At 69.1% G+C, this 114,970-nt stretch carries 103 protein-coding genes, 1 tRNA gene, 1 other RNA gene and 4 pseudogenes (1 of these 109 cut by a window edge); 59 read left to right on the forward strand and 50 right to left on the reverse strand.

Going from position 1 to position 114,970, the window contains the following annotated elements; translation table 11 throughout:
• The first annotated feature begins 186 nt into the window (after nt 1–186).
• Complete coding sequence (locus tag K6T84_RS12160; RefSeq protein WP_224865341.1) at nt 187–708, forward strand: DUF3145 domain-containing protein; 522 nt, start codon at nt 187–189, stop codon at nt 706–708.
• A gap of 73 nt (nt 709–781) precedes the next feature.
• On the opposite strand, the gene K6T84_RS12165 is transcribed toward K6T84_RS12160, so the two are convergent.
• Complete coding sequence (locus tag K6T84_RS12165) at nt 782–1,681, reverse strand: diacylglycerol kinase (protein ID WP_225401811.1); 900 nt, start codon at nt 1,679–1,681, stop codon at nt 782–784.
• Entirely contained in the window at nt 1,678–3,258 is a 1,581-nt protein-coding gene (locus K6T84_RS12170) for an FAD-binding oxidoreductase (RefSeq protein ID WP_329786688.1), read from the reverse strand. Before K6T84_RS12170 ends, K6T84_RS12165 begins: the two co-directional genes overlap by 4 nt.
• 56 nt (nt 3,259–3,314) lie before the next feature.
• On the opposite strand from K6T84_RS12170, the gene K6T84_RS12175 reads away from it, so the two are divergent.
• From K6T84_RS12175 to K6T84_RS12190, 4 genes are all read left to right on the forward strand, one after another.
• Nucleotides 3,315–3,893 (forward strand): TetR/AcrR family transcriptional regulator, encoded by a 579-nt coding sequence (locus tag K6T84_RS12175; RefSeq protein ID WP_224865344.1) that lies wholly within the window; start codon nt 3,315–3,317, stop codon nt 3,891–3,893.
• Entirely contained in the window at nt 3,890–5,431 is a 1,542-nt protein-coding gene (locus tag K6T84_RS12180) for a glycerol-3-phosphate dehydrogenase/oxidase (RefSeq protein ID WP_224865345.1), read from the forward strand. Before K6T84_RS12175 ends, K6T84_RS12180 begins: the two co-directional genes overlap by 4 nt.
• Nucleotides 5,432–5,477: 46 nt before the next feature.
• Entirely contained in the window at nt 5,478–6,095 is a 618-nt protein-coding gene (locus K6T84_RS12185) for a TetR/AcrR family transcriptional regulator (protein ID WP_224865346.1), read from the forward strand.
• 76 nt (nt 6,096–6,171) lie between these two features.
• Complete coding sequence (locus K6T84_RS12190) at nt 6,172–7,833, forward strand: FAD-dependent monooxygenase (protein WP_225401813.1); 1,662 nt, start codon at nt 6,172–6,174, stop codon at nt 7,831–7,833.
• Here the strand turns inward: K6T84_RS12190 and K6T84_RS12195 are convergent.
• The 8 genes from K6T84_RS12195 to aceE form a co-directional block, all read right to left on the reverse strand.
• Entirely contained in the window at nt 7,769–8,062 is a 294-nt protein-coding gene (locus K6T84_RS12195; protein WP_255612444.1) for a methyltransferase family protein, read from the reverse strand. The two genes, K6T84_RS12190 and K6T84_RS12195, sit on opposite strands and share 65 nt — an antisense overlap.
• A gap of 212 nt (nt 8,063–8,274) precedes the next feature.
• Entirely contained in the window at nt 8,275–9,696 is a 1,422-nt protein-coding gene (locus K6T84_RS12200) for an acyl-CoA carboxylase subunit beta (protein WP_224865347.1), read from the reverse strand.
• A 16-nt stretch (nt 9,697–9,712) separates the two neighbouring features.
• Nucleotides 9,713–10,981 carry a 3-oxoacyl-ACP synthase KasB gene (gene kasB / locus K6T84_RS12205; RefSeq protein ID WP_224865348.1) on the reverse strand — a complete coding sequence of 423 codons (1,269 nt, stop codon included), beginning with the start codon at nt 10,979–10,981 and terminating at the stop codon, nt 9,713–9,715.
• A gap of 34 nt (nt 10,982–11,015) precedes the next feature.
• Entirely contained in the window at nt 11,016–12,266 is a 1,251-nt protein-coding gene (kasA, locus tag K6T84_RS12210; protein WP_224865349.1) for a 3-oxoacyl-ACP synthase KasA, read from the reverse strand.
• A complete protein-coding gene (acpM, locus tag K6T84_RS12215) occupies nt 12,267–12,566 on the reverse strand; it encodes a meromycolate extension acyl carrier protein AcpM (protein WP_224865350.1) in 300 nt (99 codons plus the stop codon).
• 78 nt (nt 12,567–12,644) lie between these two features.
• Nucleotides 12,645–13,565 carry an ACP S-malonyltransferase gene (locus K6T84_RS12220; protein ID WP_224865351.1) on the reverse strand — a complete coding sequence of 307 codons (921 nt, stop codon included), beginning with the start codon at nt 13,563–13,565 and terminating at the stop codon, nt 12,645–12,647.
• A 206-nt stretch (nt 13,566–13,771) separates the two neighbouring features.
• The gene (locus tag K6T84_RS12225; RefSeq protein ID WP_224865352.1) at nt 13,772–15,103 is read right to left on the reverse strand and encodes a PucR family transcriptional regulator; all 1,332 of its coding nucleotides are present in this window, start codon (nt 15,101–15,103) and stop codon (nt 13,772–13,774) included.
• A 55-nt stretch (nt 15,104–15,158) separates the two neighbouring features.
• Entirely contained in the window at nt 15,159–17,960 is a 2,802-nt protein-coding gene (gene aceE / locus K6T84_RS12230; RefSeq protein WP_225401814.1) for a pyruvate dehydrogenase (acetyl-transferring), homodimeric type, read from the reverse strand.
• A 155-nt stretch (nt 17,961–18,115) separates the two neighbouring features.
• Between aceE and K6T84_RS12235 the strand changes: the two genes are divergently transcribed.
• From K6T84_RS12235 to K6T84_RS12250, 4 genes are all read left to right on the forward strand, one after another.
• Nucleotides 18,116–18,691 (forward strand): Rv2240c family protein, encoded by a 576-nt coding sequence (locus tag K6T84_RS12235; protein WP_224865354.1) that lies wholly within the window; start codon nt 18,116–18,118, stop codon nt 18,689–18,691.
• An 80-nt stretch (nt 18,692–18,771) separates the two neighbouring features.
• Nucleotides 18,772–19,194: a DUF3052 domain-containing protein gene (locus tag K6T84_RS12240; protein ID WP_224865355.1), complete on the forward strand. Its 423-nt coding sequence runs from the start codon at nt 18,772–18,774 to the stop codon at nt 19,192–19,194.
• Complete coding sequence (locus K6T84_RS12245) at nt 19,194–19,655, forward strand: peroxiredoxin (protein ID WP_225401815.1); 462 nt, start codon at nt 19,194–19,196, stop codon at nt 19,653–19,655. Before K6T84_RS12240 ends, K6T84_RS12245 begins: the two co-directional genes overlap by 1 nt.
• Before the next feature lie 136 nt (nt 19,656–19,791).
• Nucleotides 19,792–19,866: transfer RNA gene (locus tag K6T84_RS12250), tRNA-Val, on the forward strand.
• 11 nt (nt 19,867–19,877) lie between these two features.
• Here K6T84_RS12250 and K6T84_RS12255 read toward each other — a convergent pair.
• Together K6T84_RS12255 and K6T84_RS12260 are read right to left on the reverse strand one after the other, a co-directional pair.
• Nucleotides 19,878–20,006, reverse strand: coding sequence for a hypothetical protein (locus K6T84_RS12255; protein WP_255612445.1), 129 nt, complete (start codon nt 20,004–20,006; stop codon nt 19,878–19,880).
• A gap of 2 nt (nt 20,007–20,008) precedes the next feature.
• Entirely contained in the window at nt 20,009–20,392 is a 384-nt protein-coding gene (locus tag K6T84_RS12260) for an ArsR/SmtB family transcription factor (RefSeq protein ID WP_224865357.1), read from the reverse strand.
• Nucleotides 20,393–20,488: 96 nt separating this feature from the next.
• On the opposite strand from K6T84_RS12260, the gene fadD8 reads away from it, so the two are divergent.
• The gene (gene fadD8 / locus K6T84_RS12265; protein WP_224865358.1) at nt 20,489–22,081 is read left to right on the forward strand and encodes a fatty-acid--CoA ligase FadD8; all 1,593 of its coding nucleotides are present in this window, start codon (nt 20,489–20,491) and stop codon (nt 22,079–22,081) included.
• Nucleotides 22,082–22,083: 2 nt separating this feature from the next.
• Here fadD8 and K6T84_RS12270 read toward each other — a convergent pair whose 3' ends face one another.
• The 4 genes from K6T84_RS12270 to K6T84_RS12285 are packed head-to-tail and all read right to left on the reverse strand — an operon-like array spanning nt 22,084 to nt 24,944.
• Nucleotides 22,084–22,944: an LLM class F420-dependent oxidoreductase gene (locus K6T84_RS12270; RefSeq protein ID WP_225399762.1), complete on the reverse strand. Its 861-nt coding sequence runs from the start codon at nt 22,942–22,944 to the stop codon at nt 22,084–22,086.
• A 38-nt stretch (nt 22,945–22,982) separates the two neighbouring features.
• A complete protein-coding gene (locus K6T84_RS12275; RefSeq protein ID WP_225399396.1) occupies nt 22,983–23,819 on the reverse strand; it encodes an SURF1 family cytochrome oxidase biogenesis protein in 837 nt (278 codons plus the stop codon).
• On the reverse strand, nt 23,819–24,298 hold the full coding sequence (locus K6T84_RS12280) for a low molecular weight protein-tyrosine-phosphatase (RefSeq protein ID WP_225399397.1): 480 nt from the start codon (nt 24,296–24,298) through the stop codon (nt 23,819–23,821). The genes K6T84_RS12275 and K6T84_RS12280 overlap by 1 nt, the downstream gene beginning before the upstream one ends.
• Nucleotides 24,291–24,944: an HAD-IA family hydrolase gene (locus K6T84_RS12285; RefSeq protein WP_225401816.1), complete on the reverse strand. Its 654-nt coding sequence runs from the start codon at nt 24,942–24,944 to the stop codon at nt 24,291–24,293. The genes K6T84_RS12280 and K6T84_RS12285 overlap by 8 nt, the downstream gene beginning before the upstream one ends.
• A gap of 60 nt (nt 24,945–25,004) precedes the next feature.
• Here K6T84_RS12285 and K6T84_RS12290 point away from each other — a divergent pair, with 60 nt between their 5' ends.
• Genes K6T84_RS12290 through K6T84_RS12300 form a run of 3 tightly spaced genes read left to right on the forward strand, consistent with a single transcriptional unit; the run spans nt 25,005 to nt 27,985 of the window.
• Nucleotides 25,005–26,138, forward strand: coding sequence for a Nif3-like dinuclear metal center hexameric protein (locus K6T84_RS12290; RefSeq protein WP_225401817.1), 1,134 nt, complete (start codon nt 25,005–25,007; stop codon nt 26,136–26,138).
• On the forward strand, nt 26,135–26,869 hold the full coding sequence (locus K6T84_RS12295; protein ID WP_225401818.1) for a zinc ribbon domain-containing protein: 735 nt from the start codon (nt 26,135–26,137) through the stop codon (nt 26,867–26,869). The genes K6T84_RS12290 and K6T84_RS12295 overlap by 4 nt, the downstream gene beginning before the upstream one ends.
• Before the next feature lie 24 nt (nt 26,870–26,893).
• Nucleotides 26,894–27,985 (forward strand): bifunctional RNase H/acid phosphatase, encoded by a 1,092-nt coding sequence (locus tag K6T84_RS12300; RefSeq protein ID WP_225401819.1) that lies wholly within the window; start codon nt 26,894–26,896, stop codon nt 27,983–27,985.
• Between the two features lie 7 nt (nt 27,986–27,992).
• On the opposite strand, the gene relB is transcribed toward K6T84_RS12300, so the two are convergent.
• The 3 genes from relB to cysK are packed head-to-tail and all read right to left on the reverse strand — an operon-like array spanning nt 27,993 to nt 30,134.
• Nucleotides 27,993–28,568, reverse strand: coding sequence for a type II toxin-antitoxin system RelB family anti-toxin (relB, locus tag K6T84_RS12305; RefSeq protein ID WP_224865365.1), 576 nt, complete (start codon nt 28,566–28,568; stop codon nt 27,993–27,995).
• Nucleotides 28,569–28,605: 37 nt separating this feature from the next.
• Complete coding sequence (gene epsC, locus K6T84_RS12310; RefSeq protein ID WP_224865366.1) at nt 28,606–29,190, reverse strand: serine O-acetyltransferase EpsC; 585 nt, start codon at nt 29,188–29,190, stop codon at nt 28,606–28,608.
• A gap of 8 nt (nt 29,191–29,198) precedes the next feature.
• On the reverse strand, nt 29,199–30,134 hold the full coding sequence (cysK, locus tag K6T84_RS12315; protein WP_225401820.1) for a cysteine synthase A: 936 nt from the start codon (nt 30,132–30,134) through the stop codon (nt 29,199–29,201).
• A 217-nt stretch (nt 30,135–30,351) separates the two neighbouring features.
• Here cysK and K6T84_RS12320 point away from each other — a divergent pair, with 217 nt between their 5' ends.
• Both K6T84_RS12320 and K6T84_RS12325 read left to right on the forward strand, forming a co-directional pair.
• Nucleotides 30,352–31,302, forward strand: a complete 951-nt coding sequence (locus K6T84_RS12320) for an NAD(P)/FAD-dependent oxidoreductase (RefSeq protein WP_225399401.1) — start codon at nt 30,352–30,354, stop codon at nt 31,300–31,302.
• The gene (locus K6T84_RS12325; protein WP_225401821.1) at nt 31,299–31,946 is read left to right on the forward strand and encodes a class I SAM-dependent methyltransferase; all 648 of its coding nucleotides are present in this window, start codon (nt 31,299–31,301) and stop codon (nt 31,944–31,946) included. The genes K6T84_RS12320 and K6T84_RS12325 overlap by 4 nt, the downstream gene beginning before the upstream one ends.
• Here K6T84_RS12325 and K6T84_RS12330 read toward each other — a convergent pair.
• Nucleotides 31,931–32,656 (reverse strand): 2OG-Fe(II) oxygenase, encoded by a 726-nt coding sequence (locus tag K6T84_RS12330; protein WP_224865370.1) that lies wholly within the window; start codon nt 32,654–32,656, stop codon nt 31,931–31,933. The two genes, K6T84_RS12325 and K6T84_RS12330, sit on opposite strands and share 16 nt — an antisense overlap.
• A gap of 58 nt (nt 32,657–32,714) precedes the next feature.
• Between K6T84_RS12330 and rnpB the strand changes: the two genes are divergently transcribed.
• An RNA gene (gene rnpB, locus K6T84_RS12335) (RNase P RNA component class A) lies at nt 32,715–33,102 on the forward strand.
• Nucleotides 33,103–33,156: 54 nt separating this feature from the next.
• On the opposite strand, the gene K6T84_RS12340 is transcribed toward rnpB, so the two are convergent.
• Nucleotides 33,157–34,575, reverse strand: a complete 1,419-nt coding sequence (locus K6T84_RS12340; protein WP_224865371.1) for a CYTH and CHAD domain-containing protein — start codon at nt 34,573–34,575, stop codon at nt 33,157–33,159.
• Nucleotides 34,576–34,647: 72 nt separating this feature from the next.
• Nucleotides 34,648–35,487 (reverse strand): 3-methyl-2-oxobutanoate hydroxymethyltransferase, encoded by an 840-nt coding sequence (gene panB, locus K6T84_RS12345; protein WP_224865372.1) that lies wholly within the window; start codon nt 35,485–35,487, stop codon nt 34,648–34,650.
• 200 nt (nt 35,488–35,687) lie between these two features.
• Between panB and K6T84_RS12350 the strand changes: the two genes are divergently transcribed.
• From K6T84_RS12350 to K6T84_RS12370, 5 genes are all read left to right on the forward strand, one after another.
• Nucleotides 35,688–37,229 (forward strand): alpha/beta hydrolase, encoded by a 1,542-nt coding sequence (locus K6T84_RS12350; RefSeq protein WP_225401822.1) that lies wholly within the window; start codon nt 35,688–35,690, stop codon nt 37,227–37,229.
• A gap of 20 nt (nt 37,230–37,249) precedes the next feature.
• Nucleotides 37,250–38,590, forward strand: a complete 1,341-nt coding sequence (glnA, locus tag K6T84_RS12355; RefSeq protein WP_224865374.1) for a type I glutamate--ammonia ligase — start codon at nt 37,250–37,252, stop codon at nt 38,588–38,590.
• 13 nt (nt 38,591–38,603) lie between these two features.
• Entirely contained in the window at nt 38,604–41,597 is a 2,994-nt protein-coding gene (locus K6T84_RS12360) for a bifunctional [glutamine synthetase] adenylyltransferase/[glutamine synthetase]-adenylyl-L-tyrosine phosphorylase (RefSeq protein WP_224865375.1), read from the forward strand.
• A 15-nt stretch (nt 41,598–41,612) separates the two neighbouring features.
• A complete protein-coding gene (locus tag K6T84_RS12365) occupies nt 41,613–42,314 on the forward strand; it encodes a PaaI family thioesterase (protein ID WP_225401823.1) in 702 nt (233 codons plus the stop codon).
• A 128-nt stretch (nt 42,315–42,442) separates the two neighbouring features.
• Nucleotides 42,443–43,012 carry a hypothetical protein gene (locus tag K6T84_RS12370; RefSeq protein WP_224865376.1) on the forward strand — a complete coding sequence of 190 codons (570 nt, stop codon included), beginning with the start codon at nt 42,443–42,445 and terminating at the stop codon, nt 43,010–43,012.
• Nucleotides 43,013–43,034: 22 nt separating this feature from the next.
• On the opposite strand, the gene K6T84_RS12375 is transcribed toward K6T84_RS12370, so the two are convergent.
• From K6T84_RS12375 to glnA (K6T84_RS12385), 3 genes are all read right to left on the reverse strand, one after another.
• Nucleotides 43,035–43,547: an MTB12 C-terminal domain-containing protein gene (locus K6T84_RS12375; protein ID WP_225401824.1), complete on the reverse strand. Its 513-nt coding sequence runs from the start codon at nt 43,545–43,547 to the stop codon at nt 43,035–43,037.
• Between the two features lie 74 nt (nt 43,548–43,621).
• Nucleotides 43,622–45,001, reverse strand: a complete 1,380-nt coding sequence (locus K6T84_RS12380; RefSeq protein ID WP_224865378.1) for an HNH endonuclease signature motif containing protein — start codon at nt 44,999–45,001, stop codon at nt 43,622–43,624.
• A gap of 118 nt (nt 45,002–45,119) precedes the next feature.
• Nucleotides 45,120–46,556 (reverse strand): type I glutamate--ammonia ligase, encoded by a 1,437-nt coding sequence (gene glnA, locus K6T84_RS12385; RefSeq protein WP_224865379.1) that lies wholly within the window; start codon nt 46,554–46,556, stop codon nt 45,120–45,122.
• 123 nt (nt 46,557–46,679) lie between these two features.
• Here glnA (K6T84_RS12385) and K6T84_RS12390 point away from each other — a divergent pair, with 123 nt between their 5' ends.
• Nucleotides 46,680–47,150 (forward strand): RDD family protein, encoded by a 471-nt coding sequence (locus tag K6T84_RS12390; RefSeq protein WP_224865380.1) that lies wholly within the window; start codon nt 46,680–46,682, stop codon nt 47,148–47,150.
• Between the two features lie 13 nt (nt 47,151–47,163).
• Here K6T84_RS12390 and K6T84_RS12395 read toward each other — a convergent pair whose 3' ends face one another.
• The 5 genes from K6T84_RS12395 to sucB are packed head-to-tail and all read right to left on the reverse strand — an operon-like array spanning nt 47,164 to nt 52,275.
• Nucleotides 47,164–47,916, reverse strand: coding sequence for a DUF4191 domain-containing protein (locus K6T84_RS12395; protein WP_224865381.1), 753 nt, complete (start codon nt 47,914–47,916; stop codon nt 47,164–47,166).
• A 31-nt stretch (nt 47,917–47,947) separates the two neighbouring features.
• Nucleotides 47,948–48,913, reverse strand: a complete 966-nt coding sequence (locus K6T84_RS12400; protein ID WP_225401825.1) for a lipoyl synthase — start codon at nt 48,911–48,913, stop codon at nt 47,948–47,950.
• Entirely contained in the window at nt 48,910–49,605 is a 696-nt protein-coding gene (gene lipB, locus K6T84_RS12405; protein WP_224865383.1) for a lipoyl(octanoyl) transferase LipB, read from the reverse strand. Before lipB ends, K6T84_RS12400 begins: the two co-directional genes overlap by 4 nt.
• A gap of 25 nt (nt 49,606–49,630) precedes the next feature.
• Complete coding sequence (locus tag K6T84_RS12410) at nt 49,631–50,533, reverse strand: TIGR01777 family oxidoreductase (protein ID WP_225399405.1); 903 nt, start codon at nt 50,531–50,533, stop codon at nt 49,631–49,633.
• 8 nt (nt 50,534–50,541) lie between these two features.
• Nucleotides 50,542–52,275, reverse strand: a complete 1,734-nt coding sequence (sucB, locus tag K6T84_RS12415; protein WP_225401826.1) for a 2-oxoglutarate dehydrogenase, E2 component, dihydrolipoamide succinyltransferase — start codon at nt 52,273–52,275, stop codon at nt 50,542–50,544.
• A gap of 287 nt (nt 52,276–52,562) precedes the next feature.
• Here sucB and K6T84_RS12420 point away from each other — a divergent pair, with 287 nt between their 5' ends.
• Nucleotides 52,563–53,474, forward strand: coding sequence for a hypothetical protein (locus K6T84_RS12420; RefSeq protein ID WP_225401827.1), 912 nt, complete (start codon nt 52,563–52,565; stop codon nt 53,472–53,474).
• Here K6T84_RS12420 and K6T84_RS12425 read toward each other — a convergent pair.
• The gene (locus K6T84_RS12425) at nt 53,471–54,997 is read right to left on the reverse strand and encodes a leucyl aminopeptidase (RefSeq protein WP_225399408.1); all 1,527 of its coding nucleotides are present in this window, start codon (nt 54,995–54,997) and stop codon (nt 53,471–53,473) included. The genes K6T84_RS12420 and K6T84_RS12425 overlap by 4 nt on opposite strands.
• Before the next feature lie 11 nt (nt 54,998–55,008).
• Nucleotides 55,009–56,097, reverse strand: coding sequence for an adenylate/guanylate cyclase domain-containing protein (locus K6T84_RS12430; protein WP_225399409.1), 1,089 nt, complete (start codon nt 56,095–56,097; stop codon nt 55,009–55,011).
• 32 nt (nt 56,098–56,129) lie between these two features.
• On the opposite strand from K6T84_RS12430, the gene gcvT reads away from it, so the two are divergent.
• Nucleotides 56,130–57,224 carry a glycine cleavage system aminomethyltransferase GcvT gene (gene gcvT, locus K6T84_RS12435; RefSeq protein ID WP_225399410.1) on the forward strand — a complete coding sequence of 365 codons (1,095 nt, stop codon included), beginning with the start codon at nt 56,130–56,132 and terminating at the stop codon, nt 57,222–57,224.
• Between the two features lie 23 nt (nt 57,225–57,247).
• A complete protein-coding gene (locus tag K6T84_RS12440; RefSeq protein ID WP_225399411.1) occupies nt 57,248–58,354 on the forward strand; it encodes a branched-chain amino acid aminotransferase in 1,107 nt (368 codons plus the stop codon).
• A gap of 358 nt (nt 58,355–58,712) precedes the next feature.
• On the opposite strand, the gene K6T84_RS12445 is transcribed toward K6T84_RS12440, so the two are convergent.
• The 4 genes from K6T84_RS12445 to K6T84_RS12460 all read right to left on the reverse strand — a co-directional run bounded on the left by K6T84_RS12445 (nt 58,713) and on the right by K6T84_RS12460 (nt 63,543).
• A complete protein-coding gene (locus K6T84_RS12445; RefSeq protein ID WP_329786685.1) occupies nt 58,713–60,980 on the reverse strand; it encodes a PE family protein in 2,268 nt (755 codons plus the stop codon).
• A 100-nt stretch (nt 60,981–61,080) separates the two neighbouring features.
• Nucleotides 61,081–61,809 carry an adenosylcobinamide-GDP ribazoletransferase gene (locus K6T84_RS12450; RefSeq protein ID WP_225399412.1) on the reverse strand — a complete coding sequence of 243 codons (729 nt, stop codon included), beginning with the start codon at nt 61,807–61,809 and terminating at the stop codon, nt 61,081–61,083.
• A complete protein-coding gene (cobT, locus tag K6T84_RS12455; RefSeq protein ID WP_225401995.1) occupies nt 61,806–62,858 on the reverse strand; it encodes a nicotinate-nucleotide--dimethylbenzimidazole phosphoribosyltransferase in 1,053 nt (350 codons plus the stop codon). The genes K6T84_RS12450 and cobT overlap by 4 nt, the downstream gene beginning before the upstream one ends.
• 7 nt (nt 62,859–62,865) lie before the next feature.
• Nucleotides 62,866–63,543 carry a DUF3043 domain-containing protein gene (locus K6T84_RS12460; RefSeq protein WP_408065976.1) on the reverse strand — a complete coding sequence of 226 codons (678 nt, stop codon included), beginning with the start codon at nt 63,541–63,543 and terminating at the stop codon, nt 62,866–62,868.
• Between the two features lie 109 nt (nt 63,544–63,652).
• On the opposite strand from K6T84_RS12460, the gene K6T84_RS12465 reads away from it, so the two are divergent.
• From K6T84_RS12465 to K6T84_RS12475, 3 genes are all read left to right on the forward strand, one after another.
• Nucleotides 63,653–64,729, forward strand: coding sequence for a glycerate kinase family protein (locus K6T84_RS12465; protein WP_408066102.1), 1,077 nt, complete (start codon nt 63,653–63,655; stop codon nt 64,727–64,729).
• Between the two features lie 122 nt (nt 64,730–64,851).
• Entirely contained in the window at nt 64,852–65,211 is a 360-nt protein-coding gene (locus tag K6T84_RS12470) for a HesB/IscA family protein (protein WP_225399414.1), read from the forward strand.
• 109 nt (nt 65,212–65,320) lie between these two features.
• Entirely contained in the window at nt 65,321–66,295 is a 975-nt protein-coding gene (locus K6T84_RS12475) for a carbohydrate kinase family protein (protein WP_225401829.1), read from the forward strand.
• A gap of 91 nt (nt 66,296–66,386) precedes the next feature.
• Here K6T84_RS12475 and asnB read toward each other — a convergent pair whose 3' ends face one another.
• Complete coding sequence (gene asnB, locus K6T84_RS12480; protein ID WP_225401830.1) at nt 66,387–68,336, reverse strand: asparagine synthase (glutamine-hydrolyzing); 1,950 nt, start codon at nt 68,334–68,336, stop codon at nt 66,387–66,389.
• A gap of 112 nt (nt 68,337–68,448) precedes the next feature.
• On the opposite strand from asnB, the gene ctaC reads away from it, so the two are divergent.
• The 4 genes from ctaC (at nt 68,449) to K6T84_RS12500 (ending at nt 71,627) form a co-directional block, all read left to right on the forward strand.
• Nucleotides 68,449–69,522 (forward strand): aa3-type cytochrome oxidase subunit II, encoded by a 1,074-nt coding sequence (gene ctaC / locus K6T84_RS12485; RefSeq protein ID WP_408065975.1) that lies wholly within the window; start codon nt 68,449–68,451, stop codon nt 69,520–69,522.
• Between the two features lie 12 nt (nt 69,523–69,534).
• Nucleotides 69,535–69,954, forward strand: a complete 420-nt coding sequence (gene ctaF, locus K6T84_RS12490; protein WP_225399418.1) for a cytochrome c oxidase subunit 4 — start codon at nt 69,535–69,537, stop codon at nt 69,952–69,954.
• A 141-nt stretch (nt 69,955–70,095) separates the two neighbouring features.
• Nucleotides 70,096–70,998, forward strand: coding sequence for an MmpS family transport accessory protein (locus tag K6T84_RS12495; protein ID WP_225401831.1), 903 nt, complete (start codon nt 70,096–70,098; stop codon nt 70,996–70,998).
• Nucleotides 70,995–71,627, forward strand: a complete 633-nt coding sequence (locus K6T84_RS12500; RefSeq protein WP_225399420.1) for a DUF2561 family protein — start codon at nt 70,995–70,997, stop codon at nt 71,625–71,627. The genes K6T84_RS12495 and K6T84_RS12500 overlap by 4 nt, the downstream gene beginning before the upstream one ends.
• Nucleotides 71,628–71,633: 6 nt before the next feature.
• Here K6T84_RS12500 and K6T84_RS12505 read toward each other — a convergent pair.
• From K6T84_RS12505 to ctaE, 5 genes and pseudogenes are all read right to left on the reverse strand, one after another.
• Nucleotides 71,634–72,247 (reverse strand): annotated as a pseudogene (locus K6T84_RS12505) (pyridoxine/pyridoxamine 5'-phosphate oxidase).
• A gap of 52 nt (nt 72,248–72,299) precedes the next feature.
• Nucleotides 72,300–73,925 (reverse strand): cytochrome bc1 complex cytochrome b subunit, encoded by a 1,626-nt coding sequence (gene qcrB / locus K6T84_RS12510; protein WP_224865398.1) that lies wholly within the window; start codon nt 73,923–73,925, stop codon nt 72,300–72,302.
• Complete coding sequence (gene qcrA / locus K6T84_RS12515; protein WP_224865399.1) at nt 73,922–75,088, reverse strand: cytochrome bc1 complex Rieske iron-sulfur subunit; 1,167 nt, start codon at nt 75,086–75,088, stop codon at nt 73,922–73,924. Before qcrA ends, qcrB begins: the two co-directional genes overlap by 4 nt.
• Nucleotides 75,085–75,960 carry a cytochrome bc1 complex diheme cytochrome c subunit gene (qcrC, locus tag K6T84_RS12520; protein ID WP_224865400.1) on the reverse strand — a complete coding sequence of 292 codons (876 nt, stop codon included), beginning with the start codon at nt 75,958–75,960 and terminating at the stop codon, nt 75,085–75,087. Before qcrC ends, qcrA begins: the two co-directional genes overlap by 4 nt.
• The gene (gene ctaE / locus K6T84_RS12525) at nt 75,957–76,568 is read right to left on the reverse strand and encodes an aa3-type cytochrome oxidase subunit III (RefSeq protein ID WP_224865401.1); all 612 of its coding nucleotides are present in this window, start codon (nt 76,566–76,568) and stop codon (nt 75,957–75,959) included. The genes qcrC and ctaE overlap by 4 nt, the downstream gene beginning before the upstream one ends.
• A 148-nt stretch (nt 76,569–76,716) precedes the next feature.
• On the opposite strand from ctaE, the gene trpD reads away from it, so the two are divergent.
• Nucleotides 76,717–77,799, forward strand: a complete 1,083-nt coding sequence (trpD, locus tag K6T84_RS12530) for an anthranilate phosphoribosyltransferase (RefSeq protein WP_225401834.1) — start codon at nt 76,717–76,719, stop codon at nt 77,797–77,799.
• On the opposite strand, the pseudogene K6T84_RS12535 reads toward trpD, so the two are convergent.
• Nucleotides 77,737–79,608: pseudogene (locus K6T84_RS12535) on the reverse strand (DEDD exonuclease domain-containing protein); the annotation flags it as partial. The gene trpD and the pseudogene K6T84_RS12535 overlap by 63 nt on opposite strands.
• 95 nt (nt 79,609–79,703) lie before the next feature.
• On the opposite strand from K6T84_RS12535, the gene K6T84_RS12540 reads away from it, so the two are divergent.
• The 4 genes from K6T84_RS12540 to K6T84_RS12555 all read left to right on the forward strand — a co-directional run bounded on the left by K6T84_RS12540 (nt 79,704) and on the right by K6T84_RS12555 (nt 83,268).
• Nucleotides 79,704–79,961, forward strand: a complete 258-nt coding sequence (locus K6T84_RS12540; protein WP_224865403.1) for a hypothetical protein — start codon at nt 79,704–79,706, stop codon at nt 79,959–79,961.
• Between the two features lie 174 nt (nt 79,962–80,135).
• Nucleotides 80,136–81,275 carry a peptidoglycan hydrolase RipC gene (gene ripC / locus K6T84_RS12545; protein ID WP_408066103.1) on the forward strand — a complete coding sequence of 380 codons (1,140 nt, stop codon included), beginning with the start codon at nt 80,136–80,138 and terminating at the stop codon, nt 81,273–81,275.
• Between the two features lie 64 nt (nt 81,276–81,339).
• Entirely contained in the window at nt 81,340–82,089 is a 750-nt protein-coding gene (locus K6T84_RS12550; RefSeq protein ID WP_225399765.1) for a hypothetical protein, read from the forward strand.
• 36 nt (nt 82,090–82,125) lie between these two features.
• Nucleotides 82,126–83,268, forward strand: coding sequence for a glycosyltransferase family 4 protein (locus K6T84_RS12555; protein ID WP_225401835.1), 1,143 nt, complete (start codon nt 82,126–82,128; stop codon nt 83,266–83,268).
• Nucleotides 83,269–83,352: 84 nt separating this feature from the next.
• On the opposite strand, the gene K6T84_RS12560 is transcribed toward K6T84_RS12555, so the two are convergent.
• On the reverse strand, nt 83,353–85,155 hold the full coding sequence (locus K6T84_RS12560; RefSeq protein ID WP_224865406.1) for an AMP-dependent synthetase/ligase: 1,803 nt from the start codon (nt 85,153–85,155) through the stop codon (nt 83,353–83,355).
• 144 nt (nt 85,156–85,299) lie between these two features.
• Between K6T84_RS12560 and K6T84_RS12565 the strand changes: the two genes are divergently transcribed.
• The 5 genes from K6T84_RS12565 (at nt 85,300) to K6T84_RS12585 (ending at nt 88,829) form a co-directional block, all read left to right on the forward strand.
• Nucleotides 85,300–85,695 carry a polyketide cyclase / dehydrase and lipid transport gene (locus K6T84_RS12565; protein WP_225399423.1) on the forward strand — a complete coding sequence of 132 codons (396 nt, stop codon included), beginning with the start codon at nt 85,300–85,302 and terminating at the stop codon, nt 85,693–85,695.
• A gap of 89 nt (nt 85,696–85,784) precedes the next feature.
• Nucleotides 85,785–86,222: an SRPBCC family protein gene (locus K6T84_RS12570; protein WP_224865408.1), complete on the forward strand. Its 438-nt coding sequence runs from the start codon at nt 85,785–85,787 to the stop codon at nt 86,220–86,222.
• On the forward strand, nt 86,219–87,595 hold the full coding sequence (locus K6T84_RS12575) for an ArsA family ATPase (protein WP_225401836.1): 1,377 nt from the start codon (nt 86,219–86,221) through the stop codon (nt 87,593–87,595). Before K6T84_RS12570 ends, K6T84_RS12575 begins: the two co-directional genes overlap by 4 nt.
• Nucleotides 87,592–87,987, forward strand: a complete 396-nt coding sequence (locus K6T84_RS12580; RefSeq protein ID WP_225401837.1) for a hypothetical protein — start codon at nt 87,592–87,594, stop codon at nt 87,985–87,987. The genes K6T84_RS12575 and K6T84_RS12580 overlap by 4 nt, the downstream gene beginning before the upstream one ends.
• 107 nt (nt 87,988–88,094) lie before the next feature.
• Nucleotides 88,095–88,829, forward strand: coding sequence for a lysophospholipid acyltransferase family protein (locus tag K6T84_RS12585; RefSeq protein WP_225399426.1), 735 nt, complete (start codon nt 88,095–88,097; stop codon nt 88,827–88,829).
• Here the strand turns inward: K6T84_RS12585 and K6T84_RS12590 are convergent.
• On the reverse strand, nt 88,790–90,112 hold the full coding sequence (locus K6T84_RS12590) for a glycosyltransferase 87 family protein (RefSeq protein WP_225401838.1): 1,323 nt from the start codon (nt 90,110–90,112) through the stop codon (nt 88,790–88,792). The genes K6T84_RS12585 and K6T84_RS12590 overlap by 40 nt on opposite strands.
• 102 nt (nt 90,113–90,214) lie before the next feature.
• Between K6T84_RS12590 and K6T84_RS12595 the strand changes: the two are divergent.
• The 3 genes and pseudogenes from K6T84_RS12595 to K6T84_RS12605 form a co-directional block, all read left to right on the forward strand.
• A pseudogene (locus tag K6T84_RS12595) lies at nt 90,215–91,069 on the forward strand (hypothetical protein); the annotation flags it as partial.
• Between the two features lie 191 nt (nt 91,070–91,260).
• Nucleotides 91,261–91,749: a polyadenylate-specific 3'-exoribonuclease AS gene (locus K6T84_RS12600; protein WP_225401839.1), complete on the forward strand. Its 489-nt coding sequence runs from the start codon at nt 91,261–91,263 to the stop codon at nt 91,747–91,749.
• A 34-nt stretch (nt 91,750–91,783) separates the two neighbouring features.
• Nucleotides 91,784–93,169, forward strand: a complete 1,386-nt coding sequence (locus K6T84_RS12605) for a class II 3-deoxy-7-phosphoheptulonate synthase (protein WP_225401840.1) — start codon at nt 91,784–91,786, stop codon at nt 93,167–93,169.
• 91 nt (nt 93,170–93,260) lie between these two features.
• Here K6T84_RS12605 and K6T84_RS12610 read toward each other — a convergent pair whose 3' ends face one another.
• Nucleotides 93,261–94,442: a protein kinase domain-containing protein gene (locus K6T84_RS12610; RefSeq protein WP_408066100.1), complete on the reverse strand. Its 1,182-nt coding sequence runs from the start codon at nt 94,440–94,442 to the stop codon at nt 93,261–93,263.
• Nucleotides 94,443–94,495: 53 nt separating this feature from the next.
• Here K6T84_RS12610 and K6T84_RS12615 point away from each other — a divergent pair, with 53 nt between their 5' ends.
• Nucleotides 94,496–94,900 (forward strand): Rv2175c family DNA-binding protein, encoded by a 405-nt coding sequence (locus K6T84_RS12615; protein ID WP_224865416.1) that lies wholly within the window; start codon nt 94,496–94,498, stop codon nt 94,898–94,900.
• A 7-nt stretch (nt 94,901–94,907) separates the two neighbouring features.
• Here K6T84_RS12615 and K6T84_RS12620 read toward each other — a convergent pair whose 3' ends face one another.
• Both K6T84_RS12620 and idsA2 read right to left on the reverse strand, forming a co-directional pair.
• A complete protein-coding gene (locus K6T84_RS12620) occupies nt 94,908–96,410 on the reverse strand; it encodes an alpha-(1->6)-mannopyranosyltransferase A (RefSeq protein WP_225401841.1) in 1,503 nt (500 codons plus the stop codon).
• Between the two features lie 17 nt (nt 96,411–96,427).
• On the reverse strand, nt 96,428–97,477 hold the full coding sequence (idsA2, locus tag K6T84_RS12625; RefSeq protein ID WP_225401996.1) for a bifunctional (2E,6E)-farnesyl/geranyl diphosphate synthase: 1,050 nt from the start codon (nt 97,475–97,477) through the stop codon (nt 96,428–96,430).
• A 187-nt stretch (nt 97,478–97,664) separates the two neighbouring features.
• On the opposite strand from idsA2, the gene K6T84_RS12630 reads away from it, so the two are divergent.
• The gene (locus K6T84_RS12630; protein ID WP_304621334.1) at nt 97,665–98,549 is read left to right on the forward strand and encodes a mycobacterial-type methylenetetrahydrofolate reductase; all 885 of its coding nucleotides are present in this window, start codon (nt 97,665–97,667) and stop codon (nt 98,547–98,549) included.
• Here K6T84_RS12630 and K6T84_RS12635 read toward each other — a convergent pair.
• Nucleotides 98,546–99,262, reverse strand: coding sequence for an LppM family (lipo)protein (locus K6T84_RS12635; protein ID WP_225401843.1), 717 nt, complete (start codon nt 99,260–99,262; stop codon nt 98,546–98,548). The two genes, K6T84_RS12630 and K6T84_RS12635, sit on opposite strands and share 4 nt — an antisense overlap.
• 18 nt (nt 99,263–99,280) lie before the next feature.
• A complete protein-coding gene (locus K6T84_RS12640) occupies nt 99,281–99,868 on the reverse strand; it encodes a GNAT family N-acetyltransferase (RefSeq protein ID WP_224865421.1) in 588 nt (195 codons plus the stop codon).
• A gap of 172 nt (nt 99,869–100,040) precedes the next feature.
• Between K6T84_RS12640 and K6T84_RS12645 the strand changes: the two genes are divergently transcribed.
• From K6T84_RS12645 to murC, 12 genes and pseudogenes are all read left to right on the forward strand, one after another.
• Nucleotides 100,041–100,436 carry an SCO2097 family morphological protein gene (locus K6T84_RS12645; protein WP_224865422.1) on the forward strand — a complete coding sequence of 132 codons (396 nt, stop codon included), beginning with the start codon at nt 100,041–100,043 and terminating at the stop codon, nt 100,434–100,436.
• Between the two features lie 444 nt (nt 100,437–100,880).
• Nucleotides 100,881–101,312, forward strand: coding sequence for a division/cell wall cluster transcriptional repressor MraZ (gene mraZ, locus K6T84_RS12650; RefSeq protein ID WP_224865423.1), 432 nt, complete (start codon nt 100,881–100,883; stop codon nt 101,310–101,312).
• On the forward strand, nt 101,287–102,507 hold the full coding sequence (gene rsmH, locus K6T84_RS12655; RefSeq protein WP_225401844.1) for a 16S rRNA (cytosine(1402)-N(4))-methyltransferase RsmH: 1,221 nt from the start codon (nt 101,287–101,289) through the stop codon (nt 102,505–102,507). The genes mraZ and rsmH overlap by 26 nt, the downstream gene beginning before the upstream one ends.
• On the forward strand, nt 102,504–103,568 hold the full coding sequence (ftsL, locus tag K6T84_RS12660) for a cell division protein FtsL (protein ID WP_408066101.1): 1,065 nt from the start codon (nt 102,504–102,506) through the stop codon (nt 103,566–103,568). Before rsmH ends, ftsL begins: the two co-directional genes overlap by 4 nt.
• Nucleotides 103,565–105,484 carry a peptidoglycan D,D-transpeptidase FtsI family protein gene (locus K6T84_RS12665; RefSeq protein WP_224865425.1) on the forward strand — a complete coding sequence of 640 codons (1,920 nt, stop codon included), beginning with the start codon at nt 103,565–103,567 and terminating at the stop codon, nt 105,482–105,484. The genes ftsL and K6T84_RS12665 overlap by 4 nt, the downstream gene beginning before the upstream one ends.
• A 148-nt stretch (nt 105,485–105,632) precedes the next feature.
• Nucleotides 105,633–107,162, forward strand: a complete 1,530-nt coding sequence (locus K6T84_RS12670; RefSeq protein WP_225401997.1) for a UDP-N-acetylmuramoyl-L-alanyl-D-glutamate--2,6-diaminopimelate ligase — start codon at nt 105,633–105,635, stop codon at nt 107,160–107,162.
• A complete protein-coding gene (locus tag K6T84_RS12675; protein WP_225401846.1) occupies nt 107,159–108,661 on the forward strand; it encodes a UDP-N-acetylmuramoyl-tripeptide--D-alanyl-D-alanine ligase in 1,503 nt (500 codons plus the stop codon). The genes K6T84_RS12670 and K6T84_RS12675 overlap by 4 nt, the downstream gene beginning before the upstream one ends.
• Nucleotides 108,658–109,737: a phospho-N-acetylmuramoyl-pentapeptide-transferase gene (gene mraY, locus K6T84_RS12680; protein ID WP_224865427.1), complete on the forward strand. Its 1,080-nt coding sequence runs from the start codon at nt 108,658–108,660 to the stop codon at nt 109,735–109,737. The genes K6T84_RS12675 and mraY overlap by 4 nt, the downstream gene beginning before the upstream one ends.
• A 1-nt stretch (nt 109,738) precedes the next feature.
• The gene (murD, locus tag K6T84_RS12685; RefSeq protein WP_225401847.1) at nt 109,739–111,193 is read left to right on the forward strand and encodes a UDP-N-acetylmuramoyl-L-alanine--D-glutamate ligase; all 1,455 of its coding nucleotides are present in this window, start codon (nt 109,739–109,741) and stop codon (nt 111,191–111,193) included.
• Nucleotides 111,190–112,710: pseudogene (gene ftsW / locus K6T84_RS12690) on the forward strand (putative lipid II flippase FtsW); the annotation flags it as partial. The gene murD and the pseudogene ftsW, both read left to right, overlap by 4 nt.
• Before the next feature lie 7 nt (nt 112,711–112,717).
• Nucleotides 112,718–113,860, forward strand: a complete 1,143-nt coding sequence (gene murG, locus K6T84_RS12695; RefSeq protein WP_225401848.1) for an undecaprenyldiphospho-muramoylpentapeptide beta-N-acetylglucosaminyltransferase — start codon at nt 112,718–112,720, stop codon at nt 113,858–113,860.
• Nucleotides 113,861–113,865: 5 nt separating this feature from the next.
• On the forward strand, nt 113,866–114,970 hold the 5' portion of the coding sequence (gene murC / locus K6T84_RS12700) for a UDP-N-acetylmuramate--L-alanine ligase (RefSeq protein ID WP_224865755.1). 371 nt of this gene lie beyond the right edge of the window; only the first 1,105 of its 1,476 coding nucleotides appear in the window; its start codon is at nt 113,866–113,868; its stop codon lies off the right edge, out of view.

A 114,970-nucleotide genomic window follows, 5' to 3' on the forward strand; every position in this document is an offset into this window, starting at 1 on the left:
TTTTTACGTGATGCACCGAGGGTGTTTCGCGGGCACTTCCCGTGATGCTCGTCGGGGACTAGCCAACAGGCGTCCCACAAGGCACAATAGACACATCGGTAACTAGCTAAACAGCAGTATCAGCGCTCTTGAGGTTCCACCAGGTCGTTGGGGAAGACGTCCCTCGTGGATCCGAAGGAGCAACTGATGCGTACGACGAATCAATTCGCCGACGTGACCAGCGGTGTGGTGTACATCCACGCATCGCCTGCTGCGGTGTGCCCACATGTCGAGTGGGCACTGACCTCGACCCTGGGGTCGCGTACGGCGCCGGCGAAGCTCAACTGGACGCCGCAACCGGCCATGCCGGGGCAGCTGCGCGCGATCGTTAACTGGGTCGGCCCGGTGGGTACCGGCGCGCAGTTGGCCAGTGCGCTGCGCTCGTGGTCGGTCCTGCGTTTCGAGGTCACCGAGGACCCCAGCTCCGGGGTGGACGGTCAGCGATTCAGCCACACGCCGCAACTGGGATTGTGGAGCGGGGCGATGAGCGCCAACGGCGACGTGATGGTGGGCGAGATGCGGCTTCGAACCATGCTGGCCGCCGGCGCCGACGCGCTGGCCGCGGAGCTGGAGACGGTGTTGGGCAGTGCCTGGGACGAGGCGCTGGAGCCCTACCGCGGCGGCGGCGACGGCGCGGAGGTGTCCTGGCTCAGCCGCGGTGTGGGCTGAGTTTCTCCCGCGAGCGTGCACAAACGTCCGGCAAACCCGCAGGTTGAGGTGGACCTTTCTGCACGGTCGCGGGCTATTGCGGCCGCAGTATCCGCAGCGCGCCCGGCACCGCTGACACCGTGACCGGCAGCGGGGCGACGTAGTCCCCATCGGCGTAGGCGTTGATTCCGGGGCATTCCACTCGAATCGTGTTGGCCCGCCGGGTGCTCACCTCGTCGAGATTCACATGCGTGCCCTTGAACACGGTGGGGAACAGCCGGATCAGCTTGGTGCGTGAACCCGAGTGCACCATCGTCACGTCGAGCAGGCCGTCGGCGTGATCGGCGCCTGGGCAGATCAGCATGCCGCCGCCGTAGCTGCGGGTGTTGCCGAACGCCGCCAGCGTCAGTTCGATGTCCAGCGGTGCGTCGTCGTCGAAGGTCAGCCGGAATGGCAGCAGGCGCAGCTTGGACATCTCGGCCACCATCGCCACGTTGTAACGCATCCGGCCGTGCGGCCAGCGCATCCGGTTGACCCGGTCGCTCACCAGTGAGTCGAAACCGGCCGCCATCACCGTGCCGAACCAACTCACCGCGCCGTCATCGCCGACGATCCGGCCCAGATCGACTGTCTCGCTCCAGCCCTCGGCAATGACATCGGCGGCCGCTTCGGGATCGCCGGTGGGCAAACCGTATTCGCGGGCGTGGTCGTTGCCGGTGCCGGCCGGGATGATGCCCAGCGGCACATCGCCCTGCGCCAGGGACTGCAGCGCCAGCGAGATGACACCGTCGCCGCCGGCCACCACCACGGCGTCGGTCCCGGCCGCCAGCGCCTCGTCCAGAAGCCGGCGTGCGTGCTGCGGGTCTGCGCCGACGATGTGGTGCACGTTCACGCCGCGCTGCTGGAAGCGCGTGATGGCCCGCTCGGCCGCGTGCCGGGCATTGCCGTGTCCGGCAGCCGGGTTGGTCAGCAAGGTGATGTGGCCGATCGTCATGGGATCAGTTTGCCGGGGTTGAGGATTCCCGCCGGGTCCAGCGTGGCCTTCACCGCGCGCAACACCTGCACACCCAGCTCGCCCACCTCGTCGCGCATCCAGGGCCGGTGGTCGGCGCCGACGGCGTGGTGGTGGGTGATGGTTCCGCCGGTGCGCATGATCGCTTCGCTGGCAGCGGTTTTCGCGGCCCGCCACTGCTCGATCGGATTACCGCGCTGCCCGGCCACGACGGTGAAATACAGCGACGCGCCGGTCGGATAGACGTGCGAGATGTGGCACATGACCAACGCCGGGGTGCCGGTGTCTGCCAGCGCAGCGGTCAGGGCTTCGGTGACGGCGGCCTTGAGCGCGGGAACATTCGACCAGTCGGTGGCGGTCTCCAACGTCTCGCAGAGCGCTCCGGCGGCCAGCAGCGAATCGCGCAGGTAGGGCGCGCCGAATCGGCCGTGCTCCCAGGCCCGGGCCGGCTCCTCGCCCAGGGAGGTGCCGCCGTTTGCGGCCAGCAGCGCACGGGTCTCGGCGTGCCGGGCATCGGTGTGCTCGGCGGTGCCCTCGAAGAGCGTGATCGCCAAGCAGCCGCCGGTGATCTGTTGCTCGCCGATCTGCTCGGTGCTGGCCAGGTTGACCCCCGTCTCGGCTTCGTCGGAGAGCCGCACGACGGTCGCTCCGGTGCCGGTCTGGGTGATCGCGCGCAGCGCCGCGGCGCCGGTGGTGAAGTCCGGGAACGACCACGCCTCATAGCGGGTGGTCGCCGGAACCGGATGCACCCGGACCCGCACCCGGGTGATGATCCCGAACAGTCCCTCCGAACCGAGCAGCAGCTGACGCAGGTCCGGACCGGCCGCCGAGCCGGGAGCGCGGCCCACGTCCAGCACGCCGGCCGGAGTGATCGCCCGCAGGCCCCGGACCATGTCGTCGAACCGGCCGTAACCCGCCGAGTCTTGACCGGACGACCGGGTGGCGGCGAACCCGCCGATGGTGGCGAACTGGAAGCTCTGGGGGAAATGGCCGAGGGAGAAGCCGCGCTCACCGAGCAGGCGTTCGGCCTCCGGGCCGGTGACCCCGGCGCCGAGTTCGGCTTCGCCGGAGACCTCGTCGAGGCTGTGCAGTTCATCGAACCGGCGCAGGTCGAGTGAGATCACGGCTTCGAAGTCGCCGCGGATCGGGTCGAGCCCGCCCACCACGCTGGTGCCCCCGCCGAACGGGACCACCGCGATTCCGTGCCGGCTGCAGTAGTCCAGGATCGCCGCGACCTCGTCGTCGGTGCCGGGCAGCAGCACCGCATCGGGCGCATCCTGGACGCCGGAACCATTGCGGCGCAACAGGTCCAGGGTCGACTTGCCTCCGGCCCGCAATAGCCGGCCGTGGTCGTCGGCCCGGCAGCACTGCTCGCCGACGATGCCCGCCAAAGCTTGTCGGTGCGGCTCGGCCAGCGACGAGGGCCGCAACCGGACCTGGCCTGGATCGGGTTCGGCGGCCGCGGTGCCGTCGACGCCGAGCGCGGCCTTGAGCAGACTGCGAATGCCGTCGGACAGCGGTTTGGCCGCCGCGGGGTCACCCCAGGCGTTCCACTTCATCGGGGGGGTCAGGTCATCCTGAGCGTCGGGCCGTGTCATGCGTTACAGTATTACATATGTTGTCAATCAGTAATGACGAGCAAGTCGACGTCGGGGAGCGGATCCTCGACGCCGCCGCGAGCTGTCTGCTCGCTTTGGGCGTCGAGCGGGTGACGCTGGCGGCTATCGCGCGCCGCGCCAGGGTCAGTCGTCCCACGGTGTACCGGCGATGGCCCGACAGTCAGTCGGTGATCGCCGCGCTGCTCACCGCCCGGATCACCGCCGCCTGGACGGAGCTGGCGCAACCGGGAACCGGGCGCGAGGCGCTGGTGAGGCGGATCGTGGCGGTGGCGGCGCGGCTGCGCCGTGACGAAGTGGTGATGCAGGTGCTGCATCACGCACCCGATTTGGCGATGGTCTACATCGCCGAGCGGATGGGCGCCAGCCAACGGCGGCTGATCGACCTGGTCTCCGCCGAGCTCGCCGCTGCCCAGGGCGGCGGCGGAGTGCGGCCGGGCGATCCGCGTCAACTCGCCGCGATGTGCCTGTTGACCACCCAGTCGGCGATCCAGTCGGCGCAGGTCGTCGCGCCGATCCTGGACGAGGACGCGCTCTCGGACGAACTGGCCTACGCACTGAACAGGTACCTGTCGTGATGCCCGACGGCACCGCTCTCAATGCCGCCCGCCGCACAGCCGATCTGACGGCTTTGGCGGAGCGCCCGGTTGTTGATGTCGTGGTGATCGGCGGGGGCATCACCGGCGCCGGCATCGCCCTGGACGCCGCCACCCGCGGCCTGCGTACCGTGCTGGTCGAGAAACACGACCTGGCATTCGGCACCAGCAGGTGGAGCTCCAAGCTTGTGCACGGCGGACTGCGGTACCTGGCCACCGGCAACGTGGGCATCGCGCGGCGCAGTGCCATCGAACGCGGGATCCTGATGACCCGCAACGCGCCTCACCTGGTACGGGCCATGCCTCAGCTGGTGCCGCTGCTCGGCTCCATGCCCCGGCGAGACCGGGCGCTGGTGCGCACCGGGTTCCTGGCCGGAGATGCGCTGCGCAGGTTGGCCGGCACGCCGGCCGCGGTGCTGCCGCGGTCGCGGCGGATCTCCTACGACGAGGCCATCGGGCTGGCGCCGACGGTGCGCCGGGACGGCCTCGACGGCGGGTTGCTGGCCTATGACGGCCAACTGATCGATGACGCCCGACTGGTCGCGGCGGTGGCCCGGACCGCCGCCCAGCACGGCGCGCGGATTCTCACCTATGTTGCGGCGTCACACGCCACCGGTGAATCGGTGCGGCTGACCGACCAGGTCTCCGGCCAGTCCTTCGACGTCGCCGCGCGTGCCGTGATCAACGCGGCCGGGGTGTGGGCCGCCGACCTCGACCCGGCGCTGCGGTTGCGGCCGAGCCGGGGCACCCACCTGGTGTTCGACGCAGCGGCGTTCGGCAACCCGACCGCCGCGCTGACGGTGCCGATACCTGGCGAGCTCAACCGGTTCGTGTTCGCCATGCCCGAACAGCTCGGCCGGGTCTACCTGGGGCTCACCGACGAAGAGGCGCCCGGCCCGATTCCCGATGTACCGCAGCCGACTTCGACGGAAATCGCGTTCCTGCTCGATACGGTCAACACCGCGTTGGAGACCGCGCTGAGCGTCGCCGATGTCCGCGGCTCCTACGCCGGCCTGCGCCCGTTGATCGACACCGGGGAGGGCCGCACCGCCGACGTCTCACGCAACCACGCCGTTGTCGAATCCGACTCCGGAGTGCTCAGCGTGATCGGGGGCAAGCTGACCGAATACCGGCACATGGCCGAAGACGTGTTGGATCGGGCTGTGCGCTTACGGGGCCTGAGCGCCGCGCCATGCCGGACCCGCGACCTGCCACTGGTCGGTGCGCCGGGCAACCCGGGAGTCTCCGAATCCCCGGCCCGCGCACTGCCCGAATCGCTGGTGGCGCGCTTCGGGGCGGAGGCGGCCAACGTGGTCGCGACGGCCACCTGCGCGCGGCCGGAAGAACCGGTGACCGAGGGCATCGACGTGATCCGCGCGGAGTTCGAATACGCCGTCAGCCACGAGGGTGCGCTGACCGTCGAGGACATCGTCGACCGCCGGACCCGCATCGGCCTGGTGCCCGCCGACCGGGAGCGGGGCATCGAGGCGGCGCGGGAGTTTGTCGCGACCACCCGGTGAGTCGAGCCCAGACGAAACTGATCCGTATCGTCTAAACTGGCGCGTTATGGGAGCCGAGTCGCCCGCATCGCGACCGAGCCGCAGTCGGGGCCGTCTCGACCGGTCTCGTGACCCCGCGATTCTCGACGCGGCGTTGCAGGGCGTGGCCGCGGTTGGGTACGACCGCTTGACCATGGACGACATCGTGGCTCGCGCCGGCGTCGGCAAGGCAGCGATATACCGGCGTTGGCCGTCCAAGGCCGTCGTGGTGGCCGATGCAATAGCGCACTGGCGGCGGCGACAGGGGCCGGTCGATCCGCCCGATACGGGGAGCCTTCGTGGCGACATCGAGGCTCTGGTCGACATGTCGCCGGAATTCGACGAATACGGCATGGGAACAATGCAAGTCATTGTGGGTGTGGCGACCGCTGCGATGCACGATCCGGTGCTCGCAGCTGCCCTGGACGATTTGGTACTGGACCCGCCGCGTCACGTGCTCCGGGTGTTGCTTGACCACGCGCTGGCGCGCGGCGAGATCCCAGCCGGGCGCGACATGAGTCTGATCCCCGACGTCGCGTTGAGTCTCAACGTGCTGCGCGTGATGACCGGTCGGCCAGTCGACCGGGTCTTTATCCGCCGGGTGCTGCAGGACGTCATCCTGCCGCTGGTCGGCTCCCCGGACTGATCGGTTGCGTGTCTCGCCAGAGCGTGCCAGTCTGGCCTAACGAAACTGATTAGTTCCGCCTGTGGTGGAGGTGGCGATGAACGACGTCCCGGTTCCGGTACTGATCGTCGGTGCCGGCGCGGCCGGCCTGACCGCCTCAGCGTTGTTGACCAAACATGGCGTGCGGTCGCTGGTGGTCGAGAGGCGCAGGGAGGTCTTCATCTACCCGAAAGCCCGCAATCTGAGCTTCCGGAGTCTGGAGATCCTGCGCGGGCTGGGACTCGCCGAACAGGTCCACGCGGTCGCCGATGGCATGTCAGGCATGCTCACCAAGACCTCGCTCAGCAGTGCGGAGACGAGGCAGGCCTTCGACGTCGACGCGATCTTCGCGCCGTTCGATGGCCTGAGCCCCGAGCCGTCCGCGCAGTACTGTCCGCAGAGCGCGCTGGAGCCGATGCTGCTGGAGTACAGCCGCGGACACCGCAACCGGATTCGCTATGGGACCGAGCTCAGTTCGTTCGAGCAGGATGAAACCGGCGTCACCGCAGTGATTCGTGACCGGGATTCGGGTGCTCGCGACACTGTGCGCGCTGAGTATCTGATTGCTGCCGACGGCGTGCACAGCCCAATCCGCGACACCCTTGGCGTGCCGACGTCGGGACACGGGGCGTTGCCGATCTACGTCGTCTTCATCTACTTCCGGGGGCCCTGGCGACAATTCGTCCCACAACTCGGTGACGGTGACGCCATCCACGTCGAAAACGACTGCGTGAAAGGTATTTTCCTGCCGGTGCGCGACGACTTCGGCATGCTGGCCACCACCTACCTGCCCGGGCAGGGCGAGTCCGCGGAGCAGTTCACCGCCGACCGCTGCCGCGAGATGCTCCGCGCGGCGATCGGTGAGCCCATCGACGTCGAGATTTTCGCGGCCACGCCGTGGCAGCCATACGAGCGTGTCGCGGACCGGCTCCGCTGCGGCAGGGTGTTTCTCGTCGGCGATTCGGCTCACGCCATGCCCCCGTTCAAGGCCGGCGGTGCCAACTGCGCCATCCAGAGTGCGCACAATCTGGCCTGGAAGTTGGCGGCGGTGCTGAACGGCATGGCCGCTCCCGAGCTACTGGACACCTACCAGGCCGAGCGGCACCCGATCGGGCGATTCAGCGCACGCCAGTCGCTCACGGGGCCGTCGGTGCACCTGCTATGGCGAGACGACACCGATCCGAGACTTCCCGCCGACGAGGAGGCGCCGATGTTCGATCTGCTCATTGGTCATCGATACCGTTCGGCCGCAGTGCTTTCCGGCGATCCGGTTCCGACGGATCCCGACGCCGTGTCGCTGGTGAAGGAATTGCGCGGCCAACCCGGCACCCGGGTCCCGCACGTGTGGCTGCAACACGGGGGGCAACGGGTTTCGACTCTTGACCTACTCGGGCCGGGTTTCACGGTGCTGACCGGTCGTGACGGTGGACTGTGGCGGGTCGCGGTGTCGCACGCATCGGAGGCGCTGGGAGTCCCACTGGATTCGCATCGGATCACCGACGAGCAGTGGGCGGGTGCCACCGGGCTGGCACCAGACGGCGCGTTGCTGATCCGCCCGGATGACTTCGTGGGCTGGCGCGCCGAGACATTGCCGGCCGACCCCGGCGTCGAGTTGCAGCGGGCGCTGACCGCGGTCCTCGGTGGTGGCCGCGCTCCTACAGGTAGCGGCGGACCCGGCTGCGGTACTCGGCGTATTCGCGGCCGTAGTGCTCCCGCATGAAGGTTTCCTCCCGCAGCACCTGGCGGTTGAACAGCCACACCGCGGCGAGCAGGTAGATCAGCGGGATCCAGCTCGGAAACACCAGAAACTGGCCGAGCAGCAGCAGTCCGAATCCGACATAGATGGGGTTGCGGCTGATCGAGAACACGCCCGAGGTCACGAGCTTGTCCGGGCGATCGGTGTCGATGCCGACGCGGAAGCTACTGCCGAAGGCGACCAGGGTCAGCACGACCAGCAGCAGGCCGGCGAAACTGCACGCGACCCCGGCCCACGAGATCGCGTCGGAGCGTCAGAACCGCCCCGAGCCGACCAGCGGCCAACCGCGTGCCTAACCTCTCAGGTCAGTACAGCTAGCCGGCACCCGCGGTCGTGAGCGTGCGCAGTCGTACGCCGTGACCGGCGTGTTGCCGGGCAGACACGCACGCTCGCCGGAAATGACGGCTACAGCGGGATGTTCTTGTGGCGACCGCGGCGAGCGGGGGCCTCGGCCAGCGCCTGGGTGATCTTGCCGCGGGTGTGCGCAGGGTCGATCTTCTCGTCGACGACGCCGATGTCGATGGCGCTGTCCACGCCGCCGGCGATCCGCTCGTGCTCAGCCGCCAGCTCCTCATGCAGCGCGTCGCGCTCGTGATCGGGAGCGGCAGCCAGCTTCTTCTTGTGCAGGATGCCGACTGCGGCCTTGGCGCCCATGACCGCGACCTCGGCGTCCGGCCAGGCGAACACCTTGGTGGCGCCCAGCGAGCGGGAGTTCATCGCGATGTAGGCCCCGCCGTAGGTCTTGCGGGTGACCAGCGTGACCCGCGGAACGGTGGCCTCGCCGAACGCGTGCAGCAGCTTCGCGCCGCGGCGCACCACGCCGCCCCATTCCTGGCCGACGCCCGGCAGGTAGCCCGGCACGTCCACGATCACGATCAGCGGAATCCCGAAGGAGTCGCAGAGCCGCACGAAACGTGCTGACTTCTCGGCACTTTCGGAATTCAGGCAGCCACCGAGCCGCAGCGGGTTGTTGGCCAGCACACCGACGGTGCGCCCGGACAGGCGGCCCAGCCCGACCACCATCGACGGTGCCCACTTGCCCTGCAGTTCGTCAAAGGGAGCGTCGTCGTCGAGCAGCGCGGTCACCAGCGGGTGCACGTCGTAGGCACGCCGGGCCGACTCCGGCAGCAGCGCGTGCAGGTCGACCTCGCCGGCCTCGGCCTTGCTGCGGTCGAAATGGCCCTGCTGGCAGAACAATCCGACCAGGCGGCGGCCCCGCTCGTAGGCGTCGAGCTCGTCGTCGGCGACGATGTGGCACACGCCGGACTTCTTGTGGTGGGTGTCGGGGCCACCGAGCGCGGCCATGTCGACGTCCTCACCGGTGACGCTGCGGACCACGTCCGGGCCGGTCACGAAGACCCGTCCCTCCGGCGCCATCACGATGACGTCGGTCAGTGCCGGGCCGTAGGCCGCGCCGCCTGCGGCGAAACCGACCACCACCGAGATCTGGGGGACGAAACCGGAGGCGCGGATCATCGCCTCGAAGACCCGTCCGACCGCATGCAGTGCGCGCACGCCCTCGGCCAGCCGGGCGCCGCCGGAGTGCCACAGGCCCACGATCGGGCTCTGCTCGGCGATCGCGGTGTCGTAGGCGTTGACGATGTGGTCGCAGCCGTCGATGCCCATCGCGCCGCCCATGACGGTGCCGTCGGTGCAGAACGCGATGGTGCGCACGCCGTTGACGGTGCCGCCTGCGGCCAGCACGCCGGAGCGGTCACGCTCATGCAGCAGCTCCACGGTGCCGTCGTCGAAGAACGTCGACAGGCGCAGCAGGGGGTCACGCGGGTCGAGTGATTCGCCCACTGTCTCGGGAGCCATGGTCGTCATCGCGCCTCTCCTTGGTCTAGTACCGGCCGAAGACGAGCGCGACATTGTGCCCGCCGAATCCGAACGAATTGTTGATCGCGTACTGGTAGTTGCCCGGGCGTGGCGCATCGGCCACCACATCCAGGTCGATCTCGGGATCGATGTTCTTCAGGTTGAGCGTCGCCGGGATCACCTGGTCGCGCAGGGCCATCACGGTCAGGATCGACTCCACCGCACCGACCGCGCCCACCGAGTGGCCCAATGCGCTCTTGGGGGCGTACACCGCGGCGTCGCCGCCGTGCTTGCCCAGGGCGCGGTTGATGGCGTGGCCTTCGGCCACGTCGCCCACCGAGGTGCCGGTGGCGTGGGCGTTGACGTGGTCGATGTCGCCGGGTTGCAGACCGGCGACCTGGATCGCCCGCGACATCGCCCGGCCGGCACTCTCGCCGTCGGGATCCGGCGCCACGATGTGGTAGCCGTCGGAGGTGATCGACGCGCCCATGATGCGCGCGATGATGTTGGCGCCGCGCGCCTTGGCGTGCTCCTCGGTCTCGATCACCATCAGCGCGGCCGCCTCGCCGAACACGAAGCCGTTGCGGTCCCGGTCGAAGGGGCGGCAGGCGCCCGCCGGGTCATCGTTGGTGTTGGACAGCACGATGCGCATCTGGGCGAATCCGGCGATCGGCACCGCCTCGATGCGGGTCTCCACGCCACCGCAGATCGCGATGTCGGCCTCACCGAGCACGATCTGCTGCCAGGCATGAGCGATGCCCTCCGAGCCGGACGCGCACGCCGAGATCGGGGTGATCACACCGGCTTTGGCCTTGCGGTCCAGTCCGATGGTGGCGGCGGCACCGTTGGGCATGTACTTCTGCACGGTCAGCGGTGAGACGGCGCGGAAGCCGCGTTCGCGCATTGCGTCGTAGGCGTAGACCAGCTCCTCGGTGGAGCCCAGCCCGGTACCCACCGACACCAGCAGGCGCCGCGGGTCTACTTCCGGCGAACCGGTGTTCTCCCAGGCCCGTCGACTCAGGGTCAGTGCCATCTTCTGCAGATAGGACAGCCGCCGCAGTTCGGTGCGGGACAAGCCCTCGTCGAAGCGGTCCGGTGTCTCCACCAGGTGACCCCCGATGCGTACCGGCAGGTCGTATTTGGTGATGAAGTCGTCGGTGAGCGTACGAATGCCGCTCTGGCCGTCGAGCAGACCTTTCCAGGTGTTCTCTGCATCGGCGGCCAGAGCGGTCGTCATGGCAAAACCGGTGACGACGACGTTGGGTAAACCGTTGCCTGTAGCCAGTGTTGACATGGGTGTTGCGGAATCCTTCCCCCGTCGGAGAGTGTCAGTACCGCCCGAAGGCGAGCGCGACGTTGTGTCCTCCGAACCCGAATGAGTTGTTGATCGCGTACTGATATTCGCCGTAGCGGGGGGCACCTGCGACCACGTCCAGGTTGATCTCCTCGTCCGGCGTCTCGTAGTTGAGCGTCGGCGGGATGACGCCGTCGCGCAGCGTGAGCACCGTCAGCACCGACTCCAGCGCACCGACCGCTCCGATGGAGTGGCCGAGCGCCGACTTGGGTGCGTACACCGCGGCGTGCTCACATCCGGCTTCCCGGATCGCGTTCGCCTCGGCGGTGTCACCGATCGGGGTGGCGGTGCCGTGGGCGTTGATGTGGTCGATGTCCTTGGCGGAGATGCCCGCCAGCTCCATCGACCGCTTCATGGCCTGACCGGCCCGCTGGCCGTCGGGACCGGGAGCCACCATATGGAAGGCGTCGGAAGTGATTCCGGCACCCATCAATCGGGCCAGCGGCTTGGCGCCGCGGGCCTTGGCGTGTTCTTCGGTCTCGATGATCATCATCGCGCCGGCCTCGCCGAACACGAAGCCGTCCCGGGCCTTGTCGAAGGGCCGTGACGCCTTCTCGGGCTCGTCGTTGCGGGTCGACATCGCGCGCATCATCGAGAACGCCGCGATCGGCAGCGCCTCGATCATGCCCTCCACGCCGCCACAGACGACCATGTCGGCGTCACCCATCACGATGTGACGCCAGGCGTGCGCGATGGCCTCCGAACCCGACGAACAGGCCGAGACCGGGGTGATGACCCCGGCGCGAGCCCCGAGCGCCAGACCGGCGACCGCAGCGGCGCCGTTGGGCATGACCATCTGCACGGCCAGCGGCGACACCTTGCGGGGGCCGCCCTCGTTCATCAGGTCGTAGGTCTCGACGATCTTCTCGCCGCCGCCCAATCCGGTGCCGATGACGACCGCGAGCCGGTCCTTGTCGACGTCCGGCGTGCCGGCGTTGGACCAGAGCCGCTCGCTGAGCAACTTGGACATCCGCTGGACGTAGGACATGCGGCGCATGTCCAGTCGGCCCATGTGGTCGTCGACCGGGTCCTTGAGCTGACCGCCGATCTTGACCGGCAGCTCCCATTTCTCGGTGAAATCACCGGTGAGGGTACGGATACCGCTCTCGCCGGCCAGCAGACCCTTCCACGTGCCGTCGATATCCGCAGCGATCGATGTTGTTGCCTCAACGGCGGTTACCACCACAGAGGGGTAACCGCCGTTGGCCGTAGAAGGCTTGGACACTTAGCTCTCCGAACCGAACTTCTCGCGCAGCGCGGCGGCGGCTTCGGGGTTCTCGGCCTCGAGCTTCTGGATGTAGCCGACCACGTCACCGACGGTGCGCAGACCCGCGAGGTCCTCGTCGGGGATCTTCACGCCGTACTTGTCCTCGGTCTGCACGGCGATCTCCACCATCGACAGCGAGTCGATGTCCAGGTCGTCGACGAACGACTTCTCGACGGTGACCTCGCTCGGCTCGATCCCGGTCACCTCTTCGATGATCTCGGCGAGACCGGCGATGATTTCATCCTGACTTGCAGGCACTGTGTTTCCCTTCGTTGGATCCGCACGGGGTGTGCGGGGTGATTACTGCGTATCTGGTTGTGCAGGTTGGAGCGGGCGCTAAAACTCGGGGAGCCCGTCCAGATCTGCGGGGGACTTGACGGCGTGCGTCGGGGTCCCCCGAAGTTCGCGTTTGGCGATGCCCGCCAGCGTGCCCGCGGGCGGGAACTCCACGATCGCGGTGACCTCGCGCGCGCGGAGCGTGTCGCTGCACAGGTCCCAGCGCACCGGCTGGGTCAGCTGTGCGACGAGCTGTTCCATCGCGGCGGCCGCCGACGTGACCGGCTGTCCGTCGCGGTTGGACAGCAGGGTCGCGGTGGGCTCGTTCGTGGTGACCCGCGCCGCCGCGGCGGAGTAGGCCTCCAGGGCCGGGGCCATGTATTGGGTGTGGAATGCGCCGGCCGTGGCCAGCTTGCGAACCCGGGCCTTCTCGGGCGCGTCTTCGGCGAGCTTGTCCAGCGCGGTCAGTGGGCCGGCGGCGACGATCTGGCCGGCGGCGTTGCGGTTGGCCGGGATCAGGTCGAGCTGCTCCAGGCGCGCCAGCACCTCGGCCTCGTCGCCGCCGAGCACCGCGGCCATGCCGGTCGGCTCGAGGGCGCAGGCCTTGGCCATCTCGCGGCCGCGGGTGGCGGCCAGCATGACGGCGTCGTCGGGGGAGATCACGCCAGCGATGGCGTAGGCGGCGATCTCGCCGACCGAGTGGCCGGCCACGATCACGTCCTGGCTGAGCGGGCCGCTGCGGCGTTCGGACAGCGCGGCGTAGGCCAGCAGCGTCGCCGCCACCACCAGCGGCTGGGTGACCGCGGTGTCGGTGATCTCTTCGGCGGTTGCCGTGGTGCCCAGCGCGACCAGGTCCAGGCCGCTGATGTCCGACCAGGCGGTCAGCTGGGCGCGGGCTTCACCGGCATCCGGGCCCTCGAGCCACGGCGACAGCATGCCGGGGGTCTGGGATCCCTGTCCGGGAGCGAGCAACGCAATCACATCATTAAGAGAACATTGTGAAGCGCGTTTTGCAGGATGTCCTAGATTATGAACATTGTCTTATGTTTTTGTGGAGACTCTACAAATGGGGCATCCGATGCGACGTGTTTGATACCGTCCCGCGACAACTTGCCCGCTGACCGGAGTCCCGGCCGGTGGTGTCGGCGGTGGTCAGCGGTGTATCGGCCGTCATCGGTTACCGGACCTTACCCGGGGCCTGAACCGGCCACCTGCGGCATCTCGTGCGCCGCATCGACACCGCCGAAGCTGGCCCGCTGGGCCTGGTTGGCCAGCCGTCCCACTGTGGAGGCGACCCGGAGCACGTAGGCGTCGCGCGGCTGGGTGGGGTCCCGGCCGGTGAAGTCGGCTATCCGCTTGAGGCGATAGCGCACGGTGTTTGGATGAACGAACAAGGCGCGGGCGCAGGCCTCGATGGCGCCGCCACAGTCGAGATAGGCCTCCAGAGTCTCGGTGAGTGCGGGTCCGGCCTCGGCCAGCGGTCGCATCACGTCGGTGTGCAGGGCCGCGATCGCCGAGGCGTCGCCGATGAGGGCCCGCTCCGGGAGGAGTTCGCGAGCCAGCACCGGCCGGGGCGCCCCGGTCCAGCCGGTGACGGCGTTCATGCCGGAGATCGCCTCGCTGGCGCTGTGGTAGGCCCCGGTCAGGGTCGGTGCGGTCGGGCCGATCACCACCGGCCCGTCGGAGAACGCCCCGAGCAGGTCGGCGAAGAACTTCTGGGTCGGCGAAAGCGGGCCGGACACGATCGCCACCAGCCAGGTGCCGTGTACATCGGTCAGTGCGGCGCGGCCGTGCCGTTCGGCGACGTCGCGCAGATCCTGGCTAGCCTTCTCGCCGGAGATGGGGGCACCTCCCGCTTGCGGGGGAGTATCGGGGCCGTGCGGCGCGGTGCCGACCACGACGGTGGCGGGCGCGGTGGTGTCCCAGTTCAGCGCGGCCGCCCGGCTCAGCAGTTCCGGTCCGGTGTCGCCGCGGACCACGGCGTCGACGACGCTGGCCTCCATCCGGGAATCCCAGGTGCCCCGGGCCTCGGCGGCGTCGGCGTAGGCGGAGGCGGCGGTGAAGGCCAGGTCGCGGCTGTACTTGAGGATGCCCACCGTCAAGGCGGTCACCTGCTCCTCGGAGCGGGCCAGCAGGGGCACGACCTCCTCGAAGAACTCCATCGTGACCCGCACCATGTCCACGGTGTGGCGCAGCGCGATGTGCCGGGTCAGTTCCTGGGGCACCAGCTCGAACGCCTGCGCCGTGTGGCTGACGTTGCCGTGCGGGTCCTGCATCCACTCGGCGAAGTTGACCACCGCGGCCTGCACCACCAGGGCGACACTGGCCCGCTGGGACGCCTGCAGGTCGGCGAAGAACGGCAGCCGGTCGCCCATCATCGACACCGCCTCGGTGGCCAGCCGGCCCGAATAATGCTTCAGCCTGCGCAGCAGGGTGTCCGGGACGGTACTGAGCAGGTCCAAGGTGGACCGCGGCAGGTTCGGGCCGTCCGGGTTGGCCGAAACGACGTTGTCAACCATCCCTAAAAGCTACGCCTGTTTTGTGGACAGTCCCCACAACCCGTCGAGGGTTGCCTCAGGCGACCCCCGAATCCGAGGTCTGCTCGGGGGCGGCCAGCACATCGTCGATCGCGTAGCGAGCCGCTGCCGTGGCCGGTGCCGAGGAGTCGATCGTGCCTTCGCGGGCCAGCGCGGCCAGCACCGCCACCACCACCGACTCGGCGTCGGTGTTGAAGTACCGCCGGGCCGCCGGCCGGGTGTCGGAGAAGCCGAACCCGTCGGTGCCCAGGGTTGTGTAGTCGCCGGGCACCCAGGGCCGGATCTGCTCGGGAACCGCGCGCATCCAGTCCGAGACCGCCACCACCGGGCCGGGCGTGGCCGAGAGGGCCTCGGACAAGACCCGAGTCACATACGGCACCGCCGCCGGCTGATCCGGGTGGCGCAACCGTTCGCGTTCGATCGCCACGCCGTCCCGGTTGAGCTCACCCCAGCTGGTCACCGACCACACATCGGCGGCCACGTCCCAGTCGGCGGCCAGCAGGTCTGCGGCCCGCAGTGCCTCGGGCATCGACACGCCCGACGCCAGGATCTGTGCGGTGGCCGACTTCGGCTGCGCGGCCTGTCGGTAGCGGTAGATGCCACGCAGCAGACCTTCGGGGTCGAAGCCCTCCGGTTCGGCGGGCTGGACGTAGGGCTCGTTGTAGATCGTGATGTAGAAGTACACGTTCTCCGGGTCGGCCCCGAACATGCGCGCCAGGCCGCTCTCGATGATGTGGGCGACCTCGTAGGCGAACGCCGGATCGTAGGCGACCACAGCCGGATTGGTGCTGGCCAGCAGCAGCGAATGCCCGTCGGCGTGCTGCAGGCCCTCGCCGGTCAAGGTGGTGCGGCCGGCCGTGGCGCCCAGGACGAAACCGCGCGCCATCTGATCGGCCGCGGCCCACAGCCCGTCGCCGGTGCGCTGGAAGCCGAACATCGAATAGAAGATGTAGATCGGGATCATCGGCTCGTCGTGGGTGGCATAGGAGGTGCCCACTGCGGTGAAGCTGGCCGTCGAACCGGCCTCGTTGATGCCTTCGTGCAGGATGTGGCCGGTTTCGCTCTCCTTGTACGCCAGCATCAGATCAGCATCCACTGAGGTGTAGAGCTGCCCGTTACGGTTGTAGATCTTCAGCGACGGGAACCACGAGTCCATCCCGAATGTACGTGCCTCGTCGGGAATGATCGGGACCAGTCGCGGTCCGATCTCCTTGTCGCGCAACAGTTCTTTGAACACCCGCACGGTCGCCATCGTGGTGGCGACCTCCTGGGTGCCCGAGCCTGCCCTGACCGCCGCATAGACCGACGAGTCCGGTAGGGCCAGCGGTCGGGCCGTGGTGCGACGGTGCGGGACGAAACCGCCGAGCGCAAGGCGACGGTCCAGCAGGTAGCGGATCTCCGGTGCGTCCTCGCCCGGGTGGTAGTACGGCGGCAGGTACGGGTTCTCCTCAAGTTGGGTGTCCGAGACGGGAATTCGCATCTCGTCGCGGAAGTCCTTGAGGTCGGCCAGCCGGAACTTCTTCATCTGGTGGGTGGCGTTGCGGCCGGCGAAGTAGCTGCCCAGGCTGTAGCCCTTGATGGTCTTGGCCAGGATGACCGTCGGCTGGCCCTTGTGCTCGACGGCCGCCCGGTAGGCGGCATGGACCTTGCGGTAGTCGTGCCCGCCGCGCTTGAGGTGCCAGATGTCCTGATCCGACAGATCCTGAACCAGGGCCTTGGTGCGCGGATCGCGACCGAAGAAGTGCTCCCGCACATAGCCGCCGTCGTTGGCCTTGTAGGTCTGGTAGTCGCCGTCGGGGGTGACGTTCATCAGGTTGACCAGGGCACCGTCTCGGTCGGCGTGCAGCAGGGCGTCCCACTCACGGCCCCACACCACCTTGATGACATTCCAGCCCGCCCCGCGGAAGAACGATTCCAGCTCCTGGATGATCTTGCCGTTGCCACGGACCGGGCCGTCGAGTCGCTGCAGGTTGCAGTTGATCACGAAGGTCAGGTTGTCCAGGCCCTCCAGCGCACCGACGTGCAGCAGCCCGCGGCTCTCCGGCTCGTCCATCTCGCCGTCGCCCAAAAAGCACCACACGTGCTGATCGGAGGTGTCCTTGATGCCGCGGTCGTGCAGGTAGTGGTTGAACCGGGCCTGGTAGATGGCGTTCATCGGCCCCAGCCCCATCGACACGGTGGGGAACTCCCAGAAGTCGGGCTTGAGGTGCGGGTGCGGGTAGGACGGCAGACCGCCGCCGGGGTGACTGTGTTCCTGGCGGAAGCCGTCGAGGTCGTGGGTGCTCAGCCGGCCCTCCAGGAACGCCCTGGCGTAGATGCCGGGGGAGGCATGCCCCTGGATGAACACCTGGTCGCCGCCGCCGGGGTGGTCCTTGCCGCGGAAAAAGTGGTTGAACCCGACCTCATAGAGCGTCGACGACGACGCGTAGGTCGAGATGTGCCCTCCCACACCGACGCCGGGCCGCTGCGCGCGGTGCACCATCACCGCGGCGTTCCAGCGGATCCAGCTGCGGTAGCGGCGCTCGGTGTCCTCGTCGCCGGGGAACCACGGCTCCAGCTCGGTGGGAATGGTGTTGACGTAGTCGGTGGAGGTCAGCGCCGGGATCGCGACGCGCTGCTCGCCGGCGCGTTCCAGCAGCCGCAGCATCAGGTAGCGGGCCCGGACCGGTCCCGAACGGGCCAGTAGTGCGTCGAAGGAGTCCAGCCACTCGCCGGTCTCTTCGGGATCGATGTCGGGAAGGTAGGACGCCACGCCCTCCCGGATAACCCGCACCCGGTCGGCTTCGCTTGCGCCGCTTCGTTTTTTGGCCAGATCCTGGCCTGCCGGATCGATAGTCAACGAACTGCTCCTTGGTTTGGAGGTGAACTAGTGCCTCCCGGCTTGTGGCTGGGACAACACCGAACCGATCTCGCCGAACGGTCCCGTCCTTTTTATCCTGCCTCACCGGTGGGCTGATCTCCGACCGTCGTTCACTACCCGGTAACGTCTGTCGAGTGCTGACCGGATGGCGGACCGCCTCGCGCGAGCAGGCGCGGCGACACGGTCGGGTGGGCGCGCTTGCGGTCGGTGGGGCCGCGGCCCTGGCGATGGGTGTCGTCGGGTGTACCAGCATCATCGGTGGCTCCCCGCAGGTGAACGTCTCCGAGGCGCCGGCGTACCGCTCCTCGGTGTCGGCGTCGGAGGTGACGTCGAGCATTCGCGAGACCGAGCGCCAGCATTCGATGACGACCCAGGCAGTACGCGGTGCCTGCGGCAGGTTCGCCTCCAGTAGCAGTGACGCCGTCGAGACGGTGAACAAGTACGTCGAGGCGTTCAACAACGGCGGGGACATCCCCGGTACCGCCGCTCCGGCGATCGAGGCGCTCAACCAGAGTGCCAATGAGGTGACCGGTGCCGTCAACGAGAAGCTGTCGGATGCGCTCAAGGAGGCGTTCGGCACCTACGCCGAAGCCGCCCGCGGTGTGGCGAACGCGATTTCGACCAAGGCGCCCATCTCGATCTACAACGCCCGCAAGGACGAGCTCAACCGGGCCAGGCAGAAGGGGATGGAACTGTGCCGAGCATTCTGATTCGCGCACAACTGACCCGCGGTGCTGTGCAACGATGATGCCCAGCAGAAGACGCGCTGATGATCGAAGGAGGTCACACGGTGGTCGCGGCGGATAGCGCCCCGAGCTTCGCCCGCAAACTGGGCATCGGAAGTAAGCAGTTGGTCCAGGAGTTCGGCTGGGACGAGGACGCTGACGACGACATCCGTGTCGACGTCGAAGAGGCCTGCGGAAGCGAACTGCTCGACGAAGACACCGACGAGGTGGTCGACGTGGTGCTGCTGTGGTGGCGCGACGGTGACGGGGACCTGGTCGACACGTTGATGGACGCGATCACCGCGCTGGCCGACGACGGCGTGATCTGGGTGTTGACACCCAAGACCGGTAAGCCCGGGCACGTACAGCCCGCTGAGATCGCCGAGGCGGCGCCCACGGCCGGCCTGATGCCGACGTCTTCGGTCAACCTGGGGGACTGGAGTGCCAGCCGCCTGGTGCAGCCCAAGTCGCGGGCGGGAAAGCGTTGATGCTCGGCGTCGGCGCCGAAGCTCCTGACTTCACCCTGCGGGATCAGAACCAGCAGCAGGTCACGCTGAGTGCCTTCCGCGGCGACAAGAACGTGCTGCTGGTGTTCTTCCCGTTGGCGTTCACCGGAATCTGCCAGGGCGAGCTGGACCAGTTGCGCGACCACCTGCCCAGCTACGTCAATGACGACAGCGTGGCCGTGGCGATCTCGGTGGGTCCGCCGCCCACCCACAAGATCTGGGCGACCGAGAGCGGGTTCCTGTTCCCGGTGCTGTCCGACTTCTGGCCGCACGGCGCCGTCGCCGAGTCCTACGGGGTGTTCAACTCCGAGACCGGCTTCCCCAACCGCGGCACCTTCGTCATCGACAAGTCCGGGATCATCCGGTTCGCCGAGATGAAGCAGCCCGGCGAGTCGCGCGACCAGCAGCTCTGGCTCGACGCGCTGGCGGCGCTCAAGGGCTAGTCCGCGCCCGGCCACTCCGCCGCGACCGTGCAGAATCGTCCGGTCCCACGTGGGTTTTGGCGGACATTTCCGCACGGTCGCGGAGGGTTGGGAATTTTGGGCGTGGGCGCACGTCCGGGTAACCTGCCCCAGGCAGGGGCGCGTAGCTCAGGGGTAGAGCTCTGGTTTTACACACCAGCGGTCGGCGGTTCGAAACCGTCCGCGCCCACCAGGAAACGGCACTCAGTGTGAGTGATCGTGACCCGCATCCTCTTGCCCCGCCTGGTGGACGTGCGGGTGGCTGTGCACCGTCCCGTCGGCGTGGGTGTGCTCGTGGGTGTGCTCGACCTGGTCGTGATTGTGGTGCGACATATTCATCTCCCTTGTTCGATACTGCGTTGACCTACGGCTGTAGCGGCTCGGTGATGCGGCGGCACCCCGGGGCCCGCGTGCTCGGCATTGAAGACGGCATCGGTGACCAACTGGCAGATGTGCTCGTTCTCCATGCTGTAGAAGACCGTGGTGCCCTCCCGGCGGGTGCGCACCAGCCGCGCCATCCGTAGCTTCGCCAGGTGCTGGGAGACCGAGGGGGCCGGTTTGCCGACGTGCTCGGCGAGCTCGTTGACCGACATCTCCCGGCTGGTCAGGGCCCACAGCACCTGCACCCGGGTGGGGTCGGCCAGCATCCGGAACACTTCGACGATCAGGCCGACCTGGTCGTCGGGGAGACGTTCGGTTGCGCCATTATCTGCATGCATACGCAGATAATAAGTCATGGGGTGGGCGGGGTGTCAACCCCCGGCTCGTGGGTAGTGTCCAGCGGCAGGCCGTCAGCCCAACAGCGGAGGTAACCCATGTCGACGCAGTCCATGCGCCAGCCCATCCATTCCGGGCATCTGACCGTGGGTGCGCTCAAGCGCAACAAGGACAATCCGGTGCTGTTCCTGGGCGACACCACGTTGACCGGCGGCCAGCTCGCCGAGCGCATCAGCCAGTACATCCAGGCATTCGAGTCGCTGGGCGCCGAGACCGTCGGCCTGTTGTCGCTGAACCGTCCCGAGGTGCTGATGATCATCGGCGCCGGCCAGATCCGGGGCTACCGGCGCACCGCACTGCACCCGCTGGGATCGCTCGACGACCATGCCTACGTGCTGACCGACGCCGCCGTCAGCGCGCTGATCATCGACCCCACCCCGGCATTCGTCGAGCGCGCGCTGGGCCTGCTGGAGAAGGTGCCGACCCTGCGGCAGGTGCTGACGATCGGGCCGGTGCCCCCCGAGCTCGAAGGCAAGGCCATCGACCTGGCCGCGCAGGCGGCCCAGTTCGACCCGCAGCCGCTGGTGGCCGCCGACCTGCCGGGCGATCACATCGGCGGCCTCACCTACACCGGAGGCACCACCGGCAAGCCCAAGGGCGTCATCGGCACGGTCTCGTCCATCACCGCGATGACGACGATCCAGCTCGCCGAGTGGGAATGGCCGGAGCACCCGAAGTTCCTGATGTGCACCCCGCTGTCGCACGCGGGCGCGGCGTTCTTCGTGCCGACGGTGGTCAAGGGCGGCCAACTGGTGGTGCTGACCAAGTTCGATCCGGCCGAAGTGCTGCGGGTCATCGAGGAGCAGAAGATCACCGCCACCATGCTGGTTCCCTCGATGATCTACGCGCTGATGGATCATCCGGATTCGCATACCCGCGATCTGTCTTCGCTGGAGACGGTCTACTACGGCGCCTCGGCGATGAACCCCGTCCGGCTCCGGGAGGCCATCGATCGGTTCGGCCCGATCTTCGCCCAGTACTACGGTCAGTCCGAGGCTCCGATGGTGATCACCTACCTGGCCAAGGGCGATCACGACGCGAAGCGACTCACCTCCTGCGGTCGCCCGACGCTGTTCGCCCAGGTGGCGTTGCTCGGCGACGACGGCATGCCGGTCGCCCAGGGTGAGGTCGGCGAGATCTGCGTGGCGGGGCCGCTGGTGTCGGGCGGCTATTGGAAACTGCCGGAGGCCACCGCCGACACCTTCTCCGGCGGCTGGATGCACACCGGCGACTTGGCCCGCGAGGACGAAGACGGCTTCTACTACATCGTGGACCGCACCAAGGACATGATCGTCACCGGCGGCTTCAACGTCTTCCCCCGCGAGGTCGAGGACGTCATCGCCGAGCACCCGTCGGTGGCGCAGGTGTGTGTGATCGGAACCCCCGACGAGAAGTGGGGCGAGGCCGTGACCGCGATCGTGGTGCTGCGTCCGGGTGCCGACGCCGACGACGCCGCGGTGGCCGCGATGACGGCCGAGATCCAGTCCGCGGTCAAGGAACGCAAGGGTTCGGTCCAGTCGCCCAAGCAGGTCATCATCGCCGAATCGGTGCCGGTGACCGCGCTGGGCAAGCCGGACAAGAAGGCGCTGCGTGCCCAGTTCTGGTCCGGCTCAGAACGTTCCGTCGGCTGAGGTCACCCCAGCGCGGCGGCCAGCTGCCGCCACTGCTCCCGCGGGAAGGCATTCGGGTTCTCATCCAGTAGCTGCACGCACACGTGGTCGGCCCCGGCGTCCCGGTGCCCGGCGATCCGGGCGACGACGTCCTGTGGGCTGCCCCAGGCGATGATCGCGTCGAACAACCGATCGCTGACATGCGCGATGTCGTCTTCGGAGAACCCTGAGCGCATCAGGTTGTTGGCGTAGTTGGGCAACCCGAGGTAGGTCTTGAGCCAGCCGGTGCCGATCGCGCGGGCCTGCTCGCGGTCGGCGCACAGGATCGCGGTCTGCTCGGGTGCCAGCAGCGGCCCGGTGCCCAGCTGCTCGCGGGCGTACCGGGTGTGTTCGGGGGTGGTCAGGTAGGGGTGGGCGCCGCGGCTGCGGTCGGCGGCCAGCCGCAGCATCTTCGGGCCGAGTGCGGCCAGCACCCGGGACTGCACCGGAACGGGCTTCTCGGCGGCATCCAGGCCATCGAGGAAGGTGCTCATCGCCCGCAACGGCCGGCGGTACCGCCCGGGATCACCCGCGTCCACCAGCGGGGCATGGCTGACGCCGATCCCCATCAGGAACCGGTCACCGTGCTTGGCGGTCAGCGCCGCGAAAGACGCCGCCACATCGGCCGGGGTGTGCATCCACAGGTTCAGGATGCCGGTGGCGATCACCGTGTTTCGGGTGGCGGCCAGCAGATTGCCGACCGCGTCGAACACCGGCCCGCCCACATCGGGAATCCACAGCGCACTGTAGCCCAGCTCCTCGCACTCGGCGGCCGCGTCGGCGGCTTCGCCCTGGTCGCCGTAGCGCAGCGGCGCGCTCCAGATCCCCACACCCGAGATGTTCACCATGGCCCCAGGATGGCACAGCCCGCGCAACCGGTGTGCTAGCGGCGCCGTCCGTACCGATCGGCGAGCTTCTGCTCGACCGTCATCGGCGGTGCCGGCTCGTCGGCCGCGGTCCCGCCCTCGCCTTCGGAGCGCTCCGCCCGGCGGGCCCGCAGCTCGGCGAACGCGAAGTAGCCCAGGCCGATAGGCGCCAGGATTCCGAATGCGATCCACTGGATTCCGTAGGACAAGAACGGCCCGGCGTCGCGGCGCGGCAGTGCGATCACACCCAGCCCGCCCGGTTGGTCATCGACCAACTGTAGGTAGGAACCGGTCAAAGCCACCTTGGTCAACGCCGCGATCTGATCGGTGTTGATCGAGTAGACCTGATGAAAACCGTTCTCGGTGAAGGGATTCTTGCCCGGAACCGCCGGTTGCGAGTCCCGCAGCCGGGCGGTGACGGTGACCTCGTCGGCCGGTGGTGTGGGTATCTCCGGTATGCGGGTGCCGCCGTCGTCGGTGCGCACGAAGCCCCGGTTCACCAGCACCGTGGGCCCGCCGGTGACCGCGAACGGTGTCAGAACCTCATAGGCCGGGACTCCGTCGATCACTCGCAGTCGCGCCAGCACCTGCGCCTCGGGCAGGTAGTGGCCGCGCGCGGTCACCGGCCGCCACTGCTCCTCCGGTGCCGACGAATCCTGATGGGCCAGAAGCGTTGTCACCGGCACGGGTTCGGCAGTCAGGGCGTGTTCGAGTTGGCTGTTGGCCCGCGACGTGGTGGTGTTCTTGCCCAACTGCCACGGCGCCAGCACGGTGAAGCACAGATACGCGAAGGCCAGCACCACCGCCGCCAGAGCCAGCCAGCTCGGACGCAGCAGGAACGCCAGCCGGCGCATCAGCCCAACCGCTCGTCGACCCAGGCGTGCAGACCGGGTAGGGCTGCCGAGATGACGGTGAACGACTCCTCGAAATCCTCCAGGCCGCCGTAATACGGGTCGTCGACGTCGGGGGCGACCGCGCCCGAGCGCGGGTCGAAGGATCGCAGCATTCGGATCCGCTCGGCCGGCGCACCGAGATCCTGCAACAGCCGGATGTGGTTGCGGGCCAATGCCACCACCAGGTCGGCGGCCGCGTGATCGTCGCCGAACTGTGCGGCGAAGTGGTCGGTGGGGTAGCCGTGGGCGCGCAGCACCCGGTTGGTGCGCTCGTCGGCACCCTTGCCGATGTGCCAGTCGGCGGTGCCGGCACTGCTCACCCGCACCGCGGCGCCCAGGCCCCGTCCGGTGATTTGATGGGCGAACATCTTCTCGGCCATCGGCGAGCGGCAGATGTTGCCGGTGCACACGAACGTCACGTGCAGGAGCAGGTCAGACACCGAGCACCTCGCGAAGTTCGGCGATGTCGTCGACCCGGGTCGTCGCGGCATCGATGGCATCATCTCGCCCGTAACCCCAGCCGACCAGGACGGTGTCGATGCCGTGCGCGGCCGCACCGTCGGCGTCGTGCCGTCGGTCGCCGACCATCAGCACTCGCTCGGGCAGGGGTTCCAACTGTTGAAGGGCGTGGGCCACGACGTCGGACTTCGTCGCGCGGGTGCCGTCGACGCTGGCGCCGGCGACCACCTCGAAGAACCCGCCGAGCCCGAAATGGGCCAGGATCTTGCGTGCGGTCGGCTCGGCCTTGGAGGTGGCCACCGCCAGCCGGACCCCGGCGGCAAGCAGGTCTTCCAGCAGCGGCACGATCCCGTCAAAGACGCTGTTCATCGCCCAGCCTCGGGTGGTGTAGTCGGCCCGGTAGGCGGCTATCGCGGCCTCGGCCTGATCACCCAGGCCCATCGCGGCAAGCGTGTGGTGCATCGGCGGGCCGACCAGTCGCTGCGCCAGATCGCCCCCGGGCACCGGCGCGCCGATATGCGCCAGTGCGTGGCGGAAGCTGGCGATGATCCCGGCTGCCGAGTCGGTCAGGGTGCCGTCCAGGTCGAAGATGACCAGTTCGGCGACATCGGTGGTAGTGCGCGTCACGAGCCCATTGTCCCCGACGCGCCCGGTGCGGTTGCCAGGTGGCGCACTACTGTTGCACGGGTGACTGCGCGGCTGACTGACGTCATCGACGTCCTGGATGCTGCCTACCCGCCGCAATTGGCCAGCAGCTGGGATTCGGTGGGGCTGGTGTGCGGGGACCCCGACGACGTGGTGGGCTCGGTGACGATCGCAGTGGACGCCACCGCGGCCGTGGTCGGCGAGGTGCCGGACGGCGGCCTGCTGCTGGCGCATCACCCACTGTTGCTACGCGGCGTGGACACCGTGGCCGCGAGTACCCCCAAGGGGTCCCTGATACATCGGCTGATTCGCTCCGGGCGTTCGCTGTTCACCGCGCACACCAATGCCGACGCCGCCTCGCCCGGGGTGTCGGACGCACTGGCGCAGACCCTCGGGCTGACCGTGCGGGCCGTGCTGGACCCGGCGGCCGCCGAACCGGACACCGACAAGTGGGTGATCTACGTCCCCGCCGAGCACGCCGACGCGGTGCGGGCCGCGGTGTTCGCGGCCGGCGCCGGAGCGATCGGCGATTATTCGCAGTGCAGTTGGAGCACGACCGGTGTCGGCCAGTTCCTGCCCGGCCAGGCCGCGATGCCCGCGATCGGTCGCGCCGGTGTTGTGGAGCAGGTCAGCGAGCAGCGCATCGAGGTGGTGGCGCCGGCCCGCGCGCGCGGCCGGATCCATGCGGCGATGCAGTCGGCGCATCCTTACGAGGAGCCGGCCTTCGACGTCTTCGCGATGCAGCCGTTGCCGGCGGGGGTCGGGATCGGCCGGATCGGCACCCTGGACTCCCCGGAGCCGCTGAGTGCTTTTGTGGCGCGCGTCGCCGAGCGGCTACCGGCGACGACGTGGGGAGTGCGGGCCGCCGGGGACCCGGATCTGCCGGTGTCGCGGGTGGCGGTCTGCGGTGGTTCCGGAGATTCGCTGTTGGGCGCGGCGGCGGCGTCCGACGCCCAGGTCTACCTGACCGCAGACCTGCGTCATCATCCGGCCGACGAGCACTCTCGACGCTCAGGGATGGCACTGGTCGACGTGGCGCACTGGGCCAGTGAATACCCGTGGTGCGCACAGGCTGCCGAGATAATCCGCTCGCATTTCGGCGCGACCCTGCCGGTGCGCGTCAGCGCACTGCGCACCGACCCCTGGAACCTGGCCTGCGAAGGAGAACGGCGATGAAGGCCGAACTGGCACAGCAGCGTTTACTTCTGGAGTTGGCGGAGCTCGACGTCGAACTGTCCCGGCTGGCGCACCGAGCGGGACATCTGCCCGAGCAGCAGGACCGTGAGCGCATCCAGGCCGACCACACCGCGGCCGCCGACCGGCTGGCCGCGCTGGAATTGGCGTTGGAGGACCTGGATGCTCAAGCCGGGCGTCTGGAGTCCGAGATCAATGCGGTGCGTCAGCGCGAGGACCGCGACCGCGCCCTGCTGGATTCGGGGCAGACCCACGCCAAGCAGGTGACCGATCTGCAGCACGAACTGGAGACGCTGCAACGGCGCCAATCCAGCCTGGAGGACTCGCTTTTGGAGTTGATGGAGCAGCGCGAGCAGCTTCAGGCCCAGGCCACCTCCGAGTCGAACGTGGTCGCCGAACTGGAGGCGGAGCTGACCCGGGTGCAACAGAGGCTGGACACAGCCGCGGCGGTGATCGAAACCACCCGCGGGCAGCGTTCCGCCCGCCGCGACGAGCTGGCCGGCACCGTCGAGGACGAACTGCTGGCGCTCTACGAGCGTCAGCGTGCCTCCGGCGGGATCGGTGCGGGACTGCTGCGCGGCGGCCAGTGCGGCGCCTGCCGGATCGAGATCGACCGCGGCGAGCTGGCACGGATCTCGGCGGCCCCGCCCGAGGAGGTGCTGCGCTGCACGGAGTGCAGTGCGATTCTGCTGCGGGTCAAGGACCTCGGATAGTGCGTCGCCGGTGAAGGTCCTGGGATGAAGGTCGTAGTCGAGGCCGACGGCGGGTCGCGCGGCAATCCGGGGCCGGCGGGCTACGGAGCGGTGGTGTGGTCGGCGGATCGGGCAGAGGTGCTGGCCGAGGCCAACGAGTCGATCGGGGTGGCCACCAACAACGTCGCCGAATATCGCGGTCTGATAGCGGGATTGGTCGAGGCGGTCCGGCTGGGTGCCGCCGAGGTCGCGGTGTTCATGGACTCCAAGCTGGTGGTCGAACAGATGGCCGGGCGGTGGAAGGTCAAGCATCCCGACCTGATCACGTTGCACACCCAGGCTCGCGGGCTGGCCTCGCAGTTCGACCACGTTCGCTACTCCTGGATTCCGCGGGAGAAGAACTCGCACGCGGACCGGCTGGCCAACGAGGCGATGGACGCCGCGGCAGGTAAGGAGAAACCCGCGAAGCCCGAGAAGCCTGAAAAGTCTTTGGCGCCAACGGCGCCCGGTTGGACTGGCGCGGTCGGAACGCCTACCCGGCTGTTGCTGCTGCGGCACGGGCAGACCGAACTGTCGGTGCAGCGACGCTACTCCGGACGGGGCAACCCACAGCTGACCGACACCGGCCGGGCGCAGGCCGACGCGGCTGCGCGCTACCTGGCGCAGCGCGGCGGCATCGCGGCGGTCATCAGCTCACCGTTGCAGCGGTGCCGGGAAACGGCAAGTGCGGCAGCGGAACTGCTGCGCCTGGACGTGAACGTCGATGAGGACCTGACCGAAACCGATTTCGGGGCGTGGGAGGGCCTGACGTTCGCCGAGGCCGCCGAACGCGATCCGGAGTTGCACCGGCGCTGGTTGCGGGACACGTCCGTCGAACCTCCCGGCGGGGAGAGCTTCGACGCGGTGCAGCAGCGGGTGGTGGCTGCGCGTGACCGGATCGTCGCCGAGCACAACGGTTCCACTGTGTTGGTGGTCTCGCACGTGACGCCGATCAAGACGATGCTTCGACTGGCGCTCGACGCCGGTCCCGCCATCCTGTACCGGCTGCACCTCGACCTGGCCTCGCTGAGCATCGCCGAGTTCTACGGCGACGGGCCGGCGTCGGTGCGGCTGGTCAACCAGACCGCCTACCTCTAGCCCGCGCTCACTCGTGCAGGTGCACCCGTTCACCGCCGGCGCCGAAGATCATGATCGCCTCGGCCGGGCCGTCGACCGCGCCGAACCAGTGCGGCGTCCAGGTGGAGAACTCGACGGCCTCGCCCGGCTCGATCAGGAAGTCCTCCTCGCCCAGCACCAATCGGAGCCGGCCGGACAGCAGGTACATCCATTCGTGGCCCTCGTGCACCGGCAGCTCCGCCGGTCGGCGGCGCCGCACACCGACCCGGATCTTGAAGGCGTGCAGGCCGCCGGCCGGGCCGTGCCGGGTCAGCGGCCAGTAGGTGATGCCGTGGCGAGTCTGGGACGCCCCCCGAACCCGCGGATCCGGCTGCTGGGGGGCGCGCAGCAGCTCATCGGTGCTGACCGAGAGCGCTTGGGCCAACCGGGGCAGGTGATCGAGCGCCAGCCGCCGCTTGCCGGATTCCAGCCGGCTCAGCGTCGACAGGTCGATGCGGGCTCGGTCGGCCACCTCCTGCAACGTCAGGCCCTGCTGGGTGCGCAACTCACGTAACCGTCGTCGCACCCGCAGCTCGACGCCGGCCTCGTCGACATTTGCCTGCATGGCAAGCCAGCTTGCCAGCTGGTTGTGGGCCGTGCAATCAGATGTACATGGCAGGGTCGATATAGCTCGTCGGATCTACAAGGGGTTCGCGCTGATTCGCGTTGCGGGCGCGCACCACTGCGGGAATGCCGGTGGCGATCGAATTCGGCGGCACGTCATGGGTGACCACCGAGTTGGCGCCCACCGCCGAATCGTCGCCGATGTGTAGGGGCCCGAGCACCTTCGCGCCGGCGCCGATGGTCACCCGATCGCCGACCGTCGGGTGGCGCTTGCCGTGGTTCAGCGAACGGCCGCCCAGCGTCACGCCGTGGTAGAGCATCACGTCATCGCCGATCTCGGTGGTCTCGCCGATCACCACGCCCATCCCGTGGTCGATGAAGAACCGCTTGCCGATGGTCGCGCCCGGGTGGATCTCGATGCCGGTGACCAAGCGCGTCGCCTGCGACAGCAGACGGGCGGTGCCACGCAGCGCCGGCCGGGACCAGAGCCGGTGCGCCACGCGGTAGGACCAGATGGCGTGCAGACCCGAATAGACCAGTGCGTTCTCCAGGTCGCCACGCGCCGCCGGATCGTGGGCCCGCGCATTACGCAGATCGTCGCGGACAGCGGACAGCAGACTCATGGGTGTGATTATTCCCTGATGTGCTCGAACAGCGGCGTCGAGATGTAGCGTTCGCCGAAATCGGGGGCGATCACCACGATGAGCTTGCCGGCGTTGGCCGGCCGTTTCGCCAATTCGAGTGCGGCCCAGACGTTTGCACCCGTGGAGATTCCACCGAGAATGCCCTCCTCGGTCCCGAGCGCGCGGGCCACCCGAATGGCGTCATCGGATGTGACGTCGATGACCTCGTCATAGACGTCCCGGTCGAGCACCTCCGGCACGAAGTTCGCACCCAGGCCCTGGATCTTGTGGGGCCCGGGATCCCCGCCGGTGAGGATGGCGGAGTCCTTCGGTTCGACGCCGACGATGCCCACGCCCGGCTTGCGGGCCTTGAGTCCGTGACCCACCCCGGTCAGCGTTCCTCCGGTGCCGATTCCCGCGACGAAGAAGTCGACTGCGCCGTCGGTGTCGGCCCAGATCTCCTCGGCGGTGGTCGTCTGGTGGATCTGCGGGTTGGCGGGGTTGGCGAACTGGTCGGCGGCGACGGCGTTGTGGGTGCCGGCGATGATCTGCTTGGCCTTGGCCACCGCGCCGGACATGCCCTCGGCGCCGGGGGTCAACACGATCTCGGCGCCGAAGGCCCGCAGCATCACCCGGCGCTCGGTGGACATGGTGTCGGGCATGGTGAGGATGACCTTGTAGCCACGTGCGGCACCCACCATCGCCAGCGCGATACCGGTGTTGCCGCTGGTCGCCTCGACGATCGTCCCGCCGGGCCGCAGTTCGCCGGATTGCTCGGCGGCGTCGATGATGGCCACCCCGATGCGGTCCTTGACACTGTTGGCCGGGTTGTAGAACTCGAGCTTGACCACCACCTCGGCGCCGAGGCCGTCGGTCAACCGGTTGAGCCGGACGAGCGGCGTGTGCCCGACCAGCTCGGTGACGTTGTCGTAGATCCTGTGCATTAGGAGCCCTTATCTCTTGCTGCTCGTCCAGGGGTACGCGCTGCACCGGGTGGATCGCCCCGCCCCCGATGTTATGCGCCGCCCTCCGCGATGCGTCGCACAGCCCGGAGGAACTCGAAGCCGACCGTGACCCGAGCAAGCGCCGGCCCGTCTCGAAATTTGCCAGTATGGCAAAGGAGCTTGCCGAATTCTGGACGGGGACCGCATGCTCGGGTGCATGACCGACAGCTGGGATTGCATCGTGGTGGGTGGCGGAGCGGCCGGGCTCAGCGCCGGTTTGGTGTTGGGCCGGGCGCGACGCAAGACTCTGCTGATCGACGCGGGGGAGCAGAGCAATCTGGCCGCGCACGGCATCGGCGGCCTGCTGGGCCACGACGGTCGCCCGCCGGAGGAGTTGTACGCGCGCGGCCGGGGTGAGCTCGCGACCTACGGCGTCGCGATTCGCAGCGGCGCGGTGTCCGATATCGGGCGGGCGGACGAGGATTTCGTCGTGCACCTGACCGACGGAACCGCCGAGCGGACCCGCCGGGTGTTGCTGGCCACCGGGATGACCTATTCGCCGCCGGATCTGCCCGGCGCCGACAAACTATGGGGGCATTCGGTTTTCCACTGCCCGTTCTGCCACGGCTGGGAGGTTGCCGATCAACCGCTGGCGGTGTTGGGGCGCGGCGACCGAGCCCTGCACCAGGCGCTGCTGCTGCGGTGCTGGAGTGCGGACATCGTGGTGCTCACCGACGGTCCCGCAGAATTCGACGACGCCGACTTTGCCCGGTTGGCCGGTGCCGGCATCAGGGTCGACGAGCGGACGGTCACCGGGCTGGACGGCGCCGACGGTCAGCTGGCGGCGGTGGTGTTCGCCGACGGCAGCCGGCTGCCGCGGCGCGGACTGCTGGCCGGTGTCACCATGGGGCAGCGTGACCGGCTGGCCGAGCGGCTCGGCGTCGCCGCGGCGGCGCCCACCCCGGTCGCCGAAGACCCCGTGGGCGTCGATCCGCTATGCCGGACCTCGATTCCCGGGGTGTTCGCCGCCGGGGACATCACCGGGGAGATGCCGCAGGTCGCCGCGGCGATCGCGGCGGGTTCGCGGGCCGCGGCGGCAGTGGTGCAGAGCCTGGCGGCCCAGGACTACGGCCTGCCGCTGCCCGAGAACGGAGGCGCGGCGCGATGACCGGGTCGTTGCGGGACGCGCGAGAGTTCTGGGATGAGTTCTACGCCGGTGACCGGCGGGTATGGAGCGGGAAAGTGAACCTCCACCTCGCCGACGTCGCCGCTGACCTCGCTCCGGGCCGCGCCCTGGACCTGGGCTGCGGTGAGGGCGCGGACGCCATCTGGCTGGCCGAAGACGGCTGGCAGGTGGTCGCGGTCGACGTCTCTGCCAACGCGTTGGAACGCGCCCGCGTCGGCGCGCAGCACGCCGGTGTGGCCACCCGCATCCGTTTCGAGCAACACGACCTGTCCACCAGCTTCCCGGAGGGCCGCTTCGATCTGGTGTCGGCGCAGTTCCTGCACTCTCCGGCAAAGCTGGACCGCGAAACGGTGCTGCGGCGGGCTGCCGGCGCGGTCGCGGCGGGCGGGCGACTGCTCATCGTCGACCACGCCGCCGCACCGCCGTGGGTCGGCGACCACGACCACGAGCATCACTTCGACACGATCGACGAGGTGCTGGCCGGCCTGCGGCTCGAAGACGCGCAGTGGGAACGGTTGCGCGCCGGGGCCGTCGAGCGCGACGCCGTCGGACCCGATGGTCAGGCCGCCACCCTGACCGACAACGTGATCCTGCTGCGCCGGCTGGATGGTCACGCAGCATCGTGAAAGATCAGCCCCAGCGTGTAGCGCTCGCCGGAGCGGATGGCCGACACGCCGTGCCGCACCGGAGCCGTCGACCAGCCTCGGGTCGAACGCACCGGCCGGTCCCGGGTGGTGAACACATAACCGTGCCCCTGCGGCAACTGCGTTGCGGTGCCCCGCGATTGGGCGCGCGGCCGCTGTTCGACCAACAAGAACTCACCGCCGGTGTAGTCGGTGGCCGGGTCGCTCAGGTTGATCACCACCTGCAGCGGAAACACCAACTCGCCGTAGAGGTCCCGGTGCAGTGCGTTCCAGTCGCCGGGGCCGTAGCGCAACATCAGCGCGGTCGGTTTGGTCTGACCGGCGCGGTGGCAGTGATCGAGCCAGTCCTCGAAGTCGTCCGGCCAGGGCGCATCTCGGCCTTGGCGGGCCGCCCAGTCCCGGGCGATCGGCAGCAGGTGGGGGTACAGGGCCCGTTTGAGCGGGTCGACGGGATTCGGCGCCGGGGCCGCGAAGTACCGGTACTGCCCGGAGCCGTAGCGGTGACGTCGCATGTCGACGGTGGCGCGGAAGCGCTCGTCGTGCTCGTAGACCCGCCGCAGCTTCGCCGCCTCCGAGGCCGTCAGCAGCCGGGGCAGCGGTGCGCCGCCGCACTCGTCGAGTTCGGCGGTGATCGCGTCCCAGTCGCCGGCGTCCACCCGCCGCTGCCACCGTGTTGTCGAAAGTGCGCCCACGGCGCCATCATGCCGGTTGGCCTGCGCCGACGCTTGCCGGTACGGTGATCAGCGCGGACGAGTTGGCCGGGCGGCCGCGGCGCACGTCAAGCGCGTCGAGGAAAGTCCGGACTTCACAGAGCAGGGTGATTGCCAACAGCAATCCGAGGTGACTCGCGGGATAGTGCCACAGAAAACAGACCGCCACCCTCGCGGTGGTAAGGGTGAAACGGTGCGGTAAGAGCGCACCAGCGTTCCGGGTGACCGGTACGGCTCGGTAAACCCCACCCGAAGCAAGGCCAAGAAGGCCGCATTTCGGTGCGGTCGCGCAGGTGTTCGAGGGTTGCTCGCCCGAATCTGCGGGTAGGCCGCTTGAGGTACCCGGCGACGGTGTGCCCAGATGGATGGTCGCCGCCGCGTCGCCCAGCGGCGCGGAACAGAATCCGGCTTACAGGCCAACTCGTCCGCCTACACCGCCCGATTCATGGGCGGTCCCAGTTGCGGCTCTCCTCCGTCGAGCCTTACTGAACCGCCCGATTCAGCTTGCGCAGCGCGGGCCGCAGCGCCGCCCGGCTCTGCGCGGCGAGGTCGGCCTCGCGGGCATACAGCAGCCCGTAGGTGAAGGTGTCCTGGCCGGCGGCCGCCGCGATATCGGCCTGCTGAACCAGATGCGCCCGGCTCACCACACTGTCCTGATGGTCGCCGAGCAGGGTCTGAATCGTCTTCGCTCGCTTGGCGATCTTCTTCTCATTGGCTGCTGCGGCGGCGTAGCGCAGCCGCTTGGCGGCCTTGCGGATCCGGTGCAGTGCCGCGTCGTGGTCGGCAGCCGTCTTGGCGGCCTTCACCGCCTTGCGAAGCCGCCGGTAGGCGATGTCCACGGTGGCGTACCGCTCGGCGGCCGGTGCGCTGACCAGGTCGTCGAGGCCGTCGAGCAGCCGGAAGTACCGCGGCGAACGCATCGCGGCCAGGCTGCGCCGCCGTCCCGACTGGTAGCGGCGCAGCGAGCCGTCGACCAGCCGTTCGCCCACCGGCCCGCGGACCAGCTCTGGCGACAGCTCGTCGAGCGCCTGCTGATAGCGCTGGGCCAGGACCTCGGCGTCGCGGGCGCCTCCCAGCACCGCACCCAGTTCCTGCAGTTCGCCGAGCAGCGGGGCGTGGGCCGCCTCCTCGCCGTGCAACAGGCTGCGAATCCGTCGGATCGTCACCCGCATCTGATGAACCGCGTCGTCGGCGTTGGCGCGCACCGCGCGATCGGCGACCAGCAGTTGCTCGATCTGCTCGGCCAGTGCCCGATGCAGGAGGTCGCTCGGGTGGGCGACCACCGACGGCGTGCCGAGCACCCTGGCCAGTTTGGAGCCGTATCCGGCCGGCCTGGCACCGGTGTCGAGCAGCCGATTGCTCAGCCGTTCCAGCAGCTCGAGGTCCCCGCTGCCCAGTTCCAGTTCCCACTCCCGCCAGTGCTGTTCGGCTCGTTCGTGCTCGGCGCCTTCGGTCGACGCGATGACCTGGTCGTCGCAGAACTCGGCCAGCACCTCACCTCGATCGTCGCGCAGCACCACGACGCTGCGAGCGGTACCGATTTGGGCGACCGGTGCCAGCGGCCGATCCCTGACGATCGCCATCACCACGTCGAGCAGCTCGTCCGGAACCTCCGGGCTCAGGGGTGCGCGCACCTCGGTGCGGGTCGCCGGCCCGGCCGGAAGTTTGAGGTGCCAGCCGGCGTCGGGACCGCCGGTGCGCCGGCGCAACGTGATCCGTCGTGCCGCCAGGTCGTGGCCGGGCGTATCGAAGTACACGGCCGCAAGTGCCTGTGCCGGCAACTGCTCGACTCGGGCGACCCCGGCGATGCCGTCGAAGGACGGCGAGATCGCCGACGCGTCAACGTCGAACTTGCGTTCCACCTCGCGAAACCGAGAGGTGCTCGGGTCGGTTGCAGGCACGGGCCCAGCCTGTCATATCCGGGCCGCCCGGACACTGCGTTGCGAAAGCAGTCGCTGCAAAAAACAGCCGTTCTAGAAGCAGTGCTCTTCGGCCGGGAAGGTTCCGGCCGCCACGTCGGCGGCGTAGTTCGTTGCCGCGCGGTGCAATTCGCCGCCCACGTCCCCGAAGCGTTTGACGAACCGGGCGGTCTTGCCGCTGGTCATCCCGGCCATGTCCTGCCACACCAGAACCTGTGCGTCGCAGTTGGGTCCGGCGCCGATCCCGACGGTGGGGATGGTCAGTTTGCCGGTGATCTGGGTGGCCAGCTCCGCGGGCACCATCTCCATCACGACCGCGAACGCGCCCGCCTCGGCCACCGCGATCGCATCGTGGATGGTCTGCTCGGCGGCGTCGCCGCGGCCCTGCACCCGGAACCCGCCCAGGGTGTTGACGCTCTGCGGGGTGAAACCGATGTGTGCCATCACCGGGATACCGGCCGCCGACAGCGTCGCGATCTGGTCGGCCACCCGCTCGCCGCCCTCCAACTTGACCGCGTGGGCGCCGCCTTCCTTCATGAACCGGGTGGCCGTCGCCAGCGCCGCCGCCGGGGAGCCCTCATAGGAGCCGAACGGCAGGTCGGCGATCACCAGCGCGTGCGGGGCGCCGCGCACCACCGCGCGGACCAGCGGAATCAGCTCGTCGATGGTGATCGGCACGGTGCTGTCGTAGCCGTAGACCACGTTGGCGGCCGAGTCGCCGACCAGCAGCACCGGGATGCCGGCATCGTCGAAGATCCGAGCGGTGGAGTAGTCGTAGGCCGTCAGCATCGACCACTTCCGGCCCTCGCCCTTCATCTGCTGCAGATGATGGACGCGGGTCTGCGGTGCGACACGGGTTATTGCGGTTGAGGAACCATAGAGCTGCTCAGACATCGGTGTCCCTTGATGGTCGGGTCGATCCTCGAAGCCCAAGGCGGGTCTCCGGGTCGTCTGACACAGCCAGTGTGCCACCCGCGATGACGCAGGTGAACCAGCTGGGGGAGTGGATTTCCTCACACCGGGCCGGCCGACCCGAACTGCTGAGCGCCCCGCTGTCCGGTCGTCGGTGCCTGTGCATGGCACCATGTGGTGTCATGCACAGGCCCCCCCGTCGCCACGACACCGTGCGCACCATCTTCACCAGCCTCGCGATCGCGATGGTGGCCGTGACGGTCGGCAGCTGCACCCGGGTGACCCCGGGGCACGCGGTGCCGGCCACGGTTCAGCTCGGCCAGCCGGTCCAGTGGGAGAAGTGCAGGTTCACCGCCGACACCAACATCAAGGTGCCAGGCGATGCCCAGTGCGGGTTCCTCGGTGTCCCGGTGGACTACAACAACCTCAAGGGTCCGGTCGCCCGGTTGGCCATGATCCGGTTCCCGGCCACCAAGGACAAGATCGGTTCGCTGGTGATCAATCCCGGCGGCCCGGGGGAGTCGGGCATCGAAACCGCCGTCAGCCTGGTCACCTCGCTGCCGCGCCCGGTCCGGGAGCATTTCGACCTGGTGGGCTTCGACCCGCGCGGGGTGGCGTCGTCGCGGCCGGCGGTCTGGTGTAACGACGACAAGGAGAATGACCGGCTGCGGGCCCTTAATCAGGTCGACTACAGCCCCGAGGGCGTCGAGCGCATCGAGAACGAGACCAAGGACTACGTCGCGCGCTGCCTGGAGAAGTCCGGCAAGGAGTTCCTGGCCAACATCGGCACTGTCAACGTCGCCCGCGACCTCGACGCGATCCGGGCCGGGCTCGGTGACGACAAGTTGACCTACCTGGGCTACTCCTACGGCACCCGGATCGGTGCGGCGTACGCCGAGGCGTTCCCGCAGAACATCCGCGCGATGATCCTCGACGGCGCCGTGGACCCCAACGCCGACCCGATCGAAGAAGACCTGCGCCAGGCGGAGGCGTTCCAGGGGGCGTTCGACGACTTCGCCAAGGACTGCGCCAAGGACGAGGACTGCCCGTTGGGCACCGACCCGGCCAAGGCCGTCGATGTCTACCACAGCCTGGTCGACCCGTTGGTGGACAAGCCCGCCAAGACCAAGGACCCGCGCGGGCTGAGCTACAGCGACGCTATCGTCGGCACCATCATGGCGCTGTACTCGCCGACGTTCTGGACGCACCTCAACGACGGGCTGTCGGATCTGGTCGACGGCCGCGGCGACATCATGCTCGGGCTGGCCGACCTGTACATGCGCCGTGACGCAGGCGGCCACTACACCAACGCCACCGACGCCCGGGTGGCGGTCAACTGTGTCGACCAGCCGCCGATCACCGACCGCGAGAAGGTGATCGACGAGGACCGGCGGTCGCGGGAGGTCGCGCCATTCATGAGCTACGGCAAGTTCACCGGCGACGCACCGCTGGGCACCTGTGCGTTCTGGCCGGTGCCGCCGACCACCAAGCCGCACGCCATCTCGGTACCCGACCTGCCGCCGACGATGGTGGTGTCGACCACCCGCGATCCGGCTACCCCGTATCAGGCCGGAGTGGACCTGGCCAAGCAGCTGCACGGCAGCCTGTTGACGTTCAACGGAACCCAACACACGGTGGTGTTTCAGGGCAACGAATGCGTGGACGGCTTCGCCACCCGCTACCTGGTCGAAGGGAGCCTGCCGCCTGCCGGTGCGAAGTGCTGAGCGCTGCTACGCTTCGCGGTATGGACCGTCAGAAGGAGTTTGTGCTCCGCACGCTGGAGGAACGCGACATTCGTTTCGTCCGGCTCTGGTTCACCGATGTGCTGGGTTACCTGAAGTCGGTGGCGATCGCCCCGGCTGAGCTCGAGGGTGCCTTCGAGGAAGGTGTCGGCTTCGACGGCTCGGCGATCGAGGGCTTCGCCCGGGTCTTCGAGTCCGACATGGTCGCTCATCCGGATCCGTCCACGTTCCAGCTGCTGCCGTGGACCTCCGATGCCGGCCGGCAGTACTCGGCGCGGATGTTCTGCGACATCACCATGCCGGACGGATCGCCGGCCTGGGCGTCGTCGCGGCATGTGCTGCGCCGGCAGCTGGCCAAGGCCGGCGAACTGGGCTTCTCCTGCTATGTGCATCCCGAGATCGAGTTCTTCCTGCTCGAACCCGGCCCCTTCGACGGGTCGACTCCGGTCCCGGCTGACGACGCCGGCTACTTCGACCAGTCGATCCACGGTTCGGCCGCCAACTTCCGCCGCCACGCGATCGACGCCCTGGAGTCGATGGGCATCTCGGTGGAGTACAGCCACCACGAGAACGCGCCCGGTCAGCAGGAGATCGACCTGCGCTACGCCGACGCGCTGTCGATGGCCGACAACGTGATGACCTTCCGCTACCTGATCAAGGAGATCGCCCTCAAGGAGGGTGTGCGGGCGTCGTTCATGCCCAAGCCGTTCCGTGAGCACGCGGGCTCGGCCATGCACACCCACATGAGCCTGTTCGAGGGCGAGGTCAACGCCTTCCACAGCCCTGACGACCCGCTGCAGCTGTCCGGCACCGCCAAGTCGTTCATCGCCGGGATCCTGGAGCACGCCAACGAGATCAGCGCGGTCACCAACCAGTGGGTGAACTCCTACAAGCGCCTGATCCACGGCGGGGAGGCTCCGACCGCGGCATCATGGGGCGCGTCGAACCGCTCCGCGCTGGTGCGGGTGCCGATGTACAGCCCGCACAAGACGTCGTCGCGTCGTGTCGAGGTGCGCAGTCCGGACTCGGCGTGCAACCCGTACTTGACATTCGCCGTGCTGCTGGCCGCCGGCCTGCGCGGGGTGGAGAAGGGCTACGAACTGGGCCCGGAGGCCGAGGACAACGTGTGGGCGCTGACGCCCGAGGAGCGCCGGGCGATGGGCTACAAGGAGCTGCCCGGCACCCTGGAGCGCGCGCTGAGCGAGATGGAGAACTCCGAGTTGGTCGCAGAAGCGCTGGGGGAGCAGGTCTTCGACTTCTTCTTGCGTAACAAGCGCCAGGAATGGGCCAACTACCGCAGCCACGTCACCCCCTACGAGCTGCAGAACTACCTGGCGCTCTAGTCCCGGACGCCTCGTGGCCTACCCCGCAGCGCAGCGCCGCAAGCTGCCCAGCGTTGGGCGGCTCGGTCTGGTCGACCGGTACGCCACCGCGGACCTGACCCAATTGGGTTGGTACAGCTCCTACACCCAGGCGAACGTCGAGGTGTTGTGGGCGCTGTCGCGCGCCCCCGACGCCGACGCCGCCCTGCGCACGCTGGTTCGGCTGGCCGAGGCGCCGGGCATCGACTGGGAGGAGCTGAGCGCGGCGCTGATGGCCGACCGCGGACTGCGGGGGCGGCTGTTCGGGGTGCTCGGATCCTCACTGGCGCTGGGCGATCACTTGATCACCCACCCGCAGTCCTGGAAGCTGCTGGCCAGTACCGACGCCGACGACGGGCTGATCACCCTACCGACCGCCGAAGAGCTGCGAAAGCTGTTCTGCGACTGCGTTACCCAGACCACCGACGGTGCCTACGTCGAGCGGCTGCGGGCGCTCTACCGGGACCGGTTGATGGTGCTGGCGGCGACGGACCTGTCATCCACCGTCGTCGAGAGCCTGCCGGGGCTGCCGTTCACCGCCGTCGGGGAACACCTGTCCGACCTAGCTGACGCCGCACTGGCCGCCGCGCTGCAGGTGGCCGAGATACTGGTGTGTGCCGGCGAGCCCGCCCCGCGGCTGGCGGTGATCGCCATGGGTAAATGCGGTGCGCGGGAACTGAATTACGTCAGCGACGTTGATGTCATCTTCGTGGCAGAAGAGGTCGACGCGCTCAGCGTGCGGGTGGCCGGAGAGCTGATGGCGGTGGCCGGCGAGGCATTCTTCGAGGTGGATGCCGGGCTGCGGCCCGAAGGCCGCAACGGTGCGCTGGTGCGAACCCTTGAGTCGCACCTGGCCTATTACCAGCGGTGGGCTAAGACCTGGGAGTTCCAGGCCCTGCTCAAGGCGCGTCCCGCGGCCGGTGACCCCGAGTTGGGCCGGGCCTACGCCGACGCGCTGCTGCCGATGGTGTGGACGGCCTGCGAGCGTGAGGATTTCGTCGTCGACGTACAGGCCATGCGTCGCCGGGTCGCACAACTGGTACCGGCCGAGATCCGAACCCGCGAGATCAAGCTGGGCGCGGGGGGCCTACGCGATGTGGAGTTCGCCGTGCAGCTGCTGCAGCTGGTGCACGGCCGCGCAGACCAGTCGTTGCACGTGGCGTCCACCGTCGATGCGCTGGCTGCGCTGGGGGCCGGCGGGTACATCGGCCGCGAGGACTCCGCCGACCTGACCGCGTCGTATGAGTTCCTGCGGCTGCTGGAACACCGATTGCAGCTGCAGCGGCTCAAACGCACCCACATGCTGCCGCCGCCCGACGACGACGAGGCATTGCGCTGGCTGGCCCGTGCCGCCCACATTCGTCCCGACGCCCGGCACGACGCGCTGGGTGTGCTGCGCGAGGAGCTCAAGGCGCAGAACGGTCGGGTCTCACGGCTGCACGCCAAGCTGTTCTATCAGCCTCTTCTGGAGTCGGTCGGCCCGGCGGCGCTCGAGCTGGCCGGCGGATTGACGCCCGGCGCGGCCGGCCGGCAGCTGGCCGCCCTGGGCTACGAGGCGCCGGAGAACGCGCTGTCGCATCTGGCAGCGCTGACCAATCAGAGTGGCCGGCGCGGGCGGGTGCAGACGGTGCTGCTGCCCAAGCTGCTGTACTGGCTGTCGGACACCCCCAACCCCGATGCCGGGCTGCTGGCCTACCGGCGGCTCAGCGAGGCACTGGCCGCGCAGCGCTGGTATCTGAGCACCTTGCGTGACAGCAGTGCCGTCGCCAAACGACTGATGCGGGTGCTGGGCACCTCGGCGTACGTCCCGGAACTGTTGATGCGGGCCCCGGATGTCCTGCAGGCCTACGGTGACGGTCCGGCCGGGCCCAAGCTGCTCGAGACCAGCCCGGACGCGGTGGCGCGGGCACTGCTCGCCTCGGTGGCCCGCTACCCCGACCCGGTGCGCGCCATCGCCGTCGCCCGCAGCCTGCGCCGCTACGAGCTGGCTCGGGTCGCCTCGGCGGACCTGCTCGGCATGCTCGACGTGACCGACATCTGCCGCGCGCTGACCGCGGTATGGGTGGCGGTGCTACAGGCCTCCTTGGACGCGATCATCCGGGTCAACTTGCCCGACGAGCAGCAGGCCCCGGCCCGGATCGCGGTCATCGCGATGGGCCGCCTCGGCGGTCGCGAGCTCGGCTACGGCTCGGATGCCGACGTGATGTTCGTCTGTGAACCTGTCGAGGGCGTGGGCGACGCCGACGCGGTGCGCTGGGCGACCCTGATCGCCGAGCAGGTCCGGGCGCTGCTGGCCACCGCCAGCGTCGACCCGCCGCTGCAGGTCGACATCAACCTGCGACCCGAGGGCCGCAACGGGCCGCCGGTGCGCACCCTGGCCTCCTATGCGGCCTACTACGCGCAGTGGGCGCAACCCTGGGAGGTCCAGGCGTTGCTGCGCGCCGACTGGGTCGCCGGCGATGCGGATCTGGGTCGCCGATTCCTGTTGATGGTCGATGACACCCGGTATCCCGACGGCGGGGTGTCCGCCGATGCGGTGCGCGAGATCCGCCGGGTCAAGGCCCGGGTCGACGCCGAGCGGCTGCCGCGGGGCGCCGATCCCAACACCCACACCAAACTGGGCCGCGGCGGGCTGGCCGACGTCGAGTGGACGGTGCAGTTGCTGCAGTTGCGCCATGCCCATCGTGTACCGGCGTTGCACAACACCTCGACGCTGGAGACCCTGGACGCCATAGCCGCCGCGGAGTTGCTCGACGAAGGCGATGTGGATCGGCTGCGGCAGGCGTGGCTGACGGCCACTCGGGCCCGTAACGCGCTGGTGCTGGTGCGCGGCAAGCCCACCGATCAGTTGCCGGGCCCGGGGCGTGCGCTCAATGCGGTTGCGGTGGCCGCCGGCTGGCCCGGTGGTGACGGCGGTGAGTTCCTGGACAACTACCTGCGGGTGACGCGGCGCGCGAAGTCTGTGGTGCGCAAGGTATTCGGAGATTGAGGGAGTACATCTGTGGTGGATTTCGGAGCGCAGTCAGGCGTGCCGACGATCGGCGCCGACGAGAGCGAGCACCTGTTGGCGCGCTACGGCCCGCTGGCGGAGGCGGTACGTGAGCTCATCGATGCCACCATCCGGACCCAGGCCGACGACGCCACGATGCGCGAGGCCACCACGCAGGTGCGCCAGGTGACCGAGCGGCTGCGCGACGGAATCCTCAGCGACGCACCCGGAATGCGCTATGTCGTCGACGGCCGGCCGCTGGCATGGGGCAACGCGGTGATCGGCCTGCGCAACCCGATCGCCCCGCCACTGGTGATCGAGCACGGCGGTTCAGCGAGCCTCGACGGAGGAGAGGCGACGCTGGGACCGCCGCATGAACACGGCGAGAACGGCCACTGCTGGAGCGACTTTCACCTGGGCGCCGCCTACGAGGGCCCGCCGTCGCTGGTCCACGGCGGCGTGAGTGCGTTGATCCTCGACCATCTGCTCGGCGAGGCCGCCAGTGAAGGCCTGACCAAACCGCTGTTCACCGGCACCATCACGGTGAAGTACCTGCGTGGCACCCCACTGGGGCCACTGCGGGCCGAAGCCTGGGTGTATCGCCGAGAGGCCATCAAGACGTATGCCCGCGGCCATATCGCGGACTCCGCCGGGGTCACGGTGGAGGCCGAAGGGGTGTTCATCATCCCGGCTTGGGCTCGCGAATCGGTGGAGTGACGGATGCATTCCTGAGGCCGATCCCAATTAAATCTGATATTGTTCTGAAAACTGTCTTGTGATTGGGGGGTGCGTCGATGTCTGGTCGAGTCGGTTATTCGATGACCGGGGCGGGTCTGATCGGTGGGGTGGCCGCCGTCGCGATGACGCTGGGGCTGGGCGGAGTCGACGCCGGTGCCTCGGATCAGCAGATCAGCCTCGCTGCCGCCGGTCAGAACGCCGATGCGAGCGACCTGCTGGGGATGGCCAGCACGAACTTCCTCGATGCCAAGGACATCTACACCGGGATTGACACCACTGAGCTGTCCGACCAGGTGGCGTCCGCGGTCGAGGCGCTTCATCGCCAGCCCGACATTCTCGACCGGGCGGTGAACATCCTGGACAACCACGTGTCGCCGGCCGAAGCGGCCATCCTTTCGCAGTCGGGCTCGATGGCGGAGCTGATCGATCAACTGTTCTTCACGCCGCTCAACCAGCAGTGGGCGGATTCCAGCGAGTCGATGCTCACGGCCATGCAGGCGTTCGACGGTGCGGTCACGTCCGGCTCGATACCGGACATCATGGCCGCTGAACTCCAAATACTCGGGGTCGACTTCTTTCAGGTGATCCCGGCGGCGCTGATGTCCGTTCCCGTCGTATGGATCGGCAGCCTGTTCGACGATGCCGTGTCCGTGTCGGACCTCGGCCTCCTCTTCTGACCGGCCGGCACGGCACACCTGGTCACCAGCCGAAGACAGCCACGTTGCTGCCGGGGCTGTGACCGTGGCGGCCGACTCGGTGGATGACATAGGCGACCATTCCGGTGAAAGTCGGATCGTAGGAGTCGTGGGTGAGTTGCCAGGTTCCGTCGTGGTCGACCAGAACCAGCGGACGCACCACTGGGATCGGTGCCCGCGGCCCGGTGAGGGTTGCGGTGACACCGGCCAGGTTGTTGATCGCCGGCTGGATGTCGGTGACGTCGAACGTGAACGGCAAGGCGTGGTGTCGGACCAGTTTGGCCAACCCCTGATCGTTCCGGCCCATCTCATCGGGTGATAAACCGCCGTCGATCAGCTTGGCCTTGTCAGCGTCGGGGACGTTCGGATCGGTCAGCTGGTTGAGCATCACTGCCACCTGCTCGGCGGTGGGGACCGGTGCCGCGGGTGGCGGTTCGGGATCGGCCTGGGCGTCAGCGGCGCAAGCCAGCGTAGCGGCCAGCAGTGCCGTGCCGATGACGAGTGTCGGCGTACGCATTGATTTATCGTACTACGACATAATTGGGGATCGCGGATTCCAGTGGTGAACAAGCCGACGTCACCGTCGCCGGCTCAGACGGCGCCGTCGTCGGGTGGGTCGGGGTCGCCTCGGAGGAGTTCTTCGGGGTGATGCGCGTGGTTGATTTCCGGCGGGGCGGTGCCGTCGGTCCAGCCCAGGCGGCCTGATTCGGTCGGCACCGTCACCTGGCGACCTTCGCTGGCGTCGGTGTGGTCGGGGCCGCAGGCGAAGAACAGTTCGTCGGCGTTGGTGCGCCCACCTTTTGCCCAGGGGTGGGCGTGGTGGACTTCGCTGTGGTATCCGGGGACGGTGCAGTTCGGCCTGGTGCATCCGCGATCACGCGCGTGACAGATCAGGCGTTGGTCGGCGGTGGCGATGCGCTTCTGCCGGCCCAGGTATAGGGGGCGCTTGGTGTGGTCGTCGAATACGGCCAGATAGTGAATCGCGTTGCCGGCCATGGCGATCAGATCCCGCATGGGGAGTCGCGAGCCGCCTCCGGTATGTGCGGGAGCCGGCATCGCGATGGTCGGGTCGATAAAGGCGTGGGCGGCTTGGTTGATTTCGGCCAGGGTGGTGGTGACTACGACCGTGACCGGATGGCCGCGATGGTTACCCAGTTTCCCTGAGGCGATAGCGGTGGCCAGGGCGAGGGTGAAGGCGTCGTGGTTGCGTTGGGCGGTACTGCGCTCATCCCGGCCGCTGGATCCGTCGGGCTGGCGGTGTCCGGGCCTGACCGCGGCGGCGACGGCTTCGAAGTGCGCGCGGGCCCGCGGGTCGAGCAGCCCGGAGATTTTCGACATGCCGTCGGGGCCTTGGCGGCCCAGTGTCAGGCCGCGGCGTCGGGCGCGGTCCTTATCGCTGAACTGGCCGTCGGGGTTGAGGTGATCGGCGATGCGCTGCCCGATCTTGGTGACCATACCGGCGTCGACGCGGCTGGCGTGGTCGACCAGGCTCTGTTCGGCTTTGGTGACCTCGGCCGGCGGTACCGCAGCCGGAAGGACGTCGACGGCATCGCAGACCGCACGGATGTGATCGTGACCGACAGTGCCGGATTCGACTGCGGCGGCCAAGGCCGGTAACTCCGGTGGGATCTCGGCGCCGGTCAACGAGCGTCGCGGCCGGATGCGGGCGGCCAGCTTGGTGCGGCGGGCGATCTCGCGTGGGGTGATGCGCAGCCGTTGCCACAACGCTGCGCGCACTGATTCGAGGGTGCCGACGCCGTCGGGCGGGTCGGCCAACTCGCCGAAGATCCGGTACATCAGCCCCCGGTTGGTGCGGTCCTGGGTTTCCAGCCGCTCGGCCACGTCGACCCGGAAGTCATTGCCCACCAGATCCGAAGAGGTCGCCCGCAACACGTCGTGGGCGGCGTCGATGGCATCCAGGGCCGCAGAGATCTGCTCTCGCGCCGCTGCCGCACCCAGTGCTGTTGCCATACAGCGACGTTAAGAATGCACCCCGACAACCCCGCCGGTAGACACCCGTGCAACAGCCCAGATTGTGGATCAAACCCCAACTGGGGATAACGACGTACGGGTCCGGGGACCCCGAGCGTCAGCAGTCGTAGTACAGCGCGAACTCGTACGGGTGCGGCCGCAGGTTGATCGGGGTGATCTCGTTGTCGCGCTTGTAGCGGATCCAGTTCTCGATCAGGTCGGGGGTGAAAACCCCTCCCTCGGTGAGGTATTCGTGATCGGCTTCCAGGTTGTCCATCACCTGCGCGAGGGTGGCCGGAGCCTGCGGAATATCGGCGGCCTCGTCGGGCGGCAACTCGTAGAGATCCTTGTCGACCGGGGCGGCCGGCTCGATCTTGTTCTTGATGCCGTCGATGCAGGCCATCAGCATGGCCGCGAACGCCAGATACGGGTTGCTGGACGAGTCGGGGCAGCGGAACTCCAGGCGCTTGGCCTTCGGGTTGGTGCCGGTGATCGGGATACGCACGCACGCTGAGCGGTTACGTTGGCTGTACACCAGGTTGATCGGCGCCTCATAGTGCGGGACGAGCCGCTTGAACGAGTTGACGGTCGGGTTGGTGAACGCCAGCAGTGACGGCGCGTGGTGCAGGATCCCGCCGATGCAGTACCGGGCCATGTCGGACAGGCCGGCGTAGCCGGCCTCGTCGTAGAACAGCGGGTCGCCGTTCTTCCACAGCGACAGGTGCACGTGCATGCCCGAGCCGTTGTCGCCGAACAGCGGCTTGGGCATGAAGGTGACGGTCTTGCCGTTCTGCCACGCGGTGTTCTTGATGATGTACTTGAACAGCATCAGGTCGTCGGCGGCGTGCAACAGGGTGTTGAACCGGTAGTTGATCTCCGCCTGCCCGCCGGAGCCGCATTCGTGATGACCGCGCTCCAGATACAGGCCCGCGTTGGTCAGGTTGGTGCTCATGGTGTCGCGAAGGTCGACGTACTGGTCGTTGGGCGCGACGGGGAAGTAGCCGCCCTTGGGCCGGGTCTTGTAGCCGCGGTTGGGGCCACCGCCGATGTCGTTGGGAGAGCCGGTGTTCCACCAACCCGAATCGGAGTCGACCTCGTAGAAGGTGCCGTTCATCTGCGAGTCGAAGCTCACCGAGTCGAAGATGTAGAACTCGGCCTCGGCGCCGAAGTAGGCGGTGTCGGCGATCCCGGTGCTGGCCAGGTAGTTCTCCGCCTTGCGGGCGACGTTGCGCGGGTCGCGTGAATAAGGCTCACGGGTGAACGGGTCATGCACGAAGAAGTTCAGGTTCAGCGTCTTGGCGGCCCGGAACGGGTCGATCTGCGCGGTGGAGTAGTCGGGCAGCAGCATCATGTCCGACTCGTGGATGGACTGAAAGCCGCGGATCGACGAACCGTCGAACGCCAGCCCGTCGGTGAAGACGTCGGCGCTCAGCGTGGAAGCCGGGATCGACAGATGCTGCATCATGCCCGGCAAGTCGCAGAACTGGATGTCGATGTACTCCACGTTCTCGTCGGCGACGAGCTTGAGAATGTCGTCGGCCGTCTTGTCGGTCACAGAAGTGCTCTCCTCCGCAGGTAGCCCCGGTCGAATGCAGGGGTTGCCGGTATGGACGTTACGCAACCGGCGCGTGGCCTCTCGACGCCGGGTCGGGTTCTCCGCTCGCTTATCGTATGGGCCATGAGCCGCACGTTCTCATCGTGGTTGTCCGGGCCCGAGTCGGCCGGACCCCACCCCGGCGAGGCAGCGCCGGGGGCCGGTCTCGGCCTGCCGGCCGCCGGACCCGGTTCGCTGGCCCCGACGGGACGCCGCGCGCTGGCGCTGCTGGTCGACTGGCTGGTGGCCTACGGGGTGACCGGCCTGGGCGTGCGGGCGGGTGTGGTCACACCCGAACTGCTCGCGACCGTGGTGCTGGGCATCTGGCTGGTACTGGGTGCGGCAGCGCTGCGACTGTTCGGCTTCACCCCGGGGCAGTACGCCTGCAGGCTGCGGGTGATCCCGGTGGAAAGTCCCGACGCCGGCGTGGGGATCGTGCGCGCTCTGGTGCGCGGACTGATGATCGCGCTGGTGGTCCCGGCGCTGTTCGCCGACGCCGACGGGCGTGGCCTGCAGGACCGGGCGACGGCCACCGCGGTGGTGCGCAGCCGCTGATTTCTGCCGGCGGCTAGCGACGCCGCGCGGCGCGCTGCACGCCGCGCAGCTTGGCGCCGGCCGGCATGGGGCCCTTGGGCATGGCCGCGGCCCCGGTCCGTGAGCCCAGCGCGGCAAGCCGCGATTCCAGCGAGTCCATCTGCTTGGCGGTGATATTGGCCGGGAGTTTGGTCAGGAAGCGCTCCAGCTTGGCCAGCGGGACCTCGCCCTCGCCGTTGCCCACCACCACGTCGTAGATCGGCACGTCGCCGACCAGCCGGGCGGTGCGTTTCTTCTCCTGCGCCAGCAGCGGTTTGAGGCGCGAGGCCGAGCCTTCGGCGACGAAGATGACGCCCGGTCGCCCGATCACCCGGTGCACGGCGTCGAGCTGCCCGGTGGCGGCCACCCCCGGGGTGACGCGCCACTTGCCGCGCAGGTTGTCCAGAGCCCAGGCGGCGGCACCGGCCTGCCCCTCGGCCTTGCGGTAGACCGACCGCTGAGCGCGGCGGCCGAAGATCACGAACGCCACCAGCGCGCCCAGTACCACGCCGAGCGGAATCGTGGTCACCTTGGCAAAGGTCCCGGCGTTCAGCCCCAGGAAAGTCGTCACGCCGACCACCAGGACGAACGCGCCGATCATGTACGGCAGCAGCCGGGTGTCCTCTTTGCGCTGAATCTGGAAGGCTTGCCACAGCTGCCTGCGGCGCTCTTTGCCGGCGGCCTTGCGGGTGGCTTTGGCCGCCTCCCGAGCAGCCTTGTTCTCGGCGGTGCTGCGCTGTCTGGGCATAGCTACCAAGGATACCCAGCGGCCTCCGGGGTCAGCCGTCGGCCGGGGTGGCGGGCCTGTTCGCCAGGGCCCGGTTCGCCCGGTTGTCGATGGCCTGCTGGTAAAGCCGGCCGGCCCGGTAGGACGAACGCACCAGCGGTCCTGACATCACCCCGGCGAACCCGAGCTGCTCGGCGTAACGGGCGTGCTCGACGAACTCCTCGGGCTTGACCCAGCGATCGATCGGGTGATGACGCTCGCTGGGCCGCAGGTACTGGGTGATGGTGACCAGTTCGGCGCCGGCCTCGTACATCGCAGAGAGTGCCTCGCGGATCTCCTCGGGGGTCTCGCCCATGCCCAGGATCAGATTGCTCTTGGCCACCAGGCCGGCAGCGCGGGCCTGGGTCAGCACGTTCAGGCTGCGTTCGTAGCTGAACCCCGGCCGGATCAGCCGGAAGATGCGCGGGACCGTTTCGACGTTGTGCGCCAGTACTTCCGGTCGCGTTTCGAATACCTCGCCCAACAGGTCGGGCCGGCCTCCGAAGTCGGGGATCAACAGCTCGACACCGGTGGTCGGGTTGAGCTTCTTGATGGCCCGCACGGTCTCGGCGTACAGCCAGGAGCCCTGGTCGGGCAGGTCGTCGCGGGCCACACCGGTCACCGTCGAATACCGCAGCCCCATTGTCTGCACGCTCTCGGCGACCCGGCGCGGCTCGTCGCGGTCGAGGTCTGCGGGCTTACCGGACTTGATCAGGCAGAACGAGCAGTTTCGGGTGCAGACCTCGCCGCCGATCAAGAAGGTGGCCTCGCGGTCTTCCCAGCACTCGTAGATGTTGGGGCAGCCGGCCTCCTCGCAGACCGTGTGCAGCTTCTCCTGTTTGACCAACACCTTCAGTTCGGTGTAGTTCGGCCCCATTCGGGCGCGGGTCTTGATCCATGACGGTTTGCGTTCGATCGGTGTCTCGGCGTTGCGTGCTTCGGCTCGGCTTAACCTGCGACCTTCTCCGACGGCGCTCACTGGGTCGATGTTACGCGTGGCCCGGAATGGTCACGCACCGGCAGCAGGCCGTCGAGCGCGGCGACGACAGCGTCCGCCACCGCGAGCCGAACGTCATCGACGCTGGTCAGGCTGCCTAACTCGGCCGACAGTGACGTGACACCGGCGTCGCTGATGCCGCACGGCACGATCGAGCCGAACGCATTGAGGTCACAATCACAGTTGAGTGCGAATCCGTGCAGGGTGGTTGCGCGGGCCACCCGCACACCGATCGCCGCGATCTTGCGCTCGGGCCGGCCGTCGCCGGCGGGCAGCCATACGCCGGACCTACCGTCGACGCGAATAGCGTTGAGGCCCAATCCGTTACACACCTCGATGAGCGACTCTTCAAGGCGCCGTACGTAGTTGACCACATCCAGTGGTTCGGCCAGCCCGATGATCGGATAGCCAACCAGCTGTCCGGGGCCGTGCCAGGTGATCTTGCCGCCCCGGTCGGTGTCGACCACCGGGGTCCCGTCAAGCGGGCGTTCCTGCGGTTCGGTGCGCCGTCCGGCGGTGTAGACCGGCGGATGCTCCAGCAGCAGCAGAGTGTCTGGACCGCCGGCCGCCCGGGCGTCGGCAAGATCGCGTTGCAGCTGCCAGGCGGTGCCGTAATCGACGGTGTCCAGCTGTCGCACGTCGACCGGTGTGGCAAGGGACCGGATGGACGTCATGGTCGCAGGCTACTCGGCCCGGACGCTACAGCGGGGTCGGGTGGGCGGTGGCGTATTGCAGAGCCTCGCCGATGGTGTTGTGCCGGAATTGAAAGCCGGCCTCTTCCAGCGCTGCGGGAATGGCTCGCTGACCGGTCAGCAGGCTGTCGGCGAACTCGCCGAGCCCAGCGCGCACCAAGAATTCGGGCAGCAGCATCGGGGTCGGGCGACGCAGCGCACGACCCAGCGCGGCGGTGAACTCGGCGTTGGTCACCGGCGCCGGGCCGGTCAGGTTCACCGGGCCGGACAGTGTGTCGTTCGCGATGGCGAACAACAGCGCGCGCACCTCGTCCTCGAGACTGATCCACGACATGTACTGCCGGCCGTTGCCGAGTCGTGCGCCGAGGCCCAGCGAGAACAGCGGCCGCAACCGGCCCAGGGCGCCGCCGGAGGGCGCCAGCACGATACCGGTGCGGGCCAGCACCACCCGCACCCCGGATTGCCTGGCCGACTCGGTGGCCGCTTCCCAGTCCCGGGAGAGCTGGGCCAGGAAACCCGTTCCCGCGGAGGAGGATTCGTCGACGGTCTGGTCCCGACTGTCACCGTAATAGCCGACCCCGCTGGCATTGACCAGGACGGGCACTCCGGCGACGGACACCGCGGCTGACAGTACCTCGGTCGGGGTGATCCGGCTGTCGCGCAGGTTCTGTTTGAACGCACCGGACCAACGGCGATCGCCGACACCGATCCCGCACATGTTGACCACGGCGTCCACACCGTCCAAGGCGTCGACGTCGATGAGGCCGGCCTCGGGGTCCCAGCGCACTTCGGCGTCGTTGGCCGGTGCGCGCCGCACGATGCGCAGCACCCGATGGTCGGCGGCACGCAGGGCCGACACCAGGGCGGAGCCGATCAGCCCCGACGACCCGGCGATTGCGACCTTGGCCACGCGCCCCCCTACAGCCCGAGTTCGGCTTCGAATTCGCCTTCCTCAAGCCGGTTCTTGATGGTGGTGACGAACCGTCCGGCGTCGGCGCCGTCGATCAGCCGGTGGTCGTAGGTCAACGGGAGGTAGGAGATCGACCGCACGCCGACGGACTCGTTGCCGGCCTCGTCGATGACCACCCGCGGGCGCTTGACGATGGCTCCGGTGCCGAGCATGGCGGCCTGCGGCGGGACCAGGATCGGGGTGTCGAACAACGCGCCCTGGCTGCCGATATTGGTGATCGTGAAGGTGCCGCCGGCCAATTCGTCCGGTCGCAGACCGCCCGACCGCGCCCGTGCGGCGATGTCGGCGATGGCACGGGCCAGACCCGCCAGCGACAGATCACCGGCGTTGTGGATCACCGGGGACAGCAGTCCCTGTTCGGTGTCCACCGCAAAGCCCAGGTGCTCGGCGTCGTAGTAGGTGATTTCGCCGGCGTCCTCGTTGTAGCTGGCGTTGACGTTCGGATGCGCCTTGAGTGCGTCGATCACCGCGCGGGCGATGAACGGCAGGTAGGTCAGGTTGACGCCCTCGCGCTCGGCGAAGTCGGCCTTCGCCCGGGCCCGCAGCGCCACGATGCGGGTCATGTCGACCTCGTGGGTCTGGGTGAGCTGGGCGGTGGCCTGCAGCGACTCGCGGGTCTTGCGGGCGGTGAGCTGCCGGATCCGGTTGGCCTTGGCGGTGGTGCCGCGCAGGTGGGCCAGGGCCGAAACCGGCGCCGACGGCGCTGCCGTCGGTTGCGCGGCCGGTGCGGCCGCAGCTGCGGGAGCCTTGCGCTGTTCGGCGGCTGCCAGCACGTCCTGCTTGCGAATCCGTCCGCCGACGCCGGTTCCGCTGACCTGGCTCAGGTCGACGCCGTTGTCGGCCGCGAGCTTGCGGACCAGCGGAGTCACATACGGCGTGGTGTCTCCTGCTGGAGCAGGAGCCGCCGGAGCAGGTGCCGGAGCCGGAGGAGCCGGGGGCGCGGCGGGAGCAGCAGGGGGAGCGGGCGGCGCTGCCGGTGCCGGGGGCGCGGGGGCCGCAGCGGGCGGCGGTGATGCCGCGGGTTCGGGCGTGGGAGCCGGAGCAGCCGCCGGTGCCGCCGCCGACCCCGATCCGATCCTGGCCAGCTCGCCGCCGACTGCGACCGTGGCGTCCTCGCCGGCGGTGATCGACAGCAGCGTGCCCGCCACCGGGGACGGGATCTCGGTGTCGACCTTATCCGTGGAGACCTCCACCAACGGCTCGTCGACCGCCACCGCATCGCCGACCTGCTTGAGCCACCGTGTCACGGTGCCCTCGGTCACCGACTCGCCTAGTTCGGGCATCAGCACCGGCGTGCCGTCACCGGCCGGCGCCGCAGCGGCGGCCGGCGCAGGTGCCGGCGGCGGCGTCGGCGCGGGAGCGGGAGCGGGAGCGGCGGCCGGAGCCGCGGGAGCCGCGGGAGCGGGAGCGGCGGCCGGAGCCGCGGGAGCCGCAGTGCTCTCGCCTGCCTCGCCGATCAGCGCCAGTTCGCCGCCGACCTCGACGGTGTCGTCCTCCTGGGCGACGATCTTGGTCAGCACACCCGACACCGGCGCCGGGATCTCGGTGTCGACCTTGTCGGTGGACACCTCCAGCAGCGGCTCGTCGACCTCGACCGTGTCGCCCTCCTTTTTGAGCCAGCGGGTCACGGTTCCCTCGGTCACGCTCTCACCGAGTGCCGGCATCTGAACTGAGAACGCCATCGCAGTTGACTCCTCGATAGGTCGGCGGGCTGCTTGGCCCGGTGTAGCAGGCGCGCTTCTGGCTTACCACAGCGACGCAGTCCCGATGCCGCATGCCGACGGATCGTCGACACCATTGACACCTGATGGAGATGGGATTCAGCCGCGACAGCCACACTAGTACCCGCGAGCGATGCGGACGTCATGACGGCGGGGCAAGCCACAAACAGCGACACCGGTGTCGGGTCGACTGCTTGGCCGGCTCGATTCCCCGCCAGTTGGGTTCCGCCGCCACTAAAATCCCGGCAATGGGACCGAGAGAAGTCGTCGACCGCTGCGAACTCTGGTCCGGCTACGACATCTCGGGAGTGGCCAGCAACTACCAGGCAATCGCCGGCATCCTCGCCGGATTCACCTTTGCCGCCATCACCGTTGTGCTTGACCGCTCACATAGACATCGCATCGCCGCCGATGAGCGCGGCGCACGTGCGATCGAATACGAGAAACTGACCGGACTCGCGCTGGTGAGCGCATTTCTCGGTCTGCTTTTTGCAAGCTTTCAATACGGCATCTTGTCCGGTGAGCGTGGCTGTGCGCTCACCGGTGGACGGGCCGCGTCCGAAGAACTACTGGGTGACGTGATGTTCGGCGCCGCCATTTACATCCTGGTTTACGGCCTGGTGCAGTTCGCCGCGACATCGGCTCCCGCACTTGCCAAACACGCGCGGTTCATTGTGGCGGTTCTCGTTCCCCCTGTTGTGGTTAGTTTCGCCGAAATCAAGCTCATGGACCTCGCTGTCTCTCTCGGTTCCCCGGAAACGCAGCAGCCACTCCAACCGCTGTGGGACCAGGCGCACGGACTGGCGGTTCCGATCGGACTGTCGGTCATGGCCCTGTGCGGTGTGTGCTGGCTTCTCGGAAGCAAAAGACGGCATTCGGCGGCGGCATCGGGGCGGATCGCGCGTGGCACTCAAACAGCGCTGCCCTACATCACGATCGGATTCGTCATGGGCGCGAGGATTCATTCGGTTGTGGGGCTACCGACCGCAGATCCGACGTCGAGGATTACGGCCTGCCAGGGCTGGACATGGGTGCTTCTGCTCACCGGCATGGTGCTGTTTCAAAGCGTCGCCCTGGCATTCCAAAAAGGCGTCGAGGGTCCCGGTCTCGATGCCGAGGAAACGCAGTCACCCGACCGTCACCGGGTCGACCAGAGCTAGCCCCGCTCGCAGATGTCTTCCAAGACCGCGAACATCGTGCGGGTCGGCACACCGGTCCCACCCTTGGGCGTGTAGCCCCAAGCGCCGCCGGAGTTGTAGGCCGGCCCGGCGACGTCGATGTGCACCCAGTCCACCCCGTCGGCCACGAACTCACGCAGGAACACCCCGGCGACCAGCATGCCGGCGAACCGTTGCCCGCTGACGTTGGCCAGGTCGGCCACCGTGGACTTCAGGTCCTCTTTGAGCTCGTCGGGCAGCGGCATCGCCCAACCGTTCTCGCCGACGGCCTGCGAGATCGCCGCCACTCGGTCGCGGAACTCGTCGGAACCCATCACACCGGGGATGCGCGCGCCGAGCGCCACGGTCTGCGCGCCGGTCAGGGTCGAGGTCTCGATCAGATAGTCGGGGTTGTCCTCGCAGGCCCGCACGATCGCGTCGGCCAGGATCAGCCGGCCCTCGGCGTCGGTGTTGAGCACTTCGACGGTGGTGCCGCCGTACTGGGTGAGCACGTCACCGGGGCGCTGCGCGGTGGACGACGGCATGTTCTCGGCCATCGGCACGGTCGCGGTCACCTCGACCGGCAGGCCCCGCCGGGCGGCCAGCACGACGGTCGCGATCACCGCGGCCGCCCCACCCATGTCGGAGGTCATGTGGTGCATGGACGCGGCCGGTTTGATCGAGATGCCGCCGGTGTCGAAGGTGATGCCTTTGCCGACCAGGGCCACCTTCTTCGTGGCGCCGCTGGGGCGGTGGGTCAACCGCACCAGTCGCGGCGGGCGCGATGAGCCTTTGCCCACACCGATCACCCCGCCGTAACCGGCCTTTGCCAGTGCAGCCTCGTTGAGCACCTCGACGTCCAGGCCGGCGGCTTCGCCCAGTGCCTTTGCGCGCGCGGCAAATTCGGCGGGGAACAGGTGGCTCGGCGGCGTGTTGACGAAGTCCCGCGCGGTGGCCACCGCGGCGGCGACCTCGGCGCCACGGACCACCTGCTCGTCGGCGTCGGCCGCGGTGGACAGCACGGTCACCGAACGCAGGCCCTCGTCCGGCGGGGCGGTCTTGTCGCTGCGGAACGCGGTGAAGCGGTAGGCGCCCAGCAGCAGTCCCTCGACACCGGCGGCCAGTGTGCCCTCGCCGGTCAGCCCGCCCAGCGCACTGATCACCGTCGCGGTGCCGTTCAGCGAGCGGGCCGCGGTACCCGCGGCGCGCCGGATCAGATCCGCGGGCCAGGAGTCTTGGACCCTGCCTAGCCCGATGGTCAGCACGCTGGCCACCGGCAGCGACGCCACCACCAGCCGGTGTACCTGCTCGCTGCCACCCTTGGCGCCCAGTGCGCGCAGACCGGACTCGATCTCGGCGATCGCCTCAGCCGGCAGCGCGGGTTCGGTCGTGGCAATGGTGGCGCCGGCCTCGGTGTCATCGCCGGTCGACACGACCGGGACGATCAGCACGGCCTGGTCCGTGCCGGAAGGCAGCGCTGCGGTGACGGTGACGGTGGGGGACTGGTAGCCGAGTTCGGTGCTCACAGGCACCTACCCTAGCGATGCGCCGATCGCCGTAGCTCGTACGCCGCAACGGGTTCGTCGAAGCCCTTGAGTGTCAACGGTTCCTGCACGATCGTCTGCCACTCCGACAAGCCACCGCAGAGCCCGGTCGAGGCGAGGATCTGATTGGGCGCTGCGGCGTCCACCAGGCGGGCGGCCAGGTTGACCGGCGTGCCGAAGTAGTCGCCGTTGATCGCCAGCACCTCCCCGTAGGCCAGGCCGGCCCGCACCTGAAGCCCGGCCGCCTGCGCCTTCGGATGGTCGACCAGATCGGCGGCGGCCTTGGCCAGCAGCTGCGGTGTCGAGCTCACCCACATCACCGCGTCGCCGATGAACTTGACCACCCGTCCGCCATCGGCGTGCACCACGTCGGCGACGCTGCCGCCGAATTCGGTGAGCAGGTTCGCCAGCTCCGCGGCGGTCAGAACCTGGGTCAGTGCGGTGAACCCGGTCAGGTCGGCGAACCCCACGCCGCACACGATGCTCGCCGACGCTCCACCTGCCAGCCCTTCGAGAAATGTCCGGTGGCTGACCTGGTGCTGGCGGTGGACGGCGTCGATCATCGCGCCGATGCGGGGGATGTACGCCGCGACCGACCGCCATGCCCGTGCGGTGCGGAGCTCGCTTTGGGTGTGGCCCAGCCAGACGTTGGGCTCGGTGAGCCGGATCATGCTCGACTCGGCCTCGGCCAGCCGGGCCATGGTGGCCCCCAATACCCGCAGGAAGCCGTCGACGGGCTCCCCGAGAAACGAGCGCATCTCGGCCCAGGTCGCGAGCCCGTCGACGTCGGCCTGGCTCAGGACCGCGGTGTCCGGGTCGGCGACGCTCAGACCGAGCATCGTCCAGGCGCGCTCGACCTCTACGAGGGGAATGCCCAGAGCCTCGGCGGCGGTCCGCAACGTGTGGATCGGCGGACCCGAGCGCCCCACCGCGTCGCCGGCCAGCCCGAACAGCCTGCCCTGCCGCTCGGCATCGGCCATGTCCTCCGCGGTGAAGCCCAGACCGTCCAGGTATTCGACCAGACCGGCGCGGTCGCGCGCGTCGGCGATTCCCGCTGCTTCGAGCGCCTCCCAATCAACCATCCCTACAAGTGTGCCGATTAGGGTGGCTCCACGTGAGCGAACTGCAACACGGACCCCTGGAAGACCGTCACCGCGAGCTGGGCGCCAGCTTCGCCGAGTTCGGCGGTTGGCTGATGCCGGTGTCCTATGCCGGCACGGTCGCCGAGCACAACGCCACCCGCGACACCGTCGGCCTGTTCGACGTCAGCCACCTGGGCAAGGCCACCGTCGCCGGGCCGGGCGCAGCAGAGTTCGTCAACGCCACGCTCACCAACGACCTGAACCGAATCGGGCCCGGCAAGGCGCAATACACCTTGTGCTGCAACGAATCCGGTGGCGTGATCGACGACCTGATCGCCTACTACGTCTCCGACGACGAGATCTTCCTGGTGCCCAACGCCGCCAACACCGCCGCGGTGGTGGCCGCCCTGCAGGCGGCGGCCCCGGCCGGGGTGAGCATCACCGACGAGCACCGCTCACGGGCGGTGCTGGCGGTGCAGGGCCCGAAATCGACCGAGGTGCTGGCCGGTCTGGGCCTGCCGACCGAGATGGACTACATGGGCTTCGCCGACGCCACCTATTCGGGCGTACCGGTGCGGGTGTGCCGCAGCGGCTACACCGGTGAACACGGCTACGAACTGCTGCCGGCCTGGGACTCCGCCGGTGTGGTGTTCGACGCGCTGGTGGCGGCGGTGACCGGGCTCGGGGGAGAGCTGGCGGGCCTGGGGGCGCGCGACACGCTGCGCACCGAGATGGGCTATCCGCTGCACGGCCACGAGCTGTCGCTCGACATCTCGCCGCTGCAGGCCCGCTGCGGCTGGGCGATCGGCTGGAAGAAGGACGCGTTCTTCGGCCGCGACGCGCTGCTGGCCGAGAAGGCGTCCGGCCCGGCACGATTGCTGCGCGGACTGCAAGTCACCGGCCGGGGAGTGCTGCGGGCCGATCTGGCGGTGCTCAGCGGTGACCGCGGGGTCGGGATCACCACCTCGGGCACGTTCTCGCCGACGCTCAAGGCCGGGATCGCCCTGGCGCTGATCGACGCCGACGCCGGTATCTCCGACGGCGCGCAGGTCACCGTCGACGTACGCGGCCGCGCCGTGGAGTGCGAGGTTGTGGCTCCACCGTTCGTGACGGCAAAAACCCGCTAGCGCACCGGTTATACAATCGCTGCATGAAAAGCGGCCTCCTCGATTTCCACGTGTCGGTCACAGCGAATCCGACGCCCGACGAGGTACGCGAAACCATCTTGGCCGAGCCGGGTTTCGGCAAGTTCCACACCGACCACATGGTGTCCATCGACTACACCGCAGACGCCGGGTGGCACAACGCGCGGGTGATGCCCTACGGGCCGATCGAGTTGGACCCCTCAGCGGTCGTCCTGCACTACGCGCAGGAGGTGTTCGAGGGCCTCAAGGCCTACCGCTGGACCGACGGCTCGATCGTGTCGTTCCGGCCGGAGGCCAACGCGGCGCGCATGCGGGCGTCGGCTCGGCGGCTGGCGATCCCGGAACTGCCCGACGAGTTGTTCATCGCGTCGCTGCGGCAGCTCATCGCCGTCGACTCCGCCTGGGTGCCGGCCGCCGGGGGTGAGGAATCGCTGTACCTGCGGCCGTTCATCTTCGCCACCGAGCCGGGACTGGGCGTGCGCCCCGCCAACGAGTACCGCTGCCTGGTGATGGCCTCACCGGCCGGCGCGTACTTCAAGGGCGGCATCAAGCCGGTGAGCGTGTGGTTGTCGACGGAGTACGTGCGGGCCTGCCCGGGCGGTACCGGCGCCGCCAAGTTCGGTGGCAACTACGCCGCGTCGCTGGTGGCCCAGGCCCAGGCCGCCGACAACGGTTGCGACCAGGTGGTGTGGCTGGATGCCGCCGAGCGGCGCTACGTCGAGGAGATGGGCGGGATGAACCTGTTCTTCGTCTTCGGCACCGGCGGGTCGGCGCGGCTGGTGACGCCCGAGCTGTCCGGCTCGCTGCTGCCCGGTATCACCCGGGATTCTTTGCTGCAGTTGGCAACCGATGCGGGTTTCGCCGTCGAGGAGCGCAAGATCGACGTCGACGAGTGGCGGGACAAGGCCGCCACCGGCGAGATCACCGAGGTTTTTGCGTGCGGCACCGCGGCAGTCATCACGCCGGTGTCACAGGTCAAGTCTGCGGAAGGGGACTTCACCGTCGCCGACGGCCGGCCCGGTGAGGTGACCATGGCGTTGCGGGACACTCTGACCGGAATCCAACGCGGCACTTTCGCCGACACTCACGGCTGGATGGCCCGACTGGACTGAGCGGGCGCCGCTCAGTTTTGGTGACAGGGCGAAGGGCTCGGGCCGTCCTCGGTGGCCATCGCCTCGTTCGCTTCGTTTGCCCAGGCAGGCCAGTCCTTGGCTTCGACGTCAGGTTCGTCATCGCAGCCGTCGCCCATCGCCTTTCGCGATTCGCGACTCCGCTTGCTGTATCGGTGGTGCCGAGCCATCGGTGCTGCCCTCCCGTGCGACGCCTGTGACTACCGGTTGTTAATGCCGGTTCCATTTTTACAAACCTACTCTGTTGGTAAGGCGCCGGGTGGGAGAGAAGCAAAACAATTCACAGAAATGCAACTTTTCAGATGATGTTGCGCGGCCGATCGCAACGCGTGCGCGGGCGTCAGCCGGGCGCCCCGGGGCTACCGGCTGTACCGTCGGCGCCGCCGGGTCCACCTGAGCCGCCGTTCGCACCGAAGCCGCCGATGCCGTCGCCGCCATTGCCGCCGACTCCGCCTTCACCGTGGCCATCGATGCCGTAGGGGGAGACGTTGAACCCGCCGGTGCCGCCGTCACCGCCGGTGCCACCTCGGGCGCCATCGCCGCTGCTCGCAGTGGTTGACGCAGCGCCACCCGCGCCGCCGTCGCCGCCGTACCCACCCACGGTGCCCAACGGGCCGCCGGTCGGATTGGTGGCTGCATCGCCGCCGGTTCCACCGGTGCCGCCGGTGCCGCCGATGGCGCTGGCGCCGCCGGCCGCATTGCTGGTCGCATCGCCGCCGGCACCACCGGTGCCGCCACCGCCGGCCTGGGCGCCCCAGAAGCCGCCGGTTGCACTGGTGGTCGCATTTCCGCCGGTGCCGCCCGCGCCGCCGTCGCCGCCGAAAGCCGTCGCGCCGTCGGCATCGCCGCCGGTGCCGCCGGTGCCGCCGGTGCCACCGCGGACGTCCGAGCTGACGAGGCCGGTGCTGCCGTTGGCGCTATCGCCGCCGTGCCCACCATGACCGCCGGTGCCGCCGGTGGCGCCGTTGACCGCAGCGCCACCGGTGCCGCCTCCACCACCAGTCCCCCCATAGGCGTAGCCGCCTGCAGTACCGGTTGCGGTGCTGATGTGGCCCTGGCCGCCGTCGCCGCCGTCGCCGCCGGTGCCGCCGGTGCTGCCGAGACCGCTGGCGCTGCCACCGGTTCCGCCGCGTCCGCCTGTACCACCGATGCCCGCAAGGTCTCCGTCGTAGGCGCGTCCACTGCTGGCGCCACCGTCACCTCCGGTGCCTCCGGCGCCGCCCTTGCCGCCGGCATGGCCGGCGCCGCCACCTCCGCCGCCACCGCCGCCTCCGCCGGTACTGGAGCCGGTGCCGCCGGTGCCGCCGGTCCCTGCGACGCCGTTGCCGTCGCTGCCGCCGTTGCCGCCGCGACCGCCGTCACCGGCGGCGATGACGCCGTACCCGCCTCCTCCACCGGGGCCGCCGACATTGCCGAGTGCGCCTCCGGACCCGCTTCCACCGGTGCCGCCGTCACCACCCGTCCCGCCGATGTCGCCGTTACCGCCGCTACCGCCCCCGCCGGCCCAGCCGGCGAGGTAGCCGTCGGCCGTGGCGGCGCCGCCGTTGCCGCCGCGTCCGCCGGTTCCGCCGAGATGGCCGTTGCCGCCCATGCCGCCACCGCTGCCGTGCCCTCCGCCGAGCCCGTTGCCGCCGTTGCCGCCGTTTCCGCCGGCTCCGCCGTTTCCGTAGACACCATTCGCGGAGCTGCCGCCGTTGCCACCGCTGCCGCTGTATCCGGCGTCGCCGCCGTAGCCGATGTTGCCGCCGTCGCCACCGTTGCCGCCGTTTCCGCCGCCACCGCCGTTGCCGCCGTCACCGAACAGCGCCGCCGTGGAACCGCCTTGCCCGCCGCTGGCAGCGTCGCCGCCGACGACGCCCGCCGTTTCGTCGAAGCCGTTCCCACCGGCGCCGCCGGCGCCACCGTTGCCGAAAAGCCAACCCACCGCGTAGCCGCCGCTGCCGCCCTGCCCGCCGTTACCGTTGCCGTTGCCCTCTACTTCGATGCTGCCGTGGATACCGTTTCCGCCGGTCCCGCCGTCGCCGCCATTACCCATGTAGGTGCCGCCGTTGCCGCCATTACCGCCGACCGCGTAGTAGGCGGTGTAAGTCTGACGCTCGCCGTCGGCGTCGCCGCCGGCGCCACCGTTGCCGAAGAATCCGGCGTTGCCGCCGTTTCCGCCCCAGCCGGCTGCGGTCGTACCGCCGTCGCCACCGTCGCCGAACCACAGCCCGCCGTCGCCACCTAAGGCTGCTTCGTTGGTGCTGCCGTCGATGCCGTCGGCGCCGTTGCCGATCAGCATCTGGCCGTTGCCGAAGGTGTTGTTGATCCAGGTGCTGATCTCCATGCCGGACTGGGTGGCCAGCCAGGCCTGGCCGGCGTCGTGTATCGGGGTGTAGATCCAGGTGTCGAACAACTGGGCCATCGTGGGGTCGGCGGCAGCGGCGACCGGTGACCAACTGGCAGCTTCGAACAGTTCATCGATCCAGTCGATGAGCGGGTCGGCGTGGGCGGTCGAGACGCTGAGCAGCGGGCTTATCCCGACCGCAAGGAACGTTCCAACCGTGCTGCCCAGCCCGATCAGCCGGGAGCGGCTGCGGGCACTCGTGCTGCTGCGCAGACCGGACATGAAGTGCTCCTCTCCCATGGCCTGACGATCCGATAAGCACAGACGCTAAGGCCGCTGAGAAGAACGGCATGCAGTAGTCGACTACTGCACTTTGGATTCGTCAGTGCGCGGCGGCCAGTACGACGGCCGTCACCGTCGTCGCCGCCTCGACGGCGGCGCCCAGCACGTCTCCGGTGATGCCGCCCAGTCGGCGCACACAGTGCGCGATGAACAGCCCGGTGCAGCCGAGCGCCAGCACCACGGCGAGCGGTCCCTGCCACGGCACCGGACCGGCCGTCAGCGATGCGACTGCCAGTGCCAGCACCCAGGCAACCGCCACCGCAACCGGCTGGCTGCCGGCCACCCCTGCGCCCAGGGTGCTGCCCGCAGCCACGGGAACCCGACGCAGACAGGCCAGCACCGCCGCCACCCGGCCCGCGGCGACCGCGACCACGATCCCCGCCGGATTCAGCATCGAGAACGTCAGCGCCTGCAGGCCGATCACCAGCACCACCGCAACGACCCCGAACGGTCCGGTTGAACCGTCACGCATCACCTGCAGGGCCTGGAGCGCGGGACGATATGACCCGAGTCCGTCGGCGGTGTCGGCCACCCCGTCGATGTGCAGGCCTCGGGTGGCGGCCAGCAGTGCGGCCACCGCCAGCAGGCCCGCCAGGGGGCTGCCCGGGCCGAACGCCTGCTCGCCGGCCCAGGCCACCGCTGCCGCCAGCGCGCCCAGCGCCGCACCGACCACCGGAAACGCGGTCATCGCTCCGCGCCCCAGGGGTCGGTCAGCTGATACGGGCAGAATCGTTCCGAACCCGAAAGACGCTGCCAGGGAAGCGATCACTGGCCGGCCCGATCGGCGGGCCCTGATATGCCGGCTTCGGAGAACGTCGCCATAGAAGCCAATGTCGCCACCGCGGCGCGCAGCACCGGCAGCGCCACCGCGGCACCGGAGCCCTCACCCAGGCGCATCCGCAGGTCCAGGATGGGCTCGAGTCCCAGTGCGGTGCAGGCCAGCGCGTGCGCCGGCTCGGGGGAGCGGTGGCCGGCCTGCCACCACGCCCGCGCACCTGGGGCCAGCTGGTCGGCGACCAGGGCGGCGGCCGTCGACGCCAGGCCGTCCAGCAGTACCGGGGTGCGCCGGACGGCGGCCTGGGCGCAGAAGCCGGCCAGCGCGGCCAGGTCGGCGCCGCCGCAGCAGCGCAGCAGACCCAACGGGTCGGAGCGCTGCGATCGGGACCGGAACAGCGCATCGCGTACCGCCGCGGTCTTTCGCGCCCAGCCGGCGTCGTCGATCCCGGTGCCGTGGCCGACGGCCGCCACCGGCTCGGCACCGGTCAGGGAGGCGACCAACGTCGTTGCGACAGTGGTATTTCCGATTCCCATGTCGCCGGGAATGAGTAGGTCCGCTCCGCCGTCGACCTCCTCGTCGGCGATGCGCCGCCCGGCTTCGACCGCGGCCAGCGTCTGCTCGGTGCTCAGGGCGTCCTCGAGTGCGATGTCGCCGCTGCCGCGGCGCACCTTATAGACAGCGGAGACAGCGTTGGTTTCGTTGTCTACCGCCATGTCGACCACCCGGACGCCCGCATCGCCGACCGCAGCCAGGGCGTTGATGGCCGCTCCGCCACTCTCGATGTTGGCGACCATCTGCGCGGTCACCTCCGGCGGATAAGCCGACACCCGTGCCCGGGTGACGCCGTGATCGCCGGCGAACACCACGATCCGGACCCGCTCGAACTGCTGGGGCGGGCACTGGCCCTGACACGACGCCACCCAGACCGAGAGGTCCTCCAGGCGTCCCAGTGCGCCGGCGGGCTTGGTGAGCAGATTCTGACGGGCCCGCGCGGCGGCGGCCGCCTGCGCATCGGGCGCCGTGACCGTCGGGAAACGCACGGTGCCCTCAGTCGAGGCGCTCACCGCGCCGTACCTGCGGGCGCGGCACCCGCATCCGGCGCAGCGTGGATGCCCGGCCGGCAGCGTAAAGCCCGAATTTCCAACGGGATTCGGTGTTCTCCGGGTACTTCGTGTCGATCAGCTTGATGACTTTGCGGGCCACCAGCACTCCGTCGAGAGCCATCAGGATCATCAGCAACATGATCGCCGGGGAGATGTAGAACTGGATCTGCGGGACGGCGATCATGATGAACATCAGCCCCAGCATCACCGGCATGAACAGGCCCAGCAGGTTGTAGCGGGCATCGACGATGTTGCGGGCATACCGGCGCTCCGGACCCCGGTCACGGGGCTGCAGCGCGGCCTCTTCGCCGGCCAGCACCCGGTCCCGGTGGGTGGCCTGGCGCTCCCGGCGCAGCGCACTCGCGGCGCGGCGCTCCTCCTTGCTGAGCTTCGGTCCAGCCAGGGTCTTGCGGCGGGCCCGGGCCTCCGAGGACGTCATCGGGGCAGGCGCCACCGGGCCGCGACGCTTGGCGGCCGCGTTGCGTTTGGGGGTGGGCCGTCCCTTGGGCGCGGTGACCCCGGAAGGTGCGGTTTCGTCGGTGTCGGTGCCGTCGGAGGGCGCGGCGCCGACCAGCGAGTCGGTGTACGCCGCCTCATCTCTTTTACGGCCCGGCAGTTTCACGCCCGCCAGATTACTTGCCCTGCCCGCGTCGCCGATCCTGTGGCTATACCCTGCCGGTATGGCTGACGGGTCCAGTGTCGGTGCTCGCGCCAAAGCTGCTGCGAGCTCCTTGAGGGTGCTGATCGCCCCGGACTGCTTCGGCGAGACCCTGACTGCGGTGCAGGCCGCCGCCGCCATCTCGACCGGCTGGCATCGCAGTCGGCCACACGACCGGTTGATGATCGCGCCGCAGTCCGACGGCGGTCCGGGTTTCGTCTCGGTGCTGGCCGAACAACTGGGCGAGGTGCGGCATGCGCGGGTCAGCGGACCGTTGGAGGGGTATGTCGACGCCGAGTGGGTGTGGGACGCCGCATCGCACACTGCCTACCTGGAATGCGCCCAGGCCTGCGGGGTGGCGCTGCTCGGCGGGCCGCCCTCGCCGCAGACCGCGCTCGCGGCGCACAGCACCGGTGTCGGGCAGCTGATCGACACCGCGCTGGCGACCGGGGCGCAGCGGGTCGTGGTGGGACTGGGCGGCAGCGCCTGTACCGACGGCGGCAGGGGCATGGTCGAGGCCTTGGGCGGCCTGGCAGCCGGGCGGTCCCGGTTGGCCGTCGTCGAACTGATCGCCGCCTGCGACGTAGAACACCCGCTGCTGGGTCCATGGGGCGCGGCACGCGTGTTCGGGCCGCAGAAGGGCGCCGACGAGGCCACCGTCGCGGTACTGGAAAGCCGGCTGACGGCGTGGGCCACCGACCTGGACGCCACCGCCGGCTGGCCGGTCAGTTCCGCATCGGGGGCGGGCGCGGCCGGTGGCATCGGGGCGGCCCTGCTGGCGCTGGGCGGCACGATCGAATCAGGGGCGCAGATCGTGGCCGCTCACACCGGGCTCGCCGACGCCCTGGCCGAAGCGGACCTGCTGGTCACGGGGGAAGGCCGTATCGACGAACAATCGCTGCACGGCAAGGTCATCGGTTCGCTGGCCGAGGCGGCACGGCGACGCGAGCGGGAGCTGCCGGTACTGGTGCTAGCCGGCCAGATCGGCCTGGACGAACCCGCACTGCTGTCGGCCGGGATCGCGGTCGCCCGTGCCATGGCCGACTACGCCGGCTCGGTGCGATTGGCCCTGGTCGACGCGGCCAACCAACTCATCGGCTTGGCCACTGTGACCTCGGCGCAGATCGGCACCCGGCCGGCCGATCCGTAACGTCGCGCGGATCGGTGGGCAATCGTCGGCGCAGGGTATCGTTGTTGCGGTGGGCCCAACGTCCGAGGGCCGTCTGTGTCGCGGAATGCCCACCCCGTGATCAACCGCAATAGGGAGACGCAATGACTGTTCAGGATCAGTCGACCACCGAGGCCGACAGTGGCGTTATCTTGACCGACGAAGCCGCAGCCAAAGTGAAGTCGCTGCTGCAACAAGAAGGCCGTGACGACCTGACCCTGCGCATCTCGGTTCAACCCGGGGGCTGCGCCGGCCTGCGCTACAACCTGTTCTTCGACGACCGCTCCCTTGACGGGGACGTGATCACCGAGTTCAACGGTGTGAAGCTGGCCGTCGACCGGATGAGCGCGCCGTATCTGCAGGGTGCCGAGATCGGCTACGCCGACCAGATCGACAAGCAGGGCTTCACCATCGAGAACCCCAACGCAGGCGGCTCCTGCTCGTGCGGCGACTCGTTCAACTGAGCGACTGACACCGCCTGCCGCCGTCCCCGACGGCAGGCGGCGGTCACCGGGCCGCTACCGTGGGTACCCACATTCAGGTCCGCGTTGACGACACAAAGGGGAATTTTCGGTGACCATTGCGGTGACGGGTTCGATCGCAACCGACCATCTGATGCGCTTTCCGGGTCGGTTCTCCGAGCAACTGCTCGCCGATCACCTGCAGAAGGTCTCGCTGAGCTTCCTGGTCGACGACCTGGTGGTGCACCGCGGTGGGGTGGCCGGCAACATCGCCTACGCCATCGGGGTGCTCGGCGGTGATGCCGCCCTGGTGGGTGCGGCCGGCGCCGACTTCGCCGACTACCGGCAGTGGCTGGTCTCGCACCGGGTCAACTGTGACCACGTGCTGACCTCCACGACCGCGCACACCGCCCGGTTCGTGTGCACCACCGACCTGGACATGGCGCAGATCGCGTCCTTCTACCCGGGTGCCATGTCGGAGGCCCGCAACATCTCGCTGGCCAAGCTGGTCGAGGCCGCCGGCAAGCCGGAGCTGGTGATCGTCGGCGCCAACGACCCCGAGGCGATGTTCAGCCACACCGACGAGTGCCGCAAGCTGGGCCTGGCGTTCGCCGCCGACCCGTCCCAGCAGCTCGCCCGGCTCACCGGTGAGGAGATCCGCCGGCTCATCGACGGCGCGGCGTACCTGTTCACCAACGACTACGAGTGGGACCTGCTGCTGTCCAAGAGCGGCTGGACCGAGGCCGACGTGATGAAGCAGGTCGGCCTTCGGGTGACCACCCTGGGCGCCGACGGTGTCGACATCATCGACCCGGACGGCACGCGCATCCACGTCGGCGTTGTCCCGGAGAAGGCTCAGACCGACCCGACCGGGGTGGGCGACGCGTTCCGCGCCGGTTTCCTCACCGGACGCAGCGCCGGGCTTTCCCTGGAGCGCTCCGCGCAGCTTGGCTCGCTGGTGGCGGTGCTGGTGCTGGAGTCCACCGGAACCCAGGAATGGGTGTGGGACCGCAATATCGCGGCGGCCCGGTTGGCCGATGCCTACGGCGACGATGTGGCCGCGGAGATCGGCGCCGTCCTCAAGTAGCACTTACTCCCCGCGAGCGCGCGCAAGCGTCCGGTATTTCCCCAGGTGGGAGCGAACGTTAGTGCACGCTCGGCGGAAGGGGGACGGGCGGTTAAATCTCCACCGGGTAGACCGGCTCGCTGATCAGCGGCACCACCGAGTGCTCGACGAAGATCGCGTGCCACAGCATGAGCATCAGCACCGTCCACAGGCGACGACTGTGGTCGGCGACGCCGGTGCGGTGCTCGTCGAGCATCGAGCGCACCGCGGCGACATCGACCAGGTGACCCGCGCCGGTGGCGTCCACCGTGGCGTATGCCCACTCCAGCAGCGGCCCCTCACGCAGCCAGTGCCGCAGCGGAACCGGGAACCCGAGCTTGGGCCGGTGCAGCACATGCGCGGGGATGATCGGCTCCAGCGCCCGCCGCAACGCGTACTTGGTGGTGGTGCGGGTGATCTTGGCCGACACCGGCAGCCGCGAGGCCACCTTGAACACCTCCGGGTCCAGGAACGGCACCCGCAGCTCCAGCGAATTGGCCATCGTCATCTTGTCCGCCTTGACCAGGATGTCGCCGCGCAGCCAGGTGAACAGGTCGATGTGCTGCATCCGGGCCACCGGATCCCAGCCCGCCGATTCGGCGTACAGCGGCGCGGTGACATCGGTGTGGGTCCACTGGGGCGAGAAGCCGGGCAGCACGGCCCGCAACTGCTCGTCGGAGAAGCTGCGCGCGTTGCCGTAGTAGCGCTCCTGCAGGGTCAGCGAGCCGCGATGCAGCAGGCTCTTGCCGCGCATGCCCTCGGGCAGCAGCCGCGATACCCTGCCCGCCGACCGGCGGATCGGCCCGGGCAGGTAGTCGAACGGCCGCAGTGACAGCGGCTCGCGGTAGATGGTGTAGCCGCCGAACAACTCGTCGGCGCCCTCGCCGCTCAACACCACCTTGACGTGCTTGCGGGCTTCGCGGGCGATGAAGAACAGTGGGACCAATGCCGGGTCGGCGACCGGCTCGTCGAGGTACCAGACGATCTCGGGCAGCGCGGCGACGAATTCATCGGGGGAGACCACCTTGGTCACATGCCGGGCACCGATCGCCTCGGCCGACGCCGCCGCCACGTCGATCTCGGAGAAGCCCTCCCGCTCGAACCCGGTGGTGAAGGTGATCAGCTTCGGGTTGTGGCGCATCGCCAGCGCGGCGATAGCGGTGGAGTCGATCCCGCCGGACAGAAACGCGCCGACGGTGACGTCGGCCCGCATGTGCTTGGCCACCGAGTCCTCCAGCACCGCGGTGATCTCGTCGTAGCGGGCCTGCTCGGTGTCGCGGGTGATCGGGACCGCGTCGAATCGCGGGGTGAAGTAGCGGGTGACGGCCGGGGCGCCGCCGGGACGGATCCGGGCGTAGCAGCCCGATTCCAGCCGACGGATGCCGCGGTGCAGGGTCTCGGGCTCCGGCACGTACTGCAGCACCGTGTAGTGCTGGACGGCACGCTCGTCGATCCCGGTGTCGAAGCCGACCATCTCGGCCAGGTCCAGCAGGCACTTCTTCTCGCTGCCCACCACCGTGCCGCCCGGTCCGGTCGCCATGAACAGCGGCTTGATGCCGAACGGATCCCGGGCGCAGAACATCTCGCCGGCCACGTTGTCCCAGATCGCGAAGGCGAACATGCCCCGCAGTCGGGTCAGCACCCCGGTGCCCCAGTAGTGGTAGCCGGCGACGATCGCCTCACCGTCGCCGTCGGTGGCGAACACCGCGCCATGCTGTGCGGCGAGCTCCTCGCGCAACTCCAGGTAGTTGTAGATCTCGCCGTTGAATACCAGCTCGTAGCGGGCCGGCGTATCCGGCGGCCCCCACTGCATGGGCTGGTGGGAGTGGGCGATATCGATGAACGACAGCCGGTTGAAGCCGAACACGACCTGCTCGCCGGCCCAACTCCCGCCGGGTTCGTCGGGGCCGCGGTGCCGCATCAGGCGAGTCGCCTGAGCAATCGCGTCAGCCGCGTCGGCACGGTTCGAGTCCGGGTTGGCGGTGCCGGCCGGGGCACGCACGTAGGCCAGCAGTCCACACATCGGGTCTCAGTATGCCGCACCGGCCAACGGGCAGGTACATCGAACCAACCTGATCCGGGTGGTCTACGCTGCGTAGTATTCGACTGCTCCGCCGGGTCAGTCGGCCCGTTCTGTGACTCGAGGAGGCACCAACGTGACACGTCGCGGGCAGGGCGTTGCGCTCAGCCGTCTGCTTCGACCGCTGGCGGGAGCCGGCGTGCTGGGGCTGCTGGCGGTGACGCTCAGCGGCTGCAGCTTCGACTGGACCGACGTGGTCGGTTTCGGCTGGCCCAAGGGCATCACGCCGGAGGCCGAGGCCAACTACCAGCTGTGGATCGGCATGGTGATCGCGTCGGTGATCATCGGCGGTCTGGTCTGGGGAATGATCTTCTGGTCGATGGTCTTTCACCGCAAGAAGGCCACCGATACCGAACTGCCGCGTCAGTTCGGCTACAACATGCCGCTGGAACTGGGGCTGACTGTCGTCCCGTTCCTGGCCGTGGCGATCATCTTCTACTTCACCGTGGTGGTCCAGGAGAAGATGCTGCACCAGGAGAGCAACCCCGAGGTGGTCGTCGACGTCACTGCGTTCCAGTGGAACTGGAAGTTCGGCTACCAGAAGGTCGACTTCCACGACGGCACACTGCGCGGCTACGACGGCTCGGACCCGGCCCGCAAGGCCGACATGGTCTCCAAGCCCGAGGGCGTCGACGAGCACGGCAACGAGCGGGTCGGAGCGATCCGCGGCCTGAACCCCGACGACCGGACCTACCTGAACTTCGACAAGATCGAGACGCTGGGCACCACCAGCGAGGTCCCGATTCTGGTGCTGCCCACCGGCAAGCGCATCGAGTTCGTGTTGAACTCCGCCGACGTCATCCACGCGTTCTGGGTGCCGGACTTCCTGTTCAAGCGTGACGTCATCGCCTGGCCCGAGCGCAACAACCAGGTGAACACCTTCCAGGTCGAGAAGATCAACTCCGAAGGCGCGTTCGTCGGTCACTGCGCCGAGATGTGCGGCACCTACCACGCCATGATGAACTTCGAGGTCCGGGCGGTCTCGCCTGCCGAGTTCAAGCTCTACCTCGACGAGCGCAAGGCGGGCAAGACCAACGCTGAGGCGTTGGAGGCTATCGGGCAGGCGCCGCTGGCCACCACGACCCGTCCGTTCGACAGCCGCCGCGGCCTCCAAGTCAGCGACAAGTAGGGACCCACCTCCATGCGCATCGAATCCAGGCTGTTCGAATTCGTGGCCACCTTCTTCGTGGTGGTCGGAATCATCTACGCGGCGTTGACCGCGAAGTTCGCCACCGGCGGCGTCGAGTGGGCCGGCACCACCGCACTGTTCCTGACCGGGCTGATGGCCATGATCGTGGCCACCTTCTTCCGGTTCGTCGCACGCCGGCTGGACACCCGCCCGGAAGACTACGAGGCGGCCGAGATCAGTGACGGCGCAGGGGAACTCGGCTTCTTCAGTCCGCACAGCTGGTGGCCGATCCTGATCGCACTCTCGGGCTCGGTGGCCGCCGTCGGGATCGCGCTGTGGCTGCCGTGGCTGATCGGGGCCGGGGTGGTGTTCATTCTTTCGAGCGTGGCCGGTCTGGTCTTCGAGTACTACATCGGACCCGAAAAGCACTGACCCCGATCCGCATGCGCCGCCGTGTCAACCGAAGTGGGTAGGGTTGCCGGTGCACAATGACCCGAAGCGGTCGCGACGCCGACCGTGCCAGGTCACATCGTGGCGCGTGTGGGCGCCGCGGTTGAAAGAGGATAGGCGGGAATGAGCGGGCCGAATCCCCCGGAACCGGGCTCTGGAGACGAGGACCCCGGAGTCGGTCAGTCGGCTCCGGAACCCACCTCGGAACCGGCCGGTGACAGCGTGGCAGGGATCGATGAGGCCATCGCCGCCGATCCCGGCCCGGCTCCCGACAACACCGCCTACTCGCAGGCCTATTCGGCGCCCGAGTCGGAGCAGTTCCTCAGCGGTCCTTACGTGCCGGTCGATCCCCGGCTCTACGACTACGACAGCTACGACGCGCACGACGACTCCGATCTGCACGCCCAGGCGCCGCGCTGGCCGTGGGTCGTCGGTGTCGCGGTGATCGTCGCCGCGGTCACGCTGGTGGCGACTGTGGGATATTTGGTTGCCAGCCGTACTACCGACCTTCATGACCAGAGCGCAGACGTCACCACGAGTTCCAGGGACCTGATGCCGCCGGTCCAGGACGAGATCACCAGAACCAGCACGACCACCCGCCCGCCGCCCCCGCCGTCGTCGACGACCTCCGAGGAGCCACCACCGCCGGTGGAGACCTCGACTACCACTGAGGAGCCGCCGCCACCGGTGGAGGCGCCGGCCCCAGAACCATCCAACACGACATCGGAGCCTCCAACGACCACCCAGGCCAAGCCCTTGCAGGTGACCTACTCGGTGACCGGAACCAAGGCGCCGTTCGACCAGATCACGATCACCTACGTCGACGCCTCCGGGCAGCGGCGGACCCTGCGTAACGCCTACATCCCCTGGTCGGTGACGGTGACACCGATCTCGCTGTCGGAGGTCGGCTCGGTGGAAGTGACCAGCATGTTGCGGCTGAGCAAGCTGAACTGTTCGATTACAAGGAGCGACGGTACGGTGCTCTCATCGAACACCAACGACGCACCAGCAGCGAGCTGCGGATGATGGCCCGAGGCACGGCGGACCGCTTCGTCCGGCCCGGGTACACCCCGGAGCTGGTGGACCGGATCCTGGTCGGGGTGTGCGCCGCGATCTGGCTGGCACTGCTGGGCATGGGCGTGGCGGCGACGGTGGCGCTGGCGGACCTGGGACGCGGCTTTCACGAACCGGCCGAGAAGTCACACACCGGGTTGCTCTACGTCGTCATCGGCGTCTCGGCGCTGGTGATCCTGGCCGCCATCCCGGTGCTGCTGCGCGCCCGAGCGGCCGAGGCGGCGCGACCGGCGACGGACTTCGGTGCGCACGGCGCCCCGCCGGCGCGGCGGAGCGGACCGCTGCCACAGCGCGGGTTCGACGCTCCTGGCCGCAGGGCCGCCACCGAGCGTGCGGCGCTGCCCAATCAGGCCCAGGTGGATCGGGTGCTGCTGCGGGGCATCACGGTGCTGGCCGGGGCCCTCGGCAGTGCGCTGACCATGGTTGCGCTGGCCACCTACCTGATGGCGATGGGCAAGGACACCGGGTCCTGGGTGAGCTACGGGGTAGCCGGGGCCATCACCGTGGCCATGCCCGTGATCCCGTGGCTGTACCTGCGCAGGCTCGGCGAGGTGTTGGTCTTGCCGTCCCGTTTCGGCTGAGCCGCTTCAGGGCCACAGGCGCATCGCCGACCAGCCCTCATCGTCGCGTTCGTAACGAAGTCGGCGGTGCCGGCGCCCCGGGTCGGACTGCCAGAACTCGACCGTGTCGGCCCACACCGCATACGACACCCAATCGGCCGGCACCAGGCCGGGGGACTGGTCGAGTTCGTGGTGGGCCTTGGCCAGTGCCGCATCGACTTCGGCGTCGTCGGCGTAGGGCTGACTCTGACGCCCGGTGAGCGCCATCGCCCTGGCGTCTCCGGAGCGTGCCAGGAAGTCATCGGCCGTCAACTGCGGGGGATCGGCCCGTGCGGTGGCCCTCAACCCTGATCTGGCGGCCCAGCGCGGGCCAGTAGAAGGTCAGTGCCACCGCGGGATTGCGCGCCAGCTCAACGCCTTTGCGGCTCAGCGCACTGACGGCGAAGTGCCAACCGTGCGTATCGACATCTTTAAGTATCAGCACCCGCGCTGACGGACGCCTCCCCGACACCGGTAGAAACCGTCATCGCATGCGGTTCGGTGACTCCGCTGTCAATGGCGTGCCGCAGCCATCCGACGAACAGTTCTACAGGCTCATCGGGTGCTGACGCCGGGGCGAACTCCGGTGCGGCACAAACCAAAACGGGCAGCCCGCGCAGTTGTGTGCGCAGGCTGCCCGATGGTTCGGAACTGCTAGTGGTGGCCGTTGGTGTCGCCGACCTGGTGCTCGGCCAGCGCGGTCAGCGCGCGCTTCTCGCCGGCGTGTGCCGCCTCGTTGAGCAACGCGTCCTCGTCCACCGGATCCGCGGTGAGGAAGCTGCCGCTGCCGGGGGCACCGGCCGAGCCGAGCTTGTTCATCTTCTTGGGCAGCGGAGTTCCCTGGTATTCCAACGGAATCGGGTGGCCGTGGTCGTCGACCGGGCCCAGCGGCTGGTGCAGCTCGATGTAGGCACCGTGCGGCAGCCGCTTGATGATGCCGGTCTCGATACCGTGCTCGAGCACGTCGCGGTCACTGCGCTGCAACCCGATGCACCAGCGGTAGGTGGCGAAGTAGACCAGCGGCGGCAGCACCACCATCCCGATGCGGCCGATCCAGGTGGTGGCGTTCAGCGAGATGTGGAACTTCCACGCGATGATGTCGTTCATCGCCGCCAGGGTCAGCACCATGTAGAAGCTGATCGCCATGGCGCCGATCGCGGTGCGGACCGGAGCGTCCCGCGGCCGCTGCAGCAGATTGTGGTGGGCGTAGTCCCCGGTGAACTTCTTCTCCAGGAACGGGTAGGCCATCAGGCCGATGAAGACCCCGCCCATGATCAGCGCGACACCGACCGGGCCGGGCACGGTGTGACCGAAGAAGTAAAACTCCCATGCCGGCCATAGACGGGCCAGACCCTCGGTCCACATCATGTAGAAGTCCGGCTGGCTGCCCGCCGACACCTGCGAGGGCCGATAGGGGCCCAGGTTCCAGATCGCGTTGATCTGCAGCAGCCCGCCCATGAGGCCGAGGATGCCGAAGATCATGGCGAAGAACGCGCCGGACTTGATCGCGAAGACCGGCAGCACCCGCACACCGACGACGTTGCTCTCGGTGCGGCCGGGGCCGGGGAACTGGGTGTGCTTCTGGAACCACACCAGCGCCATGTGCACGCCGATCAGGGCCAGGATGATGCCCGGGATCAGCAGGATGTGCAGTGCGTAGAGCCGGGGGATCAGGATGGTGCCCGGGAAGTCGCCGCCGAACAGCGCCCAGTGCAGCCAGGTGCCGATCACCGGCATACCCAGCGTGATCGACGACAGCGCCGCACGCAGGCCGATGCCGGACAGCAGGTCGTCGGGCAGTGAGTAGCCGAAGTAGCCCTCGAACATGGCCAGGATCAACAGGAGCGAGCCGATGACCCAGTTGGCCTCACGCGGGCGGCGGAACGCGCCGGTGAAGAACACGCGTGCCAGGTGCACCATGATCGACGCCGCGAACATCAGGGCCGCCCAGTGGTGGACCTGGCGAATGAAGAGGCCGCCGCGCACCTCGAAGGAGATGTTCAGCGCCGTCTCGTAGGCCCGTGACATCTGCACGCCGTTGAGCGGCTGGTAGACGCCGTGGTAGATGACCTCGGCCATCGACGGGTCGAAGAACAGGGTCAGGTAGACACCGGTCAGTAGCAGGATGATGAAGCTGTACAGCGCGATCTCACCGAGCAGGAACGACCAGTGCGTCGGGAAGACCTTGTTGAACTGCCGACGCAGCGCGGCCGCCGGGTGGTAGCGGGTATCGATGTCGTCTGCTTGACGTCCGAGCAGATCGCCGATTGCAGGGCTCATGAGGTGCGCTCCCAGAAGGCCGGTCCGACAGGTTCGACGAAGTCGCCGTTGGCGACCAGATGCCCGTTGGCGTCAATGGTGATCGGCAGCTGGGCCAGTGCACGCGCCGCGGGGCCGAAGACCGGCTTGGCGAAGTGCAGGGCGTCGAACTGCGACTGGTGACACGGGCACAGAATCCGATAGGTCTGCTGCTCGAAAAGCGAAGAGGGGCAACCCAAGTGCGAGCAGATCTTGGTGTAGGCGAAGAAGTCTCCGTAGTTGAAGCTCTCCTGGCCGGCCCGCTTGACCACCTTGGGCATGTCGTCGGGCCGGATGCGGATCAGCATCACCGGGTTGCGCACGCCCATCATGATCTCGGTGATGGCTTCGCGTGATTCCTCAGTGGTGCCGTCGCCGTCGGACTCGCGCCACGGGAAGACGGTCTCCATGCCGCCGGCGTCGAGGTCCTGGGGACGCATCTTGACGAACGGCGATTCGGAGCTGTGACCGGTGGCCCGGGCCAGGAAGATGGTCTCGCCGTGGTAGCGCGGAGTCCAGCCCGACGTCCACAGTACGGCCTTCTTGCCTTCTGCGGTGTCCACGACCGGTTTCCACGGATTCTTGATCAGCCCGCCAGCAGCGGCCACCACGGTGCCCAAGCCGAACGCGCCGAACCCGATACCCAGGGACGCACCGAGCAGCTTGCGGCGGCCGATCGTCGAGCCTTCAAAGGCATCGGTGAGCTGCGCGGCAACCGTCTTGCGGTCGACCTCGGCCGAACTGCCGTCGTGGCGCTCCTGGATGGTGATCTCTTCGGGGATGAACTTCTTGACGAACATCACCGCGCCGATACCGATGAAGAGCACCGAGAGCCCGAACGTCAGCCCGTAGAGCGGGGTGGCCAGGGAGTAGGCCAACCCGTCGGGGGAGTTGGTGGGCGCGTACTCCCACGGCCAGAACAGGAAGATCAGCAGCAGCGCGAATCCGAAGCCGCCGGCCGCCAAAAACCAAGCGGCAACCCGACGTTCGGCCCGCTTCTCGGCGCGGGTCTCCTCGGCCGGCCAGCGCGGCTCCTTGAAGATGGTGTTGACGCCGTCGATGCGGCCACCCAGTTCGAGAAGCTCGCTGGTGCTCATCTCCGCCAGTTCGGCGTCGCTGGGAACGTCTTTGGTGCTGTCGGTCATGAACGGGCCCCGATCCACATTGCCGCGCCGATGGCCGCGACCATTCCGATAATCCACATGACCATGCCCTCCGGGGCCGGGCCGAAGCCGCCCAGTCCCGAGCCGCCCGGGTTACGTTCCTCCGTGACGGCCTTGACGTAGCCGATGATGTCCTTCTTCTCCTCCATGGAGATCTGCCGGTCGGAGAAGCGCGGCATGTTCTGCGGTCCGGACAGCATCGCGGTCAGGATCTGCTGTTCGCTGGCGGGCTCCAGGTCGGGCGCGTACTTACCGGAGGACAGCGCACCACCACGGCCGGTGAAGTTGTGGCAGGACGCGCAGTTCAGCCGGAACAGGTCGCCACCACGGCCCAGGTCGTCGCCGCGCAGAGATTCCTGCGCGATGCTGCCGTCGGCGTTGCGGACCACGGCCGGTCCGCCGCCGTGGGCCGCCACGTAGGCGCCCAGCGCGTCGGTCTGCTCAGCGTCGAAGATCGGGTCCTTGCGAGGCGCCTGGGCCTCGCCGCGCGCCGCGGGCATCCGCCCGGTCGACACCTGGAAGTAGACCGCGGCCTCGCCGACACCGATCAGGCTCGGCCCGCGGCCGTCCAGCCCCTGCAGGTTGGCGCCGTGGCAGCTGATACAGGACGTGTCGAACAGCTCCTTGCCCTTACGCAGGATGCCCGAGGCGGATTCGTCGGCGACGGCCACCTGTGGGGTGGGCGTCACGACCGCGGCCAGCCCGCCGGCCAGGGTCAGGGCCACCAGCAGCATCAGGCCGCCGGACAGCCGGCGCCGAAACCGCCGACGGGCGACGGTGTCGTTGTTGCCAGGTCGGGCCCACTTCTTCAGTGTCTTCAACCGGACACTCCTGTTCGTCGGGCGGTTGCTCATCGGATGAAGTAGATCGTGGCGAACAGTGCAATCCACACGATGTCGACGAAGTGCCAGTAATAGGACACGACGATCGACGCGGTGGCCTGTGCCGGGGTGAACTTGCTCATCGTGGTGCGCAGCATCAGGAAGACGAAGGCGACCAGACCGCCGATGACGTGCAGGCCGTGGAACCCGGTGGTCAGGTAGAACACGGTGCCGTAGGCGCTCGACGGGATGGTGGTGCCGTGCGCAACCAGGTGGGAGTACTCATATGCCTGGCCGCAGACGAAGAACAGCCCCATCAGGAAGGTCAGCAGGTACCACCGGCGCAGCCCGAACACGTCGCCGCGCTCGGCGGCGAACACGCCCATCTGGCAGGTGAACGACGACGCGATCAGCACCAGGGTCACCGGGACCGCAAGTGCCAGGTTCAGCTCAGTTGGTGGCGGCGGCCACTGGCCGCCCGACTGTGCGCGTGCTGTGAAATACATCGCGAACAGTCCGGCAAAGAACATCAATTCGCTGGAAAGCCACACGATGGTGCCGACGCTGACCATGTTGGGACGGTTCAGCGAATGCACACGCGACGTGATGGCAGTACCCGAAGAACCAACGGCGCTCGTCACCCCGCAAGTATGACGCTATGTAGTTGAAGAACTCCACCCGGGGCGGACAATTCGCCCGAACTGGTGTTGTCCCACCTCTCGAAGGGTGACCGGTGGTCTGTCGAGGGTCGGCTCGGCCGGCTCGGGCATAGCGTGCGACGATCGGCGCGTGGTCGAGCCGGTTAGTGAGGTCCAGCCGAAAGCCCAGATCGCGCAGTGGCGGCAGGTGTTGGGTCGCCTGACGTCGGGCGCGGATCTGACCGAGGGCCAGGCGGCCTGGGCGATGGAGCAGATTATGGCCGGCGGCGCCACCTCGGCGCAGATCGCGGCGTTCGGCGTCGCGATGCAGATGAAGGGTCCGACCGCGGCCGAGGTCGGTGAGCTCGCCGAGGTGATGCTGGCGCACGGCCGCAAGGTCCCCACCGAGGCGATCGGCACCGACACCGTCGATGTGGTGGGCACTGGGGGTGACGGCGCCAACACGGTCAACCTGTCCACCATGGCGTCGATCGTGGTGGCCGCGGCCGGTGTGCCGGTGGTCAAACACGGCAACCGGTCGGCGGGTTCGCTGTCCGGCGGGGCCGACACGCTCGAAGCCCTGGGGGTGCGCATCGACCTGGGTCCGGACGACGTCGCACGCAGCGTCGCCGAGATCGGGATCGGCTTCTGCTTCGCACCCCAGTTCCAGCCGTCCTACCGCAACGCCTCGGTGGCACGGCGTGAGATCGGCGTGCCGACGGTGTTCAACCTGCTGGGACCGCTGACCAATCCGGCCCGGCCGCGCGCCGGGCTGATCGGCTGCGCGTTCGGGGAACTGGCCGAGGTGATGGCCGGGGTGTTCGCCGCGCGCGGGTCCAGCGTGCTGGTGGTGCACGGTGACGACGGCCTCGACGAACTGACCACGACCACCACCAGCACCATCTGGCGGGTGCAGGCCGGCACCATCGACCGGCTGACCTTCGACCCGGCCGGGTTCGGATTTGCCCGCGCCGAGGTGAATGAACTACTCGGTGGTGACGCGCAGGCCAACGCGGAGGAGGCCAGGTCGGTTCTAGCCGGCACCCCGGGCGCGGTGCGTGATGCCGTGGTGCTCAATGCCGCCGGGGCCATCGTGGCGCACACCGGGCTATCCAGCGACGCCAAATGGCTGCTGGCCTGGGAAGACGGTCTCGCCCGTGCCGCGGCGGCCATCGACAGCGGCGCGGCGGAACAACTGCTCGCGCGTTGGGTCCGATTCGGCGCCCAGGTCTGAGGCCAGCCGCGCCGAGCGCGCCACGGCGGCCCACGGTGTCCACGGACCGGCCGAGCCCACCGGCGATGCCCAGCCGTGCTGATCCGGCGGCCCCAGCGTCGCGTCTCCTCCGTCGAGCCTTGCTGAACCGCCGGCGGTTTCGGCGGGAGCCTCGACGCGCACGAGGCGTACCCCGGGTGCGGCCAGCCAGCGGGCGATGAGCCCGGTCTCTTCGACCAGCGCGCCGGCCAACGGAGCGGATTCGGGCACCACCGCCTGGGCGCCGAGGGTGATGGCATCGATGACGGGCAGCGGTGGCACACCGCGTGCGGCGCAGCCGGCCGCGGCCAACCGGCCGTGGCGGATGACCGCCAACTGCCACCCGCCGGCTCCGTCGGGTGCGGCGGCCACCAACTCCGGTAGGGCGGCCAGTGCCCGTGCCCGCTGACTGCGCCACAACACCTCGATGGCGGTGGCGGTCTGGTCGCGCAGGCGTGCGGCACTCTCGTAGTGCCCGCGTTCGGCCAGTGCGGTGACCTGTTTTACGGCCGCGCCCAGGGCGGTGTTGTCCGAGCCGTCGATCAGCGCGGCGGCACGTGCGGCGGTCTGGGCGTATTCGGCTGAGGTGGCCCCGGAGGTGGCCGGGCACGGGCTGACTTCTAGCGGCGGGCAGCTGTGCTGACCCGATTGCCTCAATCGTGTTGTGCAGGTGCGGATTCCGGTGAACCTGGCCAGTAGGGCGGCGGTCTGCGCGGCGTCGGCGCGGGAGCGGAACGGGCCGATCGCCTGGTTGTGTCGTGGGGCGCGGAGCACGGTCAGGCGGGGAAACGCCTCCTGCGACAACGTGATCCACCACCACCGTCGTGGGAACTTCGACCGGCGGTTGTAGGGCGGAGCGTGCGCGGCCAGCAGGCGCAGCTCCCGCACCCCGGCCTCCAGGGGGTGGGCGCATTCGACGTGGTCGATCCGGGTTGCCAGGGCAACCATCTCCGAGATGCGGCTGCGGCGGTCGGACCCGTTGAAATACGCGCCGATCCGGCGGCGCAGGTCGGTGGCGGTACCGATGTAGAGCACTTCATCGCCGGGGCCGCGGAACAGATAGACCCCCGGCCGGTGCGGAAGCCCTTCGGCCAGCGTGCGTTTGCTGCGCTGCGCCGCGGTGGCGTGCGACAGGTAGGCACGCAGGTCGGCGTAGGTGTGCACCCGCTGGTTGCCCAGCCGTTCGATCAGCGCGTGCAGCACGTCGACGGTGGCGCGGGCGTCGTCGAGGGCACGGTGGGTCGGGGTGGTGCGCACGGCGAACAATCGGGCCAGCTCGGCCAGTCGCACGCTGGGTGCCTCGTCGCGGCTGAGCACCCGTCGTGCCAGCCGGACCGTGCACAGCACCGGTGGCCGCGGCCAGGGGGTCTCGCAGCGGTGCGCGGCCGCGGTCAGGAAGCCGACGTCGAACCCGGCGTTGTGGGCGACCAGCACCGAACCGCGATCGAAGCCGGCGAACTCTAGGAAGTTCGGCAGCACGGCGTCGATGCGGGGCGCCTCGTGCACCATCGCGGTGGTGATGCCGGTCAGCCGGACGATCTGGGGCGGGATGCCGCGCTGCGGGTCGACCAGGGTGGCGAACTCGCCTTCGACCACCCCACCGCGCACCTTGACCGCGCCGATCTCGGTGATGGTGTCCGGCTCGATATCGCCGGTCGGGGAGGCCCGGCCGCCGGTGGTCTCCAGGTCCACCACCACGAAGGTGGTGTCCCGCAGGGTGGTTTCCGATACGGATTCCAGCTGCGCGGCGAGGTGATCGAAGCTCAGCTGTCCGGCCGCGGCGGGGGTCATAGCGAGCACGGTAGGTCGGGGCACCGACAGATGAGCGCCCGAGGGTTGTCGGTACCCGGGGTTAGCGTGCCGGCAACAGATCGAGAGGAATCGCCATGGCACAGATCTCGGACCATTACGGCAGCCGCCCCACCGGTGCGGAACCGGTGGTGATCGACTGCGACGACTGTGCGGTCCGCGGGCCCGCCTGCCGGGACTGCGTGGTCAGTGTGTTGATCGGGGTGCCGAACGAGCTGCTCGAAGACGAGCGGGCGGCGCTCGACGTGCTCGCCGAGGCGGGGATGGCGCCCCGGTTGCGCCTGGTCCCGATCCGTGGCGACGGGCGAACGGGACGGCGTTCCGGCGTGGCCTGAAACCGGCGCGTCGCTCTTAGAGATCTCGCAATTTTGGCTGCTAACGTAGGCGGCTCGTGATGGACAACGCCGTTGCCATTTCGTAACCTATTCGAGACTCTTACGTACTCGGCGGCGGCACGGCCATGTCCATCCTCGGCAGTGTATAAGGATGCAATCTTGAAGCTCGGACGTATGCAGTGGAACCTGTGTGCTCTTGGGCGTCCTGTGCGCGCTGTTGCCACCGGCCTTCTGGTCGGCGCCACTGTTGCGACCGGCTCGCTGCTGGGCCAGGTGCACGCCGATCCGGCCGATGACGCCATGGCCAAGCTCAGCGAGCTGTCCCGGCAGGCCGAGCAGACCACCGAGGCGATGCACACCGCGCAGCTCAATCTTGACGAGAAGCTCGCCGCGCAACGCGCCGCCGACCGCACCCACGACGATGACCAGGCCGCCTTGGCCGCTGCCCGCGACCAACTTTCCGGCTACCGGTCCGCGGTGAACCGCTTCGCCGCCACCACCTATATGGGCGGCCGCGTCGGCGGTATGGACGCCATGTTGACCGCGGAGTCACCGCAGCAGCTGATCGACAAGCTTGCCGTGCAGCGCGTGGTGGCCGGTGACCTGTCGGTGCAGATGGACCGTTTCCGCGCCGCCAGTGAGCAGGCGGACCAGGCCGAGCAGGCCTCGGCGAAGTCCGCCGATGAGGCCCGTGCCGCAGCCGAGCAGGCCGCCGCCGTGCGCGCCGAAGTGCAGGCCCGCCAGAGCCGCCTGCAGTTGCAGATCTCGGTGGTCAAGTCCCAGTACTACGCGCTGACCCAGCAGCAGCGCGCCGCGATGGCCGCCCCCGGGCCGGTCCCCGAGGGCGCCCCGGGAGCACCGGCCCCCGAGGGACAGCCCCCGGTGTTCGGATTGCCGGCCCCCGGAAACCCGGCAGACCCGGCACCGCCGATGGAGCTGGCCTTCCCCGGTGGCGGCGGGGGTGGCGGCGCGGCCGCGACGGCCGTGCAGGCCGCTCTCACCCAGGTCGGTTCGCCTTACGTGTGGGGTGGCGCCGCACCCGGCGGGTTCGATTGCTCCGGGCTGGTGATGTGGGCGTTCCACCAGGCCGGGATCAACCTGCCGCACTCCAGCCAGGCCCAAGCCAACGGTGGCCAGGCCGTGTCGCTGTCTGATCTGCAGCCCGGCGACGTCCTGACGTTCTACTCGGATGCCTCCCACTCGGGGATCTACGTCGGCGACGGCATGATGATCCATTCGTCCACCTACGGTCAGCCGGTCCGGGTGGTGCCGATGACCTCGTCCGGCCCGATCCACAACGCCCGCCGTTACTGAGCGGTCCGTAATCCGACGCCTGTTGGCCGTGCTGCTGACGGCCGAGCTGATCACTGTCGTCGTCGTGCTGGCCGTGCCGGGCCCGGCCGCTGATCCGCCCCTAACAGTCGGCGATCATCGCAGCGTCGTGCTGGACAACCGCGGCGGGCAGGCCGGCGCGCAGCTGCTGGCCCGGATCGCCGCCGACATCGGACCGGCCGTCGACGCGGTCGAATCATTCTGGGGAACCGACTGGTCGCATCGAATCGAGATCACCGCCACCGGCTCGGTCCAGCAGTTCGCCGCGCTGGCCGGTGCCGGTAGGGGAGCCGGTGACGTGGCGCAGTGGGTCGACGTCGCCGCGGTCGCGGTGGCCGATCGGGTCGATCCGGAGCGGCGGCGGGTGAGCGGCCAACGCGTGGTGTTCGCGCCGGGCGCGACCGCCATGAGCGACACCGCGCTGCGAATCGTGTTGACTCACGAGCTTTTTCATTACGCGGCCCGCGCCGACACTGCCGCCGAAGCGCCACGCTGGCTCACCGAGGGGGTGGCCGACTTCGTGGCCCGCCCCGGCCAGGAGCCGCCCACGACGGCCCCGCTGACGCTGCCCTCCGACCAAGATCTGGACGCCCCCGGCCCGCGCCGCGCCGAAGCCTACGACCGGGCCTGGGGGTTCGCCCGGTACGTCGCAGCCCGCTTCGGGGCCGACAAGCTGCGTGAGCTCTACCTGTCCGCCTGCGGCCCCGCCGATGTCGCCCCGGCCGTCGCCGTGCCGTTGGTGCTCGGTGTCGGTCTGCCCGACCTGCTCACCGGCTGGCAGCAGTGGCAGGGTTGACCGCATCGGCTAGGCCGACCCGCTAGCATCCCTCGGGTGAGCCGGGTCCTGCTGGTTACCAATGATTTTCCGCCGCGGCCCGGCGGCATCCAGTGCTACCTGGAAGAACTGGTGTGCCGCATCGCCGCCGGCGGGCGTCACCAGATCACCGTGTACGCCCCGAAATGGCGTGGGGCCGAGGACTTCGACGCCGCCGCCGACGCAGCCGGCTACCAGGTGGTGCGTCACCCCGGCACGTTGATGCTGCCGGGCCGGGCCGTCGACGCACGGATGCGCCGGCTCATCGCCGAGGGCGTGATCGACACGGTCTGGTTCGGCGCTGCCGCACCGTTGGCGCTGCTGGCGCAGCGGGCACGCTCGGCCGGAGCCACCCGAGTGGTGGCCAGCACACACGGCCACGAGGTCGGGTGGTCGATGCTGCCGGGCGCCCGGTCGGTGCTGCGCCGGATCGGCGACACCTGCGACACCGTCACCTTCGTCAGCCACTACACCCGCGGCCGGTTCGCCGCGGCGTTCGGTCCCGACGCGGTGCTGGAGCACCTGCCGCCCGGGGTGGACACCGGCCGGTTCCGTCCCGACCCGGCCGCCCGCGAGCGCCTGCGCGAACGCCACGGGCTGGGCGGGCGGCCCACGGTGGTCTGCGTGTCCCGGCTGGTGCCCCGCAAGGGCCAGGACATGCTGATCCGGGCGCTGCCGGCGATTCGGCAACGTGTCGACGGGGCCGCGCTGGTGATCGTCGGCGGCGGACCGTACGCCGAGCGGCTGCACAAGCTGGCCGCCGAATGCGGGGTTGCCGACTCGGTGACCTTCACCGGCGGCGTGCCGGCCGCCGAACTGCCGGCCTACTACCTGCTCGGCGACGTCTTCGCGATGCCGTGCCGCACCCGTGGCTCCGGGATGGATGTCGAGGGTCTGGGCATCGTGTTTCTGGAGGCGTCGGCGGCCGGTGTCCCGGTGGTCGCCGGCGACTCCGGTGGCGCACCGGAAACCGTGCTGGACAACCGGACCGGGCGGGTGGTCGACGGCCGATCGGTGAGCCAGATCGCCGACGCCGTCAGCACGCTGCTCGCCGATCCGGACCGGGCCGCGGCGATGGGCAACGCCGGGCGCGAGTGGGCGACCGGCCACTGGGGCTGGGATGGCCTGGCCGACCGGATGGCCGAACTGCTGCAGGCCTGAGACGCCTAATCCTTGCGGCGGTCCCGGCTTCCCCTCGCCTCCGCCGACCCTGCGGGCCAACTCCGGCGAGCCTCGCCGAACCGCCTAATCCTTGCGGTAAATGGCCTCGATCGCGTCGGCGAACTTCTCGGCGACGACGTTGCGCTTCACCTTCATGGTGGGGGTCAACTCGCCGGTGGCCTCGGTGAAGTCGACCGGCAGGATCGAGAACTTGCGGATCGACTCGGCGTGCGACACCGACAGGTTGGCCTGCTTGACCGCGGCGTCCACCTCGGCGAGCAGGTCCGGGTCACCTGCCAGGTCCGCGACGCTGGCCGTGGCGGCTTTGCTGTTGCGCTGCTTCCAGCCCTCGATGGCCTCCGGGTCGATGGTGATCAGCGCCCCGATGAACGGGCGGGCGTCGCCGACCACCATCGCCTGGCTGATCAGCGGATGGGCCCGCAGCTGGTCCTCGAGCACCGCGGGCGCGACGTTCTTGCCGCCGGCGGTCACGATGATCTCCTTCTTGCGGCCGGTGATCTTCAGATAGCCCTCGTCGTCGATCGCCGCCAGGTCGCCGGTCCTGAACCACCCGTCGGTGAACGCCTCGGCGGTGGCCGCCTCGTTGCCCCAGTAGCCGCCGAACACCACGCCACCGCGCACCAGCAGCTCGCCGTCCTCGGCGATACGCATGCTGTTGCCCGGCACCAGCGTTCCGACCGTGCCGACCTTGATGCCGCCGACCGGGTTGACGGTCACAGCGGCGGTGGTCTCGGTCAGGCCGTACCCCTCGTAGATGGACAGGCCCACACCGCGGTAGAAGTGCCCCAGCCGCTCGCCCAGCGGTGCCCCGCCGGACACCGAGGCGCGGCAGTCGCCGCCCAGCGCGGCCCGCAGCTTGCGATACACCAGCTTGTCGAAGAGGGCGTGCTTGGCGCGCAGCAGCAATCCGGGACGACCGGAGTCCAGCGCCTCGCTGAAGTCCACCGCGGTCTGCGCGGCCATCTCGAAGATCTTGCCCTTGCCGTCGCTGGCGGCGTTCTGGGCGGCGGTGTTGTAGACCTTCTCGAACACCCGCGGCACCGAGACCACGACGGTCGGCTTGAACACCGCGAACATCGGCAGCAGGTTCTTGATGTCGCTGGTGAATCCGACGGTGACCCGGTTGGCGAACGCCCCCAGGGTCAGCGCCCGCGCCAGCACGTGCGCCAGCGGCAGGAAGACCAGCAGACGCTGACCATCGGTGAGCAGGCTGGGCAACGCGGCCTTGGTGCCGCGAACCTCGTAGATCAGGTTGGAGTGGGTGAGTTGGCAGCCCTTGGGCCGACCGGTGGTACCGGAGGTGTAGATCAGTGTGGCGGGGTCGGTGGCCCGCAGCGCGCTCAGGCGCGCGGTGACCTGCGCCGGATCCTGGCCGGCCGCGGCGTCGGCCAGCTCGTCGAGGGCCTTGGCGCCGGTGCCGTCGATGGTCAGCACCCGCCGCAGCGCGGGCAGGTCACCGGCGAGTTCGTTGACCATCTGGGCGTGGTTGTCGGTCTCGGCGAATGCCAGGACCGCACTGGAGTCCTGCATCACCCAGCGCACCTGCTCGGCAGAGGAGGTTTCGTAGATCGGCACGGTGACCGCCCCGATCGACAGAATGGCGAAGTCCAGGATGGCCCACTCATAGCGGGTGGCCGAGAAGATGACCACCCGGTCTCCGGCCGCAACGCCCTGGGCGATCAGTCCCAGTGCGGCCGAACGGATCTGCGAGGCAGCGGTGGCGCAGGTGACGTCGGTCCACGCGCCGTCGACCTGGCGCTGATAGATGACGTGGTCGGGGTTGTCGCGCTCGTGTTCGAAGACGACTGCGGCGACGTTGTCGTGCTCCTCGACGGTGAACGGCGCGGGAACACTGAACTCACGCATTGCGATGACCTCTCTTGACTGCCGGTTGTCTGCCCTCTCAGCCTAGTAGGCGAGCTACGGCTGATGTGACGGTGTTCACTACCGCGGGCACGCTGGGTACCCGGCGCGTACCGCCGCAGGGCGGTCATATGTGAAGCTGGGGCGATGAACAGTATCCAGGTTGCCGACGAGACGTTCGTCGCCGCATCCGGCGAGCAGGTCGGTGCCATGGCCGGCGATCGGTCCAACTGGCGGCGGTGGTGGCCCGACCTGGAGTTGGACGTGGTCGAGGACCGTGCCGACAAGGGCGTTCGCTGGACGGTGGGTGGGCCGCTGACTGGCACCATGGAGATCTGGCTGGAGGAGATGCTCGACGGTGTGCTGCTGCACTACTTCCTGCACGCCGAGCCGACCGGGGTCAGCGGCCGTCAGCTGGCCCGGCTGAACCTGCCGAAACTGGTTCACCGCCGCCGGGTGGCGGGTAAGAAGATGGCCTTCGAGATCAAATCCCGCCTGGAGCTGTCCCGTCCGGTGGGGGTCTCCCCGCTGGCAGTGATCTGACTCGCCTGACCGGATCGAAACCGGGCGCAGCGAGGTACCGTTTCTGCCGGGACCGGCGGTAGGCGCGAACGAGGTAGGGAAATAACCAGGTGGCGGACAAGACAGCGCAGACGATCTTCATCGCGGCGGATCCGAGCGCGGTGATGCAGGTGATCGCCGACATCGGCGCCTACCCGGAATGGGTCTCGGAGTACACCGACGCCGAGGTGCTCGAAACCGACGCCGACGGCTATCCGAAGATCGCCCGGATCGTGCTGGACGCCGCGGTGCTCAAAGACACCATGGTGCTCGAATACGACTGGTCGGCCGACCGCCGTTCGGTCCGCTGGACGTTGGTGTCCAGTTCGCTGCTGAAGGCGCTCGACGGTGAATATCGCTTGTCGCCCAAGGGATCCGGTACCGAAGTCGTCTACGAGCTGTCGGTCGACCTGATGATCCCGATGATCGGTCTGCTCAAGCGTAAAGCGGAGCGGCGCCTGACCGACACCGCGTTGAAAGACCTGAAGAAGCGAGCCGAGGCTGAGTGAGCCCCACCCAACCAGTGACCCCGGGGCCGGCGCGGATCAGCCTGTTCGTCGGTAAGGGCGGCGTAGGCAAGTCCACGCTGGCGGCAGCGACCGCCGTCGCGCGGGCGCATGCCGGCGACCGGGTGCTGTTGGTCTCCACCGATCAGGCGCATTCGGTCGGCGATGTGCTCGGTGTGGCCGTATCGCCCAGCGGCGATCGAGATGCCGTCCCGGTGCTACTCGACGAAGGAGAGGCGAAGCTGGGACCGCCGCATAGGCACGGCGGTTCAGCGATCCTCGACGAAGGAGAGGCGAAGCTGGGACCGCCGCATAGGCACGGCGTGAGCGCCGGCCGGCTTGATGTGCTGGCGCTGGACGCCCTGGCGCTGCTGGAGGCGCACTGGGTGGACGTGGTCGGGGTGCTGGCCGCGAACCTCCCGGAATCTGATCTGGGTCTTGTTGCGCCCGAGGAGCTTTCGGCGCTCCCCGGCGTGCAGGAGGTGCTCGGTCTGCACGAGGTCGGCGAGTTGGCCGACAGCGGTCAGTGGGACCGGGTGGTAGTCGACTGCGCGTCCACCGCCGACGCGATGCGGATGCTGACGCTGCCCGCCACTGTCGCGCTCTACGCGGAGCGATCATGGCCGCGGCACCGCCGGCTCAGCGGCATCGAGGACGCCCGGTCGGCGGCCCTGGTCGGGCTGATCGAGCGGATCAGTGGAGCCGCCGAGCATCTCGCCGCGCTGCTGGCCGACGACGCACGGGTCGGTGCGCACCTGGTGTTGACCGCTGAACGCGTGGTGGCCGCCGAAGCCGTCCGGACCCTGGGATCGCTCGCGCTGGCCGGGGTGCGCGTCGAAGATCTGATCGTCAATCAGATTTTGTTGCAGGATGATTCGTACGTCTACACCAATCTGCCCGCGCACCCGGCGTTCGACTGGTACGCCGAGCGGATCGCCGAACAGCGCACCGTGCTCGACGAGCTGGACCGCGTCATCGGCGACGTGGCAATGGTGCTGGTCCCGCACCTGGCGGGGGAGCCGATCGGCCCGAAGGCGCTGGGCGACCTGCTCGACGGCAGCCGCCGCCGGGACGGCTCGGCGCTACCGGGTCCGGTGCGCCCGGTCGTGGACCGGGAGTCGGGTTCCGGACTGGGTGCGGTGTACCGGTTGCGGCTAGAGTTACCCCAGGTTGATTCCGGTGCGCTCAGTCTGGGGCGCTCGGGCGACGACTTGGTCATCGGTGTCGGTGGTACCCGACGACGGGTTCGGCTGGCGTCGGTACTGCGGCGATGCACGGTCATGGATGCCACGCTGCGCGGTAGTGAACTTACGGTGCGTTTCCGGCCGGACCCGGCGGTGTGGCCCCTAAGCAGTGGCGAGGAGGTGCGACGGTGAACGCTGGCGCGCACCCCGATCTGGGCGAGCTGTGGCCCGAGCTGCGGAAGCTGGCCCAGGCGATCCTGGACCGGCTCGACCCGGCGGTGCGGGCGGCGGCGATGCTCCTCGCGGACAGCGGCGGCCCCGGCAAGTGCCAGCAGGTGTGGTGCCCGGTCTGTGCGCTCGCGGCGTTGGTGAACGACGAGGAGCATCCCCTGCTCAATGTCATCGCCGAGAACAGCGTTGCGCTGTTCGACGTGATCCGCGCGGTGGTCGGCGAGACCGGGGGCGGCGATCGGCCGTCGCCGCCGGACGGTCCGCCTGAGGGGCCGGGCGGCGGCTCGGGTGATGAGCCGGGCAGGCAGGGCTATCAACCGATCCCGGTCGTCGTGGAGACCTGGACAAGCTGAGGAATTCCGGGGAATCCATGGTGTGAACGATTCACCGTGTAGCCCCGGAAACGGTGGGTCGGTAATGTTGGCGCGAACACGCGCTCATGGGCTGGAGGGAGGAGTCGATGTGGTATTGGCTGTTCAAGTACGTGCTCCTGGGACCACTGCTGCTCCTGATCGGCCGTCCCAAAGTCGAGGGTTTGGAGAACATCCCTGACGAGGGCGCGGTAATCCTGGCCAGCAATCACCTGGCCGTCATGGACAGCTTCTATCTGCCGCTGGTGGTGCGCCGCCGCATCACCTTCCTGGCCAAGGCGGAATACTTCACCGGCACCGGCATCAAGGGCTGGTTCACCCGCTGGTTCTACACCGCGGTCGGGCAGGTCCCGATCGACCGCAACGACTCCGATGCCGCGCAGGCCGCGCTGACCACCGCCGCACGGATCCTGTCGGCCGGCAAGCTGCTCGGCATCTACCCGGAGGGCACCCGCTCACCTGACGGCAGGCTCTACAAGGGCAAGACCGGCCTGGCCCGGCTGGCGCTGCACACCGGGGTACCGGTGATCCCGGTCGTCATGATCGGCACCGACGTCGTCAACCCGCCGGGCACCAAGATGCTGCGGTTCGGCCGGGTCACCGTCCGGTTCGGCGAGCCGATGGACTTCTCCCGCTTCGACGGGATGGCCGACAACCGCTTCATCGAACGAGCCGTCACCGATGAGGTGATCTACGAGCTGATGCGGTTGTCCGGTCAGGAATACGTCGACATCTACGCTGCCAGCCTCAAAAACGGCGGCCCGACCCAGGCTGCCTCAGCAGGTCAGCCGGTCGCCCGGTTTCCGGAGACCGCAGCCGGCTGATCCTGCGTCCCACCGGCCCCCCGGGTCGCACGAGGCCCGGCGCCGAGGGGTTTGATCGTCGCGCCGACCGTCACCAGCACCGCCAGCGCCCACCACACATACGATGCGCCGGCCAGTTGGCGCCACCACGCCGCACCGGCCTCGTGATTCTCGGGCAGCAGCTCGATCGGACTTCGCAGCATCAGCGCCACGCCGAGGGCGCTCAGTGTGCCCAACAGCACCGCCCGATGCCGGTACCCCAGGACGCCGATGACCACCACGGTGGGCAGCATCCACACCCAGTGGTGTGACCACGACACCGGTGAGACCACCAGTCCGAACAGTGCCACGCAGATCAGCGCCAGGATGGGCTCCCCTTCAGAGGGAGAGCCCAGTGCCCGGCGGGCCGCCCACACCGCCAGTGCGAGCACCAACAGACTCCCCACCAGCCACAGCACGGAGCGCTGCTGTTCGCTCAGCGACAGCCGGGCCAGCGCCCCGGCCAGGTTCTGATTCGTGTTGAGCGTGGCGCCGCCGATCCGGTCGGTGTTGCGCACGGTGTGCGTCCAGTACTGCCAGGAGTCGCTGGTGGCCAGTGCGAAGCCCACCAGGGTCGCGGCCAGGAACGACGCCACGGTGGTCAGCACGGCACGCATGTCGCGTCGCAGCAGCAGGTAGAGCAGGAACACCGCGGGTGTCAGCTTCAGCGCCACCGCCACCCCCAGCAGGGCACCGCGCGGCCACCAGGTGCGCCGCGGTACGCAGTCGGCGATCACCAGCGTCATCAGCACCACGTTGACTTGACCGAAGTCGAAGTTGGCCCAGATCGGTTCGGCGTCGAACGCGATCGCCGCGGCGACGATGGCTACCGCCAGCACGCCCCGGCGCCACCACAGCGGGCCGCCGCCGTGGGCCGGGCCGACGCGCACACCCAGTCCGCTGAGCACGATGGTGAGCGACAGCACCAGCAGCAGCGTGGAGCCGACCGTCAGCGCCACGGTGGCCGCACCCAGCGGCACCCAGGTCAGCGGCGAGAACAGCACGGCGGCGATCGGGGGATAGGTGAACGGCAGCACGGTGCCGTCGATCTGGGTGTGGAACCAGTCGTCACCGTAGAGCGGGCGGCCGTCTCGCCAGGCCTGCGCGGCCATCCGGTAGACGTCGAGGTCGATGTGGTACGGCGTGGTGCCCAGCGCCTGCCACGTCGTGTAGCCCAGGGCTGCGATTGCCAACACAGTGACGCCCCACCAAACGGCGACGCCCCCGTGCGGACGGCCCGGGTCGGACGGCCGCGATGTAGTCATGTCGCCGCACAGCCTATCGGGTGGCCGGCTTTTGTCGGTTTTACCGGGCCATGCCGGTGGTGATCCGCGTGTGGCGGTCCGTGAGCGCGTACGTTTCATTAGGTGCTCGAATGGTTCCGCGACGACATCGTCGACCGCGGCAGGCTGCCGTTGCTGACCTGCCTGGTCGCGTTCCTGGTGACGTTTCTGGTGACTCGCACGGTGGTGCGCTACATCCGCAGCACCTCCGGGCGCAGCGAGTACACACCCCGCTGGTGGCAGCCGCGCAATTTCCAGATCGGGTCGACACACATCCACCACGTCGTTTTCGGGGTGGTGCTGGTGATGATCTCCGGGGTGACGCTGGTGGCCGCGGGTCCCAACAGCCATGAGCCACAGTTCTCCCTGGCCGCGATCGGATTCGGCATCGGCGCGGCCTTGGTGCTCGACGAGTACGCGCTGATCCTGCACCTGTCCGACGTGTATTGGGAGGAGGACGGGCGAGCCTCGATGGACGCCGTGTTCGCCGCCACTGCCGTGGTCGGGCTGCTGGTGCTGGGTTTTCACCCGCTGACGTTTCTGTTGTCGAGATGGCAGGACACCTCGTCGCCGCTGGTCCATGTCGGGGTGGTCGCGGGTCTGGTAATGGCTCTGCCGCTGGGCGTGGTGGTGCTGCTCAAGGGCAAGGTGTGGACGGGTCTGATCGGGATGTTCTTCTTCCCGCTGCTGCTGATCGGTGCCATCCGGATGTCCCGGCCGCACGCGCCCTGGGCCCGGTGGTGGTATCTGAAGAACAGTGAGCGGATGCGCCGAGCGCTGGAGCGCGAACGCTGGCTGCGCCGCCCCGTCATCCAGGTCAAGCTCTGGCTGCAGGACGCCATCGCCGGCCGACCGCAGCTGCCCGACGACCGCACCGTCGACGCCGAGCTCGACCGTGAGGTGCGCGCGGCGGCGGCGCCGACCGAGCCGATCATGATCGGCCGGCCGTTGGTGTCCACCCGGCGCGGCCCCGATCGTCGGCCGCCGCCCGGAAGCGGCCCCCTCCCGCCGGCCCGTCCGGCGCCCAGTCGGGCGGTTCGGGAGGCGGCGGCGCCGACGATGCCGTTCTCGGTGCCGTCGGGTCCGTTGGTGCCTCGCCAGCCACCGCGCCGGCCGGGAGGGCCGCCGCGGTGAGGTACTTCTACGACACCGAGTTCATCGAGGACGGCCGCACCATCGAGCTGATCTCGATCGGCGTGGTCGCCGAGGACGGCCGCGAATACTACGCGGTGTCATCCGAATTCGACCCGGGCCGGGCCGGGCCGTGGGTGGCTGCTCACGTGTTGCCCAAGCTGCCGTCCCCGGCGTCGAAGGCGTGGCGGTCGCGCAGCCGGATCCGCGCCGACCTCGAGGAGTTCTTCGGCGTGGATCGTGGCGAGCCGATCGAATTGTGGGCCTGGGTCGCCGCCTACGATCACGTGGTGCTCTGCCAGTTGTGGGGCACGATGCCGGATCTGCCGGCACCCATTCCGCGCTTCACCCATGAGCTGCGTCAACTCTGGGAGGACCGGGGCCGCCCGAAGCTGCCACCGCGCTCGGCGGGCAGTCACGACGCGCTGGTGGACGCCCGCGACCAGTTGCTCCGGTTCCAGCTGATCACCGGGACTGAACTGGCCTGATCAACGCAGGTCGGCACCCGGTTACCATGGTCGAGTGAATTGGACCGTTGACGTACCGATCGATGAGCTGCCGCCGCTGCCGCCGCTGCCCGCTGACCTGCGCGCGCGCCTCGACGCGGCGCTGGCCCGGCCGGCGGTTCAGCAGCCGAGCTGGCCCGTCGACCAGGCCAAGGCGATGCGTACGGTGCTGGAGAGCGTGCCACCGATCACGGTGGCATCCGAAGTCGTCCGCTTGCAGGGCTTGCTGGCACAGGTGGCGCGCGGGGAAGCGTTTCTGCTGCAGGGCGGTGACTGCGCCGAGACCTTCACCGACAACACCGAGCCGCACATCAAGGGCAACATTCGCACCCTGCTGCAGATGGCGGTGGTGTTGACCTACGGCGCGTCCATGCCCGTGGTGAAGCTGGCCCGCATCGCCGGTCAGTACGCCAAGCCCCGCTCGGCCGACATCGACGCGCTGGGCCTGAAGTCCTACCGCGGTGACATGGTCAACGGTCTGGCCCCGGATGCCGCGCTGCGCGAGCACGACCCGTCCCGGCTGGTGCGGGCCTACGCCAACGCCAGCGCCGCGATGAACCTGGTCCGCGCCCTGACCTCCTCGGGGCTGGCTTCGCTGGAACTGGTGCACGACTGGAACCGGGAGTTCGTCCGCACCTCGAAGGCCGGCGCCCGCTATGAGGCGCTGGCCGGTGAGATCGACCGCGGCCTGAAGTTCATGAACGCCTGCGGGGTGGCGGATCGGGAGTTGCAGACCGCCGAGATCTACGCCAGCCACGAGGCGCTGGTGCTCGACTACGAGCGGGCCATGCTGCGGATGGCCGACATCGACGGCAAGCCGCAGCTCTACGACCTGTCCGCGCACTACCTGTGGATCGGTGAGCGGACCCGCCAACTCGACCACGCGCACATCGCGCTCGCCGAGGTGATCGCCAACCCGATCGGCGTCAAGCTGGGCCCGACCACCACCCCGGACCAGGCTGTCGAGTACGTCGAACGCCTTGACCCGCACAATGTGCCCGGCCGCCTGACGCTGATCGGCCGGATGGGTAACGCCCAAGTGCGCGACCTGCTGCCGCCGATCATCGAGAAGGTGCAGGCCACCGGGCACCAGGTGATCTGGCAGTGCGACCCGATGCACGGCAACACCCACGAGGCCTCCACCGGCCACAAGACCCGGCACTTCGACCGCATCGTCGACGAGGTGCAGGGCTTCTTCGAGGTTCATCACGCACTGGGCACCCACCCCGGTGGCATCCACCTGGAGTTCACCGGCGAGGACGTCACCGAGTGTCTCGGTGGCGCGCAGGACATTTCGGATGCCGACCTCGGTGGTCGCTACGAGACCGCCTGCGACCCGCGGCTCAACACCCAGCAGAGCCTGGAGTTGGCCTTCCTGGTCGCGGAGATGCTGCGCGGCTGAGCTCCCCCCCTACCGCGAGCGGGCGTGTTTGCACACCGACACGCCGCCCGGCGCGTACAACTGTGCGCACTCGCGCCAGGGGAGTAGCGGGTTACAGCAGCGCGCCGACGTTGTTGCCCAGGGTCCAGCCCAGGGCGGCCACCAGCCCGGTCAGTGCCAGCACCGCGGCCAGCCAGATCACCGTCATGCGCCGCGCATGGGCGCGCTCCAGCATGAACTGACCCAGCTCGATCCCGGCGAATTCGCCTGTCACCAACTCGTATCGGGTGTCAGTGTCAACAGTCCAGTCCCGTGCGTCGCGGGGCATCTGCAGGGTGTGGCCGACCGGCGCCACCGGGCTCGGCGGTTGGCGGGGCAGCACGGTGGTGTGCTGGGCACCGTTGCGCGGCGCCGGCACCCGAAACGCGGGCAGGTTCAACCGGTGGGCGATCGCATCGACCGCGTCGGCCATCTCGAGGCCGTCGGCGTACCGGTCGGCCGGATCGAGCGTGGTCGCCCGGGCCACCAGCTCGTCGAATTCGGTTGGGACGCCGTCGATCACGGAGCTCGGCGGCGGGACGTCATGATCGAGGCGCTGATAGGCCACCGCCAGCTGGGAGTCGCCGGTGAACGGGGTGTGGCCGGTCAACAGCTCGTAGGTGAGCACGCCGACGGCGTAGACGTCGCTGGCGGGCCCGGCGTTGCCGTCGCGGACCTGTTCGGGGGACAGGTAGGCGGCCGTGCCCAGAATCACGTTCGTCGAGGTGATCCCGGCTGCGGCGAGGGCACGGACCAGCCCGAAGTCGACCACCTTCACATGGCCGTCGGACGCGATCAGGATGTTCTCCGGTTTGACGTCCCGGTGAACCAGTTCGGCGCGGTGCGCGATTCCCAGCGCCCCCAACACCGGCCGCAGCACCGCCGCGACGGCGTGCGGCGGCATCGGCCCCCGCTCGTCGAGCAACTCGCGCAGGGTACCGCCCTCGACCAGCTCCATCACCAGGAACGGTTGTCCGGCGTCCTGCGGTGTGCCGAAACCTTGGTCGTAGACCGCGACCAAGCCCGGATCCTTGAGTCGGGCGACGGCGCGTGCCTCCAGCTGGAATCGGGTCAGGAACTGCTGATCGCCGGCGTAGCGAAGGTCCATCACCTTCACCGCCACCGGGCGGTCCAGTCGTTCGTCGAGACCGCGGTACACCGTGGAGGTACCGCCGGTGGCGATCCGGGTCCCGACCCGGTACCTGCCGTCCAGCAACGCGCCTTCCAGCGCGTCGGGCCCCCACGTGACAGTCACCTGGTCATGGTAGGTGCGCCGGCGACCGGCGCGACGGTTCTAGACTTCATGTCGTGAGCAGCATTCCGGCCGCCGAAGACGTCCTCGAGCCCGACGAACCGACATTCGACCTGCCCCACGTCGCGCAGATGCTCGGGCTACCGGTCACCAAGGTCCACCAGTACCTGCGCGAAAGCCACCTGATGGCGGTGCGGCGCGACGGCGTGCTGCTGATCCCGCAGCTGTTCTTCACGCAGGACGGCGATGTGGTCAAGAGTTTGCCCGGGCTGTTGTCGGTGCTGGCCGACGGCGGCTACCGCCCGACGGAGATCCTGCGCTGGCTGTTCACCCCGGACTCGTCGCTGTCGTTGACCCACGACGGCGTCAAAGAGGTGGTGGTCAACGCCCGCCCGATCGACGCTCTGCACGCCCATCAGGCCCGCGAGGTTATGCGCCGGGCCCAGGCCATGGCGTACTGAGGGGCGTTCAGGCCGCAGCCGGTTCTTCGGCCGGCTGCCTCAGCCGGTACCAGGCGTACACGGCGCAGCCGGTCGCGCCGATCACATGCAGCCAGGCGTACATGCCGTGTGAACCGTCGGGTTTGAAGATCACCATGATCCAGGTCGAGGCCGCGGCGATGGCGGCGATGGCCCCGGATGAGCGAACTACGGTGGCGGCCACCGCCAGCGGCCAGGTGTAATACCAGGGCAGTGCGGCCGGCACGAACAACACCATCACCAGCGTGGCCCAGGCGATCCCGGAGACCGCGGCGCGATCGTCGCGGCGTGATCGCCACCAGATCACCGGAAGTGCCACAGCGATCACCCCGACCCCGACGATTCGGGAGACGTGCAGCACCGCATAGAAGTTGAGCGACCCGACAGGGGTCAGGAAGGCGTGCAGGAGGTTGGCGACGGCAGTCGGGATGGTCAGCCAGTTGATGATCTTGACGTTGCCGGCCAGCAGCGCGGTCAACCAGCCCAGGCCCACCCCGGCCAGCGCCGACAGCACCGCGAAGACGGCGACGACGATCACCGCCGAGGCAGCCGCGGCCGCCGCGAACGCCGCCACCGGCGAGTAGCCGCGGCGTTGATGCAGCCGCCGCATCCATATCCAGACCAGGAACGGCAATGCGATCACCGCCGTCGCCTTCACCGCCGCTGCCACCGCCAGCAGTGCCACCCCGGCCAGTGGGCGGTCCATGAGGGTCAGGGCGATACCGGCCACCATCAGGCCGACCATCAGCATCTCGTTGTGGACCCCGCCCATCAGGTGGATGATCACCAGCGGGTTGAGCACCGCCAGGAACAGCGCCGCCGGGCCGGTGCCCCCGACTCGCCGGGCCACCTGCGGCGCGGCCCACATCAGCAGCGCAAGCCCGGGCAGCATGCACAGGCGCAACACCATGGTGCCGACCACCACGTTGTTGCCCACCACCATCGTGACGAGTTTGGCGATCAGGATGAACGCCGGCCCATACGGTGCGGTGGTGGCCGCCCAGATCGGGCTGACATTCTCCAGCAGAGAGTTGGGGTTGGCGACCGGGCCGACCTGATACGGGTCGAAGCCGTCACGCAGCAGCGCGCCCTGGGCGAGGTAGGAGTAGGTGTCGCGGCTGAACACCGGAACCGACAGCAGAAGCGGGGCCAACCAGAACCCGGTGGTGACGATCAGGGTGTATTCGCTTGCGGTGCGGTCGATCACCCGTCGGCCCAGGCCGAACCAGGCCAGCAACATCACCGCGACTCCGGTCCACAACAGTGCCGTGGACAGCACCAGCCCGTGGCCGAAACGCAGCCAGGACAGGTGCAGCGACTCCAGCACCGGATCGTGGACGCGGGTGCTGCCGGCGCCGAGCCCGCCGACCGTGATCAGCATTGCGCCCACGCAGCCGAGCCAGGCCGCGCCGGCTTCCTCGCTGGTGGCGAACCGGCGCAGTCGGGTCAGCCATCGGATGGGATCGGCTGCAGCCGTTGACGTCTCAGGCATGGGGGCTCCGGGGCGGTTCAGGCGGTTCGGTCGGCGACCCGGCGGGCCAGGTCGGTCAGTCCGGCTTTGGCGGCGTCGTCGATCGGCGCGGCGGCCAGCGCGTCCATGGCACGGCGCGTCAGCTCATCGATCCGGGTTTCGACTGCTGCCAGGGCGCCCACCGATTCGAAGATGCCGCAGAGCTCCCGGACCTCGGTGTCGGTCAGTGCCGTGCCGATCGAGGCGCGCAGCTGTTGAGCGGCCGCCGGATCGGATCGGTCGGCCCGGGTGACCGCCTCGGCCACCAGCACGGTGCGTTTGCCCGAGCGCAGGTCGTCGCCGGACGGTTTGCCGGTGACCGCGGGATCACCGAACACCCCCAGCACGTCGTCGCGCAGTTGGAACGCCACGCCCAGATCGGTGCCGAGTTCTGAGAACAGGGTCGCGATGTCGGGCCGGTCGTCGGCGGCGGCGGCGCCGAGCTGCAGTGGGCGCACCACGGTGTATGAGGCGGTCTTGTAGGTGTTGACCGTCATCGCCGACGCGATCGACTCGACTCCGCTGGATTCGGCAACGATGTCGAGGTACTGGCCGCCGAGCACCTCGGTGCGGATGTCCGACCAGACCCGCCGGACGCGGCGCCGAGCCGCGGGCGGCAGATCGGCCTCGGCGACGATGTCGTCAGCCCAGACCAGCGCCAGATCACCCACCAGAATGGCGGCCGAGAGCCCGAACTGATCGGCCGAGCCCCGCCACCGGCGGGTGCGGTGCAGTTCGGCGAACTTGCGGTGGGTGGTCGGGCTGCCGCGCCGGGTCGCCGAGGCGTCGATCACGTCGTCGTGCACCAGCGCGCACGCATGCAGCAGTTCCAGCGAGGAGAACAGCAGCAGTTCGCCGTCGTCGGCGTCGCGGCCGGTGAGCGCGCGCCAGCCCCAGTACGCGAACGCCGGGCGCAGACGCTTACCGCCGCTGAGCACGAACTCTTCGAGGCCGGTGACCAGGTCGTGGTAGTCCTCGCCCATGTACGCGGTCTCGTCGTGACGTGTGCGCAGGTAGCAGCGCAACTGCTCGGTGACGGCGCCGGCCAGCTCGATCGCTGACGGTGCGGCTGTGTCGCTCAGCGCCGCGCCCCTTTCTTCTTTGGCCCGGTCCGGGGCGGGCCCCGGCGTGCGTTCAGCGTAAAGTGTGCCACCACGCCCGGGGGGGGATTGGCGACCGGCGGCGCCGCTCCTGCTTCAGTGGGCGCCCTACCACCCTTTGATGAGGAGCAACCTCGTGACCATGAACACCGTCGCACTCGAGCTGGTGCCGCCGAATGTCGACCGCGGTCTCGGGTACGCCGTCGAGGAGGCCCACAAGGTTCTGCGGTGCGCCGACGAGGCCGGTATCGAGGGCCGGATCCGGCACATCCTGATGCCGAGCATGATCGCCGAGGACGACGACCGGCCGATCGAGATGAAGCCCAAGCTCGACGTGCTCGACTTCTGGCGGGCCATCACCCCGGAGCTGCCCGACATGGCTGGGTTGTGCACCCAGGTCACCGCGTTCTCCGACGAGACGACGCTGCGTGCCCGGCTGGGGGAGATGACCACCGCCGGCATCGAGGGCGTGGTGTTCGTCGGGGTGCCCCGGACCATGGCCGACGGCGAGGGCTCGGGAGTGCCGCCCACCGATGCGTTGGCGACGTTTCGGGCGGACGTGCCCAACCGCGGCGTCATCCTGATCCCCACCCGCACCGAGGAGATCGGCCGGTTCAACTTCAAGTGCGAGCGCGGCGCGACGTTCGGGTTGTGCCAGCTGCTGTACTCCGATGCGATCGTGCCGTTTCTGACCGAGTTCGCCCGGCACAGCGATGCGCGCCCGGAGATTCTGCTGTCGTTCGGTTTCGTGCCGACGTTCGAGAACCGGGTCGGGCTGATCAACTGGCTGATCCAGGACCCGGGCAATGCGGCGGTGGCCGCCGAGCAGGAGTTCGTCATGAAGCTCGCCGCCAGTGAACCCGAGCAGCGCCGCACGCTCATGCTCGACCTCTACAAGCGGGTGATCGACGGAGTCGCCGACCTCGGCTTCCCGCTGAGCATTCATCTGGAGGCGACCTACGGGGTGTCCGGGGCGGCCTTCACCACGTTCGCGCAGATGCTCGAGTACTGGTCGCCTTAGTCGTCGGCCGGGGCGCGCAACCGGGGCGAACGATCCCGGCCGAGCCAGGCGATCAGCGCCACCCCGCCGGCGGCGACCAGCGTGGACAGCGCCAGCCACAGTGCGGCGTGCACGAAGGAGCGGGTGCTGGGATCGGTGTAGCGGGCCTGGGCGCTCATCGTGCTCACCACGCCCGGCTTGAGTTTCCAGCGCACCATGTCGGTATTGATGTATTCGCCGTTGGTGGAGGTCACCTCGCCGGGGAACGCGACGGTCAGCTCGACGTCGGCCTCCGGGTCGTTCAGTGAGGTGAGGTCCACCCGGCCCTCCAGGATCACCAGGTTGCCGGCCCGGCGCAGGGCGAGGTTGACGCCGGCCGCGTCGCGGTTCATTTCGGCCAGCTGCGGCAGTTCGGCGAAGGTCAGGTCGGAGAACACCGCCTGGGAGCCGACGTAGCCGTCGCGCTTGTAGCTCGAAATCGAGACCTTCTGCGGGAACGGCAGGTCGGCGCTGAGCTTGGGGCCGGTGTCGGCGTCATTGCGCGGTACCGCGGCGACGACGATCTGGCCCGACACCTGGTCGTCGGCGGAGACGGTGATGCTGGCTTTGATCCGTACGCACCCAACCGTCATCGGCGCCGTGAGCAACAACAGGCCGGCGATCGCGAGCAGTCGTCGGGTTGCGGTGAACCGTCGGACGGGCGTGGGGGAATGCCGTACATGCACGGACGTCATCGTGCCAGACCCGGCGGTTCAGCGAGGCGCTGACGGTGGGGCGGACGGCTGTTCCAGCGGCAGGGTTCGGCCCAGGATGGCGAATGGCCGGGGATCTCCGGTGAAGTTGTGGCCACGGATGACGTCGACGAATCCCAGCCGGCGGTAGAGCCGCCAGGCGCGGTTGCGCTCGCCGCTGATCTCCGGTGTCGACAGCAGCACGTTGGCCTCCGGCCGCCCCGACAGCAGTCGCCGCGCGAGCGCCTCGCCCAGGCCGTCGCCCTGTGCACTAGGTATGACGTGCAGTTCGGTCAGCTCGAAGTAGTTGGTCATCAGCAGGGTGATGTCGGATTGGGGCACGCCCCGGCGCCGGAGGCCGAGCACCACCTGCTGCTGCCACCACTGGTCGGATGACCCGCTGTAGCCATAGGCGACCCCGAGTAGATCGGTGTCCTCCACGGCGGCCACCGCCCGCCAGCCGCGCCGGCGGGTGTGCTCCAGCCACATCGCGGCCCGCTGGTTCTCGGTGCCCGGCGGATACCCCATGGCCGTGACGTACACGCGCAGTGCCTCGCCGAGGCGCTCGGCCATCCCTTCGGGGGGCAGGTCGATGAGGAGTCTCGGCAACGTGCAGGGTCCTCTCCCGGTCGATGATCACGAATGCGCGGCTACAATTGAACGAAGCCTGTGGTACGACGCAGGCCGACCTCGTATTATCAGTGTTAGTTGCCCGCATCGATGACGTATCCACGCGGCGGGCAGTGATTTTTTGTGACCGGTCGTCGACAAGGAGGGACGAATGCCACTCTCCGATCATGAGCAGCGCATGCTCGATGAGATCGAGAGCGCCCTCTATGCGGAGGACCCGAAGTTCGCGTCCAGCGTTCGCGGGGGCGGATTGCGCACGCCCACCACCCGACGTCGGGTGCAGGGCTTGGTGCTGTTCGTGGTGGGCTTGTTGATGCTGGTCTCGGGCATCCCGTTCTATGCGACGGTCAACCCCGGTTTCTTGATCGTGAGCGTGGTGGGCTTCGTGGTCATGTTCGCCGGCGTGGTGTTCGCGATCACCGGGAATCAATCCGTCCACGAGGCCGCGCCGAAGGGCAGCGGCGGTCCACAGCGCCGGGTCAAGGGCGGCAGCGGCACCTTCGCCAGTCGCATGGAAGACCGGTTCCGCCGCCGTTTCGAGCCGTAACCCACATTTGACGTGAAAGGGCAGCCCCGCGGGGCTGCCCTTTTCTGTGCGCCGGGCACCGGGGCCTCCCAGTGAGCCCCACCGTTCTCCGCCTCCGACCCCTCCATCCCGGCGAGTGTGCGTTCTCGTCGGAATGCCAGCCGTCGAGGCGAGAAAACCGCTCACTCGGCGTCGTTCCCGCTTCTGGGGGTCGGTCCAATGGTGGGCGCGCCCCCTACCCCCGCCCCACTGGGCCCCACCGTCGGGCCCCACTCGTCCCCACTTCCTCCCCACTGGGTTCGACCAGGCGTTTTCTGCCGTCGACGCACTGGTTGCGCCCGGCTCAAACCGGTATCAACGCCCAGGAGTGGGGAGCGGGGGCAACTTGTGCCCTAGAAATGGTGCGTAGTGGGTCAAAGTGGGGTATCGTGGGCTAACGTTGTTGACTTGAGGGGGAGGTGCCCAATGTTTCTCGGCACCTACACGCCCAAGCTCGACGACAAGGGGCGGCTGACACTGCCCGCCAAGTTCCGCGACGCACTGGCAGGGGGGTTGATGGTCACCAAGAGCCAAGACCACAGCCTGGCCGTGTACCCGCGGGCCGAGTTCGAGCAGGTGGCGCGCCGGGCGGCCAGCGCATCGCGCAGCAACCCCGACGCCCGGGCCTTCCTGCGCAACCTGGCCGCGGCCACCGATGAGCAGCACCCCGACGGCCAAGGCCGGATCACGCTGTCGGCCGACCACCGCCGCTACGCCAACCTGTCCAAGGAGTGCGTGGTGATCGGATCGGTCGACTATCTCGAGATCTGGGACGCCCAGGCGTGGAACGACTACCAGCAGACCCATGAAGAGAACTTCTCCGCGGCCAGCGATGAAGCACTCAGCGACATCATCTGAGGCGCCCGCCCGTGCCTCGTGGCCTCTGTCCGAACCGACCCTGACGTACTTCCCCAACGTCAGGTTCGTGCAGTCGGGCAGGGACCTCGAGGCAGGGGCCCGACGATCGCAAGCGCGGCGGAGCCGGACGTTGCGGATCGACGGCAGATTGCGGCGAATCTGCCAGAGCGGACGGGGAGGTGTTGCGGTGGCCGAGCAGGGTGAATTCGGGCACGTGCCGGTCCTGCTGGAGCGTTGCGTCGAGCTGCTGGCTCCCGCATTGACCCGGGTGTCTCCCGACGGATCGGGTGCGACGCTGGTGGACGCCACACTGGGCGCCGGCGGGCACGCCGAACGATTCCTCGCCGACTTTCCCGGCCTGCGGCTGATCGGCCTGGACCGCGACCCCACCGCCCTGGACATCGCCGGTAATCGCTTGTCGCGTTTCGCTGATCGCCTCACCACGGTGCGCACCCGCTACGACGGGATCGCCAACGCGCTGACGGAATCGGGGCTTGCCGCCACCGGCTCGATCGACGGCGTGCTGTTCGATCTGGGTGTCTCGTCGATGCAGCTCGACCGGGTCGAGCGGGGATTCTCCTACTCCCACGACGCCCCGTTGGACATGCGGATGGATCCGCAAGGCGAGCTGACGGCCGCCGACATTCTCAACACCTATGACGCGGCTGCGCTCACCGACATCCTGCGCCGCTACGGCGAGGAGCGTTTCGCGTCCCGGATCGCAACGCGCATCGTCCGCCGTCGGGAGCAGACGCCGTTCACCTCGACCGGCGAGCTGACCGCACTTCTCTACGAGGCGATTCCGGCGCCGGCTCGGCGTACCGGCGGGCATCCGGCGAAGCGGACCTTCCAGGCGCTGCGGATCGCCGTCAACGGTGAACTCGACTCGTTGCGCGCTGCGGTTCCGGCCGCGCTGAACGCCCTGGTGGTGGGTGGGCGCATCGCGGTGATGGCCTACCAATCGCTGGAGGACCGGATCGTCAAGCAGGTGTTCGCCGCGGCGACCGCGTCCCGCACGCCGGCCGGCCTGCCGGTCGAATTGCCTGGTGACGAAGCAAGATTCACGGCGCTGACGCGTGGCGCCGAGCAGGCTGAACCGGATGAGATCGAGCGGAACCCGCGGGCCGGTTCGGTCCGGCTGCGGGCCGCCCAGCGGGTGCAGGCCGGGCTGATCGTGGCACCGAGGGGGAGATGATGGCGACCAAGCGCAAGCCCGCGCAGCGGCAGGGTGACCGCCGCCGGGGTCCCGAGGGCGCAACCCGCGCCGGGTCGCGCCGGGCGGGTGACACCGCAGCGAACCGGCGGATCCGCCGGCCGCACGCGACGGCCACCGCGCCGGGCCGCGAAACCCGGCCGCGGTCCGGACCGCAGAACACCGCTGGCCCGCGCCCCGACGCCCGGCCGGCGCCGCCGAAGAGCACCAAGCAGGCCAAGGCGCGCGCCAAGGCGCGAAAGGCCAAGGCTCCCAAGGTAGTACGCGTACCGTTGCGTGAACGCCTGATCACCCGGCTGGCCTCGGTCGACCTGCGCCCGCGCACGCTTGCGGCCAAGGTCCCGTTCGTCGTGCTGATCATCGGTGCGCTCGGCATCGGGCTGGGGATCACATTGTGGCTCTCGACGGACGCCGCCGAACGCTCCTATCAGTTGGGCAGCATCAAGGAACGCAATCGCGTTCTGCTGCAGCAGAAGGAAGCCCTCGAACGCGACGTGCTCACCAAAGAGTCCGCGCCCGCACTTGCCGAGGCGGCCCGCGAACTGGGCATGATTCCGACCCGCGACACCGCGCATCTGGTCCAGGACCCGGTGGGCAACTGGGTGGTCGTCGGGGTTCCCAAGCCCGCCGAAGGTGTGCCGCCGCCGCCGCTGAACACCAAGCTGCCCGACGACCGGCCGACGCCTGCTGAGGTGCCGGTTCGGGTGCCGGTCGCCGTCGCCAAGCCGCCGGCTCCGCATCTGCCCGACGCCGGGATGCCGCCGGCCGGTGTGCCCGGTGCCCCCCTGACCATTCCCGGCCTGTCCGGGACGCCGCTGCTCGGTCCGGCGCCGGGACCCGGGGTGGACACCCTGCCGGTCGCCGTGCTGCCGGGGCCGGTGTCGCCGCCCGAGTCGGTTCTGCCGCCGGGGCAGGTGCTGCCGCCCGAGTCCGTTCTGCCGCCCGCGGCCGTCCTGCCGCCGGAGGCCGTTCTACCGCCCGAGCCGCTGCCTGGGCCGCCTGACGCGGTGGTGGTGCCGGCGGCGCCCGGAGCGCTGCGATGAGACGGCCCGGCTCGGCGAAAGCCCCCAAGCAGTCCAAGGCTCCGAAAGGGGCAGTGGCAGAGGGGCGTTCGGCGCGGGACCGTCGTACCCGCACGGCGACCGAACTGGGCGGGCGCAGCGCGTCATTTGCCTTCCGGCAGCGCATCGGCAATGCCGTCATCCTGCTGGTGCTGGCGCTGGCGGCGGCACAGCTGTTCTATCTGCAGGTGCCCGAAGCCTCCGGGCTGCGGGCCGAAGCTGCCGGGCAGCTCAAGGTCACCGATGTCGAGCCGGCCATGCGCGGCGACATCGTCGACCGCAACGGCGATAAGCTGGCGTTCACCATCGAGGCCCGCGCGCTGACCTTCCAGCCGATCAAGGTGGGCAAGATGCTCGCCGAGGCGAAGAAGAAGAGCGCCGCCGCCCCCGACCCGGAGCGCCGGCTACAGGAGATCGCCAAGGAGATCGCCCAGCGACTCGGCGACAAGACCGACTCCGCGAAGCTGCTCAAGAAGCTGCACAGCAAAGAGACGTTCGTCTATCTGGCCCGCGCCGTCGACCCGGCGCTGGCCGAGGCGATCAGCGACAAGTTCCCGGAGGTCGGCAGCGAACGCCAGGACCTGCGGCAGTATCCAGGCGGGTCGCTGGCGGCCAATATCGTCGGCGGCATCGACTGGGACGGCCACGGCCTGCTGGGCCTGGAGGACTCGATGGACGCCGTGCTGGCCGGAACCGACGGGTCGGTCACCTACGACCGCGGCTCCGACGGAGTGGTGATTCCGGGCAGTTACCGCAACCGGCACCGGGCGGTCAATGGGTCCACAGTCCAGCTCACCCTCGATGACGACATCCAGTTCTATGTCCAGCAGCAAGTGCAGCAGGCCAAGAACGTCACAGGTTCCCGCAACGTCACGGCGGTGGTGCTGGATGCCAAGACCGGTGAGGTGCTGGCGATGGCCGGCGACAACACCTTCGACCCGTCGCAGGACATCGGCCGCCAGGAGGACCGCCAACTCGGCAATCTCGCGGTGTCGACGCCGTTCGAGCCGGGCTCGGTGAACAAGATCGTCACCGCGGCATCGGTGATCGAGTACGGCCTGTCCAACCCCGACGAGGTCCTGCAGGTTCCCGGCTCCATCAACGTCGCCGACGTCACCGTCGGTGACGCCTGGGAGCACGGCGTCGCGCCCTACACCACCACCGGGATCTTCGGTAAGTCCTCCAACGTGGGCACCCTGATGCTGGCGCAGCGGGTGGGGCCGGAGCGCTGGTTCGACATGGTGGGGAAGTTCGGACTCGGGCAGCGCACCGGCGTGGGGCTGCCCGGGGAGAGCGCCGGGCTGGTGCCGCCGGTCGACCAATGGTCGGGCAGCTCGTTCGCGAACCTGCCTATCGGTCAAGGTCTTTCGATGACACTGCTGCAGATGGCCGGCATGTACCAGGCGATCGCCAACGACGGGGTGCGGATCGCGCCGCGCATCGTCAAGTCGACCGTCGCCCCCGACGGCACCCGCACCGAGGAGCCGAGGCCCGAAGGCGTCCAGGTGGTCTCCGCCACGACGGCTCAGACCGTGCGCAACATGCTGCGGTCGGTGGTGCAGCGCGACCCGACCGGCGTCCAGCAGGGCACCGGTTGGCAGGCCGCCGTGGACGGTTACCAGATCGCCGGAAAGACCGGCACCGCGCAGCAGATCAACTCCGGTTGCGGCTGCTACTACGACGACGTCTACTGGATCACGTTCGCCGGGATGGCTCCCGCCGAGAATCCGCGCTACGTGATCGGGCTGATGATGGACAACCCGCACCGGGCCGCTGACGGTTCACCCGGTACCTCGGCCGCGCCGCTGTTCCACAACATCGCCGCCTGGCTGTTGCAGCGCCACAATGTGCCGCTGTCTCCGGATCCGGGACCACCGCTGCTCCTGCAGGCGATGTAACCGGTCGGACTGGTCGAGCCGGGCAATGGGGGACCCGGCGCCGAAAGTCGGATCGCCTGCGCCGTTGTTGCCGCCCGGCTGGGTAGTCTCAGGTCCGATCCAGAGGAGTTGATCGCAGCGGACGGAGGTGACGGCGGTGTCTGCCGCAATGCGCCCAGATGTCGGTGGAGGCACGCCGTTGCCGGAGCTGGCCGCCCGGATCGGGGCGGTCGCGGTGACCGGTGAGGTGGTGCCGCCGCTGCCGATCACCGGTTTGACCCTGCGGGCTCAGGACGTGCAGCCCGGTGACCTGTTCGCCGCGCTGCCCGGCGCCAAGACCCACGGCGCGCGGTTCGTCGCCGATGCGGTGGCGCGCGGTGCGGTGGCGATACTCTCCGACGGAGCTGGAGTCACCGAGATCGGGAGTGCCGCAACGGCACCCGGTATACCCGTGGTGGTGCACCCGGCCCCGCGTGCGGTGCTCGGGGAGCTGGCCGCCGCGGTTTACGGGCACCCCTGTGAACGCCTGGGCCTGATCGGGATCACCGGAACATCCGGCAAGACCACCACCGCCTATCTGGTCGAGGCCGGGCTGCGCGCCGCCGGCCGCACCGCCGGGCTGATCGGCACGGTCGGCGTCCGGATAGACGGGGTCGACCTGCCCAGTGCGCTGACCACCCCGGAGGCCCCGGCGCTGCAGGCGCTGCTGGCGCTGATGGCCCAGCGCGGGGTGGACACCGCGGTCATGGAGGTGTCGAGTCACGCGCTGAGCCTGGGCCGGGTGGACGGATCGCGGTTCGCGGTGGGCGGCTTCACCAACCTGTCCCGCGACCACCTGGACTTCCACCCGACCATGGCCGACTACTTCGAGGCCAAGGCACGGCTGTTCGACCCGGCGTCGCCGTTGCACGCCGCCGTGTCGGTGGTCTGTGTCGACGACGAGGCCGGTGCGGCGATGGCCGCGCGTGCGGCGTCGCCGGTGACCGTCAGTGCGACGGGCCGCCCGGCGGAGTGGCGCCTGGAATCGGTTGACGCCGGTTCGGGGCCGGCTGCTCAAGAGTTCACCGTGGTCGATCCCGCCGGCGTGCACCACCTGATCGGCATCGGTCTTCCCGGCGACTACAACATCGCCAACTGCCTTGTGGCGCTGGCAATTCTGGACTCGGTCGGTGTCTCCCCGGAACAGGCCGCGCCCGGATTGCGCGATGCTCGGGTGCCCGGACGCATGGAGCCCGTCGACCGCGGTCAGAGTTTCCTGGCGCTGGTCGACTACGCGCACAAGCCGGGTGCGCTGGAGGCGGTGTTGACCACGCTGCGCGGCGAACTGGCGGACACCGATGGTCGGCTGGCCGTGGTGTTCGGTGCCGGCGGGGACCGCGACCACGGCAAGCGCACCCCGATGGGACAGATCGCCGCGGAACTCGCCGACCTGGTCGTCGTCACCGACGACAACCCGCGCAGCGAGGACCCCGCCGACATCCGCCGGACCATCCTGGCCGGGGCCCAAGCCGGTTCGGCGCAGACGGTCGAGATCGGCGACCGCCGGACCGCCATCGAGTACGCGGCGGGCTGGGCGCGTCCCGGCGACGTGGTGCTGATCGCCGGCAAGGGCCATGAGACCGGGCAGACCGCCGGCGGGCAGACCCAACCGTTCGACGATCGCGTCGAACTCGCCGCGGTGCTGGAGCGGCTCGGATGATCGAGCTGAGCCTCACCGAGATCGCCGATATCGTCGGTGGCCGGTTGGCCGACGTCACCGCCGACGCTGCCGCGAACACCTACATCACCGGCACGGTGGAGTTCGATTCCCGCCGGATCACGCCGGGATCGTTGTTTCTGGCGCTGCCGGGTGCGCGCGCCGACGGCCACGACCACGCGGCCGCCGCGGTGGACGCCGGTGCGGTGGCGGTGCTTGCCGCGCGCCCGGTCGGGGTGCCGGCCATCGTTGTAGATCCAGCCGAACCCGCATCTTTCAGCCGGTCCGGCGCGCTGGAACACGACGACGAGGCCGGATCCGGTGCCGCCGTGCTGGCCGCCCTGGCCTCTCTGGCCGCGGCGGTGGCCGCCAGGCTGGTGGCCCGCGGGCTGAGAATCGTCGGCGTCACCGGATCGTCGGGCAAGACCTCCACCAAGGACCTGATCGCCGCGGTACTGGCGCCGCTGGGCCAGGTGGTGGCCCCGCCCGGCTCGTTCAACAACGAACTGGGCCACCCGTGGACGGTGCTGCGCGCCGATGAGGACACCGACTTTCTGGTGCTGGAACTCTCGGCGCGGCATCGCGGCAATATCGCCGCGCTGGCGGCCATCGCGCCGCCGCAGGTGGCGGTGGTGCTCAACGTCGGAACCGCGCACCTGGGTGAGTTCGGTTCGCGGCAGGCGATAGCCGACACCAAAGCCGAACTCGCCCAAGCTGTTCCGGAGTCCGGCGTGGTGATCCTCAACGTCGACGATTCGGCGGTGGCAGCGATGGCCGACAAGACCGATGCCCGGGTGGTGCGAGTCAGCCGCGCCCCCGCCGATGTGTGGGCCGGCCCGGTGGCGCTCGACGAGCTGGCCCGCCCGCGCTTCACCCTGCACGCCGGCGCGCGCGGTGAGGCCGAGATAGCGCTCGGAGTTTCCGGCGAGCACCAGGTCGGCAACGCGCTGTGTGCGGCCGCCGTCGCGCTGGAATGCGGTGCCACCCCACAGCAGGTGGCCACCGCCCTGGCCTCTGCCGGACCGGCGTCGCAGCACCGCATGCACGTCAGCACCCGCGTCGACGGGGTGACGGTTATCGACGACGCCTACAACGCCAATCCCGACTCCATGCGCGCGGCATTGCAGGCGCTGGTCTGGATCGCCCGCGGCGAGGGGGTGACGGAGCGGCGCAGCTGGGCGGTGCTCGGGGAGATGGCTGAGCTGGGCGAGGACGCGATATCCGAGCATGACCGCATCGGACGGCTGGCGGTGCGCTTAGATGTGTCTCGTCTGATAGTGGTCGGAGTGGGGAGATCGATGGGCGCGATGCACCACGGCGCGGTCATGGAGGGGTCGTGGGGCTCGGAAGCGACGGCGGTAGACGACGTCGACGCCGCCCTGGCCCTGTTGCGTGCCGAACTCGAACCCGGCGACGTGGTGCTGGTCAAGGCGTCCAACTCGGCCGGGCTGACCGCTCTGGCTGACGCGCTGACCAGCGAGGATCGAGGGGATCGCGGATGATAATGATCCTGGTCGCGGCCGGTGTCGCGTTGTTGGTGGCGATCCTGCTGACCCCGGTGCTGATCCGGCTGTTCACCAAGCAGGGGTTCGGGCAGGAGATCCGCGAGGACGGCCCGGCCAGCCACCAGAGCAAGCGCGGCACACCGTCGATGGGTGGCGTTGCGATCGTGGCTGGGCTGTGGGCGGGTTATCTGACCGCGCAGCTGGCCGGCCTGGTGTTCTACGGTACCGGGCCGACGGCCTCGGGCCTGCTGGTGCTGGGCCTGGCCACCGCGTTGGGGGTGGTGGGCTTCATCGACGACCTGATCAAGATCCGCCGGTCGCGCAACCTGGGCCTGAACAAGACCGCCAAGACCGTCGGGCAGGTCACCGCGGCCACCCTGTTCGGTCTGCTGGTACTCGGCTTCCGCAACGGTTCGGGCCTGACGCCGGGATCCCAGCAGCTGTCCTACGTGCGCGAAATCGCCACCGTCACGTTGCCGGCGGCGGTGTTCGTGCTGTTCGTCATCCTGATCGTCAGTGCCTGGTCGAACGCGGTGAACTTCACCGACGGCCTCGACGGGCTGGCGGCGGGGTCCATGGCGATGGTCAGCGGCGCTTACGTGCTGATCACCGTCATGCAGCACCGCAACGCGTGTGCGATAGCACCCGAGCTGGGCTGCTACAACGTCCGCGATCCGCTGGACCTGGCGCTGATCGCCGCGGCGACCGCGGGCGCCTGCATCGGATTCCTATGGTGGAACGCCGCGCCGGCGAAGATCTTCATGGGCGACACCGGCTCGCTGGCACTGGGCGGGATCATCGCCGGGTTGTCGATCACCACCCGCACCGAGATTCTCGCGGTGGTGCTCGGCGGGCTGTTCGTCGCCGAGATCACCTCGGTGGTGGTGCAGATCGTGGCGTTCCGCAGCACCGGCCGCCGGGTGTTCCGGATGGCGCCGTTCCATCACCACTTCGAGCTGGCGGGCTGGGCCGAGACCACGGTGATCATCCGGTTCTGGCTGCTGACCGCCATCGCCTGCGGGCTGGGTGTCTCGATGTTCTACGGCGAGTGGTTCACCGCCGTCGGAGGCTGACGTGCTGGGTCCGCTGTCCGCGGGGGCACGGGTGCTCGTCACCGGCGCGGGGGTGACCGGCCGGGCGGTATGCAGCGCGCTGGCGCCGCTGGGGGTGGACCTGAGCCTGTGCGACGACAACGCCGCCGCCCTGGGTTCGTTCACCGAGGTCACCACCTTGAGCCCGGCTGCGGCCGCGGCGCGGATCACCGACTACGCCGTGGTGGTCACCAGCCCCGGGTTCGCCCCCGACACACCGGTGCCGGCCGCGGCGGCCCAGGCCGGGGTACCGGTCTGGGGGGATGTCGAACTGGCGTGGCGCCTGGACGCCGCCGGGCACTACGGCCCGCCGCGGCGCTGGCTGGTGGTGACCGGCACCAACGGCAAGACCACCACCACCTCGATGCTGTACGCCATGCTGACCGCCGCCGGCCGAACCGCGCAGTTGTGCGGCAACATCGGCGACCCGGTGCTGGACGTCCTCGGTGAGCCCGCCGAACTGCTGGCCGTCGAGTTGTCCAGCTTCCAGCTGCACTGGGCTCCGTCGGTGCGGCCGGAGGCCGGCGCGGTACTCAACATCGCCGAAGACCACCTGGACTGGCACGGCAGCATGGCCGCCTACACCGCCGACAAGGCGCGCGCGCTGAGCGGCCGGGTGGCAGTGGTCGGGATGGACGACGCGCATGCGGCAGCACTGCTGGGCTCGGTGCCCGCGCCGGTGCAGGTGGGTTTCCGGCTCGGCGAGCCGGCGCCCGGTGAGCTCGGCGTCATCGACGGCATGCTGGTGGACCGGGCATTCGCGGACCGCCTGGTGCTGGCGCCGGTGTCGTCGATCCCGGTGCCCGGGCCGGTCGGGGTGCTCGACGCGCTGGCCGCCGCCGCGCTGGCCCGCGCCGTGGACGTGCCGGCCGAGGCGGTCGCCGATGCGCTGGCGTCGTTCCAGGTCGGGCGGCATCGCGCCGAATTGGTGGTGGTGGCCGACGGTGTCAGCTACGTCGACGACTCCAAGGCCACCAACCCGCATGCCGCCCAGGCGTCGGTGCTGGCCTATCCGCGGGTGGTGTGGGTGGCCGGTGGGTTGCTCAAGGGTGCATCCGTCGATGCCACCGTGGCCGCGGTCGCCGGTCACCTGGCCGGTGCGGTGCTGATCGGCCGTGATCGAGGCGAGGTTGCCAAGGCGTTATCACGACACGCGCCGGATGTCCCCGTCGTCCATGTTGTGACAGGCGAGGATATTGGTATGGGTGATACTGCCGTGTCTCCAGTTACTTGTGTGACACAAGTAGCTGACGGGTCCGACGAGACGTTGAGCTCGCGGGTGATGACGGCCGTGGTTGCCGCAGCCCGTGACTTGGCCCAGCCCGGGGACACCGTGCTGCTGGCCCCGGCGGGTGCCTCCTTCGACCAGTTCTCCGGGTACGGCGCCCGGGGTGATGCGTTCGCGGCCGCCGCGCGTGCGGCGGCAGGATCGGTGTGATCGGCCTGTTGGCCCGGCTGCGGCGGTCTGATCCCGCAGCCGCCGCCACCGACGGGGCCACCGCCGACAAGCCCACCAAATCCGAGCCACGCACCCGCGTCGGGGCCTGGCTGGGCCGGCCGATGACATCGTTTCACCTGATCATCGCCTTGGCCGCCCTGCTGACCACGCTGGGCCTGATCATGGTGCTGTCGGCCTCCGGGGTGGAGTCCTACGGCGTCGACGGCTCGCCGTGGCGGATCTTCGCCAAGCAGGTGCTGTGGACGGTTATCGGGCTCTTCGGCTGCTACGTGGCCCTGCGCATGCCGGTACGGTTCATGCGCCGCACCGCTTTTGCCGGCTACGCGTTCACCATCGTGCTGCTGGTGCTGGTGCTCATCCCCGGCATCGGCACCCTGTCCAACGGTTCCCGGGGCTGGTTCGTCGTCTACGGCTTCTCCATGCAGCCCTCGGAGCTGGCCAAGATCGCCTTCGCCATCTGGGGCGCGCACCTGTTGGCCAGCCGGCGCATGGATCGAGCCACCCTGAGCGAGATGCTGGTCCCGCTGGTGCCGGCGGCCGGGGTCGCACTGGTGCTGATCGTGATCCAGCCCGACCTGGGGCAGACCGTCTCGCTGGGCATCATCCTGCTGGCGTTGCTGTGGTACGCCGGGCTGCCGTTGCGGGTGTTCGGCACGTCGCTGGCCGCGATCGTCGCCGCCGCCGCGATCATGGCCGTCACCGAGGGTTACCGTTCCGACCGGGTGCGGTCGTGGCTCGACCCCGACTCCGATCTGCTGGGCGCCGGCTATCAGGCGCGCCAGGCGAAGTTCGCGCTGGCCAACGGGGGTATCTTCGGCGACGGTCTGGGCCAGGGCACGGCCAAGTGGAACTACCTGCCCAACGCGCACAACGACTTCATCTTCGCGATCATCGGTGAGGAGCTGGGGTTCATCGGCGGGTTCGGGCTGCTGGCGCTGTTCGGGCTGTTCGCCTACACCGGCATGCGTATCGCCCGTCGCTCCGCCGACCCGTTCCTGCGGCTGCTGACGGCCACCACCACCATGTGGGTGATCGGCCAGTCGTTCATCAACGTCGGCTATGTGATCGGGCTGCTGCCGGTCACCGGAATCCAGCTGCCGTTGATCTCTGCCGGCGGAACGTCAACGGCCACAACGCTGTTCATGATCGGCATCATGGCCAATGCGGCGCGCCACGAGCCGGAGGCGGTCGCGGCGCTGCGGGCCGGCCGGGACGACCGGATGAACCGGATTCTGCGGCTGCCGCTGCCCGAGCCCTACGCGCCGACCCGGGTCGAGGCACTGCGCGACCGGCTGCGGTCCCGGCCACAGTCGGAGGGAAAGCAGCGCGGCGGTAAGCGGCCGCCGGCGCGTTCGGCCGGGCAGCGCGGCACCGCCAAGGCGACCAAGCGGGCGGTGCCTCGTGGCGCCGAGCGCGCAGGGCAAAATGGTGGCGGCCGGCGTCGCGTCGGCTCGCGTCCCACCGGTGGACGCGCTCGCGCACTGGAAGGTCAGCGTTAGCGCAGTGAACGACTCGGTCAGCACGCCGGCCTGCGGCGCGCCGATATCGGTGGTCCTGGCCGGCGGTGGTACCGCCGGCCATGTCGAGCCTGCGATGGCCGTCGCCGACGCGTTGCGCACCCTGGACCCCCACGTGCGGATCACCGCCTTGGGCACCGCCCGGGGCCTGGAGACCCGACTGGTGCCGGCGCGCGGCTACGACCTGGAATTGATCACCCCGGTGCCGTTGCCCCGCAAGATCAACGCCGACCTGTTCCGGCTGCCACTGCGGGTGGTGCGTGCCGTGCGGCAGACCCGGGCGCTGCTGCGCGCCGTGCAGGCCGACGTGGTGATCGGATTCGGCGGCTACGTAGCGCTGCCGGCCTACCTGGCCGCCCGCGGCGTAGGCCGCCGCGTGCCGGTGGTGATCCACGAGGCCAACGCCCGTGCCGGGCTGGCCAACCGGGTCGGCGTTCGGGGCGCTCAGCGGGTGCTCTCGGCGGTCGGGGACTGCGGGCTGGCCGATCCGGAGGTGGTCGGGGTGCCGGTTCGGGCGGCCATCACCTCCCTGGACCGCGCGGCACTGCGAGCGGAGGCCCGCGCTGAGTTCGGCTTCGCCGACGATGCCCGGGTGCTGCTGGTGTTCGGCGGCTCGCAAGGCGCCCGCTCGATCAACCAGGCGGTGTCGGGTGCGGCCAAACAACTTGCGGCCGCAGGCGTTTCGGTGCTGCACGCACACGGGCCCAAGAACACCCTGGAATTGCCGAAGCCGGCCGCAGGTGACCCGCCCTACGTCGCGGTGCCGTATCTGGACCGGATGGACCTGGCGTATGCGGCCGCCGACCTGGCGATCTGCCGGTCCGGGGCGATGACGGTCGCCGAGGTCTCGGCAGTGGGCCTGCCGGCGGTCTACGTGCCGCTGCCGATCGGCAACGGCGAACAACGGCTCAACGCGCTGCCGGTGGTCGACGCCGGTGGTGGCCTGCTCGTCGACGATGCTGCGCTCACACCGGAATTCGTGGCCGACACGGTGGCCGGGCTGCTCACCGACGAACCCCGGCTGGCGGCCATGACCACCGCCGCCGCCCGGGCCGGGCACCCCGAGGCCGCTCTGCGGGTGGCTTCCGTCGCGCTGGAAGTCGCGAGCGCAGCGAGGGGCGGCCAGTGAGCGGCATGAGTGCCCAGCAGCTGCCGCCGGAACTGAGCCGGGTGCACATGGTCGGCATCGGGGGAGCAGGCATGTCCGGCATCGCCCGCATCCTGCTGGACCGCGGCGGCCTGGTGTCGGGCTCAGATGCCAAGGAGTCCCGTGGGATTCACGCGCTGCGGGCCCGCGGCGCTCAGGTCCGTATCGGCCACGACGCCTCGGCACTGGACCTGTTGCCCGGCGGGGTCACCACCGTGGTCACCACGCATGCGGCGATCCCCAAGACCAACCCCGAACTCGTCGAGGCGCGCCGGCGCGGCATCCCGGTGGTGCTGCGCCCGGCGGTGCTGGCCAAGCTGATGGCCGGGCGCACCAGCTTGATGATCACCGGCACACACGGCAAGACCACCACCACCTCAATGCTGGTGGTGGCACTGCAGCACTGCGGGCTGGACCCTTCCTTCGCGGTCGGCGGCGAATTGGGCTCTGCCGGTTCGGGAGCCGGAACCAACGCCCACCACGGCAGCGGCCCGCTGTTTGTCGCCGAGGCCGACGAGAGCGACGGCTCACTGTTGGAGTACACGCCGAATGTGGCGGTGGTGACCAACATCGAAGCCGACCACCTGGATTTCTTCGGCAGCGCCGAGGCCTACACCCAGGTGTTCGACGCGTTCGTGGAACGTATCGCGCCGGGTGGGGCCGCGGTGGTGTGTGTCGACGACGCCGGGTCCGCGGAGCTGGCCGATCGTACTGCGGCACAGGGTATCCGGGTGTTGCGCTACGGTACCGCCGGACCTGGGCGAGGTGAGCTTGCCGCAACAATGCTGAGCTGGGAGCAGCACGGCACCGGTGCGGTCGCCGAGATCGCCCTGACCGGCGCGGATCAGCCGCGGACCATGCGACTTTCGGTTCCCGGCCGACACATGGCGCTCAATGCGCTGGGGGCGCTGCTGGCGGCAATCGAGGTCGGCGCGCCACTGGATGCGGTGCTCGACGGTCTGGCCGGGTTCGACGGGGTGCGCCGACGCTTCGAGTTGGTGGGGTCGGGTGGGTCGGTGCGGGTCTTCGACGACTACGCGCACCATCCCACCGAGATCGCCGCGACGCTGCACGCGGTGCGGGCTCTGCTCA

It is taken from the genome of Mycobacterium zoologicum (assembly GCF_020181635.2).
Lineage (GTDB): Bacteria > Actinomycetota > Actinomycetes > Mycobacteriales > Mycobacteriaceae > Mycobacterium > Mycobacterium zoologicum.

Coding starts and splice junctions, on each gene's coding strand:
- K6T84_RS12160 (WP_224865341.1), top strand. CDS start 187: ATGCGTACGACGAATCAATTCGCCGACGTGACCAGCGGTGTGGTGTAC.
- K6T84_RS12165 (WP_225401811.1), bottom strand. CDS start 1,681: ATGACGATCGGCCACATCACCTTGCTGACCAACCCGGCTGCCGGACAC.
- K6T84_RS12170 (WP_329786688.1), bottom strand. CDS start 3,258: ATGAAGTGGAACGCCTGGGGTGACCCCGCGGCGGCCAAACCGCTGTCC.
- K6T84_RS12175 (WP_224865344.1), top strand. CDS start 3,315: ATGTTGTCAATCAGTAATGACGAGCAAGTCGACGTCGGGGAGCGGATC.
- K6T84_RS12185 (WP_224865346.1), top strand. CDS start 5,478: ATGGGAGCCGAGTCGCCCGCATCGCGACCGAGCCGCAGTCGGGGCCGT.
- K6T84_RS12190 (WP_225401813.1), top strand. CDS start 6,172: ATGAACGACGTCCCGGTTCCGGTACTGATCGTCGGTGCCGGCGCGGCC.
- K6T84_RS12200 (WP_224865347.1), bottom strand. CDS start 9,696: ATGACGACCATGGCTCCCGAGACAGTGGGCGAATCACTCGACCCGCGT.
- kasB (WP_224865348.1), bottom strand. CDS start 10,981: ATGTCAACACTGGCTACAGGCAACGGTTTACCCAACGTCGTCGTCACC.
- K6T84_RS12225 (WP_224865352.1), bottom strand. CDS start 15,103: ATGGTTGACAACGTCGTTTCGGCCAACCCGGACGGCCCGAACCTGCCG.
- K6T84_RS12245 (WP_225401815.1), top strand. CDS start 19,194: ATGCTCGGCGTCGGCGCCGAAGCTCCTGACTTCACCCTGCGGGATCAG.
- K6T84_RS12255 (WP_255612445.1), bottom strand. CDS start 20,006: ATGTCGCACCACAATCACGACCAGGTCGAGCACACCCACGAGCACACC.
- K6T84_RS12260 (WP_224865357.1), bottom strand. CDS start 20,392: ATGCATGCAGATAATGGCGCAACCGAACGTCTCCCCGACGACCAGGTC.
- fadD8 (WP_224865358.1), top strand. CDS start 20,489: ATGTCGACGCAGTCCATGCGCCAGCCCATCCATTCCGGGCATCTGACC.
- K6T84_RS12275 (WP_225399396.1), bottom strand. CDS start 23,819: ATGCGCCGGCTGGCGTTCCTGCTGCGTCCGAGCTGGCTGGCTCTGGCG.
- K6T84_RS12295 (WP_225401818.1), top strand. CDS start 26,135: ATGAAGGCCGAACTGGCACAGCAGCGTTTACTTCTGGAGTTGGCGGAG.
- K6T84_RS12300 (WP_225401819.1), top strand. CDS start 26,894: ATGAAGGTCGTAGTCGAGGCCGACGGCGGGTCGCGCGGCAATCCGGGG.
- relB (WP_224865365.1), bottom strand. CDS start 28,568: ATGCAGGCAAATGTCGACGAGGCCGGCGTCGAGCTGCGGGTGCGACGA.
- epsC (WP_224865366.1), bottom strand. CDS start 29,190: ATGAGTCTGCTGTCCGCTGTCCGCGACGATCTGCGTAATGCGCGGGCC.
- cysK (WP_225401820.1), bottom strand. CDS start 30,134: ATGCACAGGATCTACGACAACGTCACCGAGCTGGTCGGGCACACGCCG.
- K6T84_RS12320 (WP_225399401.1), top strand. CDS start 30,352: ATGACCGACAGCTGGGATTGCATCGTGGTGGGTGGCGGAGCGGCCGGG.
- K6T84_RS12325 (WP_225401821.1), top strand. CDS start 31,299: ATGACCGGGTCGTTGCGGGACGCGCGAGAGTTCTGGGATGAGTTCTAC.
- panB (WP_224865372.1), bottom strand. CDS start 35,487: ATGTCTGAGCAGCTCTATGGTTCCTCAACCGCAATAACCCGTGTCGCA.
- K6T84_RS12350 (WP_225401822.1), top strand. CDS start 35,688: ATGCACAGGCCCCCCCGTCGCCACGACACCGTGCGCACCATCTTCACC.
- glnA (WP_224865374.1), top strand. CDS start 37,250: ATGGACCGTCAGAAGGAGTTTGTGCTCCGCACGCTGGAGGAACGCGAC.
- K6T84_RS12375 (WP_225401824.1), bottom strand. CDS start 43,547: ATGCGTACGCCGACACTCGTCATCGGCACGGCACTGCTGGCCGCTACG.
- K6T84_RS12380 (WP_224865378.1), bottom strand. CDS start 45,001: ATGGCAACAGCACTGGGTGCGGCAGCGGCGCGAGAGCAGATCTCTGCG.
- K6T84_RS12390 (WP_224865380.1), top strand. CDS start 46,680: ATGAGCCGCACGTTCTCATCGTGGTTGTCCGGGCCCGAGTCGGCCGGA.
- K6T84_RS12395 (WP_224865381.1), bottom strand. CDS start 47,916: ATGCCCAGACAGCGCAGCACCGCCGAGAACAAGGCTGCTCGGGAGGCG.
- lipB (WP_224865383.1), bottom strand. CDS start 49,605: ATGACGTCCATCCGGTCCCTTGCCACACCGGTCGACGTGCGACAGCTG.
- sucB (WP_225401826.1), bottom strand. CDS start 52,275: ATGGCGTTCTCAGTTCAGATGCCGGCACTCGGTGAGAGCGTGACCGAG.
- K6T84_RS12420 (WP_225401827.1), top strand. CDS start 52,563: ATGGGACCGAGAGAAGTCGTCGACCGCTGCGAACTCTGGTCCGGCTAC.
- K6T84_RS12430 (WP_225399409.1), bottom strand. CDS start 56,097: ATGGTTGATTGGGAGGCGCTCGAAGCAGCGGGAATCGCCGACGCGCGC.
- K6T84_RS12440 (WP_225399411.1), top strand. CDS start 57,248: ATGAAAAGCGGCCTCCTCGATTTCCACGTGTCGGTCACAGCGAATCCG.
- K6T84_RS12445 (WP_329786685.1), bottom strand. CDS start 60,980: ATGTCCGGTCTGCGCAGCAGCACGAGTGCCCGCAGCCGCTCCCGGCTG.
- K6T84_RS12470 (WP_225399414.1), top strand. CDS start 64,852: ATGACTGTTCAGGATCAGTCGACCACCGAGGCCGACAGTGGCGTTATC.
- asnB (WP_225401830.1), bottom strand. CDS start 68,336: ATGTGTGGACTGCTGGCCTACGTGCGTGCCCCGGCCGGCACCGCCAAC.
- ctaF (WP_225399418.1), top strand. CDS start 69,535: ATGCGCATCGAATCCAGGCTGTTCGAATTCGTGGCCACCTTCTTCGTG.
- K6T84_RS12495 (WP_225401831.1), top strand. CDS start 70,096: ATGAGCGGGCCGAATCCCCCGGAACCGGGCTCTGGAGACGAGGACCCC.
- K6T84_RS12500 (WP_225399420.1), top strand. CDS start 70,995: ATGATGGCCCGAGGCACGGCGGACCGCTTCGTCCGGCCCGGGTACACC.
- qcrB (WP_224865398.1), bottom strand. CDS start 73,925: ATGAGCCCTGCAATCGGCGATCTGCTCGGACGTCAAGCAGACGACATC.
- qcrA (WP_224865399.1), bottom strand. CDS start 75,088: ATGACCGACAGCACCAAAGACGTTCCCAGCGACGCCGAACTGGCGGAG.
- qcrC (WP_224865400.1), bottom strand. CDS start 75,960: ATGAGCAACCGCCCGACGAACAGGAGTGTCCGGTTGAAGACACTGAAG.
- K6T84_RS12540 (WP_224865403.1), top strand. CDS start 79,704: ATGGCACAGATCTCGGACCATTACGGCAGCCGCCCCACCGGTGCGGAA.
- ripC (WP_408066103.1), top strand. CDS start 80,136: ATGCAGTGGAACCTGTGTGCTCTTGGGCGTCCTGTGCGCGCTGTTGCC.
- K6T84_RS12560 (WP_224865406.1), bottom strand. CDS start 85,155: ATGCGTGAGTTCAGTGTTCCCGCGCCGTTCACCGTCGAGGAGCACGAC.
- K6T84_RS12565 (WP_225399423.1), top strand. CDS start 85,300: ATGAACAGTATCCAGGTTGCCGACGAGACGTTCGTCGCCGCATCCGGC.
- K6T84_RS12585 (WP_225399426.1), top strand. CDS start 88,095: ATGTGGTATTGGCTGTTCAAGTACGTGCTCCTGGGACCACTGCTGCTC.
- K6T84_RS12590 (WP_225401838.1), bottom strand. CDS start 90,112: ATGACTACATCGCGGCCGTCCGACCCGGGCCGTCCGCACGGGGGCGTC.
- K6T84_RS12620 (WP_225401841.1), bottom strand. CDS start 96,410: ATGCCTGAGACGTCAACGGCTGCAGCCGATCCCATCCGATGGCTGACC.
- K6T84_RS12635 (WP_225401843.1), bottom strand. CDS start 99,262: ATGACGTCCGTGCATGTACGGCATTCCCCCACGCCCGTCCGACGGTTC.
- K6T84_RS12645 (WP_224865422.1), top strand. CDS start 100,041: ATGCCACTCTCCGATCATGAGCAGCGCATGCTCGATGAGATCGAGAGC.
- mraZ (WP_224865423.1), top strand. CDS start 100,881: ATGTTTCTCGGCACCTACACGCCCAAGCTCGACGACAAGGGGCGGCTG.
- rsmH (WP_225401844.1), top strand. CDS start 101,287: ATGAAGCACTCAGCGACATCATCTGAGGCGCCCGCCCGTGCCTCGTGG.
- ftsL (WP_408066101.1), top strand. CDS start 102,504: ATGATGGCGACCAAGCGCAAGCCCGCGCAGCGGCAGGGTGACCGCCGC.
- K6T84_RS12665 (WP_224865425.1), top strand. CDS start 103,565: ATGAGACGGCCCGGCTCGGCGAAAGCCCCCAAGCAGTCCAAGGCTCCG.
- K6T84_RS12670 (WP_225401997.1), top strand. CDS start 105,633: ATGCGCCCAGATGTCGGTGGAGGCACGCCGTTGCCGGAGCTGGCCGCC.
- K6T84_RS12675 (WP_225401846.1), top strand. CDS start 107,159: ATGATCGAGCTGAGCCTCACCGAGATCGCCGATATCGTCGGTGGCCGG.
- mraY (WP_224865427.1), top strand. CDS start 108,658: ATGATAATGATCCTGGTCGCGGCCGGTGTCGCGTTGTTGGTGGCGATC.